This window comes from Kitasatospora sp. NPDC057940, from assembly GCF_042887425.1.
GTDB lineage: Bacteria > Actinomycetota > Actinomycetes > Streptomycetales > Streptomycetaceae > Kitasatospora.
Window position 1 is genome coordinate 56,976 of sequence record NZ_JBHVPH010000019.1, and the last position, 114,596, is coordinate 171,571.

General features: G+C 74.7%; 86 protein-coding genes and 2 pseudogenes (1 of these 88 only partly in view). 56 read left to right on the forward strand and 32 right to left on the reverse strand.

The annotated features are described in order from the left end of the window. Positions 1-324, forward strand: the 3' portion of a protein-coding gene (locus ACFVTF_RS25770) for an AAA family ATPase (protein WP_387816840.1). Its footprint begins 339 nt before the window's first position; 324 of the gene's 663 nt are visible here — the last part of the coding sequence; its start codon lies beyond the left edge, outside the window; its stop codon occupies positions 322-324. Between the two features lie 72 nt (positions 325-396). Here the strand turns inward: ACFVTF_RS25770 and ACFVTF_RS25775 are convergent, their stop codons facing one another. Further along, positions 397-1,347: an SDR family NAD(P)-dependent oxidoreductase gene (locus ACFVTF_RS25775; RefSeq protein ID WP_387816841.1), complete on the reverse strand. Its 951-nt coding sequence runs from the start codon at positions 1,345-1,347 to the stop codon at positions 397-399. 229 nt (positions 1,348-1,576) lie between these two features. On the opposite strand from ACFVTF_RS25775, the gene ACFVTF_RS25780 reads away from it, so the two are divergent. The 4 genes from ACFVTF_RS25780 to ACFVTF_RS25795 all read left to right on the forward strand — a co-directional run bounded on the left by ACFVTF_RS25780 (position 1,577) and on the right by ACFVTF_RS25795 (position 5,786). After that, positions 1,577-2,329 carry a thioesterase II family protein gene (locus ACFVTF_RS25780; protein WP_387816842.1) on the forward strand — a complete coding sequence of 251 codons (753 nt, stop codon included), beginning with the start codon at positions 1,577-1,579 and terminating at the stop codon, positions 2,327-2,329. 105 nt (positions 2,330-2,434) lie between these two features. Then, a complete protein-coding gene (locus ACFVTF_RS25785; protein WP_387816843.1) occupies positions 2,435-3,739 on the forward strand; it encodes a styrene monooxygenase/indole monooxygenase family protein in 1,305 nt (434 codons plus the stop codon). 101 nt (positions 3,740-3,840) lie between these two features. Beyond that, on the forward strand, positions 3,841-4,296 hold the full coding sequence (locus tag ACFVTF_RS25790; protein ID WP_371515589.1) for an archease: 456 nt from the start codon (positions 3,841-3,843) through the stop codon (positions 4,294-4,296). A gap of 62 nt (positions 4,297-4,358) precedes the next feature. Next, entirely contained in the window at positions 4,359-5,786 is a 1,428-nt protein-coding gene (locus tag ACFVTF_RS25795; protein WP_387816844.1) for an RtcB family protein, read from the forward strand. A 27-nt stretch (positions 5,787-5,813) separates the two neighbouring features. Here ACFVTF_RS25795 and ACFVTF_RS25800 read toward each other — a convergent pair whose 3' ends face one another. Continuing rightward, a complete protein-coding gene (locus tag ACFVTF_RS25800) occupies positions 5,814-7,313 on the reverse strand; it encodes a carboxylesterase/lipase family protein (RefSeq protein WP_387816845.1) in 1,500 nt (499 codons plus the stop codon). Positions 7,314-7,423: 110 nt separating this feature from the next. On the opposite strand from ACFVTF_RS25800, the gene ACFVTF_RS25805 reads away from it, so the two are divergent. Then, positions 7,424-8,023 carry a TetR/AcrR family transcriptional regulator gene (locus tag ACFVTF_RS25805; protein WP_387816846.1) on the forward strand — a complete coding sequence of 200 codons (600 nt, stop codon included), beginning with the start codon at positions 7,424-7,426 and terminating at the stop codon, positions 8,021-8,023. Between the two features lie 296 nt (positions 8,024-8,319). On the opposite strand, the gene ACFVTF_RS25810 is transcribed toward ACFVTF_RS25805, so the two are convergent. Further along, entirely contained in the window at positions 8,320-9,636 is a 1,317-nt protein-coding gene (locus ACFVTF_RS25810) for a hydrolytic protein (RefSeq protein ID WP_387816847.1), read from the reverse strand. Between the two features lie 239 nt (positions 9,637-9,875). Here ACFVTF_RS25810 and ACFVTF_RS25815 point away from each other — a divergent pair, with 239 nt between their 5' ends. The 22 genes from ACFVTF_RS25815 (at position 9,876) to ACFVTF_RS25920 (ending at position 38,843) form a co-directional block, all read left to right on the forward strand. Further along, a complete protein-coding gene (locus ACFVTF_RS25815; RefSeq protein WP_387816908.1) occupies positions 9,876-10,601 on the forward strand; it encodes a LuxR C-terminal-related transcriptional regulator in 726 nt (241 codons plus the stop codon). Between the two features lie 135 nt (positions 10,602-10,736). Continuing rightward, positions 10,737-14,000 (forward strand): hypothetical protein, encoded by a 3,264-nt coding sequence (locus ACFVTF_RS25820; protein WP_387816909.1) that lies wholly within the window; start codon positions 10,737-10,739, stop codon positions 13,998-14,000. Further along, entirely contained in the window at positions 13,997-14,740 is a 744-nt protein-coding gene (locus ACFVTF_RS25825) for a DUF4255 domain-containing protein (RefSeq protein WP_371515585.1), read from the forward strand. Before ACFVTF_RS25820 ends, ACFVTF_RS25825 begins: the two co-directional genes overlap by 4 nt. Further along, positions 14,737-16,899 carry an AAA family ATPase gene (locus tag ACFVTF_RS25830; RefSeq protein WP_387816848.1) on the forward strand — a complete coding sequence of 721 codons (2,163 nt, stop codon included), beginning with the start codon at positions 14,737-14,739 and terminating at the stop codon, positions 16,897-16,899. The genes ACFVTF_RS25825 and ACFVTF_RS25830 overlap by 4 nt, the downstream gene beginning before the upstream one ends. Before the next feature lie 183 nt (positions 16,900-17,082). Continuing rightward, positions 17,083-18,627, forward strand: a complete 1,545-nt coding sequence (locus ACFVTF_RS25835) for a phage tail sheath family protein (RefSeq protein WP_387816849.1) — start codon at positions 17,083-17,085, stop codon at positions 18,625-18,627. Between the two features lie 38 nt (positions 18,628-18,665). Beyond that, positions 18,666-19,106 carry a phage tail protein gene (locus tag ACFVTF_RS25840; protein ID WP_063346012.1) on the forward strand — a complete coding sequence of 147 codons (441 nt, stop codon included), beginning with the start codon at positions 18,666-18,668 and terminating at the stop codon, positions 19,104-19,106. After that, entirely contained in the window at positions 19,103-19,597 is a 495-nt protein-coding gene (locus ACFVTF_RS25845) for a hypothetical protein (protein ID WP_371515582.1), read from the forward strand. Before ACFVTF_RS25840 ends, ACFVTF_RS25845 begins: the two co-directional genes overlap by 4 nt. Further along, positions 19,594-19,752 (forward strand): DUF6760 family protein, encoded by a 159-nt coding sequence (locus tag ACFVTF_RS25850; RefSeq protein ID WP_347878560.1) that lies wholly within the window; start codon positions 19,594-19,596, stop codon positions 19,750-19,752. The genes ACFVTF_RS25845 and ACFVTF_RS25850 overlap by 4 nt, the downstream gene beginning before the upstream one ends. 3,310 nt (positions 19,753-23,062) lie before the next feature. Beyond that, a complete protein-coding gene (locus ACFVTF_RS25855) occupies positions 23,063-23,635 on the forward strand; it encodes a hypothetical protein (RefSeq protein WP_387816850.1) in 573 nt (190 codons plus the stop codon). An 89-nt stretch (positions 23,636-23,724) separates the two neighbouring features. Next, entirely contained in the window at positions 23,725-24,153 is a 429-nt protein-coding gene (locus ACFVTF_RS25860) for a phage tail protein (protein ID WP_063346010.1), read from the forward strand. Positions 24,154-24,211: 58 nt separating this feature from the next. Next, positions 24,212-24,931: a LysM peptidoglycan-binding domain-containing protein gene (locus ACFVTF_RS25865; RefSeq protein ID WP_063346009.1), complete on the forward strand. Its 720-nt coding sequence runs from the start codon at positions 24,212-24,214 to the stop codon at positions 24,929-24,931. Next, entirely contained in the window at positions 24,928-26,709 is a 1,782-nt protein-coding gene (locus ACFVTF_RS25870) for a VgrG-related protein (RefSeq protein WP_387816851.1), read from the forward strand. Before ACFVTF_RS25865 ends, ACFVTF_RS25870 begins: the two co-directional genes overlap by 4 nt. Positions 26,710-26,769: 60 nt before the next feature. Continuing rightward, positions 26,770-27,081 carry a PAAR domain-containing protein gene (locus ACFVTF_RS25875; RefSeq protein ID WP_387816852.1) on the forward strand — a complete coding sequence of 104 codons (312 nt, stop codon included), beginning with the start codon at positions 26,770-26,772 and terminating at the stop codon, positions 27,079-27,081. Next, positions 27,078-27,533 (forward strand): GPW/gp25 family protein, encoded by a 456-nt coding sequence (locus tag ACFVTF_RS25880; protein WP_387816853.1) that lies wholly within the window; start codon positions 27,078-27,080, stop codon positions 27,531-27,533. The genes ACFVTF_RS25875 and ACFVTF_RS25880 overlap by 4 nt, the downstream gene beginning before the upstream one ends. Further along, positions 27,533-29,494 carry a putative baseplate assembly protein gene (locus tag ACFVTF_RS25885; protein ID WP_387816854.1) on the forward strand — a complete coding sequence of 654 codons (1,962 nt, stop codon included), beginning with the start codon at positions 27,533-27,535 and terminating at the stop codon, positions 29,492-29,494. Before ACFVTF_RS25880 ends, ACFVTF_RS25885 begins: the two co-directional genes overlap by 1 nt. Continuing rightward, positions 29,491-30,126 carry a phage tail protein gene (locus tag ACFVTF_RS25890; protein ID WP_387816856.1) on the forward strand — a complete coding sequence of 212 codons (636 nt, stop codon included), beginning with the start codon at positions 29,491-29,493 and terminating at the stop codon, positions 30,124-30,126. Before ACFVTF_RS25885 ends, ACFVTF_RS25890 begins: the two co-directional genes overlap by 4 nt. A 3-nt stretch (positions 30,127-30,129) precedes the next feature. Beyond that, positions 30,130-31,368 carry an NADase-type glycan-binding domain-containing protein gene (locus ACFVTF_RS25895; RefSeq protein ID WP_387816857.1) on the forward strand — a complete coding sequence of 413 codons (1,239 nt, stop codon included), beginning with the start codon at positions 30,130-30,132 and terminating at the stop codon, positions 31,366-31,368. Between the two features lie 83 nt (positions 31,369-31,451). Beyond that, a complete protein-coding gene (locus ACFVTF_RS25900; protein WP_371515575.1) occupies positions 31,452-32,498 on the forward strand; it encodes a TIGR03617 family F420-dependent LLM class oxidoreductase in 1,047 nt (348 codons plus the stop codon). Positions 32,499-32,797: 299 nt separating this feature from the next. After that, positions 32,798-33,157, forward strand: coding sequence for a hypothetical protein (locus tag ACFVTF_RS25905; RefSeq protein WP_387816858.1), 360 nt, complete (start codon positions 32,798-32,800; stop codon positions 33,155-33,157). Further along, entirely contained in the window at positions 33,154-34,953 is a 1,800-nt protein-coding gene (locus tag ACFVTF_RS25910; RefSeq protein ID WP_387816859.1) for a GMC family oxidoreductase, read from the forward strand. Before ACFVTF_RS25905 ends, ACFVTF_RS25910 begins: the two co-directional genes overlap by 4 nt. Continuing rightward, the gene (locus ACFVTF_RS25915; RefSeq protein WP_371515572.1) at positions 34,950-35,792 is read left to right on the forward strand and encodes a hypothetical protein; all 843 of its coding nucleotides are present in this window, start codon (positions 34,950-34,952) and stop codon (positions 35,790-35,792) included. Before ACFVTF_RS25910 ends, ACFVTF_RS25915 begins: the two co-directional genes overlap by 4 nt. A gap of 189 nt (positions 35,793-35,981) precedes the next feature. Continuing rightward, entirely contained in the window at positions 35,982-38,843 is a 2,862-nt protein-coding gene (locus ACFVTF_RS25920; RefSeq protein ID WP_387816860.1) for a BTAD domain-containing putative transcriptional regulator, read from the forward strand. Here ACFVTF_RS25920 and ACFVTF_RS25925 read toward each other — a convergent pair. From ACFVTF_RS25925 to ACFVTF_RS25945, 5 genes are all read right to left on the reverse strand, one after another. Then, positions 38,809-39,879, reverse strand: coding sequence for a bile acid:sodium symporter family protein (locus ACFVTF_RS25925; protein WP_387816861.1), 1,071 nt, complete (start codon positions 39,877-39,879; stop codon positions 38,809-38,811). The two genes, ACFVTF_RS25920 and ACFVTF_RS25925, sit on opposite strands and share 35 nt — an antisense overlap. Continuing rightward, the gene (locus ACFVTF_RS25930) at positions 39,876-40,178 is read right to left on the reverse strand and encodes a hypothetical protein (RefSeq protein ID WP_387816862.1); all 303 of its coding nucleotides are present in this window, start codon (positions 40,176-40,178) and stop codon (positions 39,876-39,878) included. Before ACFVTF_RS25930 ends, ACFVTF_RS25925 begins: the two co-directional genes overlap by 4 nt. After that, a complete protein-coding gene (locus ACFVTF_RS25935; protein WP_387816863.1) occupies positions 40,175-41,059 on the reverse strand; it encodes an oxaloacetate decarboxylase in 885 nt (294 codons plus the stop codon). The genes ACFVTF_RS25930 and ACFVTF_RS25935 overlap by 4 nt, the downstream gene beginning before the upstream one ends. A 318-nt stretch (positions 41,060-41,377) precedes the next feature. Then, positions 41,378-42,247 carry a class I SAM-dependent methyltransferase gene (locus tag ACFVTF_RS25940; RefSeq protein ID WP_387816864.1) on the reverse strand — a complete coding sequence of 290 codons (870 nt, stop codon included), beginning with the start codon at positions 42,245-42,247 and terminating at the stop codon, positions 41,378-41,380. 178 nt (positions 42,248-42,425) lie between these two features. Beyond that, complete coding sequence (locus ACFVTF_RS25945) at positions 42,426-43,025, reverse strand: PadR family transcriptional regulator (RefSeq protein WP_387816865.1); 600 nt, start codon at positions 43,023-43,025, stop codon at positions 42,426-42,428. A gap of 130 nt (positions 43,026-43,155) precedes the next feature. Here ACFVTF_RS25945 and ACFVTF_RS25950 point away from each other — a divergent pair, with 130 nt between their 5' ends. Together ACFVTF_RS25950 and ACFVTF_RS25955 are read left to right on the forward strand one after the other, a co-directional pair. Continuing rightward, positions 43,156-44,487 carry an MATE family efflux transporter gene (locus ACFVTF_RS25950; RefSeq protein ID WP_387816866.1) on the forward strand — a complete coding sequence of 444 codons (1,332 nt, stop codon included), beginning with the start codon at positions 43,156-43,158 and terminating at the stop codon, positions 44,485-44,487. A gap of 37 nt (positions 44,488-44,524) precedes the next feature. Then, on the forward strand, positions 44,525-45,052 hold the full coding sequence (locus tag ACFVTF_RS25955; RefSeq protein ID WP_387816867.1) for a DinB family protein: 528 nt from the start codon (positions 44,525-44,527) through the stop codon (positions 45,050-45,052). Here ACFVTF_RS25955 and ACFVTF_RS25960 read toward each other — a convergent pair. Continuing rightward, a pseudogene (locus tag ACFVTF_RS25960) lies at positions 45,039-45,218 on the reverse strand (hypothetical protein); the annotation flags it as partial. The gene ACFVTF_RS25955 and the pseudogene ACFVTF_RS25960 overlap by 14 nt on opposite strands. A gap of 341 nt (positions 45,219-45,559) precedes the next feature. Continuing rightward, on the reverse strand, positions 45,560-45,736 hold the full coding sequence (locus tag ACFVTF_RS25965; protein ID WP_350881782.1) for an antitoxin: 177 nt from the start codon (positions 45,734-45,736) through the stop codon (positions 45,560-45,562). Between the two features lie 285 nt (positions 45,737-46,021). Here ACFVTF_RS25965 and ACFVTF_RS25970 point away from each other — a divergent pair, with 285 nt between their 5' ends. Both ACFVTF_RS25970 and lpdA read left to right on the forward strand, forming a co-directional pair. Next, positions 46,022-47,521 (forward strand): M28 family peptidase, encoded by a 1,500-nt coding sequence (locus ACFVTF_RS25970; RefSeq protein WP_387816910.1) that lies wholly within the window; start codon positions 46,022-46,024, stop codon positions 47,519-47,521. A gap of 313 nt (positions 47,522-47,834) precedes the next feature. Beyond that, the gene (gene lpdA, locus ACFVTF_RS25975; protein WP_371515562.1) at positions 47,835-49,241 is read left to right on the forward strand and encodes a dihydrolipoyl dehydrogenase; all 1,407 of its coding nucleotides are present in this window, start codon (positions 47,835-47,837) and stop codon (positions 49,239-49,241) included. Between the two features lie 91 nt (positions 49,242-49,332). On the opposite strand, the gene ACFVTF_RS25980 is transcribed toward lpdA, so the two are convergent. Next, positions 49,333-50,934 carry an MFS transporter gene (locus tag ACFVTF_RS25980; protein ID WP_387816868.1) on the reverse strand — a complete coding sequence of 534 codons (1,602 nt, stop codon included), beginning with the start codon at positions 50,932-50,934 and terminating at the stop codon, positions 49,333-49,335. 114 nt (positions 50,935-51,048) lie between these two features. Between ACFVTF_RS25980 and ACFVTF_RS25985 the strand changes: the two genes are divergently transcribed. The 5 genes and pseudogenes from ACFVTF_RS25985 (at position 51,049) to ACFVTF_RS26005 (ending at position 64,455) form a co-directional block, all read left to right on the forward strand. Beyond that, positions 51,049-51,918 (forward strand): helix-turn-helix transcriptional regulator, encoded by an 870-nt coding sequence (locus ACFVTF_RS25985; RefSeq protein WP_387816869.1) that lies wholly within the window; start codon positions 51,049-51,051, stop codon positions 51,916-51,918. A 479-nt stretch (positions 51,919-52,397) separates the two neighbouring features. Further along, positions 52,398-52,799 (forward strand): annotated as a pseudogene (locus tag ACFVTF_RS25990) (condensation domain-containing protein); the annotation flags it as partial. Between the two features lie 197 nt (positions 52,800-52,996). Then, positions 52,997-55,540: an amino acid adenylation domain-containing protein gene (locus ACFVTF_RS25995; RefSeq protein WP_387816870.1), complete on the forward strand. Its 2,544-nt coding sequence runs from the start codon at positions 52,997-52,999 to the stop codon at positions 55,538-55,540. 63 nt (positions 55,541-55,603) lie between these two features. After that, the gene (locus tag ACFVTF_RS26000; RefSeq protein ID WP_387816871.1) at positions 55,604-61,153 is read left to right on the forward strand and encodes an amino acid adenylation domain-containing protein; all 5,550 of its coding nucleotides are present in this window, start codon (positions 55,604-55,606) and stop codon (positions 61,151-61,153) included. After that, the gene (locus ACFVTF_RS26005; RefSeq protein ID WP_387816872.1) at positions 61,150-64,455 is read left to right on the forward strand and encodes an amino acid adenylation domain-containing protein; all 3,306 of its coding nucleotides are present in this window, start codon (positions 61,150-61,152) and stop codon (positions 64,453-64,455) included. The genes ACFVTF_RS26000 and ACFVTF_RS26005 overlap by 4 nt, the downstream gene beginning before the upstream one ends. Before the next feature lie 48 nt (positions 64,456-64,503). Here ACFVTF_RS26005 and ACFVTF_RS26010 read toward each other — a convergent pair whose 3' ends face one another. Then, a complete protein-coding gene (locus tag ACFVTF_RS26010; protein ID WP_387816873.1) occupies positions 64,504-67,590 on the reverse strand; it encodes an AMP-binding protein in 3,087 nt (1,028 codons plus the stop codon). 147 nt (positions 67,591-67,737) lie between these two features. On the opposite strand from ACFVTF_RS26010, the gene ACFVTF_RS26015 reads away from it, so the two are divergent. After that, positions 67,738-68,469: a leucine-rich repeat domain-containing protein gene (locus ACFVTF_RS26015; RefSeq protein WP_387816874.1), complete on the forward strand. Its 732-nt coding sequence runs from the start codon at positions 67,738-67,740 to the stop codon at positions 68,467-68,469. Positions 68,470-68,669: 200 nt separating this feature from the next. Then, on the forward strand, positions 68,670-69,950 hold the full coding sequence (gene thrS / locus ACFVTF_RS26020; RefSeq protein WP_387816875.1) for a threonine--tRNA ligase: 1,281 nt from the start codon (positions 68,670-68,672) through the stop codon (positions 69,948-69,950). On the opposite strand, the gene ACFVTF_RS26025 is transcribed toward thrS, so the two are convergent. Further along, entirely contained in the window at positions 69,944-70,354 is a 411-nt protein-coding gene (locus ACFVTF_RS26025) for a VOC family protein (RefSeq protein WP_387816876.1), read from the reverse strand. The genes thrS and ACFVTF_RS26025 overlap by 7 nt on opposite strands. Before the next feature lie 95 nt (positions 70,355-70,449). Between ACFVTF_RS26025 and ACFVTF_RS26030 the strand changes: the two genes are divergently transcribed. Next, positions 70,450-71,010: a MarR family winged helix-turn-helix transcriptional regulator gene (locus tag ACFVTF_RS26030; protein ID WP_387816877.1), complete on the forward strand. Its 561-nt coding sequence runs from the start codon at positions 70,450-70,452 to the stop codon at positions 71,008-71,010. Between the two features lie 7 nt (positions 71,011-71,017). Here ACFVTF_RS26030 and ACFVTF_RS26035 read toward each other — a convergent pair whose 3' ends face one another. Continuing rightward, positions 71,018-71,662, reverse strand: coding sequence for a C40 family peptidase (locus ACFVTF_RS26035; protein ID WP_387816878.1), 645 nt, complete (start codon positions 71,660-71,662; stop codon positions 71,018-71,020). Positions 71,663-71,877: 215 nt separating this feature from the next. Here ACFVTF_RS26035 and ACFVTF_RS26040 point away from each other — a divergent pair, with 215 nt between their 5' ends. The 4 genes from ACFVTF_RS26040 (at position 71,878) to ACFVTF_RS26055 (ending at position 75,348) form a co-directional block, all read left to right on the forward strand. After that, positions 71,878-72,282 carry a RidA family protein gene (locus ACFVTF_RS26040; protein ID WP_387816879.1) on the forward strand — a complete coding sequence of 135 codons (405 nt, stop codon included), beginning with the start codon at positions 71,878-71,880 and terminating at the stop codon, positions 72,280-72,282. A 287-nt stretch (positions 72,283-72,569) separates the two neighbouring features. Further along, positions 72,570-73,307 (forward strand): ScbR family autoregulator-binding transcription factor, encoded by a 738-nt coding sequence (locus ACFVTF_RS26045; RefSeq protein ID WP_387816880.1) that lies wholly within the window; start codon positions 72,570-72,572, stop codon positions 73,305-73,307. Between the two features lie 412 nt (positions 73,308-73,719). Beyond that, positions 73,720-74,586, forward strand: a complete 867-nt coding sequence (locus ACFVTF_RS26050) for a BTAD domain-containing putative transcriptional regulator (RefSeq protein ID WP_387816881.1) — start codon at positions 73,720-73,722, stop codon at positions 74,584-74,586. An 84-nt stretch (positions 74,587-74,670) separates the two neighbouring features. Next, positions 74,671-75,348 carry a ScbR family autoregulator-binding transcription factor gene (locus ACFVTF_RS26055; protein WP_387816882.1) on the forward strand — a complete coding sequence of 226 codons (678 nt, stop codon included), beginning with the start codon at positions 74,671-74,673 and terminating at the stop codon, positions 75,346-75,348. Between the two features lie 61 nt (positions 75,349-75,409). Here the strand turns inward: ACFVTF_RS26055 and ACFVTF_RS26060 are convergent, their stop codons facing one another. After that, positions 75,410-76,192 (reverse strand): MBL fold metallo-hydrolase, encoded by a 783-nt coding sequence (locus ACFVTF_RS26060; RefSeq protein ID WP_387816883.1) that lies wholly within the window; start codon positions 76,190-76,192, stop codon positions 75,410-75,412. Positions 76,193-76,273: 81 nt separating this feature from the next. On the opposite strand from ACFVTF_RS26060, the gene ACFVTF_RS26065 reads away from it, so the two are divergent. The 3 genes from ACFVTF_RS26065 (at position 76,274) to ACFVTF_RS26075 (ending at position 80,200) form a co-directional block, all read left to right on the forward strand. Further along, positions 76,274-76,891 carry a CGNR zinc finger domain-containing protein gene (locus tag ACFVTF_RS26065; protein ID WP_387816884.1) on the forward strand — a complete coding sequence of 206 codons (618 nt, stop codon included), beginning with the start codon at positions 76,274-76,276 and terminating at the stop codon, positions 76,889-76,891. Positions 76,892-77,048: 157 nt separating this feature from the next. Next, positions 77,049-79,115, forward strand: a complete 2,067-nt coding sequence (gene ligA / locus ACFVTF_RS26070) for an NAD-dependent DNA ligase LigA (RefSeq protein WP_387816885.1) — start codon at positions 77,049-77,051, stop codon at positions 79,113-79,115. Between the two features lie 293 nt (positions 79,116-79,408). Beyond that, positions 79,409-80,200 carry a putative protein N(5)-glutamine methyltransferase gene (locus ACFVTF_RS26075; RefSeq protein WP_371515543.1) on the forward strand — a complete coding sequence of 264 codons (792 nt, stop codon included), beginning with the start codon at positions 79,409-79,411 and terminating at the stop codon, positions 80,198-80,200. 72 nt (positions 80,201-80,272) lie between these two features. Here the strand turns inward: ACFVTF_RS26075 and ACFVTF_RS26080 are convergent, their stop codons facing one another. From ACFVTF_RS26080 to ACFVTF_RS26105, 6 genes are all read right to left on the reverse strand, one after another. Beyond that, the gene (locus ACFVTF_RS26080) at positions 80,273-81,490 is read right to left on the reverse strand and encodes an MFS transporter (protein WP_371515542.1); all 1,218 of its coding nucleotides are present in this window, start codon (positions 81,488-81,490) and stop codon (positions 80,273-80,275) included. Positions 81,491-81,626: 136 nt separating this feature from the next. Next, positions 81,627-82,826, reverse strand: a complete 1,200-nt coding sequence (locus ACFVTF_RS26085) for a cytochrome P450 (protein ID WP_387816887.1) — start codon at positions 82,824-82,826, stop codon at positions 81,627-81,629. A gap of 30 nt (positions 82,827-82,856) precedes the next feature. Then, a complete protein-coding gene (locus ACFVTF_RS26090; protein WP_387816888.1) occupies positions 82,857-83,576 on the reverse strand; it encodes a DUF5825 family protein in 720 nt (239 codons plus the stop codon). Next, entirely contained in the window at positions 83,557-85,536 is a 1,980-nt protein-coding gene (locus ACFVTF_RS26095; protein ID WP_387816889.1) for a RiPP maturation radical SAM C-methyltransferase, read from the reverse strand. Before ACFVTF_RS26095 ends, ACFVTF_RS26090 begins: the two co-directional genes overlap by 20 nt. Positions 85,537-85,615: 79 nt before the next feature. Then, entirely contained in the window at positions 85,616-85,777 is a 162-nt protein-coding gene (locus ACFVTF_RS26100; RefSeq protein WP_371515538.1) for a hypothetical protein, read from the reverse strand. Continuing rightward, complete coding sequence (locus ACFVTF_RS26105) at positions 85,774-87,684, reverse strand: alpha/beta hydrolase family protein (RefSeq protein ID WP_387816890.1); 1,911 nt, start codon at positions 87,682-87,684, stop codon at positions 85,774-85,776. Before ACFVTF_RS26105 ends, ACFVTF_RS26100 begins: the two co-directional genes overlap by 4 nt. Before the next feature lie 590 nt (positions 87,685-88,274). On the opposite strand from ACFVTF_RS26105, the gene ACFVTF_RS26110 reads away from it, so the two are divergent. Beyond that, positions 88,275-89,915 (forward strand): carbohydrate binding domain-containing protein, encoded by a 1,641-nt coding sequence (locus ACFVTF_RS26110; RefSeq protein ID WP_387816891.1) that lies wholly within the window; start codon positions 88,275-88,277, stop codon positions 89,913-89,915. A 122-nt stretch (positions 89,916-90,037) separates the two neighbouring features. Here the strand turns inward: ACFVTF_RS26110 and ACFVTF_RS26115 are convergent, their stop codons facing one another. The 10 genes from ACFVTF_RS26115 to ACFVTF_RS26160 form a co-directional block, all read right to left on the reverse strand. Beyond that, positions 90,038-90,676, reverse strand: coding sequence for a hypothetical protein (locus tag ACFVTF_RS26115; RefSeq protein ID WP_387816892.1), 639 nt, complete (start codon positions 90,674-90,676; stop codon positions 90,038-90,040). Between the two features lie 377 nt (positions 90,677-91,053). Next, a complete protein-coding gene (locus ACFVTF_RS26120) occupies positions 91,054-92,274 on the reverse strand; it encodes a hypothetical protein (protein ID WP_387816893.1) in 1,221 nt (406 codons plus the stop codon). A gap of 123 nt (positions 92,275-92,397) precedes the next feature. Next, positions 92,398-93,762, reverse strand: a complete 1,365-nt coding sequence (locus ACFVTF_RS26125; RefSeq protein WP_387816894.1) for a sugar porter family MFS transporter — start codon at positions 93,760-93,762, stop codon at positions 92,398-92,400. A 174-nt stretch (positions 93,763-93,936) separates the two neighbouring features. Further along, positions 93,937-95,289, reverse strand: a complete 1,353-nt coding sequence (locus tag ACFVTF_RS26130; RefSeq protein WP_387816895.1) for a phosphomannomutase/phosphoglucomutase — start codon at positions 95,287-95,289, stop codon at positions 93,937-93,939. Positions 95,290-95,299: 10 nt separating this feature from the next. Then, positions 95,300-96,490, reverse strand: coding sequence for a glycosyltransferase family 4 protein (locus ACFVTF_RS26135; protein ID WP_387816896.1), 1,191 nt, complete (start codon positions 96,488-96,490; stop codon positions 95,300-95,302). 8 nt (positions 96,491-96,498) lie between these two features. Next, complete coding sequence (locus ACFVTF_RS26140) at positions 96,499-97,230, reverse strand: NDP-sugar synthase (protein ID WP_387816897.1); 732 nt, start codon at positions 97,228-97,230, stop codon at positions 96,499-96,501. 11 nt (positions 97,231-97,241) lie between these two features. After that, positions 97,242-98,225 (reverse strand): NAD-dependent epimerase/dehydratase family protein, encoded by a 984-nt coding sequence (locus ACFVTF_RS26145; RefSeq protein WP_371515529.1) that lies wholly within the window; start codon positions 98,223-98,225, stop codon positions 97,242-97,244. A gap of 296 nt (positions 98,226-98,521) precedes the next feature. Continuing rightward, positions 98,522-99,577 (reverse strand): hypothetical protein, encoded by a 1,056-nt coding sequence (locus tag ACFVTF_RS26150; protein ID WP_387816898.1) that lies wholly within the window; start codon positions 99,575-99,577, stop codon positions 98,522-98,524. A gap of 505 nt (positions 99,578-100,082) precedes the next feature. Next, on the reverse strand, positions 100,083-101,468 hold the full coding sequence (locus tag ACFVTF_RS26155) for a hypothetical protein (RefSeq protein ID WP_387816899.1): 1,386 nt from the start codon (positions 101,466-101,468) through the stop codon (positions 100,083-100,085). Between the two features lie 189 nt (positions 101,469-101,657). Further along, on the reverse strand, positions 101,658-103,913 hold the full coding sequence (locus ACFVTF_RS26160; protein WP_387816900.1) for an RICIN domain-containing protein: 2,256 nt from the start codon (positions 103,911-103,913) through the stop codon (positions 101,658-101,660). A gap of 242 nt (positions 103,914-104,155) precedes the next feature. Between ACFVTF_RS26160 and ACFVTF_RS26165 the strand changes: the two genes are divergently transcribed. The 8 genes from ACFVTF_RS26165 (at position 104,156) to ACFVTF_RS26200 (ending at position 113,464) form a co-directional block, all read left to right on the forward strand. Beyond that, a complete protein-coding gene (locus ACFVTF_RS26165; protein ID WP_363586278.1) occupies positions 104,156-105,043 on the forward strand; it encodes an SIS domain-containing protein in 888 nt (295 codons plus the stop codon). Between the two features lie 59 nt (positions 105,044-105,102). Further along, a complete protein-coding gene (locus ACFVTF_RS26170) occupies positions 105,103-106,053 on the forward strand; it encodes an ROK family protein (RefSeq protein ID WP_387816901.1) in 951 nt (316 codons plus the stop codon). Further along, positions 106,050-107,000: a 1-phosphofructokinase family hexose kinase gene (locus ACFVTF_RS26175; RefSeq protein WP_387816902.1), complete on the forward strand. Its 951-nt coding sequence runs from the start codon at positions 106,050-106,052 to the stop codon at positions 106,998-107,000. The genes ACFVTF_RS26170 and ACFVTF_RS26175 overlap by 4 nt, the downstream gene beginning before the upstream one ends. Positions 107,001-107,025: 25 nt before the next feature. Beyond that, the gene (locus ACFVTF_RS26180; RefSeq protein WP_387816903.1) at positions 107,026-107,886 is read left to right on the forward strand and encodes a ketose-bisphosphate aldolase; all 861 of its coding nucleotides are present in this window, start codon (positions 107,026-107,028) and stop codon (positions 107,884-107,886) included. Positions 107,887-107,936: 50 nt separating this feature from the next. Then, on the forward strand, positions 107,937-109,718 hold the full coding sequence (locus tag ACFVTF_RS26185) for a beta-galactosidase family protein (RefSeq protein ID WP_387816904.1): 1,782 nt from the start codon (positions 107,937-107,939) through the stop codon (positions 109,716-109,718). A 426-nt stretch (positions 109,719-110,144) separates the two neighbouring features. Further along, entirely contained in the window at positions 110,145-111,455 is a 1,311-nt protein-coding gene (locus tag ACFVTF_RS26190; RefSeq protein ID WP_387816905.1) for an extracellular solute-binding protein, read from the forward strand. A gap of 120 nt (positions 111,456-111,575) precedes the next feature. Next, on the forward strand, positions 111,576-112,532 hold the full coding sequence (locus tag ACFVTF_RS26195) for a carbohydrate ABC transporter permease (protein WP_387816906.1): 957 nt from the start codon (positions 111,576-111,578) through the stop codon (positions 112,530-112,532). Continuing rightward, the gene (locus ACFVTF_RS26200) at positions 112,529-113,464 is read left to right on the forward strand and encodes an ABC transporter permease subunit (RefSeq protein ID WP_371515519.1); all 936 of its coding nucleotides are present in this window, start codon (positions 112,529-112,531) and stop codon (positions 113,462-113,464) included. Before ACFVTF_RS26195 ends, ACFVTF_RS26200 begins: the two co-directional genes overlap by 4 nt. Before the next feature lie 76 nt (positions 113,465-113,540). Here ACFVTF_RS26200 and ACFVTF_RS26205 read toward each other — a convergent pair whose 3' ends face one another. Then, the gene (locus tag ACFVTF_RS26205) at positions 113,541-114,299 is read right to left on the reverse strand and encodes a DeoR/GlpR family DNA-binding transcription regulator (protein WP_363378426.1); all 759 of its coding nucleotides are present in this window, start codon (positions 114,297-114,299) and stop codon (positions 113,541-113,543) included. Positions 114,300-114,596: the final 297 nt, after the last annotated feature.

Genomic DNA, 114,596 nt, shown 5'->3' on the forward strand with positions numbered 1-114,596 from the left:
CTGCTGGTGCACGACTGCGGCAGCCGCGCCTGGATGCGCCGCTGGCTCGCCCGCGAGGCCGCCCGGCAGGGCCGGCAACTGCACCTGGTGCTGCTCGACGTCGGCGCCGCCACCGCGCTGGACGGCCAGCGTGCCCGGGGCCGCCACGCCTCCGCCCGGGTCTTCGCCCGCCACCGCCGGGGCCTGGACCGACTGCTCGCCGCCTTCACCCGCCACACGCGCTCCGGCGGGCCGACCCCGACCCCGGAAGCGGCCTCCGTCCTGCTCCTCGACACCGCCTCCCGCTCCCGCGCCACAGCCGTCCACTTCGACCCGGCCCGCTGAGGCCCCCGACCGGGGCGGTGACCGGGGCCCTGAGCCGCCGGGAGCGGTGAAGTCCCCCGGCCGCAGGGGTGGTCAGAGGAGGCCGAGGTCGGGGTCCACAGCGGCGAGACGGCAGGAGGCGTCCCAGAGGTGGGCGGCGACGGTGCGGTCGGTCAGGTGGGGCTGGGCGGGTTCGAGGCGGGGGGTGCCGCGCAGGCCGAAGACGCGGGGGCCCCAGAGCTGGCCGCCCTGTGCCTGCGGGTCGAGGACGGCCCGGACGATCGGCCACGCGCCGTGGTCCTTGCCCTGGAGGAGGAGCCCGGCGGGCAGGCCGCGCAGCCCTTCGCCGACGGTCCGGGTGTGGACCGGCGGGCGGGGCGGGGTGAGCGAGTCGAGTGCGCCGCCGGGGTGTGCCAGCAGGCTGAGCACGGTGCTGCCGGCGGCGCGGAGGCGTCGGTCGAGTTCGAGGCCGAAGGTCATCTGCGCCAGTTTCGAGCGGCCGTAGGCGCGTTTGGGCCGGTAGTCCACGGCCGACTGGAGGTCGTCGAGGTCCAGTCGTTCGGAGCGGGCCGCGAAGCTGCCGACCGTCACGATGCGGCCCGCCGGTGCGGCCGCGAGCAGGGGGGCCAGCCAGCGGGTGAGCGCGACGTGCCCGAGGTGGTTGGTCGCGAACATCAGCTCGTGCCCGGCCACGGTCTCCCGGCGCGGCGGATCGTCCAGCGCGACCCCGGCGTTGTGGACGACCGCGTCGAGGTGGTCGAGGGCGAGCCCGTCCACGGCGGCCCGCAGGGAGGGCAGGTCGGCGAGGTCCAGCGGGAGGTGGCGCACCACGGCGCCGGGAACACGGGAGCGGATCGACGCCATGGCGGCCCCGGCCCGGCCGGCGTCCCGGCTGCCGAGCACGACCGTGGCGCCCGCTCCGGCGAGCTGCTCGGCGACGAAGTAGCCGATGCCGGCGTTGCCCCCGGTGACCAGGACGCTCCTTCCGGCGGCGGCCGGCGGCCGGTGAACGTCCCACGGCCGGTTGCGGGTTGTGGACGACATGCTGATGACCTCCTGGCGAATTCGGGGCCGCCGGGACACCCACGATTCGAGACCGCGGCCCCGCCGGCAGCCCCACGATCACAGGCCTGACCGGCAGATCGCTGACAGATCGCCGTCACCGCTGTCAGGCCTCAAGATCGTCGAACCGCCGGGTTTCGGGCCCGCGGCGGTCGGGGCCCTGCGAGACTGGGGCCAGCAGAGTTCGTCACGGAGAGAGGTCCGCATCCGCATGTCCAGCAGTGCCGCCGTCGACAACCCGTGGTTCCGCCGCTTCAGTCCGTCCGACTCCGCCCCCGCCCGGATCGTGATCTTCCCCCACGCGGGCGGCTCCGCGAGCTACTACATGGAGTACGCCAACGCGCTCGCGCCCTACGCCGACGTGCTCACCGTCCAGTACCCGGGCCGTCAGAACCGCTTCGCCGAACCGGCGATCGACTCGGTGCTGGAGCTCGCCGAGCAGCTCTACCGGGAGCTGCGCGACTGGACGGACCGGCCGCTGACCTTCTTCGGGCACAGCATGGGCGCGGCCGTCGCCTTCGAGACCGCCCGCTGCTTCGCCCGCGACGGCCTCCCGGGGCCCGAGCGGCTGTTCGTCTCGGCGGGCCGCGCGCCCTCGCTGCCCCGGGAGACCGCCGTCTACCGGCTGCCGGACGACGGGCTGCTCGACACGATCGTGCGCCTCGGCGGGACGGACGAGCGGATCCTCACCATCCCGGCGCTGCGCGAGCTGATCCTGCCGGCGCTGCGGGCCGACTACACCGCCATCGAGACGTACCGCTGCGCGCCCGAGGCGACCGTGCCGCAGCCGATCACCGCGCTGGTGGGGGAGACCGACCAGAACGCCACCGTCGACCAGGCCGCCCAGTGGGACCGGCACACCACCGGCGGTTTCGACCTGCGGGTCTTCCCCGGCGGGCACTTCTACGTGGCGGAGCAGACCGGGGCCGTGGTCGAGCTGCTCACCGCGCACCTGCGCGGCTGAGCCGGCCGCGCCGGGGCGCAGTCGGCGCCGGTGGAGCCCCGGCCCGAGCTGCCGCGCTCGCCCGGCCCCGGTGACGCGCCCCGGCGGCTCGGCTACTGTGCCTGCGTGACGGGCCGTCAGTCGAGCCGCCGGCGGCGCCGTCCGCCGAGACCACCCACCCTGGAGGCCGCCATGCGCCGGATCGCCGTCGTCGGAGCGGGCCAGGCCGGCCTGCAACTCGCGCTGGGGCTGGTGGCGGCCGGCTACCAGGTGACGCTGGTCGCCGAGCGCACCCCCGCGCAGGTGTGCGACGGGCGGGTGCTGTCCACCCAGGCGCTGTTCGGCCCGGCGCTGCGGACCGAGGCGGCGGCCGGGCTGGACCTGTGGGCGGGGGAGGCGCCGGCGGTCCGCGCCGTCCGGTCGGTGCTCGCCGTGCCGCCCGGGGTGCGGGCGCTGGAGTTCACCATGACGCTCGACGAGCCCGCCCAGTCGGTGGACCAGCGGCTGAAACTGGCGCGCTGGCTGGAACTGCTGGAAGAGCGCGGCGGCCGGGTCGAGTACCGCTCGCTGGACCGGGACGGCCTGTGCGAGCTCGCCCGCCGGCACGAGCTGACGGTGGTCGCGGCCGGGCGCGGCGAACTGGCCGGGGTCTTCGAACGCGACGCCGCCCGCTCGCCGTTCGACCGGCCGCAGCGGGCGCTGTCCTGTCTGTACGTCCACGGGGTGGGCTCGCCGGATCCGGGCACCGAGCCGCGGGCGCGGATGCACGCGCTGCCCGGCCTGGGCGAGCTGTACCTGCAACCGGCCCTGACCCTCTCCGGCCCGTGCGCGATCCTGCTCTGGGAGGCGCTGCCCGGCGGGCCGCTGGACGCGTTCCGCGACGCCCCGGAGCCCGACGTCCAACTCGCCCGGATGCGTGCCCTGTTGCGCGAGTACCTGCCGTGGGAGGCGGAGCTGTGGGCGGACGCCGAGCCGACCGATGCCGGGGCCGGACTGTCCGGCGCCGTCACCCCGGTGGTGCGGCGGCCGGTCGCGGAGCTGGGCACCGGCGTCGACGCCGTCCACGTGCTGGGCCTCGGCGACGCGGTGGTGGTGAACGACCCGATCGCCGGCCAGGGCGCCAACAGCGCCGCGCGGGCGGCGCAGGCGTACCTGCGGGCGATCGTCGAGCACGGCGAGGCCCCCTACACCGCGGACTGGATGTGTCGCACCGCGGAGCGCTTCTGGCGGCAACACGCCCGGCACGCGGTCGAGTTCACCGCCGCGATGCTCACCGTGCCGGACCACGTGCAGGGCGTGTTCGCGGCCGCCGCCGAGCACGAGGCGGTCGCCCGCCGGCTCGCCAACACCTACGCGGAGCCGAGCGACCACGCCGCCTGGCTGGCCACCCCCGACCTGACCGCCGCCTACCTCGCCTCGGTCCGCGACTAGATCCTGTCCGGCCCGCCCCGTGGGCCGCTGCGGGTTGCCTCCGGGTGCCCCGCGGGACGACGCTGGAGGGGGAACGTGAACGGGGGCGGGAGGCGTCGCTCGTGGACGGTCGCGGACCCGCGGGGCGTGCCGGCAGCGGCCACCGGACCGTGCCGCACACGGCGGACCTGCGGGTGGAGGCCTGGGCGCCGACGGCCGAGGGCTGCATCGGCGAGCTGGTGCACGCCGTCGTGGGCGGCTTCGCGGACCTCTCCGGCGCGCGGATCGTCGGCGAGCGCGGCTGCACCGTCCTCGGGGTGAGCGACGCGGACCTGCTCGCGGGCGTCCTGGAGGAGGTCGTCTACCGGATGGACGCCGACGGCGAACTCCCCGCCGGGCTGGCGCTCGGCCCGATCCAGGGTCTGGACGGCGCCCGGACGGTCGAGGTGCGCTTCCGGATGGCGGACGCCTCCGCCGCGGCCCTGGTCGGCGCCGTGCCGAAGGCCGTCTCGCTGCACGACCTGGACCTGCGCGCCGGTCCGGACGGCTGGACCTGCCGGGTGACGGTGGACGTCTGAGCGAGTCGGGGGCGACACCGAGCGGAACGGGCACGGAGCGGGCACGGAACGGGGTGAGCGAAGTGGAGATCGCACTGGTCGAGGCGGGCCGCTGCCGCTGGCGGATCGAACCGCGCCCGCCGATGCGCGTGCCCGGCGTGGTCTTCGCCAGCCGCGCTCTGCTGCCGCAGGCCGCCGGGGACAAGGCGCTGGAGCAGGTGGCCAACGTGGCGACCCTGCCCGGCATCGTCCGCGCCTCCTTCGCGATGCCCGACGTGCACTGGGGCTACGGCTTCCCGATCGGCGGGGTGGCCGCGACCGACGTCGACCGGGGCGGGGTGATCTCGCCCGGCGGGGTCGGCTTCGACATCTCCTGCGGGGTCCGGCTGCTGGGCGCGGGCGTCGGCCGCGACGAACTCGGCCCCGAGCGGATCACCCGCCTGATGGACCTGCTCGACCGCACCGTCCCGCGCGGCCTCGGCCGGGGCGGCCTGTGGCGGCTGTCCGGACCGGAGGAACTGGACGACCTGCTGCTCGGCGGCGCCCGCTACGCCGTCGAGCACGGCCACGGGGTGCCGCGCGACCTGGAGCGCTGCGAGGACGGCGGCGTGCTGGCCGGCGCGGCCCCGGGCGAGGTCAGCACCCGGGCCGTCGAGCGCGGCCTGCAGCAGGTCGGCAGCCTCGGTTCGGCCAACCACTTCCTGGAGGTCCAGGCCGTCGACCGGGTGCACGACCCGGAGACGGCGGCGGCGTTCGGGCTGCGGCCCGGCCAGGTGTGCGTCATGATCCACTGCGGCTCGCGCGGCCTCGGCCACCAGATCTGCACCGACCACGTCCACGCGATGGACCGCGACCTGCAGCGTCAGCGGATCGAGCTCCCCGACCGCCAGCTCGCCTGCACCCCGGTCGACTCGCCGCGCGGCCGCGCCTACCTGGGCGCCATGGTCGCCGCGGCCAACTACGGGCGGGCCAACCGGCAGCTGCTCTCCGAGGCGGCCCGCCGCGCCTTCGCCGCCGCCCTCGGGGTCGGCCTGGAGCTGGTGTACGACGTGTCGCACAACCTCGCCAAGCTGGAGACCCACGAGGTGGACGGCGTGCCGCGGCGGCTGTGCGTCCACCGCAAGGGCGCGACCAGGGCGCTGCCGCCCGGTGACCCCGGCCTGCCCGCCGACCTGCTGCGGGTCGGACAGCCGGTGCTGGTGCCGGGGACGATGGGCACCGCCTCGTACGTCATGGTCGGGCTGCCCGGCAACGAGGCCTTCGGTTCCGCCTGCCACGGGGCCGGGCGGGTGTGGAGCCGCCACCAGGCGCTGCGGACGGTGCGCGGCGAGCAGCTGCGCGGCGAACTGGAGGCGCGCGGCATCGCGGTGCGGCCGGCCTCCTGGCGGGCGCTGGCGGAGGAGACTCCCCGGGCGTACAAGGACGTCGACGCGGTGGCGGCCGCCACCGAGGCCGCCGGGCTGGCGCGGCCGGTGGCCCGCCTGGTGCCGCTGGGCGTGGTCAAGGGCTGACCCGCCCTGCGGCGGCGTCCCGGGCGGTCAGCGCAGGTCGAAGGCGGCGGGGTGGTGTCCGGCCCAGATCCGGCGGGCGGCCTGCTCGGGGTAGCGGACGGTGCGGGGGCGGGCGTCCAGGACGCGGGTGAGCTGTTCGTCGGGGTGGAAGGCGGGCCAGCCGGGATCGCCGGTGGTGGCGAAGGAGATCCAGGCCCGGTGGAGCTCGTGGGAGACCGCGACGGCCTCCGGCGAGGGGGTGCCGCCGAGGAGCTGCCGCCCGATCGGGCTGTCCAGCGTTCCGAAGGCCAGGGGGACGTCGAGGCTGTGGCAGGCGCCGAGGACCCCGCCGGGCGCGGGCAGGGCCAGCTCGAACAGGTGGGAGGTGCCGCCGGCGGCGGTGTTGGCCTCGGCGAGCTGGAGCGAGGGCATCCGGAACAGGGCGTCGGAGCGGACGGACTCCAGCAGTTCGTCCGGGGTGGCCCGCGGGTACGCGGCGCGGTAGGCGTCGGGGCCGTGCGGCTGCGGGGCGAAGAGGTCGAGCGCGGTGGCGGCGTCCTGTTCGGTGAAGGTGCCGAGGAGGCCGGTCATGACGGTGAACAGCCGGAACTCGTCGCGGGTGTGGCCGACGAGCAGGTCGATCCCGGCGGCCCGGCCGGCGGCCAGGGCGGGCCAGGGCGCTTCGGGCAGGACGTCGCCGTCGACGACCGGGCAGACCGCGAGGCCGGACTGGGCGAAGGCCCCCCAGCGCTCGCCGTGTCCGGGCAGGTCGGCGCTGAGGGCGGTGAGCTCCCCGGCGAGGCGCCAGGGGTCGACCGCCGACAGGGCGGCGGCGGTGGGCGCGGTGCCGAGCCGGCCGGCCAGTGCGGCGGTGACGTCGGCGGCCAGGGCGGGGGTGCAGTGGCTGCCCGGCACCGAGTGGGTGACGGCGCGTCGGAACAGGCCGCGCACCGGCTTCATGGTGAGCAGGGCGGCGATCGAGCCGGCTCCGGCGGACTGTCCGGCGACGGTGACCTGGTCGGGGTCGCCGCCGAACGCGGCGATGTTGCGCCGGACCCACCGCAGTGCGGCGGCCTGGTCGAGCAGGCCGCGGTTGGCCGGGGCGCCGTCGAGGTGGGCGAAACCCTCGACGCCCACCCGGTAGTTGAGGCTGACCACGACGAGTCCGGCGGCGGCCAGGTCCGTGGCGTCGTACATCGGATCGTCAGAGGCCGCCGTGACGTAGCCGCCGCCGGGGATCCAGACCAGGACGGGCAGTCCGGCCGCGCCCGGGTCGGGGGTGTGGACGTTGAGCGTGAGCCAGTCGGTGCCCCCGGCGGGGCTCGTGGCCGTCGGCCCGGACTGCGGCGGGGTCGGGCCGAACCGGGCCGCCTCGCGGACGCCGTCCCAGGGTTCGGCCGGGGCGGGGGCGGCGAAGCGCAGCGCGCCCACGGGGGGCCGGGCGTACGGGACGCCCCGGAAGACGGCGTGCCGGCCCAGGGGGCGGCCGCGCAGCAGGCCCTCGGCGGTGCGTACGGTCGGGTGGGTGGGCAGGTCGTGCTCCGGCATGGGTGTCTCCTCGGTCCGGCTGCTTTTCGGTCCGACTGCTCCGACTGCCTCCAGGGTTATAGGTCAGCTGTATTATGTCAACTGTATGGAAAAGAACGGAGGGGTGGCCGATGCCCAAGCAAGTGGACCACCAGGAGCGCCGCGAGACGATCGCCCGAGCGCTGTGGCGGGTGGTGGAGCGGCGCGGCGCCACGCGGCTGAGCCTGCGTGAGGTGGCCCAGGAGGCCGGCATCTCGCTCGGCCAGCTCCAGCACTACTTCCCCTCGCGGGCGGACCTGCTGGCCTTCGCGATGGACTTCGCCGGGGAGCAGGCCGGCCTGCGGGTGGGCCGGGGCCTGGCGGCGCTCGGCGAGCGGCCGCACCCGCGCGACGTCCTGCGGGTGACGCTGGTCGAAATGCTGCCCCTGCACGCCGACGCCCGGGTGACCAGCCGGATGAGCGCCGCCTACGTCCTGGAGGCGCTGCACGACGAGGACGTCCGCGCGCGGGCACGGGACGGCCTGCTGCGGGGTCGGGAGGCGGTAGAGCGGGTGGTCCGGCAGGCGGTCGCGGACGGGCTGATCGCGCCCGACCGGGACCCTGCCGTGGAGACCGATCTGCTGCTCGCGCTCACCGGGTTCACCACCCTGCTCGAACTCCGGGTGATCGGACCCGCCGAGGTGCTGACGGCCGTCGACCGGCACCTGGACGGGCTGTTCGCCCGTTTCTGACCGACCGACCGGTCGGCGATCCGGCTTCCTGGAGCGATGGTTGACGAGGTGTCAGGCATGGGTGAAAGGGCAGGATCCACTGTACGAACGGGCCGCTCCACTTGCCCGTTCGGGCCGATGCCCGGTCCTGGCGGGCCCTATGGCGTCCGCCAGGCTTCCGGGCCGGTGTCACTCACGTCACTCTCTGTCCCATCAAGGCCGGGTTGGTGTTAGAAACGACTACTGAACCGGCCGGTAATGTCGCACTCCATTGACAGGTGCATGGTGTGAACGAGAAGTGAGGGGGAGGTGCGGTTTCAGCGCTTGATATCGCTCAACTGCCCACTGACGTTCAGCAGTTCGTGGCACTGGGTGGCCTGCTTCCCCGAGGCGGGCGTACCCGGCTGCTGGCAGACAACGCTCGCCGTCACCGTCTGGTCCTCAAGGACCTCGATGGGAGTCACCCAGTGATAGTCCTGGTTACGGAAGGTCTCCAAGGCGATGGTCGTGATCGTCTGCTCGCCGAACTTGATGGTCAACAGCCCCTGGTCGCCCTGGAAGTTGGCGGCGACGATGTCGGTGATGCGGAAGACCTTGCCGTGGCCCACCCGGTAGGCGCCCACCGCGGAACCGCCGCTGTTGGTGGTCACGTCGACCGTCGTGGAGAACTGCTGCTCCGTCCCCGGGACCGAGCGGCCGGAGCCGCCGCCCGAACCACCGCCGGAGCCGCCGCCCGCAGCGCCGCCCTGCTGCCCCTGACCGCTCGGAGTCGCTCCGGGGGCAGGGACCGGCGGAGCCACGACGGGGGCCGGGGTGAACGAGGCGACCTTCTGCTCGACCGCCTTGTTGGCGGCCTGCTGCGCGGAACTGCGCACCACCGGCCGGACCAGCGCGAGCCAGGCCAGCAGCAGCGCGATCAGCGCCGCGATGAGCGCGAGCAGCCACTTGGGCAGCAGCGCGTGCTGGACGAACTCGCCCTCCAGCACGTGCGGCCGCTCGGCCGGCTGCGGGCCGTCCGACTTGGCGGCCTCGCCCTCCTGGCCGACGGTGACCTCGAAGGGCCAGGTGGCCGGCTTGCCGAACCAGATCAACTTGCGCGCGCGCACCCGCAGCCGGGTCTCGGCGGACTCGCCCGGTGCGAGTCGCAGCCGCTCCGGGGCGAACCCGAAGCGCAGCTCCTCGCCGGGCTGCGCCGGGGCGAACGTCACGACGGCCGCCGTGTTCCCGAGGTTGCGCACCGACGTCCGGTAGCGGGCGCGGAGCCAGCCCCGGCGGCGCCGGGGAGCGAACGCGGCGCGCAGCTCCCGGAACGGCGTCACGGTGACGGTCGTCTCCGGCACGGTCACCAGCTCGGGGCGCTCGGCGGGCAACACCCGGACGCCGAGCGGGAACTCACCCGCCCGCACCTCGTGCGAGCGGGCCGGGGCGAGCCGTATCGTCACCGTCTCGGACGTCCCCGGGAAGAGCGAGAGACGGGCCGGCTCGACCGTCGTCCACGGAGCGCAGGCCCCGACCACCTCCAGCGAGTACGCCTCAACGATATCGGTGTCGTTGCGTACCGTCAGGGTCGTCGTGGCCACGTCTCCGGGCGACACCGTCAGCGCGGGAAGGCCGAGTTCGGCGGATGCGGTCATGCCGTGACGGTAGGACCGGAGGACACCCCGAGGAGAGAGCCCCGCGGGCAAGCCGCGGGCACACCCCTTGCCCGCGGGAACAACCGGGCCCTGCCCGGGGCCGACGCCCCGCCCCCAGCCAACGCTCCCCACCCCGCCCCCCAGGCAACACCCGCGGCCGGCTCCATGACATGGCGCCCGGCCGTCCTCACCATGCGTCCGGTGACGCAGACGAAGCAGAACGGAACAGTTGGATGACGATGATCGAGACCACCACCCATGAGGCCGTCGGGGCGACCAGGTCCCTCCAGGCCCGACCGCGTGGATCGGCCGAGCCCGCCGCGGTGCGCGTGAACGTGAAGCCCGGCCGGGTCCAGGTGGCCGTGTACGCGGAGGACATCATCCTGCACACGGGCGTCGTCCAGCAGCTGCGGCACCGGCCGGAGGTGGAACTGCTCGCCGAGGGCGACGTCGCGCGCGCACAGGTCTCCCTGATGGTGGTCGACGGGCTGAACGACGCCGTGACCGACCGGCTGCGCCGGCTCCGCCTCAACACGCAGAGCCGGACCGGGCTGGTCGTGGGCCACTTCGAGGCCGGCGGCCTGCAGACCATCATCGAGTGCGGCGTCGGCGCCGTGCTGCGCCGCTCGGACGCCGACCAGGACCGGCTCGTCCACCTCATCACCGCCCTGGCCAACGGCGAGGGCGTCATGCCGGGGGACCTCCTCGGCAAGCTGCTCGACCGGGTCGGCAGCCTCCAGCGCACCATGCTCGACCCGCGCGGCCTGACCCTGTCGACCCTCACCGCGCGCGAGGCGGAGATGCTCCGGCTGGTCGCCGACGGCCTCGACACCAGTGAGATAGCGGCCGAGACCTCGTACTCCGAACGCACGGTCAAGAACGTGCTGCACGAGATCACCACGCGGCTGGGACTGCGCAACCGCGCCCACGCCGTCGGGTACGCGATGCGCCACGGCCTCATCTGAGGACGCCGCCGGAGCGTCGGCGCCGGATTGCCCTCAGGGGCACCGGTCGCTACCCCCGGCTCGGGTGCCCGGGGCCTGTCGCCCCGGCGCCCGGGCCGGGAAGACTGCCGGACGTACCCTTCTCGGTCTGTGAGGTTGAGCGTGATCGGCGCCACCGGCACTCCCCGCCCCCTGCGGCGCTCGGCGCGAGCCGCCGTCGCGGCGTTGCTGTCCCTGGCCGTGGCCGTGGTGACGCTGGGCACCGCGAACTCCGACGGCGACGGAGGCGCCGCCCCGGTGGCCGCCGGAGCCACGGCGGAGAGCGGACGGATCGTCTACGCCGGCACCGGCCACCGCAGCCTGGCGCGGCTGACCGGGCCGACGTCGAGCGCGTCGCTGTTCGGGCCCGGCCCCGTCCACTTCGACACCGAACCCTCCACGCGCGGCGACCAACTGGTGTTCACCAGCCTGCGGGACGGCCCGCTGCCCCAGGTCTACCTGCGCGAGGCGTCGGGCGCGGTGCGCCGGCTCACCACCGGCATGGACACCGCGGAGCCGACGCTCGCCCCGGACGGCAGGACCGTCGTGTTCGACGCGGTGGAGCCCGGCGGGCGCAACGGGCAGACCCAGCGGGACCTCTGGGTGGTCAACACCGACGGCACCGGCCTGCGCAGGCTGACCGACACCGCGGACTCCGAGGCGCACCCGACGGTCTCGCCCGACGGCAAGTGGGTCGCGTACACCTGCGACGTGGACCCGGCGCACACCCAGGTCTACGTCATGCCGCTGGCCGGCGGCGCGGCGCGGCGGATCACCGCGGTGACCGCCGGCAACGCCGTCGAACCGGCGTGGAACCCGGTGGACGCGCCCGACCTGCGCGACCAGATCGTCTACACCTGGGACCAGGCCGGCCAGACCGGGCCGCAGCTGCGGGTGATCTCGCCCGAGGGCACCAACGACCGGGCGTTCTTCCCCGGCATCGGCGGCGACTGGCGGACCAGGTCCGCCGGCTGGCTGCCCGACGGCAGCGGCGTGCTCTTCCTCAGCCCCAACCGGCAGAACGCCGACCCGACGCCGTACGAGAACGTGTACCGCGCCCTGACCTGCTTCTGCGGCGGGGCCGAACTGGTGGCGAGCGAGGACCGCGCCGTCCGCACACCGGTCTGGCTCGGCCCCCAGCAGGGCGGCGGGCCCGTCGTGGACCGCAACAGCGCCGACACCCCCAACGTGGCCGACCTGTCGGACATCCGCCCCGACGGAGCGGACCCGCGGGACCTGGGCGTCAGCGTGCTCCGGGAGGACCCGGCCGCCGACACCAACACCGACCCCGCGGCCGACCCGCTGTTCAACCCCCGCCCCGGCTACGACCCGTGGTTCGAACGGCAGACCTACACGCCGGACGGCCGGCGGATCGTGCTGACCCGCTTCGAGGACTCGCCCGCCGGCCGGATCGAACGGATCTGGCAGACCGGCGCCGACGGCTCCGACCCGAAGCCGATGAACCTCGCCGGGCGCGGGCCGAAGGACTGGGACACCGACCCGGAGCTCTCGCCCGACGGCCGCCTGATGGCCTTCACCAGGACCTCGCCCGGCGGCGTCGGGGCGGCCTCCGGCCCCGGACGGGTGCTGATCGCGGACGTGTCGACCGGCGCGATCGTCGGCACCGTCGATCCGACCAACGGCCAGCCGGCCGCGTCCACGGCCCAGCCCTCGTGGTCCCCGGACGGCAAGCTGATCGCCTACACCAGGACCGAGGTCGTCAACGGCAACGGCGGCAACAAGCACGTGTGGACGGTGCCCGCCGACGCCCTCGACCGGCCCACCGACCTCAGCCGCAGGGCCTGCCCGGGCGCCTGCGACGTCATCGACGACAGCCCCGCGTTCTCGCCCGACGGCCGGAGCGTCGCCTTCAACCGCAAGACCGGCGACGGCGGGCTCAACCAGCAGAACGGAGTCCTCGTCAGCTCGGCGACCGGCGACGGCTGCACGGTGGTCCTGCCCGCCGGACTGGGCCAGGACCGGAACGCCTGCCGCCGCCAGCTGCCGGACACCTCCGCCACCGGCCCGTTCCAGCCCCGCGACGTCGCCTGGACGGCGGACGGCGGGCAGCTGGTGCTGACCTCCCGCCGGGCCCTGCCGGCGAACTCGCCGGAGGCGCTGCAGAGCTACGACTTCGCGACCGGCCGGCTCACCTCCATCAACTCCAGGCTGCCGGGGCGGCAGAAGGAGCCGAGCGTCCAGCAGTCCGTCGACCTGTCGCTGAGCGCGCCGGCCGCCACCATCCCGATGCAGATCGGGGACTCCACCACCGTGGCCATCACCGTCACCAACCACGGCCCGGCGCCCTCGCCCGGCACCGCGCTCACCGCGTCGGTGCCGACGGGCGCCCGGCTCACCGGGCTCAAGGCCACGGCCGGCACCTGCGCCGCCGACGCCCTCCGGTGCGAACTCGGCACCCTGGCCCCGGGCGCGGTCGTCCAGGTGACCGCCACCGTCGTCGGCACCGTGGCCGGCGACCAGCGGTTCGGCTGGTGGGTGACCGGGGCGGTGGTCGACCCGAAGCCCGAGGACAACACCGCGCAGACGGTCGTACCCGTCCAGGCTCCGTCGCCGTCCCCGAGCCCGTCTCCGACCCCGACTGCCTCGCCGACACCGACACCGACCCAGACACCGACCCCGACGCCGACCCCGACGCCGGCGCCGCCCGTCTCCTCACAGCCGGCCCCGCCGCCGCCCGCCCCGGCCCCCGCACCGCAGCCGGCGCCGCCCGCGCCGAAGGCCGGACCGGCCGTGACGGTCGGCGCCCAGCCGAACCCCGGGTACGTCGGCGGCCGGGTCACCGTCACCTACACCGTGCGCAACGACGGCCAGGCCCTCGCCACCGGACTGCGCGTCTCGCTCGGCCTGCCCGCCGGCGTCCCCACCGGGCCGATGCCCCCCGGCTGCACCGGCGGCGTCTGCGACGTGGCCGACCTGCCCCCGGGCGGCAGCGCCGTCGTCCAGGTGGTGCTCGCCCCCGAGGCGACCCTGGACACCACCATCACCTCCGTCCTGACCACCACCGGCACGGACGCCGCCCCGGGCGACCACGTCGCGCGGACCCCGCTGCGCATCCTCCAGCCCCGCATCGTCGCGGTGCCGCCGATCGGCAAGCCCGGCTTCGTGACCTCCGTCCGCGGCGTGGACTTCCCGCCCGGCACACCGGTGACCCTCACCTGGACGCCCGGCATCACCGCCGCCGCGGCGCCCACCGTCCCCAAGGCCGACGGCACCTTCGCGGGCCAGCTGCTCATCCTCGCCAAGGACGAGACCGGCCCCCGGACCATCACCGCGAGCGGCCCCGGCTTCTCCCCGGTGACCACCCCCTTCCTCGTGGTGACCGGCAGCGTCGGCCCGCCGGGGGAGGTGCAGCGGCGGTGATCCACGAAGTCGACGAGGCGCTGCGGCTCCTGCTCGTCGAGAGCGGCCTCCAGGAACGCGGGATCGAGCTGGTCTTCGACTCGCCGACCCGGGACTGGGCCGCCCGGCGCAACGCCCCCACCGTCAGCGTCTTCCTCTACGGCATCCGCGAGGACGTCTCCCGCCGCCAGGCCGGCGCCGCCGAACTGCACGACGCCGACGGCGTGGTCGTGGCCTGGCGCAGCGCGCCCCGCTGGTTCGAACTGGCCTACCTGGTGACGGCGTGGACCAACCGGGCCCAGGACGAGCACCGGCTGCTGTCGGAGGTGCTCCGCTGCCTGACGGCCGCCGACGCGCTGCCCGCCCGGCTGCTCACCGGCACGCTCGCCGAACTCGGGCTCACCGTCGGGCTGGAGACCGCCGGGCGCGGCGAGGGCCTGCCGTCGGTGTCCGACGTGTGGTCGGCCCTCGGCGGCGAGCTGAAACCCTCGATCGACCTCAGGGTGCTCGCCCCGCTGTCCGGCCAGCGGGCCCAGGCGGGGCCCCCGGTCACCGACGGGCTCGTGCTGCGCGCCGTCGACAAGGGCGGCAAGGACGGCGAGAGCGACGAGGACGCCCCGGAGGCCACAGCCGACGCGGCCGACCCGGGCCGCCGACTGCGTTACGAGGGCGGCACGGACCCCGGCGCGGACGGCTTCGCCGCGCCCCGGGAACGCCGGCTGCCGCCGGGCCGCAGACGACGCGGCGGTGCGCCGCGATGACCCTCGACCTGGAAGCGGCGGCCACCAGCGGGCCCGCCGCCGACCTGGACGACCTGTGGGAGCGGCTGAGCCGCCTCGAACAGCGGATCCGGGCCGCCGTCCGCGAGCGCAGGGCCGACGACCCGGACCCGGACGACCCGTACCGGGGCCAGTACCTCACCCCGGAGGCGGCGGACCGGATCCTCGCGGCGCCCGCCGCGACGGGCCGGGCCGGCGCCGACCTCGGGGAACCGCCGCCGCCACCGCCCGGATCGAGGACCGAACGACTCGTCGACGGCTTCGGACTGCTCCCGCTGGACCTCGAACTCCTGCTGGTGGCACTCGCCCCCGACCTCGACACCCGCTTCGAACGGCTCTACGGGTACCTCAACGACGACCTGACCCTGCGCCGGCCGACCATCGGGCTCGCGCTCGAACTGTGCGGGCTGTCCGGGGCGGGCGCCGGCCGGTTCCGCTTCTCCGTCCAGGCCCCGCTGATCGCCGGCGGCCTGCTGGAGGTCACCGAACCGGAACGCCCGCTGCTCTCCCGGGGCCTGCGCCTGCCCGACCGGGTGACGGCCCATCTGCTCGGCTCGGACGAGCCCGACGGCGCGCTGCGCGGGCTGGTCCGCGTCGGCCGGTCCGGCGCCGGCACCCCGCCGCAGGCCGCGCGCCGGCTGCGCGCCACCGTGGCCAACGGCGGCGGACTGGTGCACCTGCTGGACCGGGGCGGCAACGCCGGCCGGCTCGCGGTCGACGCCCTCGCGGGCCTCGGCCGCCGGGCCCTGGTCGTCGACGTCACCGCGCTCGCCGCCCGCCCCCCGGAGGCCGTGGTCCGGGCGCTCGCCCGGGAGGCGCGGCTGAGCGGCAGCGGTGTGGTGCTGGGCCCGCTGGAACGGCTCGAACCCGAACGCCCCGAGCGGGCCGGGCTGTTGCGCGAGCTGTGCGCGGAACTCGCCGAGGTGCCGCTGCTCGTGCACGGGTCGCGCCCGTGGGATCCGACGTGGGCGCAGGAGAGCCCGGTGGTGCTCGTGGCCCCGCCGCTGGACCCGGCGCAGCGCGCCGAGCGCTGGGCGCACGCGCTGGGCGGGGCTTCGCATGAGCCTTCGGACGAGCCCTCGGGCGAACCCGGGGAAGGCCTTGCGGAAGGACCTGCGGAAGGCCCGTACGAGGGCGTGCTGAGAGCCGAGTTGGCCGAGGCCGTCGCCCCGTACCAGCTGGACGACGACCAGGTGGCCAGGGCCGCCGGGGTCGCGACCAGGACGGCCGCCGCCGAGCACCGCCCGGTGACCGCCGACGACCTGCGGGCCGCCGTACGGGCGCAGAACGGGGCGGGGCTCGCCCGCCTCGCCCGCCGGATCGAGCCCGCCGTCGGGTGGGACGACCTGGTGCTGCCCGAGCCCACCGCGCGCCAGCTGCACGAGCTCGCGCTGCGCGCCAGGCACCGCGACCAGGTGCTCGGCCAGTGGCGGATGCGGCCGGGCGGAGGGCGCGGACGCGGGGTGATCGCGCTGTTCGCGGGGGAGTCCGGCACCGGGAAGACCATGTCGGCCGAGGTGGTCGCCGCCGAACTCGGCATGGAGCTGTACGTCGTGGACCTGTCCACCGTCGTGGACAAGTACATCGGCGAGACGGAGAAGAACCTGGAGCGGATCTTCACCGAGGCCTCGCACGTGAACGCCGTCCTGCTGTTCGACGAGGCCGACGCGATCTTCGGCAAGCGGTCGCAGGTCAAGGACGCCCACGACCGCCACGCCAACGTGGAGTCGGCGTACCTGTTGCAGCGGATGGAGTCCTTCGACGGGATCGCCGTGCTGACGACCAACCTGCGCGCCAACCTCGACGAGGCGTTCACCCGGCGGCTGGACGTCATCGCGGAGTTCCCGGTGCCGGACGAGGAACAGCGGCACGCCCTGTGGGAGCGCTGCCTGGGCCCGTGGATCCCCCGCGGCGACGACCTCGACCTGGCGTTCTGCGCACGGCACTTCGAACTCGCCGGCGGCTCCATCCGGGCCTGCGCGGTGACCGCGGCCTACCTGGCCGCCGAGACGGGCCGCCCGCTGGGCATGGCGGAGCTGGTGTTCGCGGTCGAGCGGGAGTACCGCAAGCTCGGCCGGCTGGTCCTGGAGAGCGAGTTCGGGCCGTGGTCGCGTGCCTCCGGGGGCAGCGGGCGGGCCTGAGCGCGCGGCCGGGCCGGTGCCTGACCGCGGGTCGGCCCGCCGGTTGTCGGGCCGTCAGGTGCCCGCCGGGGTGCCCGCCGGGGCAGCGGCTCTGCCCCTGGTCCGGGACCTGCGGACATGTCGCGGGCGGCGGCCCGGCAGCAGACTCGGTGGCGAATGATCGGCCACCCCGAAGGAGCGAGCATGCCGTCGTACCTCACCCCGGGCGTGTACGTGGAGGAGGTCCAGTCCGGTGCCCGGCCGATCGAGGGTGTCGGCACTGCCGTCGCCGCCCTCGTCGGCTTCGCCCAGACCGGCCCCTTCCACGAGCCCACCCTGGTGACCAACTGGGACCAGTACGTCCAGCAGTTCGGCGGCTTCTCCGAAGGCACCTACCTGCCCCACGCCGTCTACGGCTTCTTCGCCAACGGCGGCGGCGCCGTCTACGTCGTGCGGATCGGCGAGCCCGGCGGCGAGCCGGCCGGCGGCTGGCCGCCGGCCGCCCGGTCGGCGCCCGCGCCCACCGCCCACGCCGGCTTCCTGTTCACGGCCCTGCCCGGTGCGGGCGCCGACCTGACCGTCGAGATCGCCGACGTCGAGGGGGAGAACGTCCCCGACGACCGGTTCCGGCTGGTGGTCCGCAAGGGCACCGAGGTCGCCGAGACGTACGACGTCTCGACCCGCAAGAACACCAAGGGCTACGTCGTCACCCAGCTGCGCGAGTCCAAGCTCGTCGCGGTCAGCGAGCAGCCGGGCACCGCGCCGAGCCGCCCGGAGCGCCAGACGCTCGCGCTCGCCGCCGCCGCGCCCGGCCCGGTCGCCCCCGCCGCCACGACCCGGCTCAGCCCCGCCGAGTACGTCGGCGACGCCTCGGCCCGCACCGGGTTCTCCGGCCTGGAGGCGATCGACGAGATCACCATGGTCGCCGTACCCGACCTGATGAGCGCCTACCAGCGCGGGGACATCGACGCCGAGGGCGTGCGGACCGTCCAGCTCGCGGTGATGTCGCACTGCGAGCAGATGGGCGACCGGATCGCCGTCCTGGACTCCCCGCCCGGGCTGAGCGCCCAGCAGGTGCGCAACTGGCGCAACAACGAGGCGGGCTTCGACTCCCGCTACGCGGCCCTGTACTACCCGTGGATCAAGGTGTTCGACCCGGCGACCGGCCGCAACACGATGGTCCCGCCGAGCGGGCACGCCGCCGGGGTGTGGGCGCGCAGCGACGCCGAGCGCGGCGTGCACAAGGCGCCGGCCAACGAGGTCATCCGCGGTGCGGTGGACCTGGAGATCCGCCTCAGCAAGGGCGAGCAGGACCTGCTGAACCCGATCGGCGTCAACTGCGTGCGGGCCTTCCCCGGTCGCGGCATCCGGATCTGGGGCGCCCGGACCCTCTCCTCGGACCCGGCGTGGCGCTACCTCAACGTGCGGCGGCTCTTCAACTACCTGGAGGAGTCCATCCTCCTGGGGACCCAGTGGGTGGTGTTCGAGCCCAACGACGACCGGCTGTGGTCCAGCATCCGCCGCAACATCACGGCGTTCCTGACCGAGGAGTGGCGACGCGGAGCGCTGTTCGGCGCCACGGCCGCGGAGGCGTTCTACGTCAAGTGCGACCGTGAGAACAACCCGCAGGAGTCCATCGACCTCGGGCAGGTGGTGTGCGAGATCGGGGTCGCTCCGGTGAAGCCCGCCGAGTTCGTGGTGTTCCGGCTGTCCCAGTTCTCGGACAGCACGAGCCTCGTCAACGAGTGACCAGCAGGCCAGCACAGACCGGAAGGTGACAGGAAGTCATGGCTGAAGGCGATCCGCTCTCCACACACATATTCGGCGTCCAACTCGGCGGCTACAACGTCGAGTCGGTCAAGGAGATCAGCAACCTGACCGTCGACCAGGACGTCGTCGAGTACAAGCAGGTGACTCAGCAGGGCAAGCTGATCGTCCGCAAACAGCCCGGCGCGCGGCTCCCGGGCGAGGTGACGATCACCCGCGGGCTCGACAAGAGCGGGGCGTTCACCAAGTGGATCAACGAGACCCTCAACAACGGCGCGATCAACACCGCGCGCCAGAACCTCACCATCGAGGTCAAGGACACCACCGGTGCCACCCTCCGGCGGATCCAGCTGATGAACGCCTGGGCCAGCCGGTGGGAGGGCCCCACCCTCACCGCCGGTGAGTCCAGCGCCGCGACCGAGACGGTGACCATCGTGTTCGAGGAGATCACCGTCGAATGAGACGACGGATCAGCCTCGACGAACTCCTGGAGCAGGCTCCGTCGGCCGCCCCCGCTCCCGCCGCGGCCCCGGCCCCGCAGGCCGCCGCGCCGCAGCGGGGGCGGGGCCCCCAGGGGCACGGACTGCACACGGAGTTCGAGTTCGAGCTCCCGCGCGGGTACCTGGACGACGAGGGCGTCCTGCACCGGCACGGCGCCATGCGCCTGGCCACCGCGCGGGACGAACTCATGCCCCAGATCGACCTGCGGGTCAAGGAGAACCCGGCGTACCTGAGCGTGGTGCTGCTCAGCCACGTGATCACCCGGCTCGGCACCGTCACCGACGTGCACGCCGGCGTCGTCGAGCAGATGTACGCCACCGACGTCGCGTTCCTCCAGGACTTCTACCAGCGGATCAACAGCGAGGGCCACACCCGCGCCGCGGTGACCTGCCCGCACTGCGACGGCTCCTTCGAAGTCGACCTCGCTGGTGGGCGCCTGGGGGAATGGTGACGTACGCGACCACCCGGCTGTACGAGGAGGTCGCGTACATCGCCTACCACTTCCACTGGCAGCGGGAGGACATCCTCGACCTGTCCCACCAGGAACGCCGCGCGTGGGTGCGGGAGATCGCGCGGATCAACACCCGCGTCAACGAAGGCGGGTGAGCGCGGGATGGGGATTCGGGACCGGCTCGGGCGCCGGAAGGCCGGCGGCCCCGGCGAGGCGGGCGCTTCGAGTGCCCCGGGTGCCTCGGGTGCTGCGGGTGCCTCAGGTGCTACGGGCGGCACGGGTGACGCGGCTCCCGCGCCCCGGGCCGACGTGCCCGCCCCGGACGGTGGTTGGCGCGCGGTCGCGCCCCTGACCCCGACCCTCGCGGGAGCGGCGGGCGGGGTCAGCGACGGCCTGCGGTTCCGGTCCCGGCTCGCCTCCTGGCAGAACCCCTCGCTGACCGGCGCGCTCGGGCACGCGGTCCTGCCGTCCGCCCCGGCGGGCATCCTGCGGGCGGTGGCACGGCCCCTCGGCCCGGCGGTCTCGGCCGGGGCGGACGGGCCCGTGCTGCCGTACGCCGCACCGGCGGTGGCGCCGTCGGAGACTCCGGACCTGGCTTCGGCTGCGGATTCGGTGGGGGACGGGCCGGGCGCGACGGGCGGGCTCGGTCGGGTGCGGCAGGTGCAGAGGTCCGGCGCCGTGGCGCGCCGGCTGCCCGTACGGGCGGTGGCCGCCGAGGGCGGCGCCGCGCCGGCTGCGCCCGCGACCGCTGCCCCCGGGCCCGCTGCGCCCGCGACCGTTCACGGTTCCGAGGTGTCGCCTGCCGGGCGGGCCAGGACTGCCGGGCCGGTCCCGTCGCGCCGTGTCGGGAAGCCGCTGACCACCGCACCCCGCCCCCGGTCGCTGCCGACACGCGCGGTGACCGTGATCCCGCCCCGGCCGGTACAGCGTGCCGCGAGCGCGACGACGGCGGAGCGTGCCGCTGCCGTCGCGCCGGCGGAGCCTGCCGAGGGCACGAAGCCGGTGGAGCGGTCCGAGGGCGCGGCCCCGGTGGAACGGCCCGCGACCGCGACGACGGTGGAACAGTCCGCCGCCGTCGCTCCGCCCGTCGTGGAGCCGGGTGCCACCGCGCGTCCGTCCGAGACCTCCGAGTCGGCCCCGGTGCGGCCGACCGATGCCCCGACCCCGCGCACCGGCGACGCCGTGCAGCGCGCCGCGAGGGGAGGCAGCGCGAGGGGAGGCGCCGCACCGGGCCGACCCGTGCTCGGCGCCCCGCTGACCTCGCTGCCCGCCAGCGCCTCGCCGCGGCTCAACGCCGACGGCGCGTCAGGCCTTGGGCCCTTGCCCGGTCCCGGGGCCGGGCAAGGGCCGATGCCGATCGTCTCCCCGCCCGCGCAGCCGACCGCACCGGCGGGGAACGGGTCGGACGGTGCGGAGCCGTCGGCACCGGGCAGCCCGGCCCGCTCGGCTCGTCCTGCCCGCCCCGAGCCCGGACCGCGCGGGGACGCTCCCGTGCAGCGCGCCGTCCAGACCGGCGGCGGTCCGACCGCCGCGCAGCGCGCCACCCAGCCGCGCACCGAACAGGCGCGCCCCGAACAGCGGCGCCCCGAATCGTCCAACGCCCGCACACACGGGGGCCTGGGCGCGCCGCTGACCGCGCTGCCGCCGACGGCGGGCGCGGCACCCGGAGCGCGGGCCGCCGGTCCGGCCGACGGCCGACCCGGCCCCGTCCGGCGGGCCACGGCCCCGGGCCACGGTGCCCCCGCGACTCCCGACACCCCACGGACTTCCGCGACCCCCGCGACCCCCGCCACCCCTGTCACTTCCGCACGGCCACAGCCGACCGGCCGACGCGCGGCGGCCCCGAGTCCGGAAGGCGCTCCTCGGGCCACGGGCACGGCCCCCGCCGGGCCAGGCGCCACGGCAGTCCAGCGCGCGGCTGCGCCCGGCGCGCGAAGCGCCGACACGAGCGGGCAGGGCGGCTCCACCGAGCCCGGCCCCGCCGTCGGGCCGCAGTCGCCCCCCGGGGCGGCACCGCAGGACGCGGCCCGCCGGGCTCGGCGCAGCGCTGGTACCGGTGGTACGGGTGGTACCAGTGGCGCCCGGGACGTGCGGCCCGCCGCTTCGCCGGGCGAGCCCGGCCCGCTGGTCGTGGCCCGCTCGCCGATCGGTGGCACCGCCGCACGTCCGGCTGCCGGGCCGGGCCACCGCACGCTCGGCCTGCTCGGCGAGCGCCGCATGGCGTCCACGCTCGCCGCGACGGCGACGGCGCCCGCACCGGTGTCCGGCCGAGCGCCGACGCCCGCGCCCGCCCCACCCGTCGTCAGGGCCGCCTGGCCGCAGGAGCCGCCCGCGCGCACCCAAGCGCCGCAGGCCCCGGAACCGGTGGCAGCACCCGCGAGCTGGCGGCACCGGGCCGCCGCCGTCCTGCGCCTGCCCCGGCGGGCACAGACGAGCCGACCCGACGCTGCGCGGGCGGCGTCCCCAGCGGCACCGGTGTCCCCGGCGGACCCGGAAGGCACCGGCCCGGCGGCGCAGGGCACGCGGGGTGCCGTGGTGGCGCGTGCGGGTGCGCGGGGACCGGCATCCGGCGGCTCTGCCGACTCCGCCGGCTCGGGCGCGGCAGGGCGTTCTGCTCCCGTGAGGCGTCCGAGCGTGCAGCGTTCGGTAGCAGGCGGCGCCGTCCCGGTGACGGCGGATGCGCGCCCGTCGGCGTCGGCCGGCCCGGCGGCGCAGGGGCCGCGGCCGTCGGAGCGCGGTGCTGCCCCCTCGGGGCGTGCGGCTGTGCGGGGCCCGGCGACTGGCGGCTCTGGTCCGGTGGCCGTCGGCCCCGGTACCGGCCCGATGGAGGCGGATACGCGCCGGTCGGAGCACGGCGGTCCCCCTGCGGGGCGGGCCGGTGTGCAGCGTTCGACGACGGCCGGGGGGCCTCGCCGTGAGGTGTTGGACGGGCAGCCCGTAGCGCCCGACACCGCCCCGGCCGGGCGGGCGCGGCGCGGGGAGACTCCCGTGCCGCCGCCGGCTGTGCAGCGTGGCGGCGGTGGTCCGGCGGTGCAGCGGTCGGTCTCCGGCAGTCAGAGCCCCGTCGAGCCGGGTGTCCGGTCGGCGGAGCCGCGAGGTGCAGCGGTGCCTGTCGTGGTTCCCGCCGGTCGGGTGCGGCGCGGGGAGCGTCCAGCACCCCCGGTCGTCGTGGCCGATGCCGGCCCGGCGGCCGTGGGCGCCTCCCGTGCCGGGCGCGCTGCGAGCGTGCAGCGTTCGGTGTCCGCGCGCCCTGTTGTCAATGGCCCTGCCGCTGCCGCTGCCGCTGCTGCCGCTGCCCCTGTCCTCGCTCCCGGCCCCGGCCCGGTCGAGGCGGCCGTGCGACCGGCGTTCCCCGACGATGCGTCGGCGCCTGCCGCAGCCCCCGCCGTCCCCACCGGTCGCGGGGGGCGTCCCGCGTCCGCGCTCGCTGCCGCCCCCGGTGGCCGTGTTCCGAGCGTGCCGTTGGTGCGACTCACCCCGCCGAGCGCCCCGGCGTCCCCGGCGGCTCCGGCGATGGTCCAGCGGCTGCCGGTCGCCGGGCCCGCCGGCCCCGCCGTGCCCGCGTCCGCGACGCCGCCGCTGCCGAGCGGTGGCGCCTGGTCGCCGGGCGTCGCGGGGAGCGGCTTCGGCCGACCGGGGGCGGGCGGGGAGTCGCCGCTGCGCACCGGGTCGTGGTCGTGGACCGCGCCGTCCCGGGACGGCGCGGGCTCGTCTTCCGGGCCGTCCGGGCCGGCGCGGCCTTCGACGGACACGGCCCGGGTGCTGCAACGGGTGGCGGAGCAGGCGGGGTTGTCCGGGGTGCCGTTGACCGCCGTACCGGCCCGCACCCCGGTGACCGTCCAGACCACCCCCTCGTCCCCGCCGCCGACCGCGGCCCCGCCCCCGCAGCCGGGCGGCGGATCGTCGACCGGGTCCCCGTCGGGGGCCGACCTCGACGAACTGGCCCGGCGCCTGATCGAGCCCGTCGGACGGCTGCTGCGCGCGGAGCTGCGCCGGGGGAGGGAGCGCGCCGGGCGGCCGTACGACGGCCGTCGCTGAGCGCTCGGGGCGCGGCGGGCAGACGGGCAGTGGCAGGTGGCAGGTGGCAGGTGGCAGGTGGCAAGGCGGGCAGGGCGACGGAGGCAGGAATGACCGACAACATCTTCGCGACGAGCGTGTTCTTCAAGCTCACGATCGGCGGCAACGACCTGGGCGAGTTCACGACGTGCTCGGGGCTGGGTGCCGAGGTCGAGATCCACCAGTACGCCGAGGGCGGCAACAACGGCTTCTCCTGGCAGTTGCCGGGCCGGATCACCTGGTCGAACATCACGCTCACCCGCGCGGTCACCGCGGACACCGTCAAGATCGCCCGCTGGCTGGACGAGACCGTGCGGCGGGTCCAGCCCAAGAACGGCGAAATCGTGGCCCTGCGGCCCGACCTGAGCCCCATCGTCAGCTGGCAGGTGCTCGGCATCGTGCCCGTCCGCTGGCAGGGCCCGTCGTTCGACCCGGCGAACTCGCAGGCGGCGATGGAGTCCCTGGAGATCGCCCACGCCGGGCTGCGCCCGTCATCGTGACGGCGCGTCGCACCCGGCGCAGGCCACCCATCGGACGACGAACGGAAGGAGGTGCGGGATGTCAGACGTCCCCGCGAGTGTCACCCGGGCCCAACTGGCCATCATGGAGCCGCCGGCGACGGTCGGTGCCCAGCCCGGCGGGGTGATCGCGCGGCTCCCGCTCCAGTTCAACCCGTCGAGCCTGGTGCTGCGGAAGTCCTCGGAGTGGCGCCGCACCCCGTCCCGGATGGCCGCCGAGTCCGCGCTGCCCGAGTTCGTCGGCAGCGGGCCCCGCTCGCTGTCCATGGAGGTGTTCCTCGACGCGACGGCGACCCATGACGACTCGGTGGAGAAGGCGGTGGAGCAGCTGATGACGGCCTGTGTGCCGACTCCGGCCAGCCTGGCGCGCAAGAAGCCGGCGAGCCCGTGGATCAGGCTGGACTGGGGCACGTCGTCGACGACGTCGTTCAACGGGGTGCTGACCGGCCTCCAGGTCACCTACTCGCTCTTCGACGTCGACGGCAAGCCGCTGCGGGCCACCTGCTCGTTCACCATCGACGAGGCCAGCGTCGACACGCCGGGCCAGAACCCGACCTCCGGCTCGATGGAGGCGCGCAGCACCCACCGGGTGATCGCGGGCGACAGCCTGCCGCTGCTCGCCTGGCGCGAGTACGGCGACGCGACGGCCTGGCGCACCATCGCCGAGGCCAACGACATCGACGACCCGATGGTGCTCGTCCCCGGGGTCGAACTGATCGTGCCGGGGATCGACGAGCCCACCCGAGGAGGGCGGTCATGACCACTCCCGAGGCCCGCGGCGGCCGCTCCTTCGCCGCGGATCCGATCGTCGAGGCACCCGGCCCGCTGCCGCCGGTCTGGGCGGCCCAGCTGGTCTCCTGCGACATCGAGGAGAGCACGGGCCTGCCCGACACGGCCGTGCTGATGTTCCGCGACGCGGACCACACCTTCCTCTCCGCGACCGGGGTCACCATCGGCACCCGGCTGCGGGTCTCCGTGATGACGGTGCAGGGCAACGCGCAGGTGCGGCTGTTCACCGGCGAGGTGACGGCGCTGGAGCTGGACGTGGACACCACCGGCTCGTTCACCGTGGTGCGGGCGTCCGCCATCACCCACCGGCTGATGCGCGGGCGCCGGGTGAAGGCGTTCCGCAACATGTCGACGGCGGACATCGTCCGCCAGGTCGCCGCGGGCGCGGGGCTCGGCTGCGGCCGGGTCGACGCGTTCCCCGTCGTCCACGAGCAGCTGTCGCAGGCCAACGTCTCGGACTGGGAGTTCCTCCAGTACCTGGCGCAGGAGAGCGGCGCGCAGGTGCGGGCGGACGACGAGGGGCTGCTGGAGTTCGTCAAGCCCGAGCAGGCCTCCTCGGCCCCGGCCCCCTCGACGCCCGCTCCGCAGAACCCGATGGTCCTGGAGTACGGCCGCAACCTGCTGGAGCTGCGCGGCGTGCTGACGGGCGGCGGCGGGGCGGACACCGTCGAGGTGCGCGGCTGGAACGTGCTCACCAAGAAGGCCCTGGTCGCCACGGAGCCGTCGGTGGACAGCGAGACGGTGCGGCCCGGGATGAGCCCGTCGACGGCGGCCGCCGCCTTCGCCGGGAAGGCGCGGATGACCGTCACCGACACCCCCTACCGCACGCAGGCGGAGACGGCGGCCGCGGCCGGGTCGGTCGCCGCCTCGGTGGCCGCCGGATTCGGCGAGCTGGAGGCGGTCGTCGAGGGCAACCCGAAGCTGCGGGCGGGCGTTCCGGTCGCCCTGGGCAACGTCGGCGCCGCCTTCTCCGGCCGCTACACGGCCACCGCGGTGCGCCACCTGCTGGAGCCCTACCGCGGCTACCGGACGACCGTCGTGGTCAGCGCGGCGCCGGACCGCTCCCTCGCGGGGCTCGTCGCCGGGAGCGGCGCGGTGCCGCGCGGGCCGCGGATGCCCGGTCTGGCCGTCGCCGTGGTCACCGACGTCCGGGAGCCGGGGGGCGCGCAACGCGGCTGGGTGCGGCTGAAGTTCCCGTGGCTGGACGACACCTACGTCTCCGACTGGGTGCGCACCGTCCAGTGGGGCGGGCAGGGCGGCGGCGGGGTGTTCAGCCCCGAGGTGAACGACGAGGTGCTGGTCGGCTTCGAGCAGGGCAGCCTGGACAGCCCGTACGTGCTGGGCGGCCTCTACAACGGCGTCGACAAGCCCTCGCCGCACGAGGTGCCGCTGGTCGACCCGGCCGGCGGGAAGGTCAACCGCCGCTCGCTGGTCTCCCGTTCGGGCCACCGCCTGGAGCTGCTGGACGTGCCGGGCGGCCAGTCCGGCGTCCGGCTGGCCAGCGGGGACCGGAAGCTGGAGGTGCGGCTGGACGAGCAGCGCGGCGAGATCGTCCTGACCGTCTTCGGCGCGGCCGGTGCGGCGGCGGCGAGTTCGGTGCGGCTGTCCTCCACCGGCATCACCATCGACGCCGGCGCCGGGGCGGTGAACCTGCGCGGGGGATCGGTGAACGTCACCGGCCGAACCGAGGTCACCGTGGACGGCGGAGCGCTGGCGGTGCTCAAGGCGGCCCTCGTGCGCATCAACTGAACCACCGTCGGCACGGCCCGACCCCCCGGCCCCCTCGAACCACCCGATTGGAGAACGCAGATGCCCCCCGCAGCCCGGATGGGTGACACCACCAGCGACGGCGGTGCCATCACCACCCCGCCGCCAGGCGCCCTCGCGGCGGCGACCGTACTGATCGGCGGCCGCCCGGCCGCCGTCACCGGAAGCCTGCACGTGTGCGTGCCGCACGTGGAACTCGGGCCCGGCAACGTCGTCATGCCCAGCCCCACGGCGGCGGCCGGGGGCCTGGTCCTGATCGGGGGGCTGCCCGCGGCGCGGGTGGGCGACCAGACGGCCTGCGGCGCGAAGATCGTCACCGGCGCGTTCAACGTGCTGATCGGGGGCGTCGCGTGAGCGGCTTCATCGGGCGAGGCTGGGCCTTCCCGCTGCGGGTGAACGCCACCGGCGGCATCGGCATGGTGGACCGGGACCGGGAGATCGAGGAGGCCATCCGGCTGATCCTCGGCACCGCCCCCGGGGAGCGGCCGATGCGCCCGGAGTTCGGCTGCGGCATCCACGAGTACGTGTTCGCGCCGAGCGACGGCGGCACGGCGGGCCGGATCGCGCGCGAGGTGCGCACCGCGCTGGAACGCTGGGAGCCGCGGATCGAGGTGGACGACGTCGTGATCGCCTTCGACACCGTCGACGACGGCACGCTCTACATCGACGTCCACTACACCGTGCGGTCCACCAACGACCGCCGCAACCTGGTCTTCCCCTTCTACACCATCCCGAGCTCGCCGGACGCCCCGGACGTCCAGGACGTCCCGGGTGCGCTGGGCGCCGTGACCGGGGGAGTGAACTGATGGCACTGCCCTCCCCGAACCTGGACGACCGCCGGTTCCAGCAACTCGTCGACGAGGCCAAGCGGTTCGTCCAGCAGCGGGCCCCGGAGTGGACCGACCACAACGTGTCCGATCCCGGGGTCACCCTGATCGAGACCTTCGCGTACATGGTGGACCAGCTGCTCTACCGGCTGAACCGGGTGCCGGAGAAGAACTACTCCGCCTTCCTCGACCTGCTGGGCGTCCGGCTCTTCCCGCCGGCCGCGGCGACCGCCGAGGTCGACTTCTGGCTGTCGGCCCCACAGCCCGAGACGGTGCTGCTGCGGGCGGGCACCGAGGTGTCCACGCTGCGGACCGAGACCGAGGAGGCGGTGGTGTTCTCCACCGCCGAGGACCTGCCCGTCGTCCCCAGCTCCCTCGACCGTCTGGTCACCGTCTCCGCCGCGGGGGAGCAGACCGACGCCACGGCGCGGCTGGCCGACGGCGTGGACGTGCCGTGCTTCCAGCCGCGCCCCCAGGTCGGGGACGCCATGCTGTTCGCGCTGCCGGCCGTCGTGCCGCGCTGCATCCTCGTCGTCCGGCTGGACAGCCGGGTCGAGGGCGTCGGCGTCGACCCGCGCCAGCCCCCGCTGGCGTGGGAGGTGTGGGACGGCGCGCGGTGGATCGCCTGCGAGACCGGCTCCGACACCACCGGCGGCCTCAACCGGCCCGGCGAGGTGGTGGTGTTCGTGCCCGCCGGGCAGGTCGCCTCGGTGGTCGCCGGGCGCCGGGCGGGCTGGCAGCGCTGCCGGGTGTCCGCGCCGGAGCCGGGCCAGCCGTTCTACGCGGAGTCCCCGACGATCCGCCGGGCGGAGGTGTTCACGGTCGGCGGCACCGCGACCGTCGTGCACGCCCAGACCGTGACCGACGCGCCGCTCGGCGTCTCGGAGGGCGTCGCGGGCCAGCGCTTCCGGCTCGCCAGGCCGCCCGTCCTGCTCGACGGCGGGCCCCCGGTGGTCGAGGTCGCGGCCGGCGACGGCTGGGAGCGGTGGACGGCCGTCGAGCACTTCGGTGACTCGGCGCCGACCGACCGGCACGTGGTGATCGACGCGACCACCGGCGAGTTCGCGTTCCCGCCCGCCGTCCGGGAACCCGACGGCGGCCTGCACGCCTTCGGCGCGGTGCCGCCCAAGGGCGCGCACCTGCGGGTACCGCGCTACCGCACGGGCGGCGGCACCGCCGGGAACGTCGCCCGGGCGACGATCACGGTGCTGCGCAGCTCCGTCCCGTACGTGGCCAGGGTCGACAACCGCGAGGCGGCCAGGGGCGGGGTCGACGGCGAGACGGTGGAGAACGCCAAGGTGCGCGCCCCCCACCTGCTGCGGCTCCAGGAACGGGCCGTCACCGCCGGGGACTTCGAGCTGATCGCCCGGCAGGCCGCCCCCTCGGCGGCCCGGGTGCGCTGCGCGCCGGCCGTCGCGGGGGAGGCGGGCGCGGTGCGGGTGCTGGTGGTCCCCGACGCGGTCGCGGACGAGGGCGACCGCCTGCGGTTCGAGCAGCTGATCCCCGGCGAGCAGGTGCTGTCGGCCATCGCGACGGCCCTGGACGAGCGGCGGCTCGTCGGCACCCGGCTCGTCGTCCAACCGCCCGACTACCAGGGGGTGACGGTGGTCGCCCGGCTCGCGACCCGCTCCCCGGACGGCGACCGGGTCCGGGAGGCGGCGCTCGCTGCGCTGTTCCGGCACCTCAACCCGCTGCGCGGCGGCGCCGACGGAAGGGGCTGGCCGTTCGGCCGGGCCGTGCAGTACGGGGAGGTGTTCGCGGTGCTCCAGCAGGTGGCCGGGGTCACGGCGGTCGAGGAACTGCGGCTCTTCCCGGCGGATCCGATCACCGGGCGCCGGGGCGCGCCCGCCGAACGGGTCGACGTCGCCCCGGACGCGCTGGTCTTCTCGCACCAGCACCAGGTCGTGGTCTCCGCGCTCCCGGCGGACGGTCCGCGATGAGCAGAGCGGCCGTCCCCGGGCTGCCCAGCCCGCATCCGATCGGCGAACTCCTGCCCGCGCTCTACGCCGAGGACGACTTCGCCCAGCGGTTCACCGCGGGCCTGGACACCGTCCTCGCCCCGGTCTTCGCCACCCTGGACAACCTGCCCGCCTACTTCCAACCACGCCTGGCCCCGGCCGACTTCGTCGAGTGGCTGGCGGACTGGGTCGCCGTCGAGACCGACCCGGCCTGGCCGGAGGAGGTCCGCCGCGCCGTGGTCGGCCGCGCGGTCGAACTGCACCGGTGGCGGGGCACCCGGCGCGGGCTCCGGGAACGGCTGCGGCTGATCCTCGGCGTCGGCGCGCAGATCGTGGACGGCGGCGGCGTGGCCTGGTCCACCACGGCGGGCGCGGAGTTGCCGCCCGCGCCCTCCGGGGAACTGCTGGTGCGGGTCTGGCCCGAGCGCACCGCGGCGGTGGACGAGGAGCAGGTGCTGGCGGTCGTCCGGGCGTCCTGCCCGGTGCACCTCACCTGCCGGGTGGAGGTCCTGCCCGGCCCGCCCGGCCCGCCCGGTCCGTCCGGTTCACCCGGTTCACCCGGTTCACCTGGTCCATCCGGTCCACTCGGTCCACTCGGTGCGGAAGAGAGCTGAGCAATGCGTACGTGTCCCGAGTGCGGAGTGGCCAACGAGGACGGGGACGACTTCTGCGGCAACTGCGGTGCCTACCTCGGTTGGTCGGGGACGGCCGCCGCCTCCTCGGCGGCTCCCGCCCCCGCGGCGCCCGCCGCTGCCGCCGCCCCGCCCGCTGCCGCCAACCCGCCCGCAGCTTCGCCCGCTGCTCCGCCCGCTGCTCCGCCCGCCGGCGCGGCCCGAGAGGAGTCGCCTGCGCGGCCGTCCGCGGCGCCCGCCGAACCGCCTGCCGCCCGGCCCGCCGAGCCGGCGAGGCCGCCCGCCGCCGCGCCCACGCCCAAGCCCAGGCCCGCTGCTGCGACCGCGCCCAAGCCCGCGCCCGCTGCTGCGCCCGCGCCCAAGCCCGCGCCCGCCTCCGAGGTGCCGCCGGTCCGCCCCGGCGCGGTGCCGCCGCAGCCCACGGCCGCCCGGCAGCCGGCGGCGGCGGACCCGGTGGCGGTGCAGCCCGCCAAGCCCGTCGCGCCCCGCCCGACCGTCCGCCCGGCCGCGGCCGACGAGGCCCAGGTCGGCCCACCCTGCCCCCGGTGCGGCACGCCCAACCGGCCCGACCGGAAGTTCTGCCGGCGGTGCGCGGAGCCGCTGACCCCCACCGAATCCGTGGCGGCCCTGCCGTGGTGGCGCACCCGCTGGCCGTTCCGGCGCCGCGTGCGCATCGGCGGCTCGGGCAGCACCCTGCGCCGGATGATCGCGGTGCTCGTGCTGGCGGCGCTGGTGGTCGCCGGGGTGCTGTTCTACCCGGCGGGGCGGAACATCTACGAGGACGTGCTGGACAAGCTCCGCGACGCCTCGGCGATCTCCCCCACCGGGGCGGTGGCGAGCGCGGAGGTCGAGGGCCATCCGGCGAAACTGACCGTCGACGGGCTGAGCAACACCTACTGGGGGGCGCCGAACGTCGGGGACTCGATCAGCTACCCCTTCGCCCGACCGTTCCGGCTGGTGGACGTCATCATCCACACCGGATCCTCCACCGAGCCGCAGCAGTTCCAGCAGCAGGCACGGCCGACCGCCCTGGACCTCCGGATGACGACCTCGGACGGCAAGGTGCACGAGCAGAAGGTGACGCTCAACGACAAGCCGGGCCCGCAGACGGTGCTGACCGGCGTCAGCGACGTCGTGAAGGTGACACTGGTCGTCCGCGCGGCCGCCGGGACGGGGCCGGGGATCCCCATCGCGCTGGCCGAGGTGGAGTTCTTCAAGCGCTGAGCGGCAGGCTGCGGAGGTGGGCCCGGGCGTCGGCGTGGGAGGCTACCCGGGTACCGCCGCAGCCCGCGCCCAGGAGCACCGCCATGCACCGACCCCCCGCCTTCCGTCTCGACGCCACCGCCTCCGGGCACCCGGCGGGGATCCTCGACGCCGCCGAGCGGGCCGAACACCGGGGCATGGACCGCCTGGTGGTCGCCGAGACCGCGTACGACCCGTTCCTCCAGCTGGCCCGCGCCGCCGACCGGACCGAGCGGATCGAGCTGGCCACCGGCATCGCGGTGGCCTTCGCCCGCACCCCGATGACGCTGGCCTACCAGGCCTGGGGGCTGCACGCGGCCTCCGGCGGACGGGCCGTCATCGGGCTGGGCTCGCAGGTCAAGCCGCACATCGAGAAGCGCTTCGGGATGCCCTGGGACCGCCCGGCCGCGCGGATGCGCGAGTACGTGCACGCGGTGCGGGCGATCTGGCACAGCTGGCAGACCGGCGAACGGCTGCGCTTCCGGGGCGAGTTCTACACCCACACGATGATGACGCCGGTCTTCTCGCCCGACCCCGTCCCCGCCGGGGTGCCGAGGATCCTGCTGGCCGGCGTCGGGCCGCTGATGACCCGTACGGCGGGGGCGGTGGCCGACGGCTTCCTCAGCCACCCGTTCTCGTCGCCCGCCTACCTGGCCGAGCAGGTGCTGCCCGGTCTGACCGGGGCCCGGGCGCAGGCCGAGGCCGAGGGCGCCCCGTGGACGGCGCGGCCGTTCGAGGTCGCCGGCAGCGTGCTGACCGCCACCGGCCGGACGGAGGAGGAACTGGCGGCCAACCGGGCCGGGGTGCGGGAGCGGCTGGCGTTCTACGCCTCCACCCCGGCCTACCGCCCGGTGCTGGCCCAGCACGGGTGGGAGGGGCTCCAGGAGGAACTGCACACCCACTCGGTGCGCGGCCGCTGGGCGGAGATGGCCGCGCTGATCGACGACGAGGTGTTCGACACCTTCGCGGTGTCCGGTCCGGTCGAGGACGTCGCCCGCGAGTTGACCCGCCGGTACGCGGGCCTGGTCGACCGGCTGTCCGTCAGCCTGCCGGAGGAGGCGGACCCGGAGCTGGGACTCGACGTCCTGGCGGCCGTCCGCGCCCTCGGCTGAGCTCCGCCCGACCCCGCCGGACCCCTTGCCGGACCCCCCGCCGGACCCCTTGCCGGACCCCCGCCGGACCCCGGCCCACCCCCGTAGCCCGACCGGAAACAGCCGCCGACCGAACGCGGTGGGCGGCCGATCGGGCAGGAGGCGGCCAAGACCGGGCACATTCGGGCAACGGGTTCCCGGTGGCGACGGCGGGCGGCAGGATCGCGCTGGCAGACCGTGACGGGCCGCCGTTTCCACCCACCCCACGGTCTGTCATGTCTTGGCCACCCGTCAACGACCGTGGGGGTGCCCGCTTGTCCGTGCCAGACGACCATCCTGCCGTTGACTGCCTCGCCGAGTTCGGGGCGCCCGACGACCTCGCCGACTTCGACGAGTTCCTGCGCGTGTGCGCCGAACTGACCGGCTTCGACGAGCCCGAGCTGCGCGCCACCGGCATGGCGCACGAGCACCACCGCACCACCCTGGCCCACCGGGTCCGCGACGACCACGCCCTGGTCCACCTCTGGTACGTCGGCTCCTGGCCGGGCGAGACGCCCAGCTCCGCCCGCGCCTACGACCAGGGCCTGGCCTGGCGGACCTTCCGCGCCGACCCGCCCGGCGCCGCCGCCCCCGGCCACGGCAGCTGGGCCGAGGCGCCCCGAGGGGCTGAGGAACGGTGACCGCCCGCTGGGACGTCGTCGTGGTCGGCGCCGGCTTCGCCGGAACGCTGGTCGCCCACCGCCTCGGCGCGCAGGGCCGGCGGGTCCTCGTCCTCGAAGCCGGCCGGACCGCGCCCTCCGGGCCCGAGACCGCCGCCGCCTTCCGCGCGGCCGGGGGCGGCCCGCCCACCTCGCCCTACCCGCACGACCCCGACGCCCCGTCCCTCGACGTCACCGACCTCACCGGGCTCCCCGGCGGCGGCTTCACCGCCACCGGACACCTCCGGCAGGACGGCCCGCTGCCGTACGCCAGCGGCTACCTGCGCGCCAACGGCGGCACCGGACTGCTCTGGACCGGCCTCACCCCGCGCATGCACCCCGAGGACTTCCGCACCGGCGACCTCGGCCGCGGCCGCAACTGGCCGATCGGCTACGACGACCTGGAGCCGTACTACCGCGCCGCCGAACACGAACTCGGCGTCGCCGCCGACGCCGGGGAGCAGCGCCGCGCCGTCGGACTGCCGATCCCGGACGACTACGCCTTCCCCATGCGGGCCATCCCGGCCAGCCATCTCGACCGCCGGCTCGCCCACGCCCTCGACGGCCGGACCGTCCGCGACCCCGCCATGCCCGGCCCCGCCCGGCTCGCCGTCGCCGGCACCCCGCACGCCCGCAACGGCCTGCCCACCCGGCCCGGCGACAGCTTCGGCCCGCCCTGCGCGGGCAGCGCCAGCTGCGTCCCGGTCTGCCCGACCGGCGCCAAGTACACGCCGCTGCGCACCCAGGCCCGCTGGGCGCCCTGCATCGAACTGCGCACCGGGGCCGTGGTGGCCAGGGTGCTCGCCGACCCGGTGACCGGGCGCGCCACCGGGGTCGAGTACCTGGCCGGCGGCGCGGCCCACCGGGTGGACGCGGACCTGGTCGTCCTCGCCGCGCACGCCGTCGAGAACGCCCGGCTGCTGCTCCTGTCCGGCCTGGCCAACCGCAGCGACCAGGTGGGCCGCAACCTGATGGACCACCCGGTGCTGCTCACCTGGGGGCTCATGCCCGGCCAGGTCGGCCCCTACCGGGGGCCCGGCTCCACCAGCGGCCTGGAGGCCTTCCGCTTCGGCCCGGGCCGCGCCCGCCGGGCCCCGTTCCGGATCGAGATCGGCAACTGGGGCTGGTCCTGGGCCGGTGGCTCCCCCGAGGCGGAGACGGCCGCGCTGCTGGCCGCCGGGCTGCGCGGCAAGGAGCTGCGGGCACGCCTCGGCGACCGGCTAGGCCGTCAGTTCTCGCTCCAGTTCGAACTGGAGCAGCCCGCCGACCCGGCCAACCGGGTCACCCTCGACCCGGACCGGCGCGATCCGCTCGGCCTCCCCGGCCCGGCCGTCCGCTACGACCTCGACGAGTACGTCCGCGCGGGCATGGTCTCGGCCCGGGCCGTCTCCGACCAGCTGTTCGCCCTGCTCGGCGCCGAGGACCACACCGCCTACCCGGCCGGTCCGCAGTGGCCGGGCCGCCTCGAACACCTGGGAACCGCCTACGGCTACCGGGGCGCGGGCCACGCCGGCGGCACCCACGTCATGGGCGACTCGCCCGGCACCTCCGTCGTCGACCACTGGCAGCGCTGCTGGGACCACCCCAACCTGTACGCCGTCGGGTGCGGCTCGATGCCCTCGCTCGGCACCTCCAACCCCTCGCTCACCATGGCCGCCCTCGCCCTGCGCAGCGCCGACCGGATCCACCAGGACCTGCTGGACCTGCACCGCCCGGTGCCCGTCGCCGGTACCCCTTCGTCCGTCGCTCCTTCGCTCGCCCTTCCGGAGACACCATGACCGGCCTGCCGCTCCCGCCCGTACCGGAGCCGTACCACCTGCCCTTCCACTACGGCGCGTTGCACAACATCGGCGTCGACTACCTCGTCGAGCCCGAGCGGGCGCGCGAGCTGCTCGGCAAGCGCCACCCCGGCCTGACCGCCGCCGTGTTCGACGGCGGGGCCTGCGTGTCCCTCAACTACCAGCTGTACTTCGCCCAGTACCCGAACGGTGGTGGCATCACCGAGGAGCTGGAGATCAACCTGGTCGCCCACCCGATGTTCGCCGGGGACCGCCTGCCCGTCCTCAACTACGGCCAGTACGCCCGGGGTTACGACCAGACCAAGCTGCTCGGCATCGCCCGCCTGCACGTCCTGTGCGACAACCCGCTCGCCATCGACGCCGGGCGCCGCCTGTACGCCGAGCCCAAGCACCCCGGCTGGTTCGAGACCGCGCTGCCCTCGCTCAACGCCCCCGCCGTGCGCGAGCGCTGGTCCGTCTCCTGTCGCCGGGCCACCCTCGGGGAGGACGGGCTGCGCCGCCACGACGAGCAACTCCTCGCCCTCGACGTGAACCTGATCGGCCTCACCGCCGAATCCGTCAACAACACCCCGATCACCGGCTACGGCACCGACGACGAGGGCAAGCTGCTCGCCGGCCCGCTCAACGTCTACCACCCCTACCGCTACTACGCCCTGGACGACCGCACCGCCGACCGCGTCCGGCTCGACCTCGGCAACCCCGCGGAGGAGTCCGCCCGCGACCTCGCCCACCTGATCGCCGACGCCCCGGCCGCCGGGGTCTGGACCTACCAGTCCCCGCCGGTCGCCGCCCACAACCGCGCCTACTACGTCCGGTGATGTGCCCGCCCGCCGGGGGTGGGCTACGGTCAGGGTCGACACCACCCGAGCGGGCGGGCAGCGGACCGCCGGCACCGTTCTCGTGTGCACCCCTGACCGCTCCGCCGCAGCTGGGGGTGTGCTCGTGAGTGTCCACTGACAAGGGTAGCCTTACCCACTGCGCAGGTGATCGGCAGTGGGGAGGGACCCTTGTTGGAATTCCGGCTGCTCGGACCGGTGGAAGTCCGGCGCGACGGGCAGTTCGTCGAGATCGGGCCACCGAAACGCCGGACCCTGCTGGCGATGCTGCTCCTCGCCAACGACGCGCTGGTCACGAACGACCGCCTCACCGACGCCCTGTGGGGCGAGCAGCCGCCCAGACACGCCAAGACCGTGATCCAGGGGCACGTCTCCCAACTCCGCCGGCTGCTGCACCCCGTGGGCCCGGTCACCATCGCCACCGCCTGCGACGGCTACCTCCTCCAGACGCCGGCCGACCGCATCGACGGCGAGCGGTTCCGCGCCGCCGTCGCCGAAGCGCGCACCGGCGACGGCGCACCGGCCGGGATCCCGGAGCTGCGCAAGGCCCTCGCGCTCTGGCGCGGCCCGGCGCTCGCCGGACTCTGCGGCACGCCCCCGGTCGTCGCCGCAGCAGCGGAACTGGAGGAGGCGAGGCTCGGCGCGGTGGAGGAGCTCGGCCAGGCGCTGACCGCCGGCCGGCGCGCCGAAGAGGCCGTCGCGGTGCTGCGCGGCCCGGCGGACCGGCATCCGCTGCGCGAGTCCCTGGTGGCGCTCCTGCTCGACGCCCTGCTGTCGACCAACCGGCAGGCCGAGGCCATCGAGCTCTACCACCGCACGGCCCGACTGCTCGGTGACGAACTGGGCGTCGACCCGGGCCCCGCGATGGTCGAGGCCTACGACCGGATCCTCGGCCCGCCACGCGCCGCCCGCCGACGTGAGGACACGCACCGGCCCGGGGGCCCCCACGGACAGCCCGGAGGCCTCCACGGTCAGGAGGCCGCGGACCGGCAGGAGGCCACCCGCCGCCAGGCGGACGCGCACCGCCGAGCCGACGCGCACCGTCAGGCGGACGCACACCGCGGCGCGGGACAGCCGGGCGCGCACGACCTGCGGCGACCGCTCCTGCTGCCCCGCCGACCGGCCGGCTTCACCGGGCGCAAGCGCGAACTCGCCGCCCTCGACGCGGCCGTGCGGCACGCCGCACACGACTCGCCCATCTGCCTGGTCACCGGGCCGGCCGGGATCGGCAAGAGCGCGCTGGTGGCCCACTGGGCCCAACAGGCCTCGGCGGACTTCCCGGACGGCGTGCTCTTCGCCCGGCTCGGCGGCTTCGTCGACACCGCCCCGATCGCCGACCCCGCCTTCGTCATCCGGGACTTCCTCGGCGCGCTCGGCATCCAGCCCGACGACATCCCGCAGAACACCGCCGCCGCCGAGGCGCTCTACCGCTCGCTGCTCCGGAACCGCCGCCTCCTGGTCATCCTCGACGACGCGCTGAGCTACGACCAGGTCCGCCCGCTGCTCCCCGGCGCCCAGGGCTGCGCCACCGTCGTCACCAGCCGCAACCGGCTGGAGAGCCTGGTCGCCGGCGACTGCGCCCGCCCGCTGCTGCTGGACCGGCTCGGGCCGGGGGAGGGCGAGGCACTGTTCGCCCGCATCCTCGGACCGGACCGGGTCGGAGCGGAGCCGGACGCGGCCGGGCGCCTGGTGCGGCTGTGCGACGGGCTGCCGCTGGCCCTGCGACTGGCGGCGGCCCGGCTGGCGGTGCGGCCCGAGCGCTCGCTCGGCGACGCGGTCGAGGAACTCCGCGACGGGCAGCGGCGGATCTCCTTCCTCGCGGTGGATGGCATCGACTTCGCCTCCGTCCTGCGCGTCAGCGTGGACCACCTCCCGCCCGACGCGGTCGCCGTCCTGCGGCTGCTGGCCCACCACTTCGGCCCCGACATCGACGTGGCGGCGGTCGCCGCGCTGGCGGACGACAGCCCGGCCGGCAGCCGCGCCGTGCTGGAACGCCTCGTCGCCGCCAACCTGGTGGAGGAACGGGGGCACGACCGCTACGCCCTGCACGGACTCATCCGGCTGTTCGCCCGCTCGCTCGGCCCCGCCCCCGGGGGCGACCGCCTCCTTCCGCTCCTCGACCACTACCTGTACGCCGCCCTGGCCGCCGCGAGTGCGGCGGTGGCGGGCAGCCAACCCTGCTGCCGGCTCCCGGAGGACTTCCGGACGCCGGTGTCGACGCCCGTCTTCGCCGACCGGGAGGAGGCGATGGCCTGGTACGCCAGGGAACGGCGCAACCTCGTCGCCGCCACCGCGGCGGCCGCCGCCGGCCGGCACCACCACCGGGCGTGGCGACTCGCCCTGCTGCTGTGGCCCCTGGTCGTCCAACAGCCCGGAGCCGACTGGGAGGCTCCGCTCGGCCACGCCCTCGGCTCCGCCGTCGAACTGGCCGAGGCCGACGCGGAATCCCGCGTCAGGAGCCTGCTCGGCTGGGTCCTCGGACAGAACGGCCGGTACGAGGAGGCCCTGCCGCACCTGCTGCGCGCACCCGACCTGGCCCGGCGCGCCGACGACACCGAGGGTGAGGCGATCGCCACCGCCAACCTGGCCCAGGCCCGGGAGGCACTCGGCGACACGAACCTGGCCGGCCTCGGCTACGAGCGGGCCGCGCAGCTCGCCCGCAGGGCCGGCAGCCCGCAGACCGAGATGCTCACGACCTATTACCTGGCCCGGTACCACCTGCTGAACGAGCGCCCGGCGAAGGCGCTCGCCCTCGCGCAGTGCGCGCTCGACCTCGCCCCGGAGGACCAGGTCGTCGCGCGCCGCGCGATGCTCCTGGACATTTGCGGGAGGGCCCTGGCCACCCTGGACCGCAACGGCGAGGCGTGGCACCACTTCGACCGCGCGGGCCGCCTCGCGGAACAGGACGGCTTCACCGCCGACGCCGCCGACTACTACGCGCGCGCCGCAGCGGTACGGCCCCAGGCACCGGCCCCAGACGCTCGCTCCAGGGGCCGGCTCACCCGGGAACGGGCGGCCCGCCCGGCCCGGTGAGCGCGGCCGGTACCTGATCGGCGGGCGGCGCCTGCCCGGCGGGCGCGGCGTCAGGCGCGCGGGCCCAACGGCCGGCGAGTACGGTGCCGGCCACCAGCTGGAGCTGGTGATACGCCATCAACGGCAGGACCAGCAGCCCGGCCTGGGGCCCGAAGAGCACGGTGGCCATCGGCAGGCCGTTCGCCAGGCTCTTCTGCGAGCCGCACAGCACCGCCGCGATGGTGGCCGGCCGGTCGAGCCCCAGCAGCCGTGCGCCGAGCCCGGTGACCGCGAGCGCGGCGGCCAGCAGGGCGAGCAGCACCGCGAGCAGGCCGAGCAGGGCGCCCGGGGTGGCCAGGCCCCAGCTGCCCTGGGCCGTCGCCGCGCTGAACGCGGTGTAGACGACGAGCAGGATCGAGCCCCGGTCCACCGGTGTCAGCACCCGTCTGTGCCGGGTGAGGAAGGCGCCGATCCACGGCCGCAGCACCTGCCCGAGCAGGAACGGCGCGAGCAGCTGGGCCCCGATCCGCAGCAGCCCCTCGGCCGACAGCGCGGTGTGCACGTCCAGGAGCCAGGCCGCCAGCAGCGGGGTCAGCAGCAGCCCGGCCAGGCTGGAGTACGTCCCGGCGCAGATCGCTGCCGGGACGCTGCCACCGGCGGCGCCGGTCAGCGCCACCGAGGACTGCACCGTCGACGGGAGCAGGCAGAGGAACAGCACCCCGGTCTGCAACTGCCCACTGAGCGGGACGGGCGTGAGCAGCGCGGTGGCCGCCCCGAGCAGCGGGAAGAGGCCGAAGGTGGCGGCGAGCACCAGCCCGTGCAGCCGCAGGTGGCGCAGCCCGGCCAGCGTCTCGCGGGCGGAGAGCCGGGCGCCGTAGAGGAAGAACAGCAGCGCCACCGCCAGGTTGCAGGCCATGGCCGCCACCCGCGCCGAGCCGCCGGTGGCCGGGAACAGGGCGGCCAGGCCGACCGTCCCGACGAGCGCGGCCAGGTACGGGTCGAGCCGGCGCGGCCACAGTCCGCGCCACCGGCCCCGGCGGACGGTGTCGTCGGTCATCCGCCACCCCCGATCGCCGCCCCGCCCGGGCCGGACCCGAGCAGGCCGCCCACCAGGGATCCGGCGCCGTCGTGGTCGCTGCCCGCCGAGCCGCTGCCGTTCTGGACGTTGGCCGTGCGGTCGATCTCCACCCAGGAGTCGGCGTTGGAGTTGTCGACGAGCGTGATCAGCCCCCCGCCCGCCGCCGCGGGCGCCGCCGCGCCGGCGAGCAGGGCGCACGCCCCGGCCAGCCCCAGCGCGGTGGCCCGCAGGACGGCGGCCGCCGGGGGCGGGGCGGGCCCGCGCAGCCCGGCCCTCACACCGTCACCCCCGCGAGCGCGCGCGAGCGCGCGATGTTCCGCTCCAGCAGTTCGGTGGACTCCCGCACGCCGATCTGCCGGCTCTCCCCGGCGTCGGCCGGCAGCCGCCCGTCGGCCACCTTCAGCCCGGCCAGCGCCTCGTCCATCGCCCGGTGGGCCGCGAACAGGCAGGGCGTGCTGTAGATCGCGACGTCCACCCCCAGCTCGGTCAGCTCGGAGAGCGACAGCCGGGGGGACTTGCCGCCGGCGATCTGGTTGAACAGCAGCGGCTTGTCGCCGACGACCCGCCGGATCCGCCGGATCCAGTCCTCGCTGCGCACCCCGTCGACCAGCACCACGTCGGCGTCGGTGGCGGCGAGGGCCCGGGCACGGCGCAGGATGTCCTCCTCCTCGGTGGCGTCGGTGCGGGCGACCACCAGGAGGTCCGTCCGGTTGGCGAGGACGAGGTCCAGCTTCTCCAGGTACTCCTCCAGCGGGAGGACCTGTTTGCCGTCGGCGTGGCCGCAGCGGCGCGGCCGTTTCTGGTCCTCCAGGATGACGCCGGACGCGCCGATGCGTTCGAGCCTGCGCACGACGTGGCAGGCGACCTCGGGATCGACGTAGCCGTCGTCGATGTCGACCAGGAGGTGGTGCCGAGGGAAGGCGCCGCGCAGCCGTTCGACGAAGCCGACCATGTCCGGCCAGGCGATGAACCCGATGTCGGGCAGTCCGTAGTAGGAGGCGGCGAAGCCGAATCCGGAGACGAACATGCCGTTGTAGTGCTCGGCCGCGATGGAGGCCGAGTACATGTCGTAGACGCCGATGAGGGGCGTGGCTCCCGGGCTCGCGATCTCCTCGCGGAGGCGCTGCCCGTGGCCCGACGCCGTGGTTCCGTGGAACAAGGCCTTCTCCTCACTCGTGGTGGCTTTGCCTGAACTTGGTCTTCCCTAGACCAAACTGAGATGCCATCACTATGTGGCCTTTAACGTTACGTGGGCAAATCTTTAAGGGAGATTCACTCATTCGAGTGAGGCGTTGAATTGAATATATGTCAGACATATGAAAAGGGCGGTGACGTGGAAGATCCACGCCACCGCCCTGATCAGGTCGGGCCCGGCCACCGGAGAGTCCCCCGCCCTCGGCGATGGGCGCGCAGCCGCAGCCGCAGCCGCAGCCGGGGGGCGGGGGGAGTTACGGGCGCGCGTCGGCGCGCCGGAGCGTCAGGACGCCGGAACGGGACGGACGGCGCGGCGCTCGCGCAGCGTCCGGAGCACCCGGCGGGTCGCCCGGGTGGCGACCGGCGGCAGCAGGTCCAGCGCCAGCCGGCGCGAGGTGGACTGCTGGACGGGGGCCTTCACCTGGTAGTTGAGCCGCAGCACCGGCTCCCCGGCGATGGTGTCGTCGTCCACCGTGTAGCCCTCGGCCCGCCAGTCGCGCGCGAGCAGGACCTGTCGGACGGCCGCGGCGTCGCCCCAGGTGCCGTAGAACTTCATCGGGGTGAGCAGCACCGGCCGCAGGCCGCCGGTGAAGACCGCCTCCCAGACCGCCGCCGACACGCCGGGAGTGTGCTCCGAGCGGTAGTCGTCCAGCGCCACGACGCCGTTCTCGGCGAGCGCCGCCTTGGTCACCGCGATGTCCCCGGCGACGTGCTCGTACAGGTGGGAGGCGTCGACGTGGACGAACCGGCAGCTCCCGGCCGGGATCCGGCCGTCGGCCAGCACCGAGGTGGGCGCCTGCACGATCTTCGGCAACTCGCCGTGGAAGGCGAGGTAGTTGGCCTCGAAGGCGCTCCGGGTGAGGGTCTTGCGGTAGGACATCGCCATCTCGGCGGCGTTGTCCGCGTCGCCCGCCTCGGAGTCGAACAGGTCGCAGACGGTCAGCCGTTCGCCGGTCTGGAGGTGGTCGCCCAGCAGGACGGCGCTGCGGCCGAGGTAGCTGCCGAGTTCGAGGATGTCGCCGGTGGCGCCCGCCGTGGTCTGGGCCGCCAGCAGGTGGCCGAAGGCCGCCCGGTCGAGACGGAAGAACCAGCCGGGGATGTCGTCCCGGGTCAGTGGCGCGGGGCGGGCAGCTGCGGTCTCGGCGGTGGGCACGGCGGCCTCCAGGAGGGCGGGTGGGGCGCGGTGGCGGGTTCACGCCGCGGAGGGACGCCGTGGACGTGAGGCCGATCATCATAGCGACGCGGAGGCCGGCTGGGAGCCGGTTCGCAGCGGCGCGATTTCGCGCGTTCGCGCTGCTGTACGAAGGCGCGCGCCGGGCCGCGTCCCGACCTCACGGGTCGGTGCGCCGGGTCGCGCCCCGGCTCCACGGGTCAGTGCGCCGGGCCGAGCCCCCGGCCTCACGGGGGCCGTCCAACTCGGCGATGGTCTCCGCCAGCCAGGCCCGCTCGGCCGCCGTGGAGGCCCGGGCGACCAGCAGCATGCCGCGCCGGAAGGGGTTCGGCTCCAGCTCGGCGGTGACCGCGCGGCCCTCGCCGTCGTAGAAGAAGCTGCTCGGCTCGTCCAGGAACGCCAGCCTGCGCCGGAGCACGGCCGCCTGCGCGGGCGGGTCGGCCAGGTGGTGCAGGAAGGCGGCGTGCGCGAAGAAGCGGATCTGGTCCGTGATCTCGGCCTGCTCCGGGTCGGCCAGCCGGCGCCGCAGCTCGGCCCGGCCCTCCTCGGTGAGCTCCAGCGTCTGGCGCGGTGCGGCCCCGCTGCCCGGTTCGGCGCGGCGGCGCAGCAGCCCGGCCTTCTCCAGCCTGGCGATGGCGGGGTAGAGCGCGCCGTCGCTGACCGGCCGGACGTGGCCGGTGAGGCCGGTGATCCGGGACTTGAGCTGGTAGCCGTGCAGCGGCTGGTCGTACAGGAAGCCGAGGATCGCGAGGGTCAGCACGGTCGAAGCCCTTTCGTCGGAGTGCGCCCTGTGGCGCGCCCCATCGTACCTCTTGTCGATGTGCCTCGATAAGAGGTATCTCTATTCGAGGTGAGCCACCGGCAGGCGGTGGCGGAACGGGGGAGGAAGCATGCACGGGCGTCCATCGCGACGACTGGCCGCACTGGCGGGACCGGTCTACGCCGAACTGCTGTCCGGCGTGATCGCCTCGGTGATCGGCACCTTCTGGGTGGCGGGCCTCGGCGGGGCGGCCGTCGCCGCCGTCACCCTGGCCGGCACCGTGGAGAACCTGCTGCTCGGGCTCGTCCTGGTGGTCGGCTCCGGCACCAGCGTGCGGCTCTCCCGCGCGCTCGGCGCCGGCGACCGCGACGACGCCGCCCGCACCACCCGCGCGGCCTGGCGGCTCTGCGCGGTGGGCAGCCTCGCGCTCGCCGTCCCCGGCTTCCTGCTGCGCGACCGCTTGGCCGGTGCCTTCCTGGACGGCGACGCCGCCACCCTCGCCGCCGACTACTTCACCGTCGCCTTCCCGGCGTTCGCCCTGTTCTTCGGCCAGCGCGTCGCCGACGAACTGTTCAAGGGCGCGGGCGACACCCGCACCCCGATGCGGACGGCCCTGCTGTCGAACGCGCTGCTGCTCGCCCTCGACCCGCTGCTCGTTCTCGGCGCCGGCCCGGTGCCCGCGCTCGGGGTGACGGGCGCCGCGCTGGCCCTGGCCGGCTCGCGGGCGGTCGCCCTCGCCGTCACCCTGCGGCTGCGGCCACGGCTGCCCGCACCCGCCGGGGGAACCGGCGCGGCGGTGGGCCGGATCGTCCGCGCGGGAGCGCCGTTCGGCCTGGACTTCACCGCCCGGATGGCCGTCGGCACGGCCCAACTCGCCCTGGTCGCGGACTTCGGCGTCGCGGCGGTGGCCGGGTACGGCGTCGGCTACCGGATCCTGCTGGTCGTCACCATGGCGTTCTACGCGCTCCGGCAGGCCGTCGCGATCGAGGCCGCCCGCCTCTCCGGCGCGGGCCGTGCCACCGCGCTCGGCGCGCTGCACCGCGCCACCGGACGCCTCGCCGCGCTCCTCGGCGCCGTCGCGGCGGTGCTGTCCGTGACGCTCGCCGCCCCGCTGACCGCGCTGTTCACCGACGACCCGGCGGTGGCCGGGCAGTCCGTCGGCTTCCTGCGGATGGCGGCGCTCCACCTTCTCCCGTACGCGCTGGTGGTCGCCCTCGGCGGGGTGTACCAGGCGGCGGGCGCCGGCCGACCGCTGGTGCTCTCCGTGCTGCTCGGCCTGGGCGCCCAACTCGCCGCCTCCGCAGCCCTGTCGGGGCCGCTCGGGGTGACCGGCGTGTGGGCGGGGCCGACCGTGGGCGCGGTCGTGCAGCTCGGCCTGCTGCTGCTCCTGGCCCGGCGCCGGCCCCGGCGGTCCGCGCCGTCGGCGGACCGGGGCGACCGGGCCCTGAAGCCGGTCGGATGATCGACTCCGGTCGCCCGGCTGTGCCACAGTGGAAGCCATGGGACCGACACTCGACGGGCGGCCGCTGCCGCCCCCGCACGCGGACGAACGCGCCATGCTGGAAGGCTGGTTGGAGTTCCACCGGGCGACTCTTGTGCAGAAGGTCGCCGGACTCGACGACCAGCAGGTCCGGTTGGCGGCCGTCCCGCCGTCGACGATGACGCTGCTCGGCCTGGTCCAGCACCTCGCCGAGGTCGAACGCACCTGGTACCAGCGGGTGCTGGCCGGCCGGGAGGCGCCGCCGCTGTACGGCGCGGACGGCGAGGGCGGCTACGCGCTCACCCCGGAGCGGGGGATGCCCGAGGCGCTGGCCGACTGGCGGGCGGAGGTCGAGCAGGGCCGCGAACTGGCCGCCGAGGCTTCGCTGGAGGACACCGGACGCCTCTCCGAGCGGGCGGCGGCCGTGTTCGGTTCGGAGACGGTCTCGCTGCGCTGGATCCTGGTGCACCTGATCGAGGAGTACGCCCGCCACAACGGCCACGCGGACCTGCTGCGGGAGAACATCGACGGCCTCACCGGCGTGTGACGGCTCCCCGGGGGAGGGCCCCGGGAGCCGGGCCGAGGTGGGCGTCCAGGGCGGCGCGCAGCAGCGGTTCGACATCCTCGCCGCCGGTGATGAGCCGCAGGCTGCCCCAGGCGCGCAGTTCGGCCAGGCCGTGCAGGTTCGCCCACAGCGCGGCGGCCGCCGGCCGCGTCGTCGCGGGCGATCCGGGCAGAATCGGAGGCATGGACGAAGGCGGAGAGGCGGCCTGCTGGCTGGACCGGGTCTGCCCGGAGTGCGGGCGCCCGCGCGAGCGGCCCGGGCCGCAACCGTGCGAGAACTGCGGGGCCGGGAGCCCGGACGGCGAGGCGGGGGCAGGGGCAGGGGCAAGGCAGCCCGCAGCCGGGGCCGCGCCGGATCGGGACGGCTGACCTCAGCTCCAGGAGGCCTGAACGACGGCCCGGAACGACAGCCCGGAACGGCTGGGCCCCGGTGCGGCCGGGCGGGCCCGACCGGGGCCGCAGGCGTACGGCGGGGTTCGGTCTGCTGCTACTACTGCGGAGGCTGGTCGCGGAACTGGTTCTTCGCCTGCTCCTGGGCGGCGTCCACCTGGCTGCTGTACTTGCCCTGGGTGCGCTCGTCGACGGCGTCGCCCGCCTTGTCGACGGCCCTGTCGGCCTGGTCCTCGTGGCCCTTCAGCAGGCCCTTGAGCTTATCCAACATGGACATCTGGTCACGCTCCTGGAAGAGACGGCCCCACCCCTCCAGGATCACCGCCTCCGCCGCCGTCCGCATCCCGCGGCCGCGCGGCGGCCTTGGCAACGTGATGCCGGTCATGTCAAATCGGGAGTTCACGGACCGCCGGAAGGAGTCGCCTTGAAGCCCCGAGCCCGTCGCCCGATCTCCCTGCCCCTCCGCCCGACCAGCCCGCTCGACCAGTCCACCCCGATACCGCACCAGCAGCGCCGGGACCAGCGCCCGCGCACTGCCACCGTCCGGAGCGCGGGCGCCGTCCTGACCGTCGCCGCCCTGGCCGCCCCGCTGCTGCTGGCCGGGGCCGGTGGTGCGGCCGCCGACCCGGACCCGGTACGCAGAGGCGAGCGGCTCGCCGCGCGCCTGGTCGAGGCCGCCGACGCCGAGAGCGCCCACGACACCCTGGCCGCGCTCCAGCGGATCGCCGACCGCAACGGCGGCACCCGGGTGGCCGGTTCGAAGGGGCACGACGAGTCCGCGCGCTACGTCTACGAGCAGGCCCGCCGGGCCGGGCTGAAGGTGTCCCGGCAGGAGTTCGAGTACACCTTCTTCGAGGCCCGCTCGGAGCGGCTGCAGGTGCTGTCCCCGCAGGTCGAGAGCATCCCGCTGATCGCCATGACGTACTCGTCCGGCGGCCCGGACGCGGGCCTGACCGCCGACCTGGCGGTCGCCCCGGTCAGTGCCGCGACAGGCTGCGCGCCCACCGACTACCCGGCCGGCGCGTTCACCGGCCGGATCGCGCTGATCCAGCGCGGCGGCTGCGGCTTCGCCGCCAAGCAGGCCGCGGCCGCGACGGCCGGCGCGGTGGGCGCGATCATCTACAACAACACCGACGGCGACCTCAACGGCACCCTCGGGGACCCTGCGGCCGGCCGGATCCCCGTCGGCGGGATCACCCGGGCAGCCGGGGAGGCGCTGGCCGCGAAGGCCGCCGCCGGCCAGGTCCGGCTGAACCTCGACATCCGCACCTTCATGGAGCCGCGCAAGACCTGGAACGTCATCGCCGAGACCCGGGGCGGCGACCCGGCCGACACCGTGATGGTCGGGGCGCACCTGGACTCCGTCCCGGCCGGGCCCGGCATCAACGACAACGGCTCCGGTGCGGCGGGCATCCTGGAGGTCGCGCGCAACCTGACCGTCCACCCGGTGAAGAACAAGGTCAGGTTCGCCTGGTGGTCCGCCGAGGAGTTCGGCCTCAAGGGCTCGGAGGCGTACGTGAAGTCGCTCTCCGAGGCGGACCGGAAGAAGATCAGGCTCTACCTCAACTTCGACATGATCGCCTCTCCCAACTACGCGCAGTTCGTCTACGACGGCTCGGGCAGCACCGGCGGCGGCGCCGGCCCCGAGGGTTCGGCGCAGATCGAGCGGGACCTCACCGGCTACCTGGACGGCCGGGGCCTGCCGCACGAGCCGACCGCCTTCAACGGCCGCTCCGACTACGGCCCGTTCATCGACGCGGGCATCCCGGCCGGCGGCACCGACACCGGCGCCGAGGTGGTCAAGTCGCAGGCGCAGGAGGACCGGTACGGCGGCACGGCGGGCGTGGCCTTCGACGCCTGCTACCACAAGGCCTGCGACGGCTTGAAGAACATCGACATGGACGCCTTCGACGTCAACATCGACGTGATCGCCCATGCCGTCGGCACCTACGCCTGGGACCTCTCCTCGCTGACCCGGCCCGTGCCGCCGCAGCGCCCCGCCGACCAGGCGGGTGGCGGCGGCGGTACGGGCGGGGGCCACGCCCACGAGGTGACGGCCTGACGCCCGGGTGGGCCCGCTGCCGTCCTCGGGCGGCGGGCCCACCCGCCCCATCCGCCGGCTCCGCCGTGCTCGTCCGCCATTCGGCCCCTCCTCCCGCTCGCACCCCCGGGCCCCGCCCCGGACCTCCCCCGGGCCCCGCCGCCGCCCGGCGAGGTCGCGAGCACCGTAGCCGAGGCCACTGACAATCCGGCCCCGGGCCGGGTACGGTGCCGCGCGGAGCGCATCCGCCGAGACCCGGTGGGTGCGTCGAACCCGGTCCTGACACCATGGGACCGAGATCACGAGCCGTGACACCCTCGGAGGAGTCAGCATCATGAGCACGCACTACGACGTCGTCGTCCTCGGCGCCGGCCCCGGCGGTTACACCGCCGCCGTCCGCTCCGCTCAGCTCGGCCTGAAGACCGCCGTCATCGAGGCCAAGTACTGGGGCGGCGTCTGCCTGAACGTCGGCTGCATCCCCTCCAAGGCCCTGCTGCGCAACGCCGAGCTCGCCCACATCTTCACCAAGGAGGCCAAGACCTTCGGCATCAAGGTCGAGGGCAAGGTGACCTTCGACTTCGGCGAGGCCTTCCGCCGCAGCCGCTCGGTGGCCGACGGCCGGGTCAAGGGCGTCCACTACCTGATGAAGAAGAACGGCATCACCGAGTACGACGGCCGGGGCACCTTCGTCGACGACCACACCCTCCAGGTCGCGCTCAGCGGCGGCGGCTTCGACGTCGTCACCTTCGACCACTGCGTCATCGCCACCGGTGCCACCACCCGGCTGCTGCCCGGCACCAGCCTGAGCGACCGCGTGGTCACCTACGAGGAGCAGATCCTCACCGAGCAGCTGCCGGAGAGCATCATCATCGCGGGCGCCGGCGCGATCGGCGTCGAGTTCGCGTACGTGCTGCACAACTACGGCGTGAAGGTCACCATCGTCGAGTTCCTGGACCGCGTGGTGCCGCTGGAGGACGTCGAGGTCTCCACCGAACTGGCCAAGCAGTACCGCAAGCTCGGCATCGAGGTGCTCACCTCCACCCGGGTCGAGTCGATCGACGACAGCGACCCGAACGCCAAGGTCAAGGTCACCGTCACCAGGGACGGCCGGCAGCAGGTGCTGGAGGCCGACAAGGTGCTCCAGGCGATCGGCTTCGCCCCGCGCGTCAACGGCTACGGCCTGGAGAACGCGGGCGTCAAGCTGACCGACCGCGGCGCCATCGCGGTGGACGGCCGCGGCCGCACCAGCGCCGGGCACATCTTCGCGATCGGCGACGTGACGGCCAAGCTGATGCTCGCGCACGCCGCCGAGACGATGGCCGTGATCGCCGCCGAGACCATCGGCGGGGCGGAGACCATGGAGGTCGACTTCGCCATGATCCCGCGCGCCACCTACTGCCAGCCGCAGATCGCCTCCTTCGGCTACACCGAGGCGCAGGCCCGCGAGCTGGGCCACGACGTCAAGGTCGCCAAGTTCCCGTTCACCGCCAACGGCAAGGCGCACGGCCTCGGCCACCCGATCGGCTTCGTCAAGGTCATCAGCGACGCCGAGCACGGCGAGCTGCTCGGCGCCCACCTGATCGGCCCCGAGGTCACCGAGCTGCTGCCCGAGCTGACCCTGGCCCAGCAGTGGGACCTCACCGTCCATGAGGTGGCCCGCAACGTGCACGCCCACCCCACCCTCGGCGAGGCGGTCAAGGAGGCCATCCACGGCCTCGCCGGCCACATGATCAACATGTGACGCGCGCACCGCGCGACGGCAGGGCCCGCCCGACCTCCCGGGCGGGCCCTGCCGTGTTCCGGCGGCCCCGGGCCCCGGCTCCGGCGGCGGGTCAGGCCGACTCGTCCGGCGCCAGGGCGAGGTAGGTGAGCACCGCGCCGAGGGCGGACAGCGCGGCGAGGACCAGCCCGAGGACGTGCAGGGCGTCGGTGAACCCGGCGGCCAGGGCGGCCTGGTGCGCCGCGGCCACCCTGCCCTGGACGGCCTGCCCCGCGAGCCGCGCCGCCTCGTCGGCGGCGAGGCCGCCGCCGCCCAGGTGCGCGGCGGTCAGCGTGCCGAGCAGCGCGGCGGCCCCGGAGACGGCCACGGACTCCCCGGTGATCCGCATCGTGTTGAAGACGCCCGCGGCGGCCCCGGCCTGCTCGGCGGGAACGGTGCCGACGGCCGCGTCGTCCATCACCCCGAAGGCCAGCCCGACCCCCGCCCCGAACGGCAGCAGCGGCACCGCCAGCGCGAGCCACGATCCGTCGCCGCGCACCGTCACCAGCAGCAGGGCGCCCGCCGCGATCAGCGCGGAGGCGGCGGTCAGCACCGCCCGGACGGAGACGGTGGCGGCGAGGCGCCCGGCCACCAACGGCAACAGGAGGACGGGCACCGTCATCGGCAGCAGGAGCAGACCGCTGGTCAGGACGCTCCTGCCGCCCACGCCCTGGAGGTAGGCCGGGAGGTGGACCAGCAGCACGACGAACCCCAGGGTGACGGTGAACGGCTGGCACACCACGGCGAGGAACTCGGGCCTGCGGAACAGCCGGACGTCGACCATGGCGCGCCCGGCCCGGCGGACCTCCACCCCGGCGAACAGGACCAGCAGCAGCACCGCACCCGCCAGCGGCAGCAGCGTGCCCGGCGCCGTCCAGCCGACGGTGCCGGCCTGCACGAGCGCGTACGACAGCGCGGCGAGCCCGCCGGTGAAGCAGACCACCCCGGGCAGGTCGATCCCCGGGTGGTCCGGGTTGCGGGACTCCGGGGCCCGGGTGGCGCACAGCCACGCGGGCAGGGCCAGGACGGCGACGAACAGGAAGACCGACCGCCAGCCGGCCGCCTCCACCAGCAGGCCGGCGGCCGGCGGCCCGATCGCCAGGCCGGTGCCGAAGGAGGTGCCCAGGATCCCGAACGCGAGCCGTCGGCGCCGCCCGGAGGTGGACTGCGCCAGGACCGCCGCGCCCGCCGCCAGCACGGCGGCCGCCCCGCACCCCTGCACCGCCCGGGCGGCGTCGGCCACGGCCATCGACGGCGCGAGCGCCACCACCGCGGACAGCGCGCCGACCAGCGCGATCCCCGACAGCAGCACGCGCCGCCGGCCGATCCGGTCCGCGAGGCCGCCGGCCGCCAGCGGCAGGGCGGCGAAGGTGAGGTTGAAGGCGTTCAGCATCCACTGGGCGGCGCCCACCGAGGAGCCCAACTGCGCGGTCATGCTGGGCAGCGCCACGGCGGCCCCGGTCACCGAGAACGGCAGCATCATGCTGGCGCAGCCGACCGCGGTGACGGTCGCCCAGTAGCCGCCCGGACCGCCGGCGGTACGCGGTGGGGGAGCGGCCGTGCCCGCCGGGTGCTCGGTCCGGGGCGGCGCGGCGCGGCGGGCGCCTTCGGGACGGGCGTCGTCGGGACGGGCGCCTTCGGGACGGGCGTCGTCGAGGCGGGGAGAGACAGTCATGGCCCCGATCGTTCGCGGGCGCCGCCGCCGGATGAAGAGAGCGCCGTTCCCTGGGTGTGACAGGGCCACCCTCCGGCCCCCGCACCCCCGGCCGGGCGCCCCATACTGGAACGCATGGCCGAACCGATCACGCTCGCCGCCAGCCTCGGCGACTACCTGCGCACCCGGCGGGCGCTGGTGTCACCCGCGCAGGCGGGGCTGCCGCCGACCGGTCGCCGCCGGGTGCCCGGCCTGCGGCGCGAGGAGGTCGCCGAACTGGTCGGCCTCAGCACCGACTACTACGTCCGGCTGGAACAGGGCCGCGCCGAGCGCCCGTCCGACGAGGTGCTCGACGCGCTCGGCCGCGCCCTGCGGCTCGGCCCCGCCGAGCGCGCCCACCTGTACGACCTGGCCCGCCCGCCCCGCCGCTCGGCGGCCAGGGCGGCGGGCGTCGGACGGGACGGCGACGCCCTGCGCCCCGCCCTGCGGCGGGTCGTGGAGGCGATGCCGACCACCCCCGCGCTGATCATGAACGACCGCAACGACGTCCTGGCGTGGAACCGGCCGGCCGCCGCGCTGATCGCCGACTTCCCCGAACTCCCGCCGCGCGAACGCAACCTGGCCCGCCGGATCTTCCTCGACCCGGGCGCGCCGGACGTCCACCTGGACTGGGAGGACACCGCGCGCACCACCGTCGGCATCCTGCGGATGGCCTCCGGCCGGCAGCCGCACGATCCCGAACTCGTGCGCCTGATCGGCGAACTGGCACTCGGCAGCGCCGCCTTCCGCCGGCTGTGGGCCGGCCACCACGTGCACGAGAAGACCCACGGTCCCAAGCGCTTCCGGCACCCCGTGGTCGGCGACGTGACGCTCGACTACGAGACCTTCCAGGTGCCCGGCGCCGCGCGCCACCTCCTGGTCGTCTACACGGCCGCGCCCGGGAGCCCGGCCGAGGAGGCGCTCGCCTTCCTCGGCGGCTTCGCGGCCGCCGCCCCGGGCAGGTGAGCCGGGGCCGCCCGGCCCGGGCCTGAACCGCCGCGGGCCTGAACCGCCGCGGGCCTGAACCGCTTCGGCCTTGAACCGCTCCGGGCCCGATTCGCTCCGACGCGGAGCCGCCGTCGTCGCCCCGCCGTGCATGGCGGGCTCGTGGACGGAGTCGGAACGGCGGGATCTCCGCAGGCTGGGCGCGTACATGACGCCTGGTGGGGCGGGTGGAGAACCCTTGACGAGGGGTGGGTTCTCTGCGAATCTCTCGGCAGGTTTGGACCAAGGTCTTTTTCGCGGGGGAGAAGACCGGCTCCGGCCCGGGCGTGCGCAGGGGGGATCTGGGCGGCCGGGAGGGTGGGGGCCGGTGCGGCCGGTCGGCCGGCCAGGGGTGGGCCGGGCGGTATTCGGTGGCCGCGTCACCAGCGGATCCGTGGCGGCAGCGTCGCTGCCCGGTCGCGCGCCCCTACCGTTTCGCCGACTGCCGAATCGAGCCGCAGATGCCTGAGTCGTTCCCCGTGCCCGCGTCGTCCTTCCAGCAGGGCATCTGGCTCACCGAGCAACTCGGGCCCGTGCACGGGGCGTTCCAGATGCCCGTCCGGATCTCCTTCGACCGGGTCGACGTCGAGGCGCTCGGCCGGGCGGTGTCCGTGCTGGCGGACCGTCACAGCGCGCTGTCCGTGGTGTTCGTGGAGCGCGACGGCAAGGTCCTGCTGGAGCGGGGGCCCGCCCCGGGCCTGGAGGTGGTCGACGCCTCCGGGGACCGCGCGGAGGACCTGGAGAAGCGGCTGGCCGAGGAGGTGGCGCGGCCGTTCGACCTGCCGGCCGGACCGCCGGCGCGGTTCACCCTCTACCGCCGCGGGGGCGGGGCGGCGGAGCTGCTGATCGTCGTTCACCACGCGGTGTTCGACGGGGAGTCGAAGGACGTCCTGGTCGCGGGCCTCGCCGAGGCCTGTGCCGAGGCCTGTGCCGAGGTCTGCGACGGGGTCGAGGCCGTCACGCCGCCCGCCCCGCCCTCTTCGCCCGTCCCGCCCGCTCCGGAGCTGGTGCGCCGGGCCCCGACTGGTACGGCCCGCGCTGGGCCGCCGCGACGGCGCCGGTGCTCCCCGGGCTGCGGCAGGCCGTCACGGCGGCGGGGGCGGGGGAGTCGATCGGCTGGCGGCTGGACGGTCCGGCCCGGGCGCGGCTGGCCGACGCGGCCGGGCGCAGCGGCGTCACCGTCTTCGAGTTCCTGCTCGCCGCGCTGCACGGGCTGCTGCTGCGCTACGGCGGCGAGGCCGTCCCGGTCTCCGTGCCGCTGTCCGTCCGGGCTCCGGAACAGGCCGGTGAGCCGGGGCTGTTCGTCAACGAGCTGCCGGTCCACGCGCCGGCCGGGGCGGGCGTCCGGGACTCCTTCGCGGGCTTCGCCCGGGCCGTCCGCGCCGAGGCGCGCGCCGGGTACCCGTTCCGGGCGGTGCCGTTCGGCGCGGCGGTGGGCGGGCTGACGGCCCGGGTCGGCCTGACCCCGGTGTCGTTCGGGTACCGGCGCGCCCGGGGCGCCGACCCGGTGTTCCCGGGCAGTGCCGTGCGCGTGGACCGGGCCGTGTTCAACGGCGCCGCCCGCAACACGCTCCACCTCCAGGTGGTCGACACCGCCGACGCCCTGGACTGCTCCCTCCAGTACGCCCCGGCGGTCCTGCCGCCGGCCGCCGCCGAGCGCATCGCCGGGCACTACCGGGCGCTGCTCGACGCCGCGACGGCGCGGCCGCAGACGCCGCTGGGCGATCTAGCCCTGCTGGGCGAGGCCGAACGGCACCTGGTGACCACCGGCTGGAACGCCACCGCCCGCGCCTACCCGAGCGACCGCACGGTGCTGGACCTGGTGCGGGAGCGGGCCGCCGAGACACCGGACGCCCCCGCCGTCAGCGCCGCCACCAGGCGGCTGAGCTACCGGGACCTGGTGGCGCGGGTCGACGAACTGGCGGCGGTGCTGCGCGGGGCCGGGGTCGCGGCGGGAGACCTGGTAGCCCTGCACCTGGACCGCTCCGCCGACCTGCCGGCCGTGCTGCTCGCCGTGCACGCCGCCGGGGCCGCCTACCTGCCGCTCGATCCCGGCTACCCCGGTGAGCGCCTGGCGTACCTGCTCGCCGACTCCGGCGCCGTGCTGCTGGTCACCGACCGGGAGCCCGCCCCGGAGCTGGCGGCGGCGGCGCCGGCCGTGCTCCGGCTCGGGACGGACCACCCGGCGCCGACGGCCACCACCACCGCCCCGGCGGCGACGCGGGGCGCCCTCGCCTACGTGCTGTACACCTCCGGCTCCACCGGGCGGCCGAAGGGCGTGGAGATCGGCCACCGGGCGCTGGTGAACCTGCTGGCCTCCTTCGCCGACCAACTCGGCTCGGGGCCCCGCGACGTGTGGCTCGGGCTGACCTCGCTCTCCTTCGACATCTCCGGCCTGGAACTGCTGCTGCCGCTGACCACCGGCGGCCGCCTGGTGCTCGCACCGGACGGCGCCGCGCTGGACGGCCCGGGCCTGCGCGACCTGGTCCGTCGCGAGGGCGTGACCCACGTGCAGGCGACCCCCTCCGGCTGGCGGGTGCTGCTCAGCGCCGGGACGCTGCCGCCGGGGCTGACCGCGCTGGTCGGCGGCGAGGCGCTGCCGCTGCCGCTGGCCCGTGAACTGCGGGCCGGCGTCGCCAGGTTGTTCAACGTCTACGGGCCCACCGAGACGACGATCTGGTCCACCTGCGCGGAGGTCCCGGCCGGGCCGGAGGCCGTGCTGATCGGCCGACCGATCGCCAACACCCGGGCCTACGTCCTGGACGCGGACCGCCGGCCGCTGCCGGTCGGGGTGCCCGGCGAGCTCCACCTCGGGGGCGACGGGGTCGCGGAGGGCTACCGGGGCCTTCCCGACCTGACCGCCGAGCGCTTCACCGCGGACCCGTTCGCCGACGCCCCGCCCACTGAGGGCCTGTCCGCCGAGACGCCGGCCACCGGCCCCCGGATGTACCGCACCGGCGACCTCGCCGCCTGGACCGAGGACGGCGAACTGGCCTTCCACTGCCGGGCCGACGACCAGGTCAAGATCCGCGGACACCGGATCGAACCCGGCGAGATCGAGGCGGCGCTGCTGGAGCACCCGGCGGTCGCCGAGGCGGCCGTCACGGTGCGCGAGGAGAGTCCGGGGGAATCCGGGCTGGTCGGCTACCACGTCCCGGCGCCCGGAGCAGGCCCGGCGGACGCCGCCGACCTGCGGGACCACCTGCTGCGCACCCTGCCCGCCGTCATGGTGCCCCGGCGGTTCGTCGCCCTGGACCGCCTGCCGCTCACCCCGAACGGCAAGCTCGACCGCCGCGCCCTGCCCGCCCCGCCGCCCGCGGCCCCCGCGGCCGGACCGCCGTCGGCCGCCCCCGGCGCCGCCCCGGCGGAGGCGGAGGTCCGCGACGACGTCGCCGAAGCCGTCCTGGCGATCTGGTCCGAGGTGCTGGGCCTGCCCGAGGTCGGCCCGGACGACGACCTCTTCGAGTTCGGCGGGCACTCGCTGACGATCATCCAGATCACCGCGCGGATCCGTGCCGCGCTCGGGGTGGAGCTCGACTTCGACCTGTTCTTCGACACCTCGACCCCGGCCGGGATCGCCGCGGCCGTCCGCGAGCGCCGCTGACCACGGGCGAGTACCCCTGCGCTCCCCCTCCCGCCCCCCGCCTCCCGCCCGAATGGACCGCCGATGACCGACATCCAGGACCCGCCCGCCGACTGGTCCGCCACCAAACGCGCCCTGCTCGCCCAGCGACTGCGCGGCGCCGCCGCGCCCCGGCGCACCGTCGAGCCGCGCCCCGAGGGCAGCGCACCGCCGCTGTCCAGCGGACAGGAACGGCTCTGGTTCATGGACCAGTTCACACCGGGCGGGACGGCCTACGCGCTGGCGCCGGCCCGTCGGCTGCGCGGTCCGCTGGACCGCCCGGCGCTGGACCGCGCCCTGGCCGACCTGGTGAACCGCCACGAGGGCCTGCGGATGTCGTTCCCGACCACGGAGCACGGCACCGCCGAGGTCGCCATCGCCGAACCGGGCCCCTTCCCGGCCGAGTTCGTGGACGCGGCCGACGATCCGGACCCCCGGCGAAGAGCCGCCGACGAGATCGGCGCGCTGGTCGCCCGCCCCTTCGACCTGGCGCACGGCCCCCTCCTGCGGGCGCTGCTGGTCCGGCTCGCCGACGAGGACCACGTGCTCGCCCTGGTGATGCACCACATCGTCTGCGACGGCTGGTCCATCGACATCCTGAACCGCGAACTGGACGCGCTCTACGCCCAGCACGCCCACCGCACCCCCGCCGAACTCCCGGAGCTGCCCGTACAGTTCGGCGACTACGCGCACTGGCAGCGGGAGCGGCTGGCCGGCGGCGCGCTGGCCGCCTCCCGGGACCACTGGCGCACCGAACTCGCCGACGTCCCGGCACTGGAACTGCCCGTCGACCGCCCGCGTCCGCCGGTGCTCACCTTCGACGGCGCCGCCCTGGAACTGCACTGGAGCCCGGAGCTGGTGCGGGCCGTCGCCGAGTGCGCCCGCGCCCACGGGGCGTCGACGTACATGGTGCTGATGGCGGGCCTCCAGGTGCTGCTGGGGCGGCACTCCGGGCAGCGGGACTTCGCCGTCGGCTCGGCGGTGGCCGGCCGCCTGCACCGCGAACTGGAGGGCGTGGTCGGGGCGTTCGTCAACATGCTGCCGATCCGGGCCCGGCTGGAGCCGGGGCAGAGCTTCGCGGGCCTGATCGGGCGGGTGCGGGAGACGACGCTCGACGCCTACACCCACCAGGAGGTGCCGTTCGAGCAGATGGTGGCGGACCTGGACGTCGAACGGGACGTCAGCCGCTCGGCGGTGTTCCAGGTGACCTTCGCGTTCCAGAACTACGGGGACCGCGCCGCCCCCACCGCGCCCGCCGCGGCGGCGGAGGGGTTCGGCTACGAGGCCACCACGACCCACGCCGACCTCGCCTTCTACCTGCGGGAGAAGAAGGACGGCGGGCTCTACGGCCTGATTACCTACCGGACCGACCTGTTCGAGGCCGACACCGTACGGCGGCTCGCCGAGCGCTTCGAGGTGCTGATGGCGGCGGCGACGGCGGATCCGGCGCAGCCCGTCGACGGCCTGCCGATGCTGACCGGGCCGGAGCGCCGGGACGTGGTCGAGCGCTGGGCGGCGGGCCCCGAACTGCCCGCGCCCGAGGCCGGCCCCGGGACGCTGACCGGGCTGCTCGCCGAGGCGGCGCGCGGCGCGGGCGACCGCCCGGCCCTGGTCTTCGACGGCCGCACCCTCTCCTACCGTGAACTCGAGGCCCGGGCCACCGCCCTGGCCCGCCGGCTGCGGGCGCTGGGCGTCGGCCCGGACGACCGGGTGGCGGTGTGCCTGGAGCAGTCCCCGGACCTGGCGGCGGCCCTGGTCGGCGTCCTGAAGGCGGGCGGCGGCTACCTGCCGCTGGACCCGGAACAGCCGCCCGCGCGGCTCTCCCACCTGGTGGCGGACGCGGGCGTGCGGGTGCTGGTCACGGACTCGCGGCTGCGGACGGCGTTCGCCGGCTACGACGGCGCCGAGCTGCTGGTCGACCGGGAGCCGGTCGGTCATGATGAACTCCCCCTGGAAGAAGCACCGTTGGCGGAAACGTCCGGGCCGGACGACCTCGCCTACGTGATCTACACCTCCGGCTCGACCGGGCAGCCCAAGGGCGTGGCGGTGCAGCACCGCCAGATCCTCAACTACCTGGCCGGCGTGCGGGAACGCCTGCGGATCGAACCCGGCGCGGCCTACGGGCTGCTGCAGTCCCTGTCCTTCGACTTCAGCATCACCATGCTGTACCTGGCGCTGACCACCGGCGGCCGGGTGCACCTGCTGCCGCGCCGCATCGCCGGCGCCGAACTCGCCGAGCACATCGAGGAGTCGGGCATCGACTACCTCAAGATGACGCCGTCGCACCTGGCCGCGCTGACCGCCGACGTGGACGCGGAGCGGCTGCTCCCGCGCCGGGCCCTGGTGCTCGGCGGCGAGGCCTCGCCCTGGGCCTGGGCGGCGGACCTCGCCGGCCGGGGCCGCTGCGCCGTGTTCAACCACTACGGGCCGACCGAGGCGACGGTCGGCGTCACCGTCCACGAGGTCCTGCCGGGCCCGGCAGGACCCGGCAGCACACCGATCGGCACCCCGCTCGCGGGCGCCCGCTGCTACGTACTGGACGAGGCCCGCCGACCGGTGCCGCCCGGGGTGGTGGGCGAGCTCTACCTCGGCGGGGACCGGCTCGCCCGCGGCTACCTGGGCCGCCCCGACCTGACGGCGGAACGTTTCGTCGAGGACCCGTTCGCCGACGGGCGGATGTACCGCACCGGCGACCTGGCCCGCTGGCGGCCGGACGGCACGCTGGAGTACCTGGGCCGCGCCGACGACCAGATCAAGGTCCGCGGCTACCGGGTCGAGCCCGGCGAGATCGAGGCCGCGCTCACCGCGCTGCCCGGCATCACCCAGGCGCTCGTGACGCTCCGCGGCGAGGGCGTCCGCCAGAACCTCGTCGCCTACCTCGAACACCCCGGCGCCGCCCCCGCCCCGACCGCCGCCGAACTGCGGGAGGCGCTGGGCGCCGTCCTGCCGGACTACCTCGTCCCGGCCCGCTACGTCGTCCTCGACGCACTGCCCCTGCTGGCCCACGGCAAGGTCGACCGCAAGGCGCTGCCCGAACCCGAGGACCCGGCGCCGACCGGCGGACACGTCGAACCCGACGGCGAGGCCGAGACGGCGATCGCCGCGATCTGGGCCCAGGTGCTGGGCATCGAACGGGTCGGCGCGCTCGACGACTTCTTCGACCTCGGCGGCCACTCCCTGCTCGCCACCCAGGTCGTCGCCCGCCTGCGCCGGGCCTTCCCGGAGCTGCCCGCCCCCATCGGCGTGATGGACCTGTTCACCCACTCCACCGTCCGCCGGCTCGCCGCCCTGGTCGCCGACCCGACCGCCGAACGCGGCCCCGGCGGCCTGCTCCACCGGCTCACCCCGCCGAGGCTGCGCACCACCGCCAGCGTCATCTGCGCCCCCTACGGCGGCGGCAGCGCGCTCATCTACAAGCCGCTCGCCGACGCCCTGCCCGAGGACTGGGCGCTGTACTCGATCGCCGTCCCGGGGCACGAACTCGGCGAGGAGGCGATGGACATCGACGAGGTCGCCGCGACCTGCGCCCGCGAGATCGTCGAGAACGTCCCCGGCCCGATCGTGCTGTACGGGCACTGCGGCGTCGGCGTCCGCCTGGCCGTGGAGATCGCCCGGCAGGTCGAGGCCGCCGGCCGCGAGATCGACGCCGTCCACCTCGGCGGCATCTTCCCCTTCGCCCGCCCCCGGGGCCGCGGCGCCGCCGTCGGCGAACGCTGGGCCGACCTCACCGACCGGCTGCGCAACGACCAGGGCATGATCAACGCCCTGGCCGCCGCCGGGCTGGACACCGACGAGGTCGACGCCGAGCAGCTGCGGCTGATCGTCCGCAACCGCCGCACCGGCACCAAGGACGCCGAACGCTACTTCACCCGGCTGTTCGACAGCGAGGACGGCCGGATCAGGGCCCCGATCATCGCCGTCTGCGGCGAGCGCGACCCGGCGACGGACTTCTACCAGGAGCGCTACCGGGAGTGGCACCGGCTCACCGACACCGCCGCGGTCGTCGTGCTCGACGAGGCCGGCCACTTCTACCTCAAGTACCGGGCCGCCGAACTCGCGGAGATCCTCACCCGCGTCCACCGCTCGATCGCCGACGGCCAGGAGGAACGGCACCACCGCAGCGACGGCGCGACCTGGTGGCTGGCCGGGCTCTCCCGGGGCGACGGCGCGCCACGGGCGGAGCAGGCCCCGCTGCGACCGACCATGCGCCGCTTCCTCACCGTCGCCTCCGGGCAGCAGGCGTCGATGATCGGATCGGCGCTCACCGAGTTCGCCCTCCCGGTCTGGATCTACCTGCGCACCGGCTCCCTGGCCCAGTTCGGGCTGCTGGCCGCCTGCGGACTCGTCCCCGGCATCCTCGCCGCACCGATCGCGGGCGCCGTCGTCGACCGGGGCGACCGGCGCCGGATCATGCTCTACGGCGACCTCGCCGCGGGCGCCACCCAGGCGCTCCTGCTCCTGCTCCACCTCACCGGAAGCCTCCAGGTCTGGCACGCCTACGTGCTCATCGGCGTGCTCTCCACCGCGCTCACCTTCCAACGGCTCGCCTGGAACGCCGCGGTGCCCCAGCTCGTCCCCAAGCGCTACCTCGGCCGGGCCAACGGCCTGGTGCAGATGGCCTTCGGCCTCGCCCAGTTCCTCGTCCCGCTGTTCGCCGTCGGCCTGCTCGCCGCGATCGGCCTCGGCGGCATCCTCACCCTCGACGTCGTCAGCTACGGCGCCGCCCTCGCCGTCACCCTGGCGGTCCGCTTCCCCGACCTGATGGGCGCCAGCCGGCGCGAGAGCGTCTCCGCCGAGATCCGCGAGGGCTTCCGGCGAGCCCTCGGCAGCCGGCACTTCCGGGCCATGCTGCTGTTCTTCGCGGTGCTGAACATCTTCCTCTCCCCGCTGTTCCTGCTCACCACCCCGCTGGTGCTCTCCTTCGCCCCGCTCGCGGCGGCCGGCTGGGTGTCGACGGCGGCCGGCCTCGGGGCCGTGCTCGGCGGGCTCACCCTGCTCGCCTGGGGCGGGCCGCGCCACCTGCGGCTGCGCGGGGTGCTGCTCGCCACCCTGGCCCTGGCCGGGGCGTGCCTGGTCACCGGGCTGCGCCCGTCGCTGGTCGTGGTCGCCCTCGGCGCGTTCGGCATGGCCTTCGGCCTGGCCCTGGTCAACGGCGTCTACGCGACCATCGTGCAGACCAAGGTGCCGCTGCGCTTCCACGGCCGGGTGATCGCCGTGAACACCATGGTCGCCTGGTCGACCCTGCCGGTCGGCTTCGCCCTGGTCGCCCCGCTCGGGCCCCGGCTGCTCCAGCCGCTGATGGACCACGACGGCGCCCTGGCCCCGACCGTGGGCCGGCTCATCGGCACCGGCGACGGCCGCGGCATCGGGCTGCTCTACCTGCTGTTCGGCCTCGCCATGGCCACCCTGGTGCTGGTCTGCCTGGCCGTGCCCGTGCTGCGCCACTTCGACCGGGACGTCCCCGACGCCGAGCCCGACGACCTGGTCGGGCTGAAGACCCTCCAGGACCGGGCCGCGACCGCTCCCGCCACCCCTGCTGCCCCCGCCGCCCTTGCCGCCCCGCGCCGCTCCGAGACCGAGGTGACCGTCCGGTGACCACCGCCATCCACCCGCTGACCGACGAACAGCGCCGACTCTGGTTCCTCCAGCAACTCCACCCGGACGACGCCGGTTTCAACATGTACCTCAACCGGAGGTGGACCGGGCCGATCGACCCGGAGGCCCTGCGCACCGCGCTGCACCGGCTGACGGCGCGGCACGAGATCCTGCGCACCCGCTTCGCGCTCGGCGCCGCCGCAGGGCCCGGAGCCACGGACGGGGAAGAGCCCGTCCAACTCGTCCAGCCCCCGGCCGAGATCGACCTCGCGTCGGTCCGACTGCCCGAGGGCGCGGCCGAGACCGAGTTCACCGACGCCTGCCGCCCGTACGTCAACGCGCCCTTCGACCTCGCCGCCGGGCCGCCGCTGCGGGCGGCGCTGATCAGCGCGGGGGAGGGTGAGCACGCGCTCTGCGTCGTCGTCCACCACATCGTCTCGGACGGCTGGTCGTTCCGGACGATGTGGCGCGAACTGCTCGCGCTCTACCGCGAGGCGATCGGCGAGGCCCCCGCCGAACTGCCCGAACTCCCGCTCCAGTACGGCGACTTCGCTCGCGCCGAGCAGGCCAGGACGGCCGGCGGGGCGGGCGAGGAGGCGTTCCGCTACTGGGCGGAGAGGCTGGCCGGCACCGGGGCGCTGCGCCTGCCGCTCGACCACCCGAGGCCGGCCGACCCGGCCCGGCCCGCCGGGTTCGCCACCGTCCGCCTCGACCCCGAACTGACCGCCTCCCTGGACCAGTTGGCGCGACAGGAGCGGTGCACCCCGTTCATGGTGCTGCTGGCCGGGTACCAGTACGTGCTCGCGCGCTGGACCGGCTGCCGGGACTTCGTGGTCGGCACCCCGCTGGCCGGCCGCAACGAGGCCGCGCACGAGGCGCTGCTCGGCTACTTCAGCCGGACGGCGGTGATCCGGGCCGACCTCACCGGCGACCCCGACTTCCGCACCGTGCTGCGGCGCACCCGCTCGGCCACGCTCGCCGCCCTGGGCCACCAGGACGTGCCGGTCGAACGGCTCGCCGGCCACCTCGGCCTGCCCGCGGAGCCCGGCGCCGGACCGCTGTACCGGGCCGTCTTCGTCCACCAGAGCCAGTACGACCTGGCGGGCGGCCCCGGCGCGCCCGCCCTGCCCGCGGGCGTCCGCACCGCGAGCATGGACTCCGGCTTCGAGCAGGCCAAGACCGACCTGCTGCTGGACAGTTGGCGCACCGCCGACGGCGGGATCGCGCTGTCCTTCTGCTTCGACCGCGAGGTGCTGGACCGGGAGACCGTCGAGGCCCTCGGCGAGCGGTGCCGCGCCCTGTTCGCCCGGGTGGTCGACGACCCGCAGCTCGCGCTGCACGGGGACTGGCTGGTCGGACCCGAGGAGCGGGCGGAACTGCTCGCACTGGGGGCGGGCCCGGCGGGCCCGCCGCCGCAGGAGGCCCGGACGGTGCTGGAGCGGTTCGCCGAGCAGGCCGCCGCCCGACCGGACGCCCCGGCGCTGGAGTGCGACGGCCGGAGCCTGACCTACGGCGAACTCGACCGGCGCTCCAGCGCGTTGGCGCGGCGGCTCGGTCGGGTGGCGGGCCGGGTCGTGGCGGTGTCGATGCCGCCCTCCTTCGACCTGGTCGTCGCCCTGACCGCGATCTGGAAGGCCGGCGCCGCCTACCTGCCGCTCGATCCGGCCCACCCCGAGGAACGCCGCCGGCTGATGGTGCGCGAGGCCGACGCCGCCCTGGTCCTCACCGGCGTCGACCCGGCGATCGACGGCCCCGGGCACGACGGTCCCGACCACGCGGACTCCGGCCGCGCCGACCCCGCCCACGCCGAGCCCACCCGCGCCGACCCCGCCCACGCCGAACCGGTCCTGTCGGACCCCTGGGGCCCGGCCTACGTGCTCTACACCTCCGGCTCCACCGGCGCGCCCAAGGCCGTCGCCGTCGACCACGCCGCGCTCGCCGCGCGGGTGGCCTGGATGACCGGGCCCGACGGCTACGCGCTAGGACCAGCCGACCGGGTCGTGCAGTTCGCCTCGCTCGGCTTCGACACCCACGTCGAGGAGCTCTGGCCCGCGCTCGCCTCCGGGGCCTGCGTCGTCCTGCTGCCCGGCGGCGGCCGTACCCTGCCCGACCTGCTGGGCGGCCCGCACGGTGACACCGTCACCGTGCTCGACCTGCCCACGGCCTACTGGGAGGAGCTCGTCGGCCTCGGCGAGCAGACCCACTGGCCGGCCGCGCTGCGCCTGCAGATCCTCGGCGGCTCCCAGGTGGGCGCCGACGCCGTCGACCGGTGGCGGCAGCGGCACGGCGACACCGTCCGGCTGGTCAACACCTACGGCCCCACCGAGGCCACCGTCATCGTCACCGCGACCGACCTGACGGCGGCTGACACCGCCCGCCGGCCCGCGCTGGGCCGCCCGCTGCCCGGCGTCCGCCTGTACGTGCTGGACGAGCGCGGCGCCCTGCTGCCGCGCGGCTCCGAGGGCGAGCTGTACCTCGGCGGCGCCGGGCTGGCCTGCGGTTACCTGGGCCGGCCCGACCTGACGGCGGCCGCCTTCGTGCCCGACCCATTCGCTGGCGACCCGTACACCGCCGACCCGTCGAGTGGCGACCCGTACACCGCCGAGCCGTCGAGCGCCGACCCGCTCACCGGCGGCCGGATGTACCGCACCGGCGACCGGGTCCGCTGGCGCTCGGACGGGCAGCTGGAGTACCTGGGGCGCGGCGACGGCCAGCTGAAGCTGCGCGGCTACCGGATCGAACCCGCCGAGATCGAGTCCGCCCTGACCGGGCACCCGGCCGTCGCCCAGGCCGCGGTGCTGCTGCGCGACGGCCGGCGGCTGCTGGCGTACGCGGTGCCCCGCCCGGGTGCCCGGCCCGGCCCGGCGGAGCTGCGCGAGCACCTGGCCCGGCGGCTGCCCGCCTACCTGGTGCCGGACGCCGTGGTGCTGCTGGACCGGCTGCCGCTGACCGCGAACGGCAAGCCCGACCCGGCGGCCCTGCCCGACCCCGAACCGGCTGCGGGGGCCCGCTACCTCGCGCCGCGCACCGACGCCGAACACCTGGTCACCGAGCTGTGGCAGGAGGTGCTGGGCGTGCCCAGGGTCGGGGTGCTCGACGACTTCTTCGCGCTCGGCGGGGACTCCCTGCTGGTCACCCGGGTCGCCGCGCGGATCCGGTCCGGGCTCGGCCTCGACGTGCCGATCCGGGACGTCTTCGAGAGCAGCACCCCGGCCGTCCTGGCGGCCCGGATCGAGGCGCTGCTGATCGCCGAGATCGACGGCCTCACCGAGGCGGAGGCCGCCGGCCGGCTCACCGGCTGAGGGCACGGCCGCGGCCCCCCGCCCCCAGCACGGGGGCGGGGGGCCGGTTCACACCCCGGCGGCGCCCGCCAGCGCGGCGGCGAGGTCCGTGGCCAGCGCGTCCACCGCCTCGGCCGTGAAGGCGTGCTCGTTGTACCGCAGCCAGCAGCGCAGCGAGCCGTCCGGCTGCTCGGTGACGGCGAGCTCCGGCACGTGCCGGTCGCCGCCGGGCAGCGGGTACGGCACGGTGGCGTTGCGCGGCAGCTCCCACGCGGCGCACGCCACCCCGGGCAGCTGCGCCGGGGCGCTCCAGCTCTCGTACCGCAGCCAGGCGGCGAACGGGACCAGCGGGCTGAACTCGGCGAAGGGGTACAGCTGGTGGTCCAGCGCGGTGGTGGCGGCCGTGCGGACGCGGTCCAGCAGTTCGGCGAACCCGGGGTCTCCGGCGGCGTCCACCCGCAGCAGCAGCGACTGGACGAAGCAGCCGACCGCGCGTTCCGCCTCCGGCCTGGTGCGGCCGGGCACCGGGGTCATCAGGACGAAGTCCCGCTGCCCGCTGCGGGCGGCCAGCAGCCCGCTCCACACCGCCGCCATCGCGAGGAACGGGGTGGCCCCCAGCTCCGCCGCCCGGGCCCGCAGCGCGCCCGCCCGCTCGGCCGGCACCTCCAGCGTCCGGGCGGCGCTCAGCACCACCTCGGTGTCCTGCCGCCCCGGGAACGGGTCGATCGCCGCGGGGGCGCCCGCGAGCGCCGTCGCGAAGTGCGCCCGGGTGGCCGGCCAGTGCGCGTTCGACCACTCCACCAGCTCCCGGTACGCCGGGCCCGGCCGGGCGGCCGGCGCCGGGCGGCCGCCGCGCAGCGCCGAGTACAGCACGCCCAGGTCGCGCAGCAGCACGCCCAGCGACCAGCCGTCGGCGACGATGTGGTGGACCGCCAGCATGACGACGTGGTCCCCGGGGCCCCGGCTCACCACGGCGAGCCTGGTCATCGCCCCCGAGGCCAGGTCGGTCGGCCGGTCGCGTTCGGCGACGAGCCGGGCCGACACCTCCGCATCGCTCGCGCCGGGGGCGTCCAGCAGCACCACGTCCGCGCGCGGCTCGTCGTCGAGCACGGTCCGCGGCACCCCCGGTTCGGCGTCCGGCACCGGGACGAACCGGGTGCGCAGCGCGGGGTGGCGGCGGACCGCCTGGTGGAGGGCGTCGGCCAGGGTGTCCGTCCGCAGCTCCTCCAGCACCCGGAACATCACCGCCACCGAGCCGACGTTGCGGCCCTCGGCCTCGGCCATCCAGCGCAGGAAGTTCTCCTGCTGCGAGGTGAGCGGGAGTTCGTGCGGCTGGGCGCGCAGCGAGCGCAGGAACGCCGTCGTCTCGGCCTCGACCGGCTCCACCGGCCCGGCGGAGCCGGTCGAGGCCGCCGCCTGTTCCAGCCAGGCGGCCTGGGCCCGCAGCGAGGGCCGCTCGAACACCAGGGCCGTACCGGCCGCCACGCCGAACTCGGCGGAGATCGCGGCGGCCAGCTGGACGGCCCGGAAGGAGTCCCCGCCGAGCGCGAAGAACTCCTCCTCCACGGCCCGGACCGGCCGCCCCAGCACGCCCCGCCACAGCTCGGCCAGCGCGCGTTCCCGGGCGGTGGCCGGTGCGGTGCCGGTGGCGGGCAGGGGCTCCTCGAACCTGGCCCGGAGCCGGTGCTTGACGACCTTGCCGCTGGGGTTGCGCGGCAGCGAGTCCGTCACCAGGAGGCGTACGGGCAGTTCGGCCCGGGCGAGCCGCTCGCCGAGGAAGAGCCGCAGCCCGTCGAGGTCGATCCCGCCCGGGAGCGGGACGACGGCCGCCACCGGCACCTGGCCCATCACCGGGTGCGGCAGCCCGAGCGCGGCCGCGTCGGCGACCTGCGGGTGCTCGTGCAGCACCGCCTCGATGCGCAGCGTGGAGACCTTCAGCGCACCGGACTTGACGATGTCGCTCTCCCGGTCGACCAGGTGGAGGTAGCCGTCCCGGTCCAGCCGGCCCAGGTCGCCCATCCGCACCCAGCCGTCGCGGAACACGGCGTCGGAGTCGGCGCCGACGTACCCCCGGGGCGGGCCCGGCTGGCGCAGCCAGAGCTCGCCGGTGTCGCCGGGCGCGACGGGCCGCCCGGCCTCGTCCAGGATCCGCAGGTCGGCCGGGTCGGTGGGGCGGCCGACCGAGCCGGGGCGGGCGGCGTCCACGATCGCGGAGATCTGGGCGGGGGAGGCCTCGGCGGAGGTGTAGGTGTTGACGACGGTCGCCTTGGGCAGGGCGGCGCAGAGCCCGGCGGCGACGGCGGGCGGGAGCGCGGCGGCGGAGGAGCTGACCAGGAGGACACTGCTCAGGTCCCGGTGCTCGGCGATCCCGGAGTTCAGCAGTTCCACCGCCATCGACGGCACCAGGAAGACGGTGCCCGCGCCGTACTCCTCGACCACCCGGCCGAACTCCTCCGCGTCGAAGCGCGGCAGGCAGATCGTGGCCGGCTGCGCGGTCAGCGCGTTCACCAGGACGACCTGGGCGGCGTTGGTCCCGATCGGGAAGGCGTGCACCGCGTAGCGCGAGTGCGCGTACGGGCGGGGGCGGGGGTTGAGGACGAGCCCGGCGGTCAGGCTGGCGTGCGCGGCCCGGACGCCCTTCGGGGTGCCGGTGGTACCGGAGGTGCCGATGATCTGGGCGAGGTCCCCGGGAGCCGCCCGATACGGCGGTTCGGCGGCGCTGTTCTCGCTGCCACCGTTGCCCTCGCCGTCACCATTGCCCTCGCCGTCACCGCTGTTCTCCAGGTCGTCGAGGGTGAAGGCGGGCAGCGCGGTGCGCGGCCCGTTCCCGGCTATCGCCCAGCGCGCCCCGGCGGCTTCGACGAGCCGTTCGACGTCCGCCCCGGAGAGGTCCGCGCGGATCACCAGCCCCGCCGCGCCCGCGTAGTGCGCGGCCAGGAACGCCACGGCGTACGCGTCCCACTCCCGGTTGTCGAGCAGCAGCGCCACCCGGGCCCCGGGCCGTACCCCGGCCCGGGCCAGCCCGTGCGCGGCCCGCACCGCCCGTTCGCGCCACCGGCCGTAGGTGAGGCTGCCGCCGCCCGGCACCAGCAGCGCCTCCCGGTCGGGGTGCAGCGCCGCCCGGTGGTCCAGCAGGGCGGGGAGGGTGAGGGGCACGGGGACGGGCTGAGCGTTGATGACGACTCCCGGAGGGGCTGCTGACCGCTGAGTGATCCAGAACGTATCGGAGCAGTGAAGGAAGACGCCAGATCCGTTCACATGTCGTCACGACCGCCCGTCGGCAGCGGGCGCGCGGACGGGACAATGACGGGCGTGACAGACGTGACGCTGAACCTCTGGCGCCGGCCCCTCGGCGCGGTGCCGGCCGAGGTGTGGGACCGGACCGACCTGACCGTGCTCATCCTCGCCGAGACCGGCCTGAGCGAACTGCCGCCCGGGATCGGCAGGTTGCGACGGCTCCGCACCCTCGACCTCGGACACAACCGGCTCACCGCTGTGCCCGCCGAACTGGGCGAGCTGACCGGGCTCGCCGACTTCCTCTACCTGCACGACAACGCGCTGACCGCGCTGCCGCCCGCGCTCGGCCGCCTCACCGCGCTGCGCTACCTCAACGTCGGCGACAACCGGCTCGCCGAACTCCCCTCCACCATCGGCGAGATGACCGCCCTGGTCGAGCTGCGCGCCCAGCGCAACCGGCTCACGGCGCTGCCCGACCGCCTCGGCGAACTGACCGCCCTGCGTGAACTCTGGCTGTGCGGGAACGGCTTGACCACCCTGCCGGACACCTTCGGCGGCCTCACCGCGCTGCGCGAACTCGAACTGCGGGACAACGCGCTCGCCGAGGTCCCGCCGGTGCTCGCCGGGCTGCCGCTGCTGCGCCGGCTCGACCTGCGCGGCAACCGGATCACCGAACTGCCGCACTGGCTGGCCGAACTGCCCGCACTGGAGAAGCTGGACCTGCGGTGGAACGAGGCGCGCCCCTCGCCGCGGCTGCTCGCCGCGCTCGACGCGCGCGGCTGCGCCGTCCTGTTCTGAGCGGCCACGGATAAAGATCACCACGGCGGTCGGCGCCCTGTTATCGTGGATCGCATGAAGCGCGCTGCACTCGCCACGACGACGCCGGAGAGAGTCCCGGTGCGCTGACTGCTGACCTAGTCCGAAGCCCCGGGGCGAGTGCCCCGGGGCTTCGCCGTTCTCCGGACCACTCGCCCGCCGACCCGAGTGGAGACCACCCCATGCACGACCACCCCGCGCACGACCGCCCCGCCCACGACCACCGCAAGCTCGGCCGCGAACTCGACCTGTTCGACACCGACCCGCTGATGGGCTCCGGCCTGCCCTACTGGCTGCCCGACGGCGCCGCGATCCGGCACACCCTGGAGGAGTTCATCCGCGAGCGCGAGCGGCGGGCCGGCTACCGCCACGTGTACTCGCCGGTGCTCGGCAAGCGCGAGCTGTACGAGATCTCCGGACACTGGGCGCACTACCGCGACGACATGTTCCCACCCATGGAACTGGGCTCGGAGGAGATGGTGCTCCGGCCGAGCCTCTGCCCGCACCACGCCCTGATCTACCGCTCCCGACCCCACAGCTACCGGGAACTTCCGCTGCGGATGGCCGAGTTGGGCGGCATGTACCGCTCCGAACTGTCCGGCGTGCTGGGCGGGCTGACCAGGGTCCGGGCGATCCAGCTGAACGACGCGCACGTGTTCTGCACCCCGGAGCAGGCCGCCGACGAAGCCGTCGCCGCACTGGAGCTGATCCGCGCGGCACACCGCGCGCTCGGCATCGAACCGGTCCGCTACCGGCTCTCGCTGCCCGGCGCGGGCGGCAAGTACGTGGCGGATCCGGCCCTCTGGGAACGGGCCACCGCGCTGCTCACCGACGTGCTGGAACGCTCCGGGGTGCCGTTCGAGGCGGCGGAGGGCGAGGCCGCCTTCTACGGGCCGAAGATCGACGTGCAGATCGCCGACGGCGCCGGGCGCGAGTTCACCCTCTCCACCGTGCAGATCGACTTCCACCAGCCCGAGCGCTTCGGTCTGCACTACATCGGCCCGGACGGCGCGAAACACCGGCCGGTGATGGTCCACCGCAGCGTGATCGGCAGCGTGGAACGGGTGGTCGCCCACCTCATCGAGCTGTGCGGCGGCGCGTTCCCGGCCTGGCTGGCCCCGGCGCAGGTGGTGCTGCTGCCCGTCTCCGAGGGCGAACTGCCGCAGGCCGAGCGGCTCCGGCAGCGCTGCCTCGACCTCGGGTTGCGCGCCGAGGTCGCCGGGCCCGAGCACGGCGGCCTGGGCGCCCGGATCCGGGCGGCGCGCCTGGTGCCGTACCAGGCCGTGATCGGGGCCAAGGAGGCCGTGGACGACCGGGTCGCGCTGCGGCTGCGGGACGGCCGCCGGCTCGAACCGCTGCCCGCGGAGGAGGCGTGGGCCAGGATCGGCGCGCTGGTGGCGGCGTGCAGCGCCGACCTCTGGGCGGACGACCCCGCGCGCCGGGCGGGCGGGGCGGCTCAGTAGGACTGGAGCTCGATCAGGTGGCCGTCCGGGTCCCGCAGGTGGGCGCTGCGCAGGTTCGGGCCCCACTGGGGCCGGTCCGTCGGGCCGACGACCGGGGCGCCGCCGTGGCGCAGGCAGAGGGCGAACGCGTCGTCCACGGAGGCCACCCGGAGGACCAGCATCGCGGCGTCCTGGGCGGGGGCGGCCGGGCGTTCGGGCAGGCCGGTGGTGCCCAGGGCGGCGGCCATCGCGGCGCGGTCGAAGAGCACCAGGACGGCCTGCCCGTCGACGTCCCAGTTGGCGTAGGGGCCGTCGGGGCCGCCCTTGACCAGGGCGGCGCCGGTGAGGGGCGGCAGGACCGCCCGGTAGAACCCGAAGCACTCGGCGAAACGGGTCACGAGCAGGCGGGGGTACAGGGCGTCCACGGTCGAAGCTCCCGGGTTCGAGGATTCAGCGGGTCGGATCGGTCCGATATTAGTGGGTCTACACCCACTATAGGGACGGACCCTAGACTGACGCCATGGCCCCCGAACCCCCGCTCCCCGAACCCCCGCTCCCCGAGCCCCTGCTCGCCGAACCCCCGCTGTCGGCCCCTTCCCTGTCCGCTCCCTCCCTGCCGCCGACGCTGCTCGACCTCAGCACCTACCTGCTCTCCCGGATCGGCCGGACGGCACGGGGCCGCCTCGCCGAGCAGCTCGCCGAACACGGCCTCCGGCTCTGGGACATGGCCGTGCTGGCCGCGCTCGCCGACTTCGGGCCGCACGCCCAGCGGGACCTCGTCCAGCGGCTGGGCATCGACCCGAGCGACCTCGCCAAGGTCGCCGACCAGCTGGCCGCCGCCGGGTACGTCGAGCGCGTCCGCGACCCGGCGGACCGGCGGCGGGTCTCGGTGTCGGTCACCGACGCCGGGCGGGCGCTGCTCGCGGAGCTGGACGCCCGGGCGCGCGCGGTGCAGGACGAGGTGCTGGCGCCGCTGGACGCGCGGGAGCGGCAGCTGCTGCACGCCCTGCTGCTGCGCGTCCACCAGGGGCAGCAGGCGCAGCAGGGACAGCAGGGGCCGGGGGAGCGGCGCGGCCTCTGAGGCCCGCTCAGCCGGCCGGCCCGGGGCGGCGGGCCCCGGCGAACTCGCCGGCCCAGCGCGGGACGTCGAGGACGTGCTCGACCCGGGCGACCAGCGTCCCGGTGCGCTCGGCGTGGATCATCGCGCCGTCGCCGACGTGGATCCCGACGTGGTGCAGCGGCGCGTCCGGGCGGGAGAAGAACAGCAGGTCGCCCGGGGCGAGGGCGTCACGCTCCACCGGGGCGCTGCGGTGGAACTGGGCGACGGTGTAGTGCCCGAGCTCGACCGTGCCGTGGCTGGCCCGGTACCAGCAGTAGAGGGACAGGCCGCTGCAGTCGAAACCGACCGTGCTCTCGCCCATGCAGACGCCGTCCAGGTAGCCGTTCTCGTCGTCGCAGAAGCCGAGGCTCGCCCCCAGCCGGTCGCCGCCGCCCCACGCGTACGGCACGCCGAGCTGGGCGGTGGCCACCTCGGCGACCCGGCGGCCCAGGGCGCCGGACGCGACCACCGGGGTATCCGACCGGGTTGTCGATGTCGATGTCGCGGTCGCGGTCGGGGTCGCGGCCGCGACCGGAGCGAGGGCCGGGACGAGCCCCGCCCCGAGTGCCAGGCCCAGCATCCGGCGCCGGCGGACCCCGGAGGCCTCGTCGCGGTACGGCGGTCGGGATTCCATGGGGGACCTCCTGGTGTCGGCGCGGCGTCGGCGCGCGCGGGTGACGGCCACCAGGATTCCGGCCGGGCGGGTCGGCCCGCCATCACCCGCAACGGTGAATCGTGGACGCGACGGGCCCGTGACGGACGGGAAAGCGCTGGTAAATGGTTTGACGGTCGTTCAGGAGAGACCAACGATGGGCGCGAACGTTCGGCCGCGACCCTTCGGAGTGCCCCTTGAACAGCGCAGTCAAGTTGATCCGCAGCTCCCGCCTCACCCCGGCCGTCGACTACGCCTACGCGGCCCTGGTCGACGCCCCGGCCCGTTCGCTCTGGCTCGCCGGCGCCTGCCCGCTCGACACCGAGGGGCGGACGGTCGCCGTCGGCGACTACGCGGGCCAGGCGCACCAGGTGATGCGGAACCTGATAACCGCGCTGGAGGACGCCGGTGCCGGGCTGACCGACGTCGCCCGGACGACGGTGTACGTGGCCTCCGCCGACCAGGCCGACCTGGTCGCGGTGTGGAACGTGTACCGCGCCTACATGGGGGAGCACGACGCCCCCAGCACGCTGCTGGGGGTGTCGGTGCTCGGCTACCACGACCAGCTGGTGGAGGTGGAGGCGGTGGCCGTCCTGCCCTGACGCCTTTCGACCTCCCGTTCCGACCTCCCGTTCCGGCCTCCCGGCGTCCGAATTAGGAAACCGATCGTTCGGTTTTCCCTCGAATGCGTGATGTGTGGCGGCGGTGCCGCTTTCGGCCGCCCGGGGAAGGAACGGCGGCCCGCAGGCAAAATGCGGAGGATGCGGGCGGGAGGGGAGGAGCGTTTGAGGCGATTCCCCGACATCGTCTTGTCGTCCGTAGGCCACCGGTAGCTAAGATACGGGGTGTTTGGTTTTGTTTTCCGGGAGCTCTGGGTGGGGTGGTTGCGGTGGTTCGGCAGGAGCGGGCGGTCCGGACGCGTCGGCTGATCCTGGAGGCGGCGGCGTCGGTCTTCGACGAGTTCGGTTACGAGGGCGCCACCATCGGCGAGGTGGTCGCGCGGGCCGGTGTGACGCGTGGTGCGGTGTATTTCCATTTCGCCTCCAAGCGGGATCTGGCCCAGGGCGTCGTCGAGGAGCAGTTCGTCCAGGACGGTGTGCCCGAACGGGTCTGCAAACTCCAGGAGTTCGTGGACACCGGGATGGTGGTGGCGTATCTGATGCCACGTGATCCGCTGCTGAGCGCGGGGGCCCGACTCTCGCTGGGCCAGGACGTCTTCGACGACCTCGGCGGCGGCGCGATCCCCGGCTGGATCAGCCGGCTGGAGGCGCTGCTGGTCGCGGCCGGCGAGCGGGGCGAACTGCTGCCGCACGTCGTCCCGGCCGACACCGCGTGGCTGGTCACGGCGGCGTGGACGGGTGTGCAGATCCAGTCGCAGAAGCTCTCCGGGCGCGCGGACTTGGAGCGGAGGGCCGCCGGGCTGTTCCAGCACCTGATGCCGAGCATCGCGGTGCCGGGTGTGCTCGGCTCGCTGCAGATGGGCCCGGACCGCGGCGCCCAGGTGGTCGCCGAGGTGGCGGCCGCCCGCGCGGCGGCGGAGGGCGCCGGGGCGCAGGCCGGGGCACAGGGCGGGGCGCGGTCGGCGGCCCGGACGGTCGCGGTCGCGGACGAGGTCGGTGTGGGCTGACGGTCCGGCGCCGGCCGGAAGTCGCTTCGGCTGGTGCGGAGTTGACCAGGGCTCGGTGGCCCCCTGCTCGCGGGGGCGCCCGGGCGGTGGTCGACCCGGCGGTCGGCCGACCGGCGGTGGGCGCGGAGTGCGGGCGAATTGGTGGCGGCGCGGGATCCACAGGGGTCCGACGCCGCCTTCGGTTTGCCCGCGCTCCGCTGCACGTGGTGGCCGGTTCGTGGCGGAGGGTGGCCGCTGTGCCCGTCCGTCCGAGACGGGCCGCCCATCCCAAGAAACAAACAGCACGTTCGGTTTTGTATTGACAAACCGCGCGTCCTGTTTTTGACTGGTGACAGTCGCCCTAGGGGTGTCGACCCGGGTGCCGGCCGCGGCGGATCGGCCTGCGGCGTTCCGTGTGATTGGGGTGGTCATCGTGGAAATTCGGGTGCTCGGGGCGTTGGACGTCCGGGTGTGCGGGGTGTCGGTGGTGCCGTCGGCACCGAAACCGCGGCAGGTGCTGGGGCTGCTGGCCCTACGGGCCGACCAGGTGGTGTCGGCCGGGGTGCTGGCCGAGGAGCTGTGGTCGGGCCGCCCGCCGCGCAGTGCGCGCACGACGGTGCAGACGTACGTGCTGCAGCTGCGCGACATGATCGACCGGGCACTCGGGCAGGTCGCTCCGGCGGCAGGGGTCTCCTGCGCCAAGGACGTGCTGGTGACCTCGCCGGGCGGCTACATGCTGAACAGCGGCGGCGGGTTGACGGACGTCCGGGAGTTCGAGCGCCTGGCCGGCATGGGCTACCGGGCCATGGACGGCGACGACCACCCGCTGGCCGCCCGGATGCTCGGCGAGGCGCTCGGCCTGTGGCGCGGTCCGGCCTTCGCCGACGTCCCGGCCGGCGGTCAACTCGCCGTCGAGGCCAGGCGGTTGGAGGAGACAAGGCTCTGCGCGCTGGACCAGCGGATCGAGGCCGACCTGCGGCTGGGCCGCCACCGCGTCCTGCTCGCCGAACTCACCGTCCTGGTCGACCGCTACCGCACCCACGAGAGCCTGCACGGCCAGTACATGATCGCCCTGCACCGCTCCGGCCGCCGGGGCGAGGCCCTGGAGGCCTACCAGCGCCTGCGCAACACCCTGGTACGGGAGTTGGGCATGGAGCCGTCCACCGGACTGCGACGGCTCCAGCGCTCCATCCTGCTGGCGGGCCCGGAGCGGCCCGAGCGCCCGGAGCGTCCGGAGCGCGAGGCGGCCGCGACCGCTTCGCCGGAGGGGTCCGCGGCCCGGTTCACCCGGGTCGGCTGAGGACACGCGGCAGGCCCCGCCGCTGCCGGGGCGCTGCTCGTGTGTGGTCGGAACGTGCTCGTCGTTGTGAGGGGTGTGGGTCGGGTGGTGCAGGAGAGGTCGGAACGGACGCGCGGACGGCTGGTCGAGGCGGGGGCGGTGCTGTTCGACCGCTGCGGCTACGCGGGAGCCACGCTCGGCGAGATCGCCGGCGCCGCGGGAGTGACGAAGGGTGCGCTCTACTTCCACTTCGCGTCCAAGGAGGAGCTGGCGCAGGCGGTGTTCCAGCGGGCCGAGCGCTCGCTGCGGGGTGCCTGCGGCGGTCTGCGGGCCACCTCCTCCCCCCTGCAGACGCTGATCGACGTGGGCTACTGGCTGGTCGACGCCCTGGGGTCGGACGCGGTGGTCCGGGCGGCGTTCCGCCTCGGCCGGGAGGGCGGCTGGCAGTCGAGGACCGCCGCGTTCGCGCCCGCCACGTCCGACCCCGGGGCGCCGGTCGCGGGCGTGCGGGGCTTCCACGGCGTCTGGGCCGGTGTCGTCCGGGAGTTGCTGACCGGTGCCCGGCGCGCCGGCGAGCTGCGCGACCGCTCGGGCGATCCCGGCCCGGAGACCCTGGTGGTGGCGGCCGCCTGCGGGCTGGAGGTCGTCTTCGGCGACGGCTGCCCGGGCGAGGAGCGCGCCCGCCGGGTCGGTGCCCTGTGGGAGTGGCTGCTGCCCTGCCTCGTCCCCCCGGGCTCCTCCGGCGCCTACCGGACCAGGCCGCTGACGTCGCTGCCGGGCTGAGCAGGCGGTTCGGCGGCGGACGGGCGGGGCGCCTCGTACGGCGCGCCCCGCCCCTGGCCGGTCACGCCGTGTGGAGGCGCTCCGCCAGGCCGGCGGCCGTGAAGGCGGCCACCAGGTCGTCGCGGCCCTCGGTGAAGTGGGCCCAGCTGTCGTGGTGGACGAGGACGACCCGGCGGGCGTCGAGGATCGCGGCGGCCTCGGCGGCCTGGGCGCTGTCCAGGACGAGGGGCGCTCCGTCGAAGAGGGCGGCGAAGCGGGGAGCCCCGGCGAAGAGGATCGCGGTGTCCACGGGGGCGAAGCGTTCGGCGATCTCCCCGACGACGGGGAGGGAGGCGTTGTCCCCGCTGACGTAGACGGTGGGCAGCCCGTCGCCGGTCAGGACGAAGCCGACGACCTGGCCGGTGGCGGCCTCCACCTCCTCGCGGGCCCCGGGACCGTGGAGGGCGGGCACGCCGGTCACGGTGACGGTGCCGCCGCCGGGGCGGTCCAGCGTGACCGACTCCCAGTCGGCCAGTCCTCGGGCCGTGCCGCCGAGGCGCAGGCCGCCGCCGGGGGTGGTGAGGGTGAGCGGGACGTCGGCCAGCAGGGCCCGGCCGGAGTGGTCGAGGTTGTCGGGGTGCTCGTCGTGGGAGAGCAGGACGACGTCGACGCGGCCGGCGTCGGCGGGGCTCCCGGAGGAGGGCGCGGTCTTGGTGAGGAGCGGGCCGCCCGGCCGCTGGTAGTCGCCCGGGCCGTCGAAGGTCGGGTCGGTGAGGAAGCGCAGGCCTCCGTACTCGAAGAGGGCGGTCGGGCCGCCGAAGAGGCGGACGGGGAACTGCTCGACGGTCGTGTCGGAAGAAGCCATGGTGAAGGACACCTCACGGTTGAGAGCGGTTTATCCGTGAGGAAAGTTAGCCGGTTCTCACGGATGAGCGCAAGCGCTACCATGAGACTCATGACGGACGCCGCGGATACCGCCACCGACGAGACCGCCGTGCCACCCGCGCCGGGCGAGCAGCAGTACCCCTCGCTCGCCCTGGTCAACAGCGCCGTCGCGCTGCCCGGCGGACACGCCCTCGACCGCCTCGGCACGCCGGCCGCCGCCGGCCGGTGGCTCCTGGAGCACGGCCTCGCCCCGGCCGACGCGGGCCTTCAGGAGATGTGCACGGCGCAGGTGCGCTCGATGCGCGAACAGGTCAGGACGCTGTTCGCCGCCCGCGTCGCGGAGCTGCCCGCACCCTCCTCCGCCCTGGCCGCCGTCAACGACGCCCTGACCCGCCTGCCCACGGCCCGGCTGCTGCGGTGGGACGACGGCAGCGGCCCCTACCGCGCGGCCCCCCACCCCACCACCGAGATCGTCGACCACGCCCTGGCCACCCTCGCCGCCGACGCCGCCGACCTGCTCACCGGGCCCGAAGCCGCCCGCCTCACCGCCTGCGGCTCCACCCCGTGCACCCGGTACCTGCTCCGGCACGGCCGGCGCCACTGGTGCTCCACCCGCTGCGGAGACCGCGCCCGCGCGGCCCGCGCCTACGCCCGGCGCACCCGGCCCCAGCCCGACTGACCGGCCCGGCGGCCCCGACCGGCGCCCCCGACCGGCGCCCTCGCCGACGGCCCCGGCCGACACCCCTGGCCGGTGCGGGCCGCACCCCCCCGGGCGCGGCCCGTGCGAGCCGTGTTCGAGCAGGCCGAATGTCAGTGCGGCTCGCCATGATGGCGGTATGAAGGACGCAGCCACCCTGGCCCCTCCCGCCGCCCTGGCCTCCCCGCAGGCCTACGCCGACGCCGTCGCCGCCGCCGTACGGGCCGCCGCCGCGTACTACGCCGACGGCTCCGCCCCGCTCGGCGACGACGAGTACGACGCCCTGGTGCGGGCGATCGAGGCCTACGAGCACGAGCACCCGGACGAGGCGCTGCCCGAGTCGCCCACCGGCAAGGTGGCCGGCGGCGCGGCGGTCGGCGACGTCCCGCACAGCGCCCCGATGCTCTCCCTCGAAAACGTCTTCTCGGCCGAGGAACTGGAGTCCTGGGCGGCCGGCCTGGAGCGCCGGCTCGGCCGGCCGGTCGCCGCCTGGTGCGTCGAACCGAAGCTGGACGGCCTCGCCGTCGCCGCCCGCTACCGGTCCGGCCGGCTCACCCAGGTGCTGACCAGGGGCGACGGCCTGGCGGGGGAGGACATCACCGCCGCCGCCGACGCCGTGCTCGGCCTGCCCGCCCGGCTCGCCGAACCGGTCGACGTCGAGCTGCGCGGCGAGGTGCTGCTCACCCACGAGCAGTTCGAGCAGGCCAACGCCGTCCGCACCGCGCACGGCGCCACCCCGTTCGCGCACCCGCGCAGCGGCGCGGCCGGCACCCTGCGCGCCAAGGACCGCGCCTACCGCGTCGAGCTCACCTTCTTCGCCTACGACGCCCTCGGCCTGCCCGGCCTCGACCACGCCGACCTGCTCGCCCGGCTGGCCGTCCTCGGTGCCAACACCGCCGCCAGCACCGACGCCGCGCCGCACCGCTGCGCGACCCTCGCCGAGGCGCAGCAGCGGATCGACGAGATCGCCGGCCTGCGCGCCGCGCTGCCCTTCGGGATCGACGGCGTGGTGGTGAAGGCCGACGCGGTGGCCGACCAGGAGGCGGCCGGCTCCGGCTCCCGCGCGCCGCGCTGGGCGGTGGCCCGCAAGCTGGCGGCGCAGCACAAGGTCACCCGGCTGCTCGGCGTCGAGTGGAACGTCGGCCGCACCGGGATCATCGCGCCCCGGGCCGTCCTCGAACCGGTGGTGATCGACGGCGTCACCGTCACCTACGCGACCCTGCACAACCCGGCCGACATCGGGCGCCGCGGGCTGATGATCGGCGACCAGGTGTTCGTCTACCGGGCCGGCGACGTGATCCCGCGGGTCGAGGCGCCCTTGGTCGACCAGCGCACCGGCGCCGAGCAGCCGATCGCCTTCCCCGAGGTCTGCCCGCGCTGCGGCGACGCCATCGACACCTCCGAGCAGCGCTGGCGCTGCGTGCGCGGCCGGGCCTGCCAGGCGGTCGCCTCGGTGATCTACGCGGCCGGGCGCGACCAGCTCGACATCGAGGGCCTCGGCGGCACCCGCGCCGTCCAGCTGGTCGAGGCCGGGCTCGTCGGCGACCTCGCCGACCTGTTCACCCTCACCCGGGAGCAGCTGCTCACCCTGGAGCGGATGGGCGACACCAGCGCCGACAACCTGCTCGCCGCCATCGAGACCGCCCGCAGCCGCCCGCTGAACCGGGTGTTCTGCGCCCTCGGCATCCGCGGCACCGGCCGGACGATGTCCCGCCGACTCGCCGCGCACTTCGGCAGCATGGCCGCGATCCGCGCCGCCGACGCCGAGGCGCTGGCCGGTGTGGACGGCATCGGGGTCGAGAAGGCCGCCGTGATCGTCGCCGAACTCGCCGATGTGGCAACGCTGTTGGACCGGCTCCTGACGCAGGGCGTCGGCACGGCGGTGACCGAGCCGACGGCTCCCGCCGCCCGGGCCGCGGACGGCGGCGCGGCGGCCGTGGACGACACCGAGGCGGGCCCGCTGGCCGGTCAGAGCGTGGTCGTCACCGGCAGCATGACCGGGGCCCTCGCCGAGCTCTCCCGCAACGCGATGAACGAGCTGATCGAACGCGCCGGCGGCAAGGCCTCCTCCTCGGTGTCCAAGCGCACCACCCTCCTCGTCGCGGGCGAGAAGGCCGGCTCGAAGCGTGCCAAGGCGGAGGAGCTCGGAGTGCCGGTCATGACCCCGGAGGAGTTCGCCGCCCTGGTCGCCGAGCAGCTCGGCTAGGCCGGCCCAGGTCGGCCAACAGGTCGGCCAACCGGCCGGACAGCGGGACAGGACCTGGGCCCGGAGGACCAGTTGATCGCCCGCGTCGAGGGTGCGGTAGGGTGGCCGACGCCGTGTACGACCGCGACTCAAGGAGGTGAGCCCCATTACCGGTATGTCCGAGCGGGTGCTCCCGGAGCGCGGCCGTGCGGGCGCGTCGCGCGCGTAGCGCGGACGCGTCGGCGCGGTGCCGGCCCTTGCGGGAGCCCTGACGGAGTCGTTCGTCCTCCTCCCGATTCCCCCAAGGGGTCATCTTGTCGGTTTTTGCCTCCGCAGCTCTCCGTTCCTCGGTCGTCGCCCGGCTGCGTGCCGCCGGTTGCGTGTTCGCCGAGGACGAGGCGCGGGTCCTGCTCTCCGCCGCCGCCACACCGGCCGACCTGGCCGTGATGGTCCGGGCCCGGGCCGAGGGCCGGCCGCTGGAGCACGTCGTCGGCTGGGCCGAGTTCGCCGGGCTGCGGATCGCCGTCGACCCGGGCGTGTTCGTGCCGCGCCGCCGCAGCGAGTTCCTGGCCGCCACGGCCACCGAGCTCACCGGCCCGGGCGCCGTGGTGGTCGACCTCTGCTGCGGCAGCGGCGCCCTCGGCGCCGCCGTGGCGGCCGCCGCCGCGCACCCGGTCGAGCTCTACGCGGCCGACGTCGACCCGGTCGCCGTCCGCTGCGCCCGCCGCAACCTCACCGGGCCCGGGGCCCCGGTCTTCGAGGGCGACCTGTTCGTCGCGCTGCCCGCCGCCCTGCGCGGCCGGATCGACGTCCTGCTCGCCAACGTCCCGTACGTCCCCAGCGCCGACATCGCGCTGCTGCCGACGGAGGCCCGGCTGCACGAGGCCCGGCCGGCGCTGGACGGCGGCGCCGACGGCCTGGACGTGCTGCGCCGGGTGGTCGCCGAGGCGCCGCACTGGCTGGCCCCGGGCGGGTCGCTGCTGTTCGAGACCAGCGAACGGCAGACCCCGACGGCCCTGGCCGTCGCCCGCGCGGCCGGCCTCGACGCCGCCGACGCCTGGTGCGAGGACCTGGACGCGACGGTCGTCACCGCGACCCTGCGCTGACGACGGGCCTGCCGCCCGGGCCCGCCTCCCGCCTTCCAACGGCGGGGGTGGGCCCGGCGGTCGGCCGGGCGCTCACAGCTCGCGGATCTCACGCCTGGTCAGCGCGTACCCGAACGCGCCCGTCAGACAGAGCCCGGTCGTCGCGAACACCCCCCGGCTCCCGAAGGCGTCCACCGCCGCGCCGGCCGCGATCACCGAGATCGGGAAGACCCCCAGCGCGCAGAAGGTGACGGCCGCCATGACCCGGGCCAGCAGGGCGGGCGGGGTGCTCTTCTGCACGCCGGTGACGATCAGGACGTTGGTCACCGTGCTGGCGCCACCGGCCAGGCAGAGCAGCAGCACGGCCCCGACCAGGCCGGTGAACGGCACCAGGCCGATCGCCGCACCCATCACCAGACCGGAGAGCATCGCCGTGCGGCCCCGCGAGCGCACCTCGGTGAGGCCGGCCGCGAACAGGCCGCCGACCAGCGCACCGCCGGTGAACGCGGCCAGCAGCAGGCCCAGCCCGACGGCACCGGCGCCGAAGCCGTGGGTGGCCAGGGTCGGCAGGGCGACGCGGGTGGCGCCGCCCACCGTCAGGTTCGCGATCACCGTCACCGTCAGCACCGCGCGCAGCAACGGCGACTCCCGCAGCAGGCCTCGGAAGTTCTTCGGCACGGAGGCACGTTCGGAGATCGGGCCGGCGGGTGCGACGGGGCTGCCGCGACCGATCAGCAGCAGCGTGGCCGCCGACACGGCGAAGGTGGCCGCGTCCAGGCCCAGTGCGGCGGCCGGACTGAGCCAGACGACCAGCGGGCCGGCCAGCGCCGGACCGAGCAGACCGGCGCCGAAGGTGACCGTACTGTTCAGTGCGTTGCCCGCGTGCAGGTCCTCGGCGGGCAGCAGGGTCGGAGTGATCGCCCAGGCGGCCGGCAGGAACACCCCCGCCCCGATGCCGACCAGCAGTGCGAGCCCGCCGATCAGCCAGAAGTTCGCCGCCCCTCCGGCGGCGATCGCGCACAGTCCGGCGGTGGCGAGCAGCCGGCCGAGGTCGGCGGCCAGCATCACCCGGCGGGCGCCGAACCGGTCGGCGAGCATCCCGCCGAGCGGGGTGGCGGCCAGCCGTCCCGCGCCGTAGGCGGCGACCACCAGGCTCAGCTGGCGGGCGCCTCCGGCGAGGGAGTAGACCAACAGCGGCAGGGCGACCACCTGGAACGCGTTGCCGAACTCCGAGGTGCCCTGCCCGATCACCAGCAGCCGGAAGCCCCGCGCGCGCAGGGGCGCGACGCTGATCCGGGGGCGGAACCGCAACAGCCCCGCCGCGCCGCCTGCTCGCGCGCCGCCCGTCCCGGTGCTGTCTGTTTCCGTGCCGCCCGTCCCCGCCCTGCCCGTCCCCGCGTTGTCCGTCCCCGCGTTGTCCGTCCCCGTGTCGCTCGCTCCCGTGCCGCTAGCCATCGAGCGAGACCGGCAGCGACTCCAGGCCGCGCAGCATGATCGTGTTGCGCCAGGGCAGGGTCTCCTCCTCGGCGGCCAGCTCGATCCGCGCGAAGCGCTCCAGCAGGCCGGTCAGCGCGACCTCGCTCTCCAGCTTGCCGAGGAAGGAGCCGAGGCACCGGTGCAGGCCCTGCCCGAAGGCCAGGTGACCCGGATCGCCCCGGTCCAGGATCAGCCGGTCGGGATCGGTGAAGCGGGCCGGGTCCCGGTTGGCCGCGCCGAGCGAGAGCAGCACCAGCTCGTCCGCCGGGATCTCCACGTCGTCGACCATCACGTCGGCGTTGGTGAACCGCAGGGTGGCCATGCTCACCGGAGACTCGTAGCGGAGGAACTCGTCGATCGCGACCGGCATCGCCGCCGGGTTGGCGCGCAGCCAGGCGAGCTGGTCGGGGTGGTGGAGCAGCGCCAGGGTGGCGGTGCCGAGCAGGTTGACGGTGGTCTCGTGGCCGCCGATCAGCAGCAGGAAGACCATCGAGAACACCTCCCGCTCGGTGAGTTCACCGGCGTCACAGGCCTGCACCAGGTCGGTCAGGATGTCCGTGCTCGGCGACGCCCGCCGGGCCGTCATCAACTCGCGCAGGTAGTCGTTCAGTTCGGCGGTGGCCTGGTCGAAGGTCATGTCGCCGCCCTGGGTGAGGATCGCCGTCGACCAGGTGCGGAAGGCCTGCATGTCCTCCGGGGGGAAGCCCAGCAGCTCACAGATGATCATGATCGGCAGCGGGAAGGCGAAGTCCGTGACCAGGTCGGCGGTCTCCCGCCCGCGCAGCCCGTCCAACAGGCCGCCGGCGATGCGCTCGACCAGCGGTCGCATCAGGTCGACCCGCCGGCGGGTGAAGACGCCCTGGATCAGCCGGCGCAGCCGGGTGTGGTCCGGCGGGTCGCTGTTGAGCATGTGGACCACCTCCGAACCGAGCGTCAGGCCGGAGCCACGCCCGCTCGCGATGGCCTGGCTGCGGCGGACGTCCTGCCCGAAGCACGGGTCCATCAGCGCGGCCCGGACGTCCTGGTAGCGCGTCACCAGGTAGACCGGCAGGCCCTCGCCGAACTCCACGACGGAGACCGCGCCGGCCTCGCGGATCCGGGCGAGCGTGGGGTAGGGGTCGCGGATGAAGGCGGACATCCGCGCGGCGGCGTCGTCGACCGCGGTGGTCATGGATCACTCCTCGGGCTCGAACTCCGGCAACTAGACGGTCAGCGACGGGAAGGGCCAACGGCGCACCCGCATGGGCAGGAACCAGGCGCGGCCGGCCTGTTCGGCGATCAGGCCGGCCGCGGCGAAGTCCCGGTGGACGGCGTCCGGCAGCCGGCCGACCTCGACGCCCTCGGCCAGCGCCTCGACCTGTGCCAGGTGGCCCGGCTCGTCGATGGTGAACAGCTCCAGCGTCCCGAACCGGCGGTCGCGCACCTCGACGAAGCCGGGGCCGCGCCGGAAGACGCACTTGCTCGGGTAGTACGTGGCGCGCCAGTCGGCGACGACGTCCTGGGGGCCGCCGGTCAACTGCTCGGGCGGGTAGAGGTGGTGGAAGCGGCGCTGCGTCGCGCAGCCGTCCGTGCAGTCGGCCTGCCAGAGCACGGCCAGCCCCTGCCCGGTCGCCTCGCGCAGCAGCATCAGCGCCCGCGCGGAGGCCGCCGGCGCGTCCGCGCAGAGCCGCACCGGCTCGGTGAGCCGCAGGCAGCGGACCCCGGCGCGGTGCAGTTCGGTGACCTCCGCCTCCGCCGGGCCGGACAGGGTGCGGTGGCCGAGCGCGAAGCCCGGCAACTCCCGGGCGGCGGGGTCGTAGTCGAGCCAGAGCTCGACCTCCGGGCCGGCCGCGCGCCAGGAGGCGGCATCGGTTCTTCCCTCATCGGTCCTCCCCGCAACGGCCCTTCCGGCATCGGTCCGTTCAGCCGATCGTGACGGCATCGAGCACCTCCTCGGCGCGGGGGCGGGCGGCGGCGGGACCGTGCCGGTGCTGCATCCGCATCAGCACCTGGTTGTCGGACTCGACGGCGACCTGGAGGAAACCGTCCCCGTCGTGGAACAGCAGACCCAGCGCGGTGAAGCGCTCCAGCACCGGCTCGACCGCCGCCGCGCCGCCGGGCACCTTGGCGGCCAGCGCGGCGGTCGAGCGGGGCTGGTTCAGCAGCCGGAAGGCGGCGAGCTCCACCGGATCGGTCAGCTCGACCACCCGCCAGTCGTACCCGGGGCGGGTGTTGACGAGCACGATCCGCCCGCCCGCGTCCCGGTAGCTGAGCCGGCTGTCGGGGAACCGCGCGATCCAGGTGTCCACCGCCGTGCTCAGCCGCTCCGCGAGGTCGCCGCCGATCCCGCGCGGCGGCGCGCTGAACACGTAGGCCAGTTCGGCCAGTTCGCTCTGCGGCAGACGGTAGGTCGCGCCGTACTGGAAGGCCGGCCGGGTGATCGCGAAGCCCAGCTCGGGGCGGTCGAAGTACGGGCTGAACCGCTCGATCGCGATCCGGCCCGCTCCGGTCGGCGGGTCCAGGTGGTGCAGCACGGGCAGTTGGCGGATCACCGACTCGTAGTCGGCCGGCTGCTCGCCCGGGAAGCCGTAGAGGTAGTTCCAGCTCACCGACACTCCGGCGCTCTGCGCGTCCCGCAGCGCGCGGACGTTCTGGCAGCCCGTCACCCCCTTGTCCATGATCCGCAGGACCCGGGTGCTCAGGCTCTCGATGCCGGGCTGCACCTGGGCCGCGCCCGAGTCGCCGAGCAGCTGGAACTGGTGGCGGCGCAGGTTGGCCTTGATCTCGAAGTGCAGCCGCAGATCCACCGGGAGCTCGGCGAGCGACTTGAGGACGGTGTCGAAGTAGCCCATGTCCAGGATGTTGTCGACGACGTAGACGTCCAACAGCTGGTGGCGCTCGGCGAGCGTGAGCACCTCGGCGAGGAAGTCGGTCGGCGGCTTGGAGCGGAACTCCATCGAGGAGCCGTTGAGCCCGCAGAAGGTGCAGTGGTGCTTCTCGCCCCACCAGCAGCCCCGGGAGCCTTCGACGACCAGCTTGGGATCGACCCAGCCGGCCGCGACGGAGGCGTCGAGCCGCTCGTAGAAGCCGTCGTAGCGGGGCGCCAGGATCGCCGCGGGCGGCAGCGGGCGCCTCGTCATCTCGTTGGCCGTCGACTTCCCGGAGTCGTCCCGCCAGCACAGCCCGGGGACGGCGGAGAGGTCGCCGCCTTCCAGGAGTGCCGGGAAGGCGGCCTCGCCCTCGCCGCGCACCACGTAGTCCAGGAAGGGGAAGTTGCGGTGCAGCGCGGCGCCCTGCGGGCCGTCGCAGTTCGCGCCGCCGAACACCGTGCGCACCTGCGGGCAGCGCTGCTTGAGCAGCTTCGCGGCGGCGAGGCTCGCCGTGTTCTGCTGGAAGGTGGTGGTGAAGCCGACCAGGTCCGGTGGGTCGGCGGCGAGTTCGTCGACCAGTCGGGCGATGAACGCGGGGGCGATCGCGCGGGTGGACCGGGTCAGTGCGATCTCCTGCTCGCTCGCACCGCTGGTGACCAGGTAATCGAAGTAGGCCGCGAACTCGCCGTCGCAGTCGTCGATGTCGCTGCTGTCGCTGTCGTCGCCGTCGCTGTCGTCGCCGCCGCCCTCGATGCCGGCGTCGATGCGGGCGGGGGCCGGGCCGTCGTCACCGTACAGCGCGCCGGCGAACGCCCAGTCGCCCGCGCCCTGGAAGTAGGACTTCTCGGAGAAGTACTGGTAGTCGTCCACGCCGAAACCCGCGGTCTCGGCGGCCCAGTCCACGAAGTCCAGGTTGGCGTACCGCACTTCGACCTGGTGGTCGGCGCGTGCGGCGGCGGTGTGCATGATCCCGAGCGCCAGCGACGGCACGTCGATCGCGCCCCAGGGCATGTGCAGCAGGACGATACGCATGGTGGCCACTTCTGTTGTTCGCCGGCGGTCGATGAGGTGTCGCTCCGGGGCCCCCCAGGCGCCCCCGGGCGACGGTGAATCACTTGCCCTTGGTCTCCGCCTTCGGCTTCGGCTGCCCCTTGAGGGCAGGCGCGACCACCGCGGCCTTGGTGAGGTCGAGCGCGAAGGCCTGGACCACCACGGCGCCCCGGTCACGCTCCGGGGTGCTGATCGGGTCGTTCTGAATGCTGCGTCGCTTCATGGCTGTTCACCTCCTTCCACCAGTTCGGCGGGTACCCCGGGGCGGTCGCCCCGGGGTGGCAGGGGGAGCGGTGCCGGCCAGGCGTGCTCGGCGAACCGGACCATCGAGGCCAGCACCGATCGGTGGTCGGCGGTCCGGCGGCTGTAGTGGCCGCCGTCCACCCAGAGCAGTTCGTGCGGCACCGCCAGCCGGCGCAGGTCCGCCGCGTACCGGGCGACCTGGTCGGGCGGGCACCGCTCGTCGGTCCGTGAGGCGACCAGCAGGACGGGCGAGCGGACCTGGTGCACGTACGACCGCGGGTCGGCCGCGCGGTAGCGCTCGGGGACCTCGTCCGGGGTCCCGCCGAAGAGCTGGCGATCGAGCTCGCGCAGTGCGGGGGTGGTGGTGCGGTAGGCGGCGGGGTAGTCCGCGATCGGCTGGGCGGCCATGCCGAGTGACCACAACTCCGGCTGCGCGCCCATCGCCAGCAGGGCCAGGTAGCCGCCCCACGAGAATCCGCACAGGCCGGTGCGCTCCGCGAGCGCCGTGCCGTCGGCGACCAGCTCCGCGCGGACGGCGGCCAGGTCCTCGATCTGCGCCAGCCCGACCCGGTGGCCGTACTCGTGCTGCCAGCGGGCGCCGTAGCCGGTGGAGCCGCGGTAGTTGGTGCGCACCACCGCGTAGCCACGGCCGACCAGGGCGTTCACCCGCGGGTCGTAGGAGTCGCGGTCGTGGGTGGCGGGGCCGCCGTGGACCAGGAAGAGGGTCGGCCACGGGCCCTCGCCGACCGGGGTGCTGACGAAGCTGTGGATCCGCCCGTACGGCCGGGGCGTCCAGCGCCGGGTGCGGGAGGTGTCGCCCCGGTCCGGATCGAGGCCCTGTCCGGGGTGGTGCGCGGCCTCCGTGCCGGGGCGCAGCACCAGCGGGCGGGGCGGTGTCGACTCCCGGCTCCAGACGCAGTGCAAGGTGCCGTCCGGAGCGCAGGACAGGTCGTGGATCGTGCCGCCGGGCGTGCTGATCTCCCGGACGGGCGGGGCCTGTTCGGCCGGTCCTTGCCGTGCGGCCCCCTGCGGCGTCACCCGTTGCCGAGTCGCCCGCTGCCCCTCCGGCGGGTCGAGGTCGGCGAGGAGCAGCCGGCTCCGCCCGGCCCGCTCGTGCTGGATCAGCACCTCGCGCGGCCCCTGGTACCAGCCGGCCGATATCTGCGAGTCGAACGACAGCCCCGGGTACCTGCGCAGTCCGGTGCCGGCCCGCCAGGTCGCGACGGTGTACCGCTCGTCCTCCTCGACCACCAGCAGCAGCTCCGGTTCGAGCACCGCGAGCGGGTTGAACTCGATCGGCCAGAGCCGCAGTCGGTGGTTCCCGGCGATCCGCAGTGGACCGTCCGCTGGATCGTCCGCCCGCGCGCCCGCCCGGGCACCCGTCGGCCACAGGACCACCGAGTCGTCCCCGTCGGGCCGCCCGCCGAGGGCGAGGAGCCGACCGTCCGGCGAGAGGTCGGCCAGGCTCAGGTACCCCGGCGCCGAACCGATCAGCCGGGCCGCGCCCGCGGGCGGTCCGACGTAGCAGTGCGAGGCGCCGTCGACACCGACGACCACCGCGGCGAGCGCGCCCGTCCGGTCGAAGGCGACGCCGTACGCCCGCCCGCGCGGCACGTCGCGCAGCGCCTCGCCGCCCTCGCCGCCGGTGAACGGCTCGCGCCACCACCGGCCCTCCCCGGCGTTGTCGGCGTCGAACCACCAGATGGCGTCGCCGTCCGGCTCGATCTCGCTCAGGTGGACGCCCCCCGGCCGATCGGTGACCACCCGGCGCCGGCCCGTCCCCAGGTCCCAGGCGACCGCCTGCCAGCGCTCGTCGACGAGCCGCGTCTCGACCGCGCGGTCGGCCGCCAGCGCTGCGAAGCCGGGGGACTGGAACGCCTGCGTCACGGACCCGGCCCTCTCGGCTCGATGGTGGGAACAGACTGCGCTGAACGTCCCGAGGCCGGTGCACTGATGTGAAGATCCAGTGAACTGGCGTGAAGAAAGGGCCACTTGTGGAGGATCGCCGCCACTCTAGGTGGGTGCCGTGGTTGCGAACAGACCTTTCGCACAGTTGGCCGAAATGCAGCTGAGGTGAATGCGGGCCGGCGCTGACGCCAACCCGGCCCGGTGGCCGCCTCGTAGTGAGCCGACGGACCGTCCGGGCCGCACCCCGCAATTGGTCTGGGCCGCACCCCGCAATTGGTCCAGACCTATTGACGGGCTGCGCCGCCCCTTTTACGATCCGGTCCGGCACAGCCCCACATGTCCCCACCTCACCCACGGCCGGACGTCGCGCCCCCACGCGTCGGTCATGTCCATGACGCCCGGCGGGAAGGGAACGCAGCATGTTCCGTCGAAGGTCGCGTCATCCACGTCTGTCGGGCGAGGTCCGTCCCTGTCCGGATCCCGGCCGCCTCGAAGGCGACCGGGCCCGGAGCGAGCCGCTCCGGGCCGCCGGCCCGCAGCCGCGGGCCGGTGTGGAACGCGCAGCGCAGGTGAACCGGACCAGCCGTGTCCAGCACGGGCCGAGCGTCCTGCGGCGCTCCCTCGCCGGGGTGAGCGCCGTCGCCGTCATCGGTGCCGGCGTCGCCGTGGCCGGCTCCGTCACGGCCGGGGCCGCCACCCCCAACCTGGTGGCCAACCCAGGCTTCGAGAGCGGACTCTCCGGCTGGACCTGCTCCGGCGGCTCCGGCGAGGTCGTCAGCAGTCCGGTCCACTCCGGCGCCGCCGCGCTCAAGGCCACGCCGACCGGCCCGGACAGCGCCCAGTGCAGCCAGACCGTCAGCGTGCAGCCCAACTCCCAGTACACGCTGAGCGCCTACGTCCAGGGCAGCTACGTCTACCTGGGCGCCACCGGCACCGGCGCCGGCAGCGACCCGTCCACCTGGACGCCGAGCAGCGCGTCGTACAGCCAGCTCAGCGTCGGCTTCACCACGGGGCCGAACACCACCTCGGTGACCGTCTACCTGCACGGCTGGTACGGGCAGCCCGCGTACTACGCGGACGACGTGTCGCTCACCGGCCCCGGCGGCACCACGCCGACCACCCCGCCGCCCACGACTCCGCCGCCGACCACGCCGCCTCCGACGACCCCGCCGCCGACCACTCCGCCTCCGACCACGCCTCCGCCCACGACTCCTCCGCCCACCACCCCGCCGCCGACCACCCCGGCGCCGGGTGACACGTGCCCCACGAAGCCCAAGCCGTCGGGCAAGGTCCTCCAGGGGTACTGGGAGAACTGGGACGGCGCCTCGAACGGCGTCCACCCCGGCATGGGCTGGGTCCCCATCACGGACAGCCGGATCGCCGCACACGGCTACAACGTCATCAACGCCGCCTTCCCGGTGATCCTCTCGGACGGCACCGTCCAGTGGCAGGACGGCATGGACACCAACGTCAAGGTCTCGACCCCCGCCGAGATGTGCCAGGCCAAGGCGGCCGGGGCGACGATCCTGATGTCGATCGGCGGTGCCGCCGCCGGCATCGACCTGAGCTCCAGCACCGTCGCCGACCGGTTCGTGGCGACCGTCGTCCCGATCCTCAAGAAGTACAACTTCGACGGGATCGACATCGACATCGAGACCGGCCTGTCCGGAAGCGGCAGCATCGGCACGCTGTCCGCCTCCCAGGCCAACCTGATGCGCATCATCGACGGCGTGCTGGCGCAGATGCCCGCGGGCTTCGGCCTGACGATGGCCCCCGAAACCGCGTACGTGACCGGCGGGAGCGTCACCTACGGCTCGATCTGGGGCGCCTACCTGCCGATCATCAAGAAGTACGCCGACAACGGGCAACTGTGGTGGCTGAACATGCAGTACTACAACGGCAGCATGTACGGCTGCTCCGGCGACTCGTACCAGGCCGGCACCGTGCAGGGCTTCACCGCGCAGACCACCTGCCTGAACAACGGCCTGACCATCCAGGGCACCACGATCAAGGTGCCCTACGACAAGCAGGTCCCCGGCCTGCCGGCCCAGCCCGGTGCGGGCGGCGGCTACATGGACCCGGGCCTGGTCGGCCAGTCGTGGAACGCGTTCGGCGGTGCGCTGAAGGGGCTCATGACCTGGTCGCTCAACTGGGACGGCTCGAAGGGTTGGAGCTTCGGCGACAACGTGAAGTCCCTCCAGCGGCGTTGATCACCCGCTGACGTCCTGCCGACGTCCTGCTGACGTCCCGGCGGCCTCCCGTGCTCCGTTGCACGGGAGGCCGGCGGGACGTCGGGCATTGCCCGGTCGGGGTGCGCCCGGTAGCGCCGGGCTCAGTAGCGCTGGGCCTTCACCACGACCGGGACCAGGGCCAGGTCGGCCGGCTGGCGGCTGAAGGCGATCGGACTGGCCTTCCCGCCCGGGGCCAGGTTCTCGGCGCCGACGATCGCCGAGTCGACGGCGCGGCCCGACTCGTCGGTGAAGTCCACCTGGACCGCGTAGGACGCGGCCTCGCGGGTGCTGTTGACGATGGTCACGACGGCGGCGTGGAGGCCGCCGGTGGTGGATCGCGGCACGCCGGTCAGGGTGACGTCGGAGGTGGCGTTGCCGGGGCCCTCCACGGTCTTGAGCACCTCGGTCGCCTTCGCCCGGTTCTGCGCGGCCTGCGCGTCCGCCGATGCCTCGAACGCCGAGGCGGCGGCCGCCGCCGAGGCCGAGCGCGCGGCTACCGAGGCGGAGGCCGACTCCAGCGCGGAGGCGAAGGCGGAGGGCGGCTCCCCGGAGAAGCTCGACGGGTTGGGTGCCTCCGACAGCGTCGCCCCCGCCGCGTTCGTCGGCGTCGCGGGCCCGGACGAGCTCCCGGATGAGCACGACGCCACGAGGAGGACGGCCATTCCTGCCGCCGCGGCCAGGGCGGCCACTCTGCGCGGCAGCCGGGGGCCGCCGCCCTGGCTGGTGTACAGCGTACGCATCACGCACAACCCTCCGGTCATCCCGTCATCCGCTCGGCCGTCGGTGCGCACGTGCAAGCCCGCGGTCGCCCGGTTCGTGCTCTCCATGCTTTGTTCTGCACGGCCGGACCACGAGCGGTGCTGGGCCGTCCGGACGCACGGAGCACTTTCGGCGGGCGGTGGCGGCCGGGCGACCCGCCGGGCCGGCGCCTGCCGACACGGGCGGGAGCCGCCCGGGAGAGGCCGGCGCGAGGGCCTGCGCAACCGCAGCGCGTCGCCCCGGTGCCGAGGAGGGGGACCGCCAGGCCGTAGGCGTTCGGAACGAGCCGGTCCGCCCAGGTGTAGCCCGGTCGGGTTGCCCCCCGCTGCTGCTGGGGGGTGGGGGCGGTGAGGTGCGGTCAGAGGAGCCGGTCGCGGTGGCGGGCGGCGGTTTCGCGGACGAGGCGGGCGAAGTTCTCGCGGCTTTGGTGCCGGTGCTGTTCGGCCCGTTCGTCGTTCAGGTGCGCGTCGTCCGGGTCAGCGCCGTCCGGGTCCACGGCGTCCGGGCCGGCGTCGGCCGAGTCTGCGTCGTCGGTGCCGAGGTGCTCCTCGTCGAGGTCGTCGTACTCGGTGTGGAGGACCCAGCAGCCGTGGATGCCGGCGAGGAGGTCCTCGAGGAGGTCGCGGGCGGGGCGCCTGGGGTCGAGGGGGGTGAGGCGCAGGCCGGTGTCCTCCGGGTCGGTCTCCTCGTCGTCGGCGTAGTCGTCGCTGTAGTCGTCGAGGGCCCCGTCGAGGTCTTCGAGTTGTTCGCGCAGGCCGGCGGGGTCGGGGAGGAGGCCGTCGGCGATGTGGAGGGCGTGGCGGACGAGGCCGGTGACGGCGTCGTGGGGGGTGTGGCCGGCGTCGAGGAGTTCGAGGACGAGGGTCGGGGTCTGGTGCGGGAGGTCCTCGATGCTGTCGGCTTCGAGCAGGACGGCGGTGGCGTCGTGGCCGGAGGCGTCGGCGGCGACCTCGGCCGCGGCGGCGAGCCAGTGCGCGGCCGCGACGGCGGCGGCGGTCGGGTCGACGTCGGAGAAGAGGGCGAGGGAGCCGAAGGGGTTCTGCTCCAGCAGGTGGTCGGCGGCGGCGACCTGGACGGGGGAGGCGTCCTCGCGGCTGAGCAGGACGGCCTGCTGGGCGCGGCCGGTGAGGTTGCCGAGTTCGGCGCTCTCGACGGCGGTGAGTTCGGTGACGGTCTCGGCGAGCACGGCCTTCGTCAACTCGGGTTCGTCGAGGGCGTGCAGGGCGCGGCCGGCCTGGTGGGCGGATTCCAGCAGGGGGCTGTAGGAGACGGTGAGCAGGCCGCCGTGGGGCAGGTTCGGCGCGGCCACGGCCTCGGCGACCTCGCTGAAGGTGTCGCGTTCCTGTTCGCGGCGCCAGCCTTCGGTGTCGGGTTCGAGGGAGCCGGCGGCGCTGGCGGGGTGGGTGTAGGTGCGCCAGGCCGCCTCCGACAGGCGGGTCAGCGCGCCGGCCAGGCGCAGGAGCGTGGCGCCGGCCGCGTCGGCCGGGAGGGCGGTGATCCGGGTGGCGAGGTCGCCTTCGCCGGTTCCCCAGGTGGCGATGAGCTCGTGCCGGTTCGGGTCGACGCTGTAGCGGGTCATGATGCCTACCTTCGGGGACGCGCGGCTGATTGCTCGGCTGACGGCAATTCTGGCGCATCGTCAGGTGGCGGCGGGCGAAGCCCAGCCCGGGCGCGAGCACAGGAGCCTCGCGCCCGGTCCCGTTCACAGCAGCAGACGACCACGGGTCTCGGGCATCCAGCGGGCCAGGGCCAGGGCGGACGCCGCGCTGATCGCCGCGTACACACCGAACGCCCCGCCGAGCGACAGCTCCTGCACGAGGGGGAGGAACGTGGTCGCCACGACGAAGTCGGTTCCCCAGTGGGCCGCGGTGGCCAGACTCATCAGGACTCCGCGGGCACCCGCCGGGTAGATCTCGGCGATGTAGACCCAGAAGACGGCGGCGGGGCCCACCGCTCCCGCCATGATGAAGACGCACAGCAGTGCCGCGGTCGGCGCCCCCGTGTGCCCGAGCGGCTGCGCCACCGCGATGCCGATGGCCGCGACCGCCATGACCAGCAGTCCTCCGATCATCGTCTTCCGGCGGCCGACCCGGTCGAGCAGGGCGATGGTGACGACGGTGGCGGCCACGTTGCACAGCCCGACCAGGACGGCTCCCCGGATGCCTCCGGCAGCGGTCATGCCGCTTCCGCCCAGGATGGTCGGCACGTAGTAGATCGCGGTGTTCAGGCCGGTCAGGTGGACCAGGACGGCGATCGCCAGTCCCAGCGCGACCCAGCGGGGACCGGCCAGCGCGCAGGCCTGCCGGAGGGTCGCGGCGGGGGCGGCGGTGGGCCGTGCGACGGTCGCGGTCGCGGGGCCGGCGGTGGGCCGGGCGGCGGTCGCCGTCGCGGGGCGGCCACCGGGTCGGACGGCCGCGCCGCCCGGGTCGGGCGGGGACAGGCGCCGCGCGGCGCTCGCCGCCCGGGCGGTGTCTCCCCTGGAGTGCAGCCAGTCCGGCGATTCGGGCACCAGGCACATGCCGGCCAGCAGCACGCACGCGGGCAGGAGCCCGAGGGCGAGCATCCAGCGCCAGGCCCCCGCGGGTTCCAGGAGATAGGCCACCACGTAGGACAGCAGGAGCCCGATCGTGATCATGAGTTGGTTCAGTGTGACGAGCGCGCCGCGTCGGGCGGGCGGAGAGATCTCGGAGATGTACAGCGGGACCGCGAACGAGACGGCCCCCAGGGCGAGTCCGACGAGGAACCGCCCGGCGAGGAGCGTGGTGGAGCCCGAGGCCGCCGCCGAGACCGCCGTTCCGAGGGCGTACACGGCCGCGGCGGCGCCGATGACCGGCCGGCGCCCGAACCTGTCCGCCAGCCGCCCGCTGGTGAGGGCGGTGAGCGCCGCGCCGAGGAGGGCGGCCGACACGACCGCCCCCTGCTGCCACGACGACAGGGCGAAGGTGGTGGCGACCAGCCGCAGGACGCCGGCGATCACCCCGATTCCGTAGCCGAACAGCAGTCCTCCGACGGAGGCGACGCCCACGGTCAACAGCCGCGCGGCGCCCGGGGGGACGGGCGCCGTCACGGCGAGACCCCTGCGCCGCCGTCGACATGGTCACAGGACGGGGCCAAGCCCATGGGATGCCCTTCTTCGAAGTGCCGTAGGCAGGGGTGGCAGACTACCGGCGTCACCGGCCGACCCGCCGCAACCCGAGCGCGCCCCGACGCACCGTCAGAAATGTCTTGACGTCTTGACGTCCTACGGTCGGATCAACGCGAGGACCTCGTCCCGGAGGTGCTCCATGGTCTCCTGGTCGTGCGCCTCCACGTTGACCCGCAGGACCGGTTCGGTGTTCGAGGGGCGCAGGTTGAACCGGGTTCCGCCCGGCAGGCCGACCGTCAGACCGTCGAGCCGGTCCGTGGTCACCCCGGCCCGGTGCCGGTAGCGCTCCTCCACCTCCCGGATCGTGGCCGCGACGTCGGCGACGACGCAGTTGAGTTCACCGGACAGCGCGAAGCGGCTGTGCGCGGCGATCACGGCGGACAGCGGCCGGTCCTGTCCGCCGAGGGCGGCCAACACGTGGAGCGCGGCGAGCATGCCGCTGTCGGCACGCCAGAAGTCCCGGAAGAAGTAGTGCCCGGAGTGCTCTCCGCCGAACACCGCGTTGTGCTCCGCCATGAGCGCCTTGACGTGGGAGTGCCCCACGCGGGACCGGAAGGGGCGTCCGCCGTGGCGGCGGATGCTCCGCACCGTGGCCTCCGCGGTGATCAGGTTGTACACGATGGCCGAGCCGGGGTGCCGTGCCAGCTCCCGGCCCGCGATCAGGCTGATGACGGCGGACGGTGAGACCGGCTGACCGCCTTCGTCGACGAAGAAGCAGCGGTCGGCGTCACCGTCGAAGGCGAGTCCGATGTCGGCCCCCTGCCTGCGGACCTCGGCCTGGAGGTCGACGAGGTTCCTGGGGTCGATGGGGTTGGCCTCGTGGTGGGGGAACGTGCCGTCGAGTTCGAAGTAGAGCGGGACGAGGTCGACGGGCAGGCCCGCGAAGACCTCCGGGGCGGTCAGGCCGGCCATGCCGTTGCCCGCGTCGGCGACGACCTTGAGGCGCCGGATCCCGGTGAGGTCGACGAGTTGCCGCAGGTGGGCCGCGTACTCCTTGAGGAGTGGCCTTTCCGTACGGGTGCCGGGGTCCGCGGCGGGTGCGGCGCGTTCCCCCGCCACGAGCCAGTCGCGGATCCGGCCGAGGCCCGTGTTCTCCCCCAGGGGCGCCGCGCCGCTCAGGCACAGCTTGATGCCGTTGTCCTTCGCGGGGTTGTGGCTGGCGGTGATCATGGCGCCGGGAAGTCCGAGCGATCCACTGGCGTAGTAGAGGTAGTCGGTGGAGCCGAGCCCGGCGTCGATGACGTCGGCACCGGCCCGGCGGGCGCCGTCGCTGAACGCCCGCACCAGCATGGCCGAGGAAGGGCGCATGTCCCTGGCCACCACCACCTGCGGGGCGTCGGTGAACCGGATGAACAGGCCGCCGATGCGTTCCGCGACCTCGCCGTCGAGTTCGGTGGGGACTTCCCCGCGGATGTCGTAGGCCTTGACCAGTCGCGCGTAGTCGGACACGGTCACCCCTTCACGAGGTCGGGGCCGCGGACGCCGACTGCCGGCGACGCGCCATGGCCGCCCGGTAGCCGTCCAGGGTGTCCGCGACCATCCTGCGGCTGCTGAACTTCCGTTCCGCCGTGGTGTACGCGTTGGCCGCCAGCTCGGCGGCCGACGCCTCGTCGGTGAGCACCCGCAGGATCCCCTCGGCCAGGGCGGACGGGTCGGCCGCCGGTACGAGCAGGCCGTCGACGCCGTCGGTGATGACGTCGCTGATGCCGATGACACGGGTGCCGACGACGGGCTTGCCGGCGCGCATCGCCTCGACCACGCTGAACGGAAGCCCCTCGGCCAGGGAGGGCTGGACCACCAGGTCCGCCGCAGCGTAGACGGCGGGCATCGTCTCGGCCCCGAAGTCCTGGCGGAGCGTGACCAGTTCCGCCACACCGCCGCGTTCGAGCCGGTCCCACACGCTCTTCTCGTACGCGTAGTCCGAGACCCTCCCCGACAGGAGCACCCGCACCTCGGGCAGTTCCGCCGCGACCAGGGGCAGCGCCGCGGCCAGGTCGAGCTGCGCCTTGCGGGCGGACATCCGGCCCGGGAGGACGACCAGCCGCTGGTCGGGGTCGACGCCGAGTTCGGCGCGCAGCGCGGCGCGCAGGTTGCGGGCCACGTCGTCCGGCGGCGCGTCGGGAACGCCGTTGTGGACGAGCCTGATGCGGTCGGCGGGGGCGCCGAAGCGGGCGGCGCGCTCGGCGAAGAAGCGGCTGGGGACGAAGTGCATGTCGACGGGGAGGGTCTGGTACGACAGGCGGCACCGGCCACGGCCGAACCGCTCCAGGTCGGGGCTCTGCTCGTGCAGCGAGCACACCAGTGCGGCGTCCGTTTCGAGCGCCACGATGCTCGCGAGGATCAGCGCCTCATGGCTGTTGGCGTGGACGACGTCGAAGCTCTCGCCCTGGAGCACGGCCCCCAGTTCGTCGAGGACGGAGTACTGCATCTGCCGCCATCGCACCTTGTCCCGCGCGTCCACGTGGTCCGCGAAGTCGCGCAGCCGCACGACCCGCCCCGCCTCCTCCTCGCGCTCCCCGGGCAGGTGGTCCAGCCACGACCCGTCGGTCGCGATGACGACCTCGTGGCCCTCGGCCACCAGCCCTTCGCACAGCAGCCGCGCATAGGTCTCGGCCCCGCCGTGCAGGGGTTCGTAACTGGAGGTCAGCATCAGGACTTTCATCGCTCCACCCTTTCGGTGAGCCAGGGGATCAGCCCACGGCCGGCGTCCTCGCCGGCCTCGCGCAGCGAGTCGGGGGTGCCCACGTCCCGCCAGTAGCCGGTGAGCCGGTGCGCCCCCACGCGTTCGCCGGCGGCCATCAGCGCGGGGGCGAGTTCGCTGGCGTAGTCGTAGACGACGCCTTCGGGGATGTGCGCGATGACGCGGGGGTCCAGGCAGTAGACCCCGGCGCTGATCCAGTGCGTCTCGTCGTCGGGGACGTCGGGCTTCTCCCTGGAGCCGAGGATCCGGCCGTCGGGGTCGATGTCCAGCACGCCGTAGCGGCGGGCCTGCCGGATCCTCGTACAGGCGAACGTCAGGGCGTAGCCTCCGCGCGTGTGCGCCTCGACGAGCCGTTGGAGCGGCTCGCCCATGAGGACGTCGCAGGACGTGACGAGCACGGCGTCGAAGGCGGCCAGTTCCTCGTGGAACAGCCGCAGCGCCCCGGCGGGCCCGGTGAGGCGGGGCTCGGTCCGGGCGTGGACGGGCACCTTCACCGTGGTGCCGTCGAGGAAGTGAAGGACCTGCTCGGCCTGGTAGTGCAGATTGAGGTAGACGTCCGTGACGTCGGTCTCGGCACACCGGTCCAGCAGGTGTCCCAGCAGCGGCTTGCCCGCCAGGGGCAGGAGCGGCTTGGGCGTCCGGGCGGTGAGTGCTCCCATCCGGCTGCCGCGCCCGGCTGCCAGGATCATCCCCGCCAGCCTCATCCCGTCTGCCCCGCCCCGTCGGAGTCCTTCGCCTGGAGGGGGCGGGCGGTCAGCCAGGACACGACGGAGTCGACCCCGTCCTCCAGCGTCGTCCCGGGGGTCCAGCCCAGCTGGGCCTGGGCGCGGGAGGGGTCCAGACACCCCCGGCGCACCTCTCCCGCCAGCGCCGGCCCGAAGCGGGGCGGCAGCGAACGGCCGGTCCGCTTCTCGACCGCCTGATGGATGTCCAGGACCGAAGTCTCCTGTCCCTTACCGATGTTGATCAGACCGTGCCCCTGGTCCATGGCCCGCACGAACGCATCGGCCACGTCGCTCACGTGCACGTAGTCGCGGGTCTGCAGGCCGTCCCCGTTGATGACGCAGGTCTGCCCGGAGAGCATGCGCTGCGCGAAGATGGAGACGACTCCCGCCTCGCCGAACGGGGTCTGGCGGGGGCCGAAGACATTGCCGAGGGCGAGCGCGACGTAGTCCAGGCCGAAGGTCTCGTGGTAGAGGCGCAGATAGTCGACGGCGACGGACTTGGTCAGCCCGTAGAAGGAGCTGGGCACCCGGCCCGTGGACTCCTTGATGGGCACCCCGTCCTCACCGGCGGGCCCGTAGATCGTCCCGCCGCTGGAGGCGAACACGACCTTGCGGCTCCGGCTGCGCCGTGCCGCTTCGAGCATCCGGACCAGGCCGATGACGTTGACCTGGGCGTCCAGCAGGGGATCGCGCATCGACACCTTCACGCTGAACTGCGCGGCCAGCAGCAGCAGCACCTCGGGCGCGAAGTCCTCCACCGCGGCCGCGGTGGACTCGTCGACCACGTCGGCCGTGAGAACGCTCAACTCGGGCCAACGGGCCTCGCTCTCGGCGAGATTGGCCCGATCGCCGGTGGAGAAGTCGTCCACCACCAGGACGCGGTGTCCCTGGGCGCACAACCGGTCGACGATGTGCGAGCCGATGAACCCGCCGCCGCCCGTGACGACAACCTTGCTCATGCCTTGGTCCCCTCTCGTGGTTCGCCAATGTGGTTCGTCGATGTGGTTCACATCCGGATCCGCCGGATCACGCCGCCGGATCACGCCGGCGGATCCGCGTGGCCGCGCCGCAGCCGGACGTCGTCCTGGAGGATGCGCGGGCCGGCGGCTGCCGGGGACACGACCGCGAGCGCCGCGGTGGCGGCGGCCGTGTCCCCGGCCCGCACGACACGGTCGAGGAAGTGGCCGGGGCGCAACGCCCGGGTGGCCGTGAGTTCCTCTCCCGATGTCTTCCTGATTTTCGGCCCTGCAGGCCCTTACGCGGCGCCCTTCTTGATGCGGTAGCCGATCGCGGTCACGGGGTTGTCGACGAACATGCGGTGAACCGCCGCGTCGTCGAATCCGATGGAGAGAATGTTCTGCCGCTGCTGCTCATAACCGCTCGACCCCGCCGCCACGGCGCCGTCGTCACGCAGCCACAGCGGATTGTGGTCACTCCGGGAAAGCGGCTCCTGAGCCATCGTGGCGACCTCGGTGTGGTCGGTCAGCGCGATGAGGCGGTCCACGCCCAGGTATTCGACGGTGCGCCGACAGATTTCGAGGTCGACGTGGTACCCGTCGAAGTTGATGCACGGGTACAGGAGGGACTCGCGTGCGGAGCGCAGCATTTCTGCCGAAACGGGGCCGAGCAGTTCCCGGAGGTCGGTCTCGTTCCAGTCGGGATCGAGCACCCGCCGGAGTTCGACGTCGCGGTTGACCCGTTCCTGCGGCGTGCGCCAGGAATGTGTGAAGTTCCGCGGGGTGTCGTTGTACAGATGGTCGGTCAGGACCAGGTACGGGGAGGATTCGTAGCGGCTGTGCAGGAATTCGAGCACTTCCCGCAGCCGCACGGCACTGCGTTCGGGCGCCTCCCGGTGGAAGTGCCCCACGGCGATCCGGAGCCCCTGCTCGTAGAAGCTGGTGAGCAGGTCGGCGAAGGTGGGGCCGGCGTCGATGCGCTCGTCCAGGGCCATGGCGTCGGGCGCCATCACGATGTAGCGCAGGCCGAGCGGGCCGAGGGACGCGATGACGTCCCACTCCTTCGCAGACGGGAACCACCGTCCGGCCCGGGGTATTCCGCCCTGCGGTCCCAGCAGCGGGCCCTCGATCGCGAAACCGGCGATGTTGGGAACCGCGTCCGCCTGTTCGAGCCGGTGGTACTCCTGGAGGACCTCCACCAGGCGGGGGAGGTTCTCCCGCCGCAGGTAGACGGTCGGCAGAATTCCGTACTCACGGGATTCCGCGGCCTTCTGGACCTCGGGGAGGTCCTCGGGCGAAATGGTCGAGAAATCGAAGTCATCGATTCCGTGGAAGTGGTAGAGAAGGGCCTTCACTTTTACCCTCGTTCCGTCTCGGACTATTCCTTGGACGGTTGATTCGGGTGCCGTCTCCACAGCTACGGCTGTTGACTTCCTGAGGCTTTTCTCATTGTCACGATCGACCTCACGAGTCGTCGCCGGGAGCAGCACGTCCTGCTGCACGCTCCGTGGACTGGCCTGCGGACAACACGGCAGTGCCAAAAGAACGGAGACTGTACGTACAAGCATCCGTCGCCCGAGGGGTGATGAAAACAGTATCCTCGACAGTGTCCTGAAGTCACTGCGGCCTGGCGCACCTTGATGCCTTGACAGTGGCCTTACAATTCGGGGTAAGAATGTGGTGATTATGTGCTGGCGGCGCCGGGCGGCGCGCTTTTCGCCCGGGTGCTGTTACGGGTGTTGCCGTTGTTTCCTCCCCGCCGGATCGTGCTTCTCGTGGCCGGGACGACCGGTGATCCCGCCCTTCACCGGCAGCTGACGGAAACCGCCTGGTCAGCACCCGCAACAGCCCCGTCCGCCGTCAGTGCGCGAGGAGCCGGCGGAGGAAGACGTCCGAGGCGTGGTTGGTGTCACCGGGGACGAGGGTGCCGTCCTCGGAGGTGAACAGCACGGCGCTGCCGGAGGCGTCGGTGTACGGGTTGTCCGAGGTGCCGGTGCTCGCCGTGCCGTCCTCGGCCGCTCCGGCGAGCTCGACGGCTCCGGTGGCGAGGTCGCGGCGGAACACGTTCTGCTGCCCGCCGTCGACGCCGGGGACGAGGTTGCCGGCGTCGGAGACGAAGTAGACCCAGCGGTCGTCGTAGGACATGGTGCCGCGGCCGGCGGAGCCGACCGTCGTGGTGCCGGGCAGCGGGGTGGTCACCCTGGTCACGGTGCCGGTGCGCAGGTCACGGGCGTAGAGCTCCTGGTGGCGGTTGAGGATCGGCCCGCCGGGCGCGTCGAGGGTGTAGACGGCGTACCGCCCGTCGGGGCTGAGGGTGGCGTCCAGGCCGGTGTTGGCGAGTCGGCCGGCGGGGTCGGTGCTCGCGCCGCTGATCACCCCGGTGTGCTGGTCGGACACGTAGAGGGGGTAGGAGGCGTGCCCGAGGATCGCGGGGGAGTCGCCGTGGTCTTCGGGAGCCGCGGGAGTCTGGGCGGGAGCTGGGAGAAGGTTGTACGCGCGGGACTTGAAACCGATGACGCGGCCGTCGGCGCTGATCGAGGGCAGGTAGGAGTCGCCGTTGCCCGGTTTGCCGTCCACCCCGAGGGTGACCAGGCGGGTGGTGCCCTCCCGGCGGTCGGTGACGTAGATGTTCTCCTTGCTGAACTTGCCGACCGGCGCGAGGTCGGTCCGGGAGGAGGAGAAGGCCACGAACCGTCCGTCCCAACTGACCACCCCGTCACGGGATTTGCGGCCGTCCTGGTCGGTGGCGGCCGGGTCGCCGGCGGTGATCAGCTCGGTGACGCCGTCCCGGAGGTCGCGGAGGTAGACCTCCCCGCCGCTGTTGGCCTTGTGGCCGGGGAGCACGTTGGTGGCCTTGGTGGTGAACGTGACGAAGCGGCCGTCGCCGCTGATCGACGCCTGGGTGGTGGGGGCGTCGAGCTGGGCGCCGTCCGCGCCGACGCTGACGCGCTGGGTGCGGCCGGTGCACAGGTCCCGGACGAAGACGTCCGTCGCCCCGTTGGTGTCGCCGGGCACCAGGTTGGTCGCGTCGGAGGAGAACAGGGCGTAGCGGCCGTCGGCGCTCAGCCCCAGGGCGGCGGACGCGCCGTCCGGCTGCGCGCCGTCGAGGCCGACGCTCACCCGGATGATCCCGCCCGTGCGCGGGTGCGCTTCGGCGGCGGCCGGTGCGGCGAGGCCGGCCAGTACGGCGGCGAGCAGGGCGCAGCAGCCGCGCAGCAGCACGCGCCGGGGTCGTGTGGTGGTCATGAGGTGGGGTCCTCCCCTTGGTGAGTGACGACGGCGCGGGCGGTGCCACCCTGGTGGGTGGCACCGCCCGCGCAACTGGCTGGGGAGAGCCAAACGCCCGGCGGACCGGAGGTCAACGGGCCCGCTCGCGCACTGTCCGATTCTCGCCAACTGACCGAGAGGAAACGGAGGTTGGATACTGCTGGATGGTCAGCCGACGGTCCAGACCTGGAGGGGCGATCCGGTGTCGGGCTGCTGGGTGGTCCGGGCGCCGTCGGTGGTGGACGCGGTGGTGAGCAGCAGACCGCTCTTCTGGGAGGTGATCCGGTAGCCGCCGGCGGCCGGGGTGAGCTGCCAGCGCTGGTTGCCGCCGCCGGTGCAGGCCCACTGGATCACCTTGGCGCCGGCGGAGGTCGATCCGCCGTCGACGTCCATGCACAGGTGCGACTCGCCGTTGGCGATCTGGTAGCTGCCGTCCGCCTGCCGGGTGAGCACCCAGGTCTGGTTCGGGCCGCCGTTGGGGGCCCAGGTGACCAACTGGGTGCCCTGGGCGGTGGAGTGGCCGGGGTTGTCGAGGGCCTTGCCGGCGGCGGTCAGGGTGTGGGTGCCGTCCAGCGGGGGGTTGGGCGCGGTGCCGGTGGCGGTCAGGGTGAGGGTCTGCTCGCCGGGGCCGCGGGTGCCGCCGACGGGGTTGCCGGTGGTGTCGGCCCAACTGCGGGTGGGGGTGGTCTCGGTGGACCGGCTGCTGGTGGAGGAGAGGCCGAGGACGAGTCCGCTGTAGCGGTTGACGAGCTTGAACGTGCCGGTGGCGGTTCCGTCGGCGGACTTCCCGGGGATGACGAACCACTGCTGGCCGACGGTGGGCCCGCCCGGGCCGGTGGCGGTGGCGGTGGGGCGGGCGCCCCAGGCGCGGCCGGCGGTGGCGGTGGAGTCGACGCCGAGCAGGCGGCCGGTGGCGGCGTTGGTGATCCGGTAGGAGCCGTCGCCGTTGCCGGCGAAGCTCCAGGCCTCCAGGTCGGAGCCGGTGCCGGCGGCCAGCGAGGTGGTGGCCGGGCCGCCGGCGACCTGGGCGAGGACCCGGCCGTCGGCGTTGCCGATCCGGTAGGTCTTGCCGGGGTCGACGGGGGGAGCGGCGGGCGCGGAGCCGTTGATCGTCACGTCCACGTACTCGCCGGACGCGCCGTTGGAGCAGCCGAAGGCGCAGTACGAGCGGAAGGTCTTGCCGACGACGGTGCCGTTGGTGCGGTTGGCGCTGTCGAGGAACCAGCGGTACCAGGACGCGGTGTGGTAGCCGCCGGTGTCGCCGATCGGCACCCACTTCTGGCTGGCGAGGTCGGCGGTGGCGTAGTACTGCTGGGGCGCCGATCCGCTCTGGTCGACGGCCTGCGGCTCGGCGATGTACAGGCCGAGGTAGGCGTTGTAGGTGATGTCCATGACGAACAGCGGTGAGGTGGGCGGCATCGTGCCGGCCGCGACCTGCTGGGCCACGGTGCCGGTGTTCGCCGGGTCGTACTCGTCGGCGACCGGGGTGTAGCCGGTGGGGTGCGCGGAGTCGGCGGGCACCAGGTTGCTCTCCTGGCCGCCGGTGCCGGGCTGCGACCACGCGCCGTCGTACCACTTCTGCCACGAGCCGGGTGCCATCTTGGCGGCGATCGGGGCCCGGGCCACGTGTTCGTGGAAGGCCTTCCAGCTGCCGCCCTTGTCGACGATGCGCGAGCCGTAGAAGACGTAGAAGTAGCCGGAGGCGGTGTCGACGAAGAGGCGCTGGTCGCCGTCCCCGTAGTCGAAGGTCTGGTTCGGGAAGGCCGCGGTGTCGCCCCGCCGGGTGCTGTAGGGCGAGGTGATGGCGTGGTCCTTGATGGTCCACGTCCGGCCCTGGTCGCTGGAGACGGCGTAGTCGATGGCGTCGAAGTGGAGGCCGTCGCCGAAGGGTTGCGGGGTGAACTCGTTGTGCACCAGCCCGTACCAGTCGCCGGTGTCCGGGTCGACCCAGATGCCGGAGAGGTCGCAGTAGTTCTTCTGGGCGTAGCCCGACCCGGCGGGCGCGGAGGTCGAGGTCAGGCCGGTGGGGCTGTTGTTGCAGCGCCAGGTGGTGTCGTTGTTGCGGTCCTGGGGGTTGGCGGGGTTGACGGCGTTGCTGAGCGCGCTCGACCGGGTGGCGGAGTCGAAGTCCGTGCCGGTGAAGAAGTCCCAGTACCGGGGGTCGTTCGCGCCGTAGAGCGCGGCGGACTGCTGGAAGTAGAAGGTGCCGTCCTTGTCGGTGTACGGGACGGCGGGGGTGTCGGTGGGGTGGCCGTAGCCGACCGGCTTGCCGACGCTCACGGTGTACGGGGCGGTCGACGGGGCGCCGGCCGGGGCGGCTGACGGTTCGGGGGCGGCCGACGCGGCCGGGGCGAGGCCCGCGCTCAGCGCCAGGAGCGCGGGGGCGAGGACGGCGGCGAGTGCTCTGCGGGGTGGGGCGGACACGAGGTCTCCTTCGGTGCTGCACCGTCGGGGCGGGGGTGGGCGGTGCTTCGCGGGCCCGTCGGTCGTCGTTGGGGGCGCGACCGCCGAGGGCGGCGATGGCATGCAGTATCCGGCCCTGTTGCGCGCAACTGTCAACACCTCTGAGCAACAAATTGCGCAGACGGGTTCCATGGAGTGCTTGAAGATGCTTGAATCTGGCCAGAAAGAAGCAGGTATCAGCAACTATCAAATGGAGGTGGCCGATGGCGACCCATGTCGAGGCCGAGATCGCCAGCCAGCCGGACTGCTGGCGCCGTGCCGCGGAAGTCGCCGCGGCGGAGTGCACGGCGCTGCCGGAGGCCGGTGAACGGGTCGCGGTGATCGGCTGCGGGACCTCGCTGTTCATGGGCCAGGCGTACGCCGCCATGCGGGAGTCGAGCGGACAGGGCGTCACGGACGCCTTCGCCGCCTCCGAGTTCCCGGGCGTCCGCTCGTACGACCGCGTGATCGCGCTGACCCGCTCCGGCACCACGACCGAGGTCCTGGCCCTGCTGGAGCGGGTGCGCGGAAAGGTCCGCACCGCGGCCGTCACCGCCGACCCGCGGACGCCGGTGATGACCGCGGCCGACGACATCGCCGTGCTGGACTTCGCCGACGAGCGGTCCGTGGTGCAGACCAGGTTCGCCACCACGGCGCTCACCCTGCTGCGGGCCCACCTGGGCCTGCACACCGAGGCGGTGGAGGCCGACGGCCGGGCGGCCCTGGCGGAGCCGCTGCCCGAAGGCCTGGTGGACTGCACCCAGTTCACCTTCCTCGGCACCGGCTGGACGGTCGGGCTGGCGAACGAGGCCGGCCTCAAGCTGCGCGAGGCCGCGCTCGCCTGGAGCGAGGCGTACCCGGCGATGGAGTACCGGCACGGCCCGATCAGCATCGCCGCGCCGTCCACCGCCACCTGGATGCTGGGCGCCGCACCGGCTGGCCTGGCCGAGCAGGTCCGGGGCACCGGCGCCCGCTGGATCGAGGGCCGGCTCGACCCGCTCGCGGAACTGGTGCGCGTCCACCGGCTGGCCGCCGCGCTGGCCGCCGCGAAGGGCCTGGACCCGGACCAGCCGCGCAACCTGACCCGGTCCGTGGTGCTCGCCGACTCATGACCGACCAGCCTCGGCCCACGACCGGCCGGCGTCAGCCCGTGCCCGACCGGCGTCAGCCCATGACCGGACAGCACCTGGTCGTCGCCGTGGACGTCGGCGGCACCGGCATCAAGGCCGCCCTGCTGGACCGGGAGGCGGCCGTCCGCCACCAGGTGCGGCGCGCCACCGGGCGCGAACGGGGACCGGAGGCCGTCGTGGCCACCGTCGTCGACCTGGTCGCGGACGTACGGCGGGAGGCCGCGCGGCAGGGCGCGCAGGTCGACGCCGTCGGCCTGGCCGTCCCCGGCATCGTCGACGAGGCCACGGGGACGGGCGTCTACTCCGCCACGATCGGCTGGCGGGACGTCCCGTTCCGGGAGCTCGTCGCCGAGCGCACCGGCCTGCCCGTGGCCGTCACCCACGACGTGCGCGCCGGCGGCGTGGCCGAGGCCCGGCTCGGAGCCGGGCGCGGCGAGGAGCGCTTCCTGTTCGTCCCGGTCGGCACGAGCATCGCCGCCGCCGTCATGACCGGCGGCCGCGCCCTGCCCGGCGCGCACCACCGGGCCGGGGAGATCGGCCACCTCGTGGTGCGCCCGGGCGGGGAAGCGTGCGCCTGCGGGGCCCGGGGCTGCGCCGAGACCTACGCCTCGGCCGCCGCCGTGGCGCGGCGCTACACCGAGGCCACCGGCCGGCCCGCCCTCGCACCGGAGGTGGCGCGGCTGGCCGCCGAGGGGGACGGGGCGGCCGGCGCCGTCTGGCAGGAGGCGGTCGACGCCCTGGCCGACGCCCTGCTGACGGCCGTCCTGGTGCTGGACCCGCCGCTGGTCGTCCTGGGCGGGGGCCTCGCCGAGTCCGGCGACCTGCTGCTCGCCCCGCTGGCCGCCGCGCTGGCCGCCCGCGCCCGGATCCAGGTCGCGCCGCGCCTGGTACCCGCCGCGCTCGGCGACCGGGCCGGCTGCCTGGGCGCCGGACTGCGCGCCCTGGACGCGGCGGCCGGCCGCCCGGACCCGGAAGGGAGCCCGGCGCCGTGATCGTCACCGTGACCCCGAACCCCGCCCTGGACATCACCTACGGCGTGCCGGCACTGCGCCCGCACACCAGCCACCGGGTGGCCTCCGTCCACGAACAGGCCGGCGGCAAGGGCGTGAACGTGGCCCGGGTGCTGCACGGCCTCGGCCGGCGCACCACCGCCGTCCTGCCGCTCGGCGGGCCCACCGGCGCGGTGCTGCGGGCCGACCTCGACCGGGCCGGCATCGCCTGCCTGGGCGTCCCGCTCGCCGCCGGCACGTCGACCCGGCGCACCGTCGCCGTGGTCGACGCCGTCGACGCCACCGTGCTGAACGAGCCCGGACCGGAGCTCTCCGCCGAGGACTGGGAGGCCCTGCGCACCGCCGTCCGCGGCCTGCTCCCCACCGCCCGGGCCCTGGTGCTGTCCGGGAGCCTGCCGCCGGGCCTGCCGGACGACGCCTACGCGGACCTGGTCCGCCTCGCCCACGCGCAGGGCGTGCCGGTCGTCCTGGACGCCGACGGCCCCGCGCTCACCGGGGCACTGGCGGCCGGGCCCACGGCCGTCAAGCCGAACGCGGTCGAACTGCGCCGCGCCACCGGCATCGCCGACCCGCTCCGCGCGGCACACGCCCTCGTCGACGCCGGCGCCCGGGCGGTGGTCGCCTCGCTCGGGCCCGACGGACTCCTCGCCGTCACCCCGGACGGCAGCTGGCGGGCCCGCCTGCCCCCGGACGCCGACGTGCGGGGGAACCCGACCGGCGCGGGGGACGCGGCGGTCGCGGCGCTGGCCGCGGCCCTCGCCGACCGCACGCCGTGGCCGGCGGCGCTGGCCCGCGCGGTGGCCCTGTCGGCCGCCGCCGTCCAGGCCCCCTACGCCGGCCGGTTCGACCCGCAGGCCTACCGCGACCACCTCCCCGTGGTCCGGGTCACCCCGGCCGCGCCCTGCGCAGGCTCAGCTCCTTCCGACTGAACAGCCCCACCCGACAGGAGAGTTCATGCCCCTGGCAGCCACCGGCGGCCTCGTCGCCCGGGCCGCGGCCCGGCACGGTGCCGTCGCCGCCTTCAACGTCATCACCTTGGAGCACGTCGAGGCCGTCGTCTCCGCCGCCGAGACCGCCGGCACCGCGGTGATCCTCCAGGTGAGCGAGAACGCGGTGCGGTTCCACGGCGGGCGGCTGGCCCCGCTCGCCGCGGCCGCCGTGCGCTGCGCCGAGCCGAGCACCGTCCCGGTCGCGCTGCACCTGGACCACGTGAAGACCGGCGTCCTGCTCCGCCAGGCCGCCGAATGCGGGTTCAGCTCGGTGATGTACGACGCCGCGCACCTGCCCTACGCGGAGAACGTCGCCGCCACCCGCGAGGCCGCCGTCTGGGCGCACGGCGCCGGGCTCTGGCTGGAGGCCGAACTCGGCGAGGTCGGCGGCAAGGACGGCCGGGGGCCGCTGGACGCCCACGCACCGGGAGCCCGCACCGACCCCGGAGAGGCACGGCGCTTCGTCGAGGAGACCGGCGTCGACGCCCTCGCCGTCGCCGTCGGCAGCTCCCACGCGATGACCTCCCGCGACGCCAGGCTCGACCATGACCTGCTCGCCGCCCTGCACGCGGCCCTCGACGTCCCGCTCGTCCTGCACGGCTCCTCCGGGGTCCCCGACGACGAACTGCGCCGCGCCGTCCACGGCGGCATAGCCAAGGTCAACATCGGCACCGCCCTGAGCATCGCCATGACGACCGCCGTCCGGTCCCACCTGGCGGCGGACGAGCGGGGCGTCGACCCCCGCGCGTACCTGGCCGCGGGCCGCGGGGCGATCACCGAGGCCGCCGGCCGGCTCCTGCCCGTCGTCGCCGGGACCGCCGGATGACCGCGCCCCGGCCGACACCGTCCCCCGAACCACCCCCACGAGGACCACTCATGCTCCAGACCGACCGGACCGGGTTCACGCTCGACGGGCGCCCCCTGCGCCTGCTCTCCGGCGCCCTGCACTACTTCCGCAGCCTGCCCGGGCAGTGGCCGAGCCACCTGCGGATGCTGCGGGCGATGGGGCTCAACACCGTGGAGACGTACGTCCCCTGGAACCTGCACGAGCCCCGCCCCGGCGCGTACGACTTCACCGGCATCGCCGACCTGGAGGCCTTCCTGCGGGCCGCCGCGGACGCCGGACTGCACGCGATCGTCCGCCCGAGCCCCTACATCTGCGCCGAATGGGAGAACGGCGGCCTGCCCTGGTGGCTCCTGGCCGAACCGGGCACGGCGGGCCGCGGCCTGCCGCTGCGCACCAGCGACCCGCGCTTCCTGGCCCACGTCGACCGCTGGTACGACACGCTGATCCCGATCCTGGCGGCGCACCAGACCACCCGCGGCGGCAACGTCCTGATGGTCCAGATCGAGAACGAGTACGGCTCGTACGGCACCGACCGGGCCTACCTCGCCCACCTCGCCGACGGCCTGCGCGCCCGCGGCATCGACGTCCCGCTCTGCACCTCCGACGGGCCGGAGGACTTCTTCCTCACCGGCGGCGCCCTCCCCGGCCACCTCGCCACCGTCAACTTCGGCAGCCGCGCCACCGAGGCCTTCGCCGAACTGCGCCGCCACCGCCCCCAGGACCCGCCGATGTGCATGGAGTTCTGGAACGGCTGGTTCGACCACTGGGGCGAGCCGCACACCACCCGCCCGGCCGAGGACGCCGCCGAGGCCCTGCGCGAGATCCTGGCGGCCGGGGCCTCCGTCAACCTCTACATGGCCCACGGCGGCACCAACTTCGGCACCTGGGCCGGCGCCAACACCGCCGACCCGCGCACCGGCCGGGGCTACCAGCCGACCGTCACCTCCTACGACTACGACGCCCCGCTGGACGAACGGGGCGCCCCCACGGCCAAGTTCCGGGCCTTCCGCGAGGTCCTGACGGCGTACGCGGACGGCCCGGTGCCGGAGCCCGAGGAGCTCCCGGCCACGCTGCCGGCGGGCCGGGTGGAGCTCGACCGGTCCCTGCCGCTGGCGGACGTGGTGGACCAGCTGTCCACCGGCGAGGTCCGCTCCGCCGTCCCGCCCTCCTTCGAGGAGCTCGGCCTCCCGCACGGCCTCGTCCGCTACCGGACCACCATCCCCGGCCCGCGCGCGGCGTACCCGCTGACCGTCGAGGGGCTCGCCGACCGGGCCCACGTCAGCGTCGACGGCACCCACCTCGCCACCCTGGAACGCGACGTCGAGCACGAGCCCCTGCTCGTCCCGGTGCCCGGCGGGGGCGCCCGGCTGGAGCTGCTGGTCGAGTCGATGGGTCGGGTCAACTACGGCGCCGGGATCGGCGACCGCAAGGGGATCGCCGGGGCCCTGCACACCCAGCAGTACCTGCACGGGTGGACGGCCGACCCGATGCCGCTGGCCGACGGGACACCGGACCGGCTCCCCTGGGACGCGGCCGGCGCTCCGGCCGGCGGCCCCGGCGCGGCCTTCCACCGCGGCGCCTTCGAGGTCGGGGAGCCCGCCGACGGCTACCTGGCGCTGCCGGGCTGGGGCAAGGGCTACGTCTGGGTCAACGGCTTCCTGTTGGGCCGTTACTGGGACCGCGGGCCGCAGTGCACGCTCTACCTGCCCTGGCCGGTTCTGCGCAGCGGGACGAACGAGATCACCGTCCTCGAACTCGACCGCTCCGGCGAACCCGCCGTGCACCTGGTGGCCCGGCCCGACCTGGGCTGACACCCCGTGCACCCGGCCCGTCGCCCGGCTCGCCACCCGGGTCTCCGCGCGACGGGCCGTGTCGAAACCGAGACCGCTTCGTGCTCCGAAGCTCTAGGAACCTGCTCGATATTGAGCAATACTCATCCGAACTGCGCACCATAGAGCAGGAGGTGGTCCGATGGGCACGCGACCACCGACGCCCGGACCGGGTCCGGACCAGGAACCGGACCCGGCCCGGTGAGGAGGCCGCCGACGCGCGGCGGCACCCCCGGCCGGCCCCGGAACCCCCGGAACCCGGGCACCCCTGCCGACCCCCACCGCACCCCCACCCCCACCGCACCGCACCGCACCCTCACCGCACCGCACCCGCTCGCGCCAGCCGCCGTCCACCCGACGCCGTGCCGCGATGGCCGAGGGCCAGTACACGTAAAGGACGAGATCCTCATGGCGAAGACACGAATCCGCACCCGCCTGCTGGCCGCCGCCACGCTGCCGCTGCTCGCCGGCATCGCGGCCTGCGGATCGGGCGGTGACGGCGCCTCGGGCGGCGCAGGCTCCGCCGAGGTCACGTTCTGGGGCTGGGCGCCGGGCTACGAGGAGGCGGTGGCCCAGTACAACGCGGCCCACCCGGACGCCAAGGTCAAGTTCGAGAAGATCGTGTCGGGCAGCAAGGGCGGCTACGCCAAGATCTTCGCGGCCGTCAAGGCCGGCAACGCCCCCTGCCTGGCCCAGGTCGGCTACGAGTCGCTGCCCAGCTTCGTCGTGGAGGGCGCCGTCCAGGACGTCAGCGCCGAGGCCGGGCAGTACCAGTCGCAGTACGGGGACGGCGCCTGGAACGCGGTGAAGGTCGGCGGCCAGGTGTACGGCATCCCGGTCGACGTGGGCCCGATGGCGCTCTACTACCGCACCGACCTGTACGCCCAGTACGGCCTGAAGCCGCAGGCCACCTGGGAGGAGTTCGCCGCCGACGCCGCCAAGGTGCACGCCGCCAACCCCAACGGGTACCTGAGCGTGTTCAACCCGGACGACCCGTGGTGGTTCGCCGGCATGTCCGCCCAGGCCGGCGGCAGTTGGTTCGGCACCGACAGCAAGGGCTGGAAGGTCTCGCTCGCGGGCGACCCGGCCACCGCCAAGGTCGCGAAGTACTGGCAGGGCCTGATCGACCAGGGCCAGGTCAAGTCCGAGCAGGGCTTCAGCCCCGACCTCTACAAGGACCTCCAGGACGGCACGCTCGCCGCCTACCCCGGCCCGGTCTGGTTCTCCTCCATCCTCGAACAGAACGCGGCGCAGGCGTCCGGCAAGTGGGCGGTCGCCCCGATGCCGCAGTGGCAGGACGGCGCCAAGTCGGTCGGCAACGACGGCGGTTCGTCCACCGCGGTGGTCAAGGGCTGCAAGAACACCGCCGCCGCGCTGAGCTTCGCCAACTGGATGAGCACGGACGCCGCCGCCGTCGGCACCCTCGTGGACAAGGCCGGCATCTACCCCGCCTCCACCAGCGGCACGTCGGTGCCGGCGCTGGCGAAGCCGAGCGCCTACTTCGGCAACCAGCCGATCTTCGACGTCTTCAAGCAGGCGACGGCGCAGGCCCCCAAGTGGAGCTGGGGCCCGACCATGACCCAGACCTCCAGCGACCTCACCGACGCCTTCGGCGCGGCCGTCGCCGCCCACGGCGACCTGACGGCGGCGCTGGGCACGGTGCAGAACAAGACCGTCGACGCGATGAAGTCCAAGGGGCTGACGGTCACCGCCGGCTGACCGGCTCGCCGGCGGACCCGCGCGGTCCGCCGGCCCGGGCGCGTCCGACCCGTCCGACACGTCCCACGCGTCCGACGCGCCCGAGGGACCGACCACCGCCCGCACGAGAGAGAACCCCAGATGAGCGCAGCAACCCCGGCGGCGCCGGGCCGCACCGCCCCGAAAGCCGCCACCGCACGACGGACGCCGTCCCGCAACCGCGCGGCCCTCGGCTTCCTGGCCCCCTTCGGCCTGCTGTTCACCGTCCTGTTCCTGCTGCCCATCGGGTACGCGCTCTGGCAGAGCCTGTACCGCGTGGAACGCTCCGGCCTCGGCTTCGGCCCGGCCAGAACGGTCTTCGCGGGGCTCGACAACTACACCGCGGCCCTGGGCGACGGCTCGTTCGTCGCGGGCGTCGGCCGGGTGCTGCTCTTCGGCGTGGTCCAGGTCCCGGTGATGCTCGGACTGGCCCTCGGCCTCGCCCTGCTGATCGACGCCAAGGGCACCCGGCTGCGGAAGTTCTTCCGGCTCGCCTACTTCCTCCCGTACGCGATCCCGGGCGTCGTGGCCACCATCCTCTGGGCGTTCCTCTACCTGCCCGGCACCAGCCCGCTCGTCGCCGGACTGAGGGACATCGGCATCGACGCCGACTTCCTCTCCTCCGGCACCGTCCTGTGGTCGATGGCCAACATCGTCACCTGGACCTGGACCGGCTACAACATGCTGGTCATCCTCTCCGCCCTCCAGGCCATCCCCAGCGAGCTCTACGAGGCCGCCGACCTCGACGGCGCCGGCCCCTGGCGGACCGCCTGGCACATCAAGATCCCGCTGGTGGCCCCCGCCCTGGTGCTCACCGGGATCTTCTCCATCATCGGCACCCTCCAGCTCTTCACCGAGCCGATGGTCCTGCACTCGCTGGCGTCGACCGTCTCCGCCGACTACACGCCCAACATGGCGGCGTACAACGCGGCGTTCGGCACCAACGACTACGGCAAGGCGGCGGCCATCGCCGTCCTGCTGGCCCTGGCCACCTGCGTCCTGTCCTTCACCTTCCTGCGCCTCTCGGTGCGCATCACCGGAAACCGGGTGACCGCATGAGCACCGCCGACCTCCGCCCCCGCCCCGGGACCGCCGGCCCCGGGACCGCCCGCCCGGCGCGCCGCCGCCCCGCCGGGCCCGCCCGACCGGGCGCCCCCGGGCGCAGGCCGCGCCCCAACGTCCTCGGCACGGCCGTCCTGTTCGTGCTCTCCGCCTACTTCCTGCTGCCCGCCTGGTGGCTGCTGGTGGCCTCCACCAAGAGCAGCAGCGACCTGTTCGGCAGCGGCGGCTTCTGGTTCTCCACCCTCCACCTCGGCGACAATCTGCACGACCTGGCCACCGCCAACAACGGGCTCTACTTCCGCTGGCTCCTCAACACCGTGCTGTACGCGGGCGTCGGCGCCGCGGCCGCCACCCTGCTCGCGGCGATGGCCGGCTACGCGCTCACCAAGTACCGGTTCCGGGGCCGGGAGGCGGTGTTCAACACGATCCTCGCCGCGGTGCTCGTCCCCGCGCCGCTCCTCGCCCTGCCGGTCTACCTGCTGCTGTCCAAGGCCCATCTGGTCAACACCGTCTGGGCGGTGCTGCTGCCCAGCATGGTCAGCCCGTTCGGCGTCTACCTCAGCCGGATCTACGCCGCCGCGTCCGTCCCGGACGAGATCCTGGAGGCCGCCCGGATGGACGGCGCGGGGGAGTTCCGGATCTTCTTCACGGTGGTCCTGCGGATCTTCTCGCCGGCGCTGGTGACCATCTTCCTGTTCCAGTTCACCACCATCTGGAACAACTTCTTCCTGCCGCTGGTCACGCTCTCCGACCAGAAGCTCTGGCCGGTCAACCTCGGCCTCTACTACTGGAACGGCCTGCGGGACCACACCCCGTACAACCTGGTCGTCACGGGCTCGCTGGTCTCGGTCGTCCCGCTGGTCGTGGCCTTCCTGCTGTTGCAGCGGTTCTGGCGCACCGACCTGACGGCGGGCGGCGTCAAGGCCTGAACCGGGGCCGCCGGGCCCGAACCGGGCCCCGGGGCGTGGCTGGTGGATCAGGCCGCGCCCCGGGGCCCGTCGGCGGTCAGGCCCGCCGGACCCGGACGCCGCAGCCGGTGACGGCCCGCTGCTGCGCGTCCGTCAGACCGTCGTCCGTCACCAGGTCGTGGACGTCGGAGAGCGGGCAGATCCGGGCGAAGGTGACCTTGCCGACCTTGGTGCTGTCGGCCAGCACGACCGAGCGCGCGCTGCTGCGCAGGAACGCCCGGTCGGTCTGGGCCTCCATCTCGTCGTGCGTGGTGCAGCCCTCCTGCGCCGTCAGGCCGTCGACCCCGATGAAGGAGATGTCCAGGTGGTACTGCGAGAGCATCCGGTCGGCGGCCGGACCGACCAGTTCGTAGCTGGCCGTACGGGCGATGCCGCCGATCACCACGAGACGCACCTCGGGGCGGACGATCAGGTCGGCGGCGATGTTCACCGCGTTGGTGACGACGGTGATGCCGGTGCGCTCGGCGAGCACCCGGGCGAGCTCGCTGGTGGTGGTGCCGCCGCTGAGGCCCACCACCGCCCCCTCCGGCACGAGTTCGGCCGCGGCCAGGGCGATCCGGCGCTTCTCCTCCCGCTGCTTCTCGCCGCGGTGGCGCAGCGGCAGTTCGAGGTTGACCGAGCCGGTCACCGCGCCGCCCCGGGTGCGGTGCAGCAGCCCCTGCTCGTGGAGCTCCTGGAGATCGCGGCGCACGGTCGCGGTCGAGACGTCCAGGAGTTCGGCGAGCGCGTGCACATCGGCGCTCCCCGCTTCGGTGACGTGCGAGAGGATCCGGGTGGCGCGATCAGCTTTGAGCATGACGCGATTCTAGCCCGGTCTTGAGCCAAACCCCTGGGTGGCGCCGGGTCGGACTGATTCCGGCGAGCAGGTCGCAGGTCTGGTCGTCCGCTCGAATCTGACTATCATGGCGATGAAACAAGCAACTTCACTCAGTTCTACGGCTGCCCGGAGCAGCGCCGGAGGTGACCGCGTGAGAGCGGACCGCATGTCCCTGGCCGGTGCCCGGCTGGTCCTGCCCGGCGGCGTCGTCGAGGGCGGCCGCCTGGCCGTCGAGGGCGACCGGATCGCCGGCCTCGGAGGCGGGAGCGAGCCGGG

Bases quoted from the DNA above. Each gene is read 5' to 3' on its own strand.
- ACFVTF_RS25900 (WP_371515575.1), top strand. From the start codon at position 31,452: ATGCACCGACCCCCCGCCTTCCGTCTCGACGCCACCGCCTCCGGGCAC.
- ACFVTF_RS25800 (WP_387816845.1), bottom strand. From the start codon at position 7,313: ATGCCGGAGCACGACCTGCCCACCCACCCGACCGTACGCACCGCCGAG.
- ACFVTF_RS26135 (WP_387816896.1), bottom strand. From the start codon at position 96,490: ATGCTGACCTCCAGTTACGAACCCCTGCACGGCGGGGCCGAGACCTAT.
- ACFVTF_RS26165 (WP_363586278.1), top strand. From the start codon at position 104,156: ATGGCGACCCATGTCGAGGCCGAGATCGCCAGCCAGCCGGACTGCTGG.
- thrS (WP_387816875.1), top strand. From the start codon at position 68,670: ATGCACGACCACCCCGCGCACGACCGCCCCGCCCACGACCACCGCAAG.
- ACFVTF_RS25815 (WP_387816908.1), top strand. From the start codon at position 9,876: ATGATCGAGACCACCACCCATGAGGCCGTCGGGGCGACCAGGTCCCTC.
- ACFVTF_RS26100 (WP_371515538.1), bottom strand. From the start codon at position 85,777: ATGAAGCGACGCAGCATTCAGAACGACCCGATCAGCACCCCGGAGCGT.
- ACFVTF_RS25860 (WP_063346010.1), top strand. From the start codon at position 23,725: ATGACCGACAACATCTTCGCGACGAGCGTGTTCTTCAAGCTCACGATC.
- ACFVTF_RS26180 (WP_387816903.1), top strand. From the start codon at position 107,026: ATGCCCCTGGCAGCCACCGGCGGCCTCGTCGCCCGGGCCGCGGCCCGG.
- ACFVTF_RS26115 (WP_387816892.1), bottom strand. From the start codon at position 90,676: ATGCGTACGCTGTACACCAGCCAGGGCGGCGGCCCCCGGCTGCCGCGC.
- ACFVTF_RS25830 (WP_387816848.1), top strand. From the start codon at position 14,737: ATGACCCTCGACCTGGAAGCGGCGGCCACCAGCGGGCCCGCCGCCGAC.
- ACFVTF_RS26095 (WP_387816889.1), bottom strand. From the start codon at position 85,536: ATGCGTATCGTCCTGCTGCACATGCCCTGGGGCGCGATCGACGTGCCG.
- ACFVTF_RS25845 (WP_371515582.1), top strand. From the start codon at position 19,103: ATGAGACGACGGATCAGCCTCGACGAACTCCTGGAGCAGGCTCCGTCG.
- ACFVTF_RS26145 (WP_371515529.1), bottom strand. From the start codon at position 98,225: ATGAGCAAGGTTGTCGTCACGGGCGGCGGCGGGTTCATCGGCTCGCAC.
- ACFVTF_RS25895 (WP_387816857.1), top strand. From the start codon at position 30,130: ATGCGTACGTGTCCCGAGTGCGGAGTGGCCAACGAGGACGGGGACGAC.
- ACFVTF_RS25780 (WP_387816842.1), top strand. From the start codon at position 1,577: ATGTCCAGCAGTGCCGCCGTCGACAACCCGTGGTTCCGCCGCTTCAGT.
- ACFVTF_RS25915 (WP_371515572.1), top strand. From the start codon at position 34,950: ATGACCGGCCTGCCGCTCCCGCCCGTACCGGAGCCGTACCACCTGCCC.
- ACFVTF_RS26140 (WP_387816897.1), bottom strand. From the start codon at position 97,230: ATGATCCTGGCAGCCGGGCGCGGCAGCCGGATGGGAGCACTCACCGCC.
- ACFVTF_RS26190 (WP_387816905.1), top strand. From the start codon at position 110,145: ATGGCGAAGACACGAATCCGCACCCGCCTGCTGGCCGCCGCCACGCTG.
- ACFVTF_RS25950 (WP_387816866.1), top strand. From the start codon at position 43,156: ATGCACGGGCGTCCATCGCGACGACTGGCCGCACTGGCGGGACCGGTC.
- ACFVTF_RS25775 (WP_387816841.1), bottom strand. From the start codon at position 1,347: ATGTCGTCCACAACCCGCAACCGGCCGTGGGACGTTCACCGGCCGCCG.
- ACFVTF_RS25810 (WP_387816847.1), bottom strand. From the start codon at position 9,636: ATGACCGCATCCGCCGAACTCGGCCTTCCCGCGCTGACGGTGTCGCCC.
- ACFVTF_RS26155 (WP_387816899.1), bottom strand. From the start codon at position 101,468: ATGACCACCACACGACCCCGGCGCGTGCTGCTGCGCGGCTGCTGCGCC.
- lpdA (WP_371515562.1), top strand. From the start codon at position 47,835: ATGAGCACGCACTACGACGTCGTCGTCCTCGGCGCCGGCCCCGGCGGT.
- ACFVTF_RS25985 (WP_387816869.1), top strand. From the start codon at position 51,049: ATGGCCGAACCGATCACGCTCGCCGCCAGCCTCGGCGACTACCTGCGC.
- ACFVTF_RS25890 (WP_387816856.1), top strand. From the start codon at position 29,491: ATGAGCAGAGCGGCCGTCCCCGGGCTGCCCAGCCCGCATCCGATCGGC.
- ACFVTF_RS26030 (WP_387816877.1), top strand. From the start codon at position 70,450: ATGGCCCCCGAACCCCCGCTCCCCGAACCCCCGCTCCCCGAGCCCCTG.
- ACFVTF_RS26015 (WP_387816874.1), top strand. From the start codon at position 67,738: ATGACGGGCGTGACAGACGTGACGCTGAACCTCTGGCGCCGGCCCCTC.
- ACFVTF_RS25840 (WP_063346012.1), top strand. From the start codon at position 18,666: ATGGCTGAAGGCGATCCGCTCTCCACACACATATTCGGCGTCCAACTC.
- ACFVTF_RS25865 (WP_063346009.1), top strand. From the start codon at position 24,212: ATGTCAGACGTCCCCGCGAGTGTCACCCGGGCCCAACTGGCCATCATG.
- ACFVTF_RS25925 (WP_387816861.1), bottom strand. From the start codon at position 39,879: ATGACCGACGACACCGTCCGCCGGGGCCGGTGGCGCGGACTGTGGCCG.
- ACFVTF_RS25965 (WP_350881782.1), bottom strand. From the start codon at position 45,736: ATGTCCATGTTGGATAAGCTCAAGGGCCTGCTGAAGGGCCACGAGGAC.
- ACFVTF_RS25870 (WP_387816851.1), top strand. From the start codon at position 24,928: ATGACCACTCCCGAGGCCCGCGGCGGCCGCTCCTTCGCCGCGGATCCG.
- ACFVTF_RS26195 (WP_387816906.1), top strand. From the start codon at position 111,576: ATGAGCGCAGCAACCCCGGCGGCGCCGGGCCGCACCGCCCCGAAAGCC.
- ACFVTF_RS25980 (WP_387816868.1), bottom strand. From the start codon at position 50,934: ATGACTGTCTCTCCCCGCCTCGACGACGCCCGTCCCGAAGGCGCCCGT.
- ACFVTF_RS25955 (WP_387816867.1), top strand. From the start codon at position 44,525: ATGGGACCGACACTCGACGGGCGGCCGCTGCCGCCCCCGCACGCGGAC.
- ACFVTF_RS25805 (WP_387816846.1), top strand. From the start codon at position 7,424: ATGCCCAAGCAAGTGGACCACCAGGAGCGCCGCGAGACGATCGCCCGA.
- ACFVTF_RS25875 (WP_387816852.1), top strand. From the start codon at position 26,770: ATGCCCCCCGCAGCCCGGATGGGTGACACCACCAGCGACGGCGGTGCC.
- ACFVTF_RS26185 (WP_387816904.1), top strand. From the start codon at position 107,937: ATGCTCCAGACCGACCGGACCGGGTTCACGCTCGACGGGCGCCCCCTG.
- ACFVTF_RS26170 (WP_387816901.1), top strand. From the start codon at position 105,103: ATGACCGGACAGCACCTGGTCGTCGCCGTGGACGTCGGCGGCACCGGC.
- ACFVTF_RS26090 (WP_387816888.1), bottom strand. From the start codon at position 83,576: ATGCCGTCACGATCGGCTGAACGGACCGATGCCGGAAGGGCCGTTGCG.
- ACFVTF_RS26120 (WP_387816893.1), bottom strand. From the start codon at position 92,274: ATGACCCGCTACAGCGTCGACCCGAACCGGCACGAGCTCATCGCCACC.
- ACFVTF_RS26200 (WP_371515519.1), top strand. From the start codon at position 112,529: ATGAGCACCGCCGACCTCCGCCCCCGCCCCGGGACCGCCGGCCCCGGG.
- ACFVTF_RS25835 (WP_387816849.1), top strand. From the start codon at position 17,083: ATGCCGTCGTACCTCACCCCGGGCGTGTACGTGGAGGAGGTCCAGTCC.
- ACFVTF_RS26000 (WP_387816871.1), top strand. From the start codon at position 55,604: ATGACCGACATCCAGGACCCGCCCGCCGACTGGTCCGCCACCAAACGC.
- ligA (WP_387816885.1), top strand. From the start codon at position 77,049: ATGAAGGACGCAGCCACCCTGGCCCCTCCCGCCGCCCTGGCCTCCCCG.
- ACFVTF_RS26035 (WP_387816878.1), bottom strand. From the start codon at position 71,662: ATGGAATCCCGACCGCCGTACCGCGACGAGGCCTCCGGGGTCCGCCGG.
- ACFVTF_RS26065 (WP_387816884.1), top strand. From the start codon at position 76,274: ATGAGACTCATGACGGACGCCGCGGATACCGCCACCGACGAGACCGCC.
- ACFVTF_RS26085 (WP_387816887.1), bottom strand. From the start codon at position 82,826: ATGACCACCGCGGTCGACGACGCCGCCGCGCGGATGTCCGCCTTCATC.
- ACFVTF_RS26060 (WP_387816883.1), bottom strand. From the start codon at position 76,192: ATGGCTTCTTCCGACACGACCGTCGAGCAGTTCCCCGTCCGCCTCTTC.
- ACFVTF_RS26205 (WP_363378426.1), bottom strand. From the start codon at position 114,299: ATGCTCAAAGCTGATCGCGCCACCCGGATCCTCTCGCACGTCACCGAA.
- ACFVTF_RS25885 (WP_387816854.1), top strand. From the start codon at position 27,533: ATGGCACTGCCCTCCCCGAACCTGGACGACCGCCGGTTCCAGCAACTC.